Origin of the sequence: Citrobacter farmeri, from assembly GCF_019048065.1 — a bacterium.
GTDB lineage: Bacteria > Pseudomonadota > Gammaproteobacteria > Enterobacterales > Enterobacteriaceae > Citrobacter_A > Citrobacter_A farmeri.
In genome coordinates, this window is sequence record NZ_CP077291.1 from 691,395 (window position 1) to 806,737 (window position 115,343).

Here is a 115,343-nt window from a genome sequence, read left to right on the forward strand (position 1 = left end):
TAGTAAGGAGGCAAAAACAGAACGTCGCCAAATTGTGAATTTACTCTCATTTAATTCCATTTTTATAAAAGGTACCGATTATGTGGACACGACTCGAACCCTACAAATCGTCAATTATTTTATTACTTGCTCTGGTTGCAGGTGGTTTATTAGGGATTTATGCACCCGCGTTTGCCAGTAAACTTCAACCGATAGGTCAGATTTTCCTGAACCTGTTATTTATGATTATCGTCCCGCTGGTGGGAATCAGCGTAATGTCGTCCATCGCCAGTATGACCGACCTGAGACGCTTAGGGCGAATTATGGCGATTATCTTTATCGTTTCCATCGCAATGGCGTTTATTCCCGCTGCCGGTATCGTGGCGTTAGCCCTGTGGTACAACCCGGCACAGGGGGTCACCATCGATCTTTCGCAGTCCGTGCAGGCGGGCAGCGGCAAGATGGATTTTGTCAGCATGATCACCACCAACGACTTTATTGGCCTGTTTTCTAAATCGAATATCCTCGCACTGATCGTGATGGCGATCATCGCCGGGATCGCGATTGGTCAGTCAGAACAGGCGGGCAAACGCATTGCCTCGCTGCTGGAGGATGCCAACACCGTCATTATGAAGATCGTATCGATCATCATGAAGGTCGCGCCGCTGGGACTCGGCTGCTACTTTGCGGCCACAATGGCCAGTCAGGATTCCGGACTGTTGCTCACCTTTGCCCGGGCAATTGGCCTGTTCATGGTTGCCACGCTGGCTTACTACATTTTCGGTTCTATTCTTTACTCTTACATTGGCGGCGGCGTACCGGCAGTGAAGGCCTTCTGGCGTCACGCTATCGAGCCTTCCGTGACGGCACTGGGCACTTGCTCTTCGCTGGGAACGCTGCCGGTGACTCTGCGCGCGGGCAAAGCGATGGGGATTAACCCGGAAATCGTGGATGTCTCGATCCCGCTGCTGGTCAACCTGAATAAGGGCGGCGTGGCGATGATCGCGGCGCTGAAGATCGTCTTTATCTACTCGGTGCTGGGGATTCCATTCACGACGGAAACTTTCTTCCTGACCATGCTGATCGCCGTGCTTTCTGCGATTATCGTCGGCGGCGTGCCGGGCGGGGCGTTCCTCGGGGAGATCTTTATCGTTACGACGCTGGGGTTGCCGATGGAAACCATTCCTATGTTAGTGGTGCTGGGCACCATTACCGATGCGCCAGCGACGCTGATTAACGTGATTCATGATTTGAATGCGGCACAAATTGTAGAACGCTTCTCCGGGAAAAAATCGGTGAATGCAGAGATAGATGCGACGGCTACGGTAGCCGAGGTTTAACGCAGAATTAAGGATAAGAAAGGTTATGAAAGATTCAGTGAAACTCGAAACTCAGTTGATCATCGCCGGACGCGATAAACGCTATACCCAGGGCGCGGTAAACCCGGTTATCCAGCGTGCCTCTTCGCTGGTGTTTGATACCGTGAAGGACAAAAAATTCGCCACTGCCAATCGTGCAAACGGCGAGCTGTTTTACGGTCGTCGTGGCACTTATACCCACTTTGCGTTCCAGAAGGCAATGAGCGAACTGGAAGGCGGCGTTGGCTGCGCACTCTATCCGTGCGGTGCGGCGGCGGTGACAAACGCGATCCTCGCGTTTGTACAGAGCGGCGATCATCTGCTGATGACTGGCGCGGCGTATGAACCGACGCAGGATTTCTGCAATAAGATCCTGAGTAAATTCAACGTCGAAACGACCTACTACGATCCGATGATCGGTGCCGGAATTGTCGATCTGATCCGCCCTGAAACCAAAGTGGTATTCCTCGAATCACCGAGTTCGATCACGATGGAAGTGCAGGATGTGCCGGGAATGGTGAAGGCGATCCGCGCGGTGAATCCGGACATCGTCATTATGATCGACAACACCTGGGCGGCGGGCGTGCTGTTTAAGGCACTGGACTATGGAGTGGATATCTCGATTCAGGCGGGTACCAAGTACACGATTGGCCACTCCGATGGCATGCTGGGAACGGCGGTATCCAATGCGCGCTGCTGGGAACAATTGCGCGAGAACTCGTATCTGATGGGGCAAACGCTGGATGCTGATACCGCGTATAACGGCAGTCGCGGATTGCGCACGCTGTCGGTGCGCCTGAAGCAGCATCAGGAGAGCAGCATTGAGATTGCGCGCTGGCTTTCGGCACGCGCGGAAGTGGCGCGGGTGAACCATCCGGCGCTGCCGGAGTGTCCTGGGCACGAATACTTCACGCGTGATTTCAGCGGCAGTTCCGGTCTGTTCTCGTTTGTGCTGAAAAAACGACTGACGGATGAGCAGTTAGCAAACTTCCTTGATAACTTCTCGCTGTTCCATATGGCTTATTCGTGGGGCGGGTTTGAGTCGTTGATTCTGGCGAACCAGCCGGAAGAGCTGAACAGTATTCGCCCGGCCGGGGATGTCGATTTCAGCGGGACGCTGGTGAGGGTGCATATCGGTCTGGAAGATGTCGGCGATTTGATTGCCGACCTTGAAGCCGGTTTTGCCCGCATCACGTAAAAAAACGGCCCCGCATGACGGGGCCTGATTTTACTTCTCTGTTGCCAGTTCCGTTGCGTGATACTGACGCACTCGCGTTAACAACCCTTTCAATGTGAATACCACCGCCACTCCCGCAATCACCCCCAGCAGGTGAAACGGGATCCGACCGCCGTTAAACCACAGTCCGCGACCGATTTCGACGGAAACGGCCATCACCGCCAGGATGACCATGTTCAGCGAGGCCGACACGGTTCCTTTCGGCAGGTTGTTGGTAAACAGCGTGAAGCGAAACAGCGTCGGGAAGATAAGCCCGATACCAAATGCATACAGGCTGGTGCCCAGCACCGACCACAGCCACACGTGAGGCCAGATCAGGTTACCGGCAATCAGGACAAACAGGCCGCTGAGCTGAATGGGTATCGCACGCCAGATAAAGCGCGGGTCGGTCGGATCTTTCACAAAACGAGCAATGACCATGTTGGCGACGATCACCGCCCCGAACACCGGGACCTGTACCCAGGCGAACTGTGAGGACGTCATGCCGCCCGCGTCGATCAGGATCACCGGGGAAACGGCGACCCAACTCATCATCGGGATGTAACTCAGCGAGATCGTGGCGACCCCAAAGAGGAACACCCGGTTGCGAAAAACATCGCGAAAATCGCGTATAACGCTAATCGCGCTAAACGGCACCGCGCCGCGCTGGACCGTTTCCGGCATCGCCAGCAACAGGCCCATAAAGGCGATAAAGCCCATCACCGCAATAATGGCAAACAGCACCTTCCAGTGGACGAAGTGCATCAGCGCCGCGCCGGAAAGCGGGCCGATGATTGGCGCTACCAGGACAATAGAGGTGATGATCGCCATCAGTTTGATGGCTTTCGTCTGTCCGAACGCCTCCTGTACCGTGACATAGCCGACCGTCGCGATAAAGCAGATGCTGGTGCCCTGTACCACGCGCGCCACCAGGAACTGTGTCATTGAGGTGGTGAACAGCGTGGCGGTACAGGCGAGGGCAAAAATGAGCGCCCCGGTGACCAGTACCGGACGCCGCCCGATCCGGTCGGAAAGCGGCCCCAGCAGCCATTGCAGCACCATCCCACCCGCGAGATAGAGACTGACCGCAGCCGGTGCCAGGCTGACATCGGCATCAAACTCTCGCACGACGTTGATGATGCCCGGCTGAATCAGGTCTGTTGACAGATAGGCGGCAAAATCATACAGAATCAGCGCCATCGGAAAGAACAGCGTCGTGGCGTGCCGCTTGAAAAACTCAATAATCCATTGCATACAAAACGAACTCCATGTGGAGAACCCCTGAACGGGAACAACGAAATTCAATACTGTCACAGGGACATCAGGCAGAAAAGAGAGAACAGCAGACCGCGGATGTACTGAATTTCATGTAATCAAAAGCACTGCCCATGGGGAATCACAGACAGAGGGAACACATTCTGACCTGTGTCAGAATGTGTATCGATTACAGATGGTTATCAGCACATCACACCTCGGGAAAAGTAAGTTGAACGGAAAATATACACCTTAAGTGTCATTATAATTTGATGTTAGTCAATAGATTGAGCTGAAAACATTCCGTGCATCAATGGCTACGGGAAGAGAAAACGCCAGACGATCCCGCAGCCAAAAGCGATCAACACGGCGCCGGCAATGCGTTCGATCCACACGATCCCATGACTGAGCCGTCGCTGGACGAACGGCAGGCCAATCCCCATCACAATCAACAGATCCCAGCACAACACGACGCTGGTCATCCAGACGCCGCTGACGGCCTGTTGTACCAGCGTCACTGACGGGCCAAGCAGGGCGGTCATCAGCGCCAGATAGAAAAGGGCGTTTTTCGGATTGAGCAGCGACGACCCCAGTCCCAGCAGCACCTGCTTGCCCAGGCCCGGACACGTGGACTGGGCATCTGCGCCCGTCAGCGCTTGCGGACGACTGCGTAGCAGCAGGCTGCCGATCCACAGTAAATAGAGTGCCCCCAGTAGCGCGATCAGCGTGAAGAGCAGGGGGAGTTGTCGGAGGATCCCCCAGCCGGCAATCGCCAGCAGGATATAGATCCCATTACCGGCGGCGATCCCCAGACACAGCCCGGCGCTGCCGCGAAGTCGGTAGCGAACAGCGTAGCCCACCAGTAAAAAGAAATCCGGACCGGGGCTGAGCAGCGCGACAAAGTGCGCCAGCGCCAGTGCGGGAAATGCAGGGGGAAAGAGTACAGACAACGGTTCCATAGTGACCTCAGTGTGCAAACCTGAGGTCACGTTACGCCTGGTAAAACGCTAATTATTGTCTGATATTGATCGTCCCCGCGCATACTGGCGCGGCGTGGCGGCGGTATAGCTGACAAAGGTACGGTGGAAATGGCTCTGGTCGGCAAAACCGCTCTGATAGCCGACGTCGGCGATGTCGTCTCCCGCGCGCAGTCGCGTCCTGGCAAAATCGATCCGCGCGATGTTCAGGTAGCTGCCCGGCGTCAGGCCAGTGTCCTGCTTAAAGGTGCGGATCAGCGTCTCTTTACGCATGCCGAACTCTTGCGCGATGTCATCAAGCGACGGTGGAGAAAGCAAATTACATTGCAGTCGCGCTTTCAGAGACTGGCTGGTCGCGCGTGGACGCTGTGGATTTCCTGACTGCAAGGGGAGCGCGCGCAACAGGAGGCGGGCGGCATCGACAAGCGGTTCGGTTTGCCGCTTCTCCATTAACGCAACGAGATCCAGAAAGCGTTGAAAGTGTTGTCGGTTGCGGATCACCGGATTCGGCGCGAAAAGCGGTGTAGGGGGAAGCTGTTCGGGCAACTGAGCAAGACACCAGTCCGCCTCCAGGTAGAGCATATGATAGCTGCGGAACTGTCCATTCACCGGATTACAACTGTGCGGTACCAGCGGTGGGATCACAATCAGATCGCCCACCTGTAGGTGATATTCTTTGCCGTTGCTGACGCAGCAGGTTCCGCCTTCCAGAATGGCCCCAATGGAGAGCTGTGGATGATGGTGGCGTTTATACGCCTGATGGCTGCGCCAGGTGCTGCGCAGCTCCAGCCACGTAAGTTGTTCATCGCGCCAGAACGATTGCGGAATATCTCGGGTGTGGGTCACGGTCAGCGCCTCCGGCAAAGTGATGATTTGTTATATCACAGGCCTGGCCGTGAAAACGCATTGTCGTGACGTTATGTGGAGGATGACGGGCGGCATGTCAGAACATTCCGCCCGTTGTATTAAGCCAACACGCCAATCGGCCAGGGAACAAACTCGTTTTCGCCTAATCCCAGCGCTTCGCTTTTACTCTGTTCTCCGGAAGCGACTGCGATAATTTTCTCGAAAATCGCTTCTCCCATCTGACGCAGAGTGGCGTCTCCGTCAATGACGACACCGCAGTTGAGATCCATATCCTCTTCCATGCGCTGATACATGGGCGTGTTGCTGGCAAGTTTGACGGTCGGCGCAGGCATTGAGCCAAAACAGGAACCGCGTCCGGTGGTAAACGCAATCATATTGGCGCCGCCAGCGACCTGTCCCGTAGCCGAGACTGGGTCATAGCCCGGAGTATCCATAAAGACCAGGCCTTTTTGCGTAACGGGGTAAGCGTAACGGTAGACTTCCATCAGCGGAGAGTTCCCGCCTTTTTTCGCCCCACCCAGCGATTTTTCCAGCACGTTTGCCAGCCCGCCCGCATTGTTACCAGGACTCACCCGGCCATTAATCTGGCAATCACGTCCTTTGTTGTACTCCAGCCACCAGTTGATGCAATCGACGAGTTTTTGCCCCACCTCCGGTGTGACTGCACGCGCCGTGAGGGTGTGCTCCACACCAAATATTTCGGTCGTTTCAGAGAGGATCGCGGTTCCGCCTTGTTCCACCAGCAGGTCCATCGCGACGCCCAGTGCCGGGTTCGCTGAGAGGCCGGAGAATCCGTCGGAACCCCCGCACTGAAGCCCGACGGTCAGATGCTCCACGGAGACAGGTTGACGTTTTACCGTATTCGCATGGGGTAACATGGACTCGACAATGGCGATACCTTCGTCAATGGTTTTTCGCGTGCCGCCGGTATCCTGAATCACCAGTTTGCGCAGCATTGGGTTTTCTTCGAGTCCCATCTGCTCAAAAAATCCGTGAATATTATTGCGCTCGCAGCCTAAAGCGACGACCAGCGCACCCGCGGTATTCGGGTTGTTGATGTATCCGGCCAGCGTACGGCGCAGCAGATCCATCGGTTCGCCGGTCATTTCCATACCGCAGCCGAGTTCGTGGACGTAGGGGATAACGTTGTCCACGTTCGGCCATGACTGCAGACGCTCTGGTGTAAAGTGCGCAGCAATTTTTCGCGCCACCGTTGCGCCACAGTTTCCGACGACAAACACGCCGAGAATATTACGGGTTCCTACCCGACCATCTTCACGGACATAGCCGTTAAAAGTGCGCCGTTGCGCTGGCGGCACCGTTTGCACAGGGTGATAATCACGGCTGAAGGCGTAATCACGCTGAAAATCTTCAAATACAATATTGTGGCTATGCAACCAGGTGCCAGCTGGCAGATCTTCCGGAGCAAAACCAATGACCGTGTTGTATTTGAGGATAGGTTCATCCTTTTTAATGAGTCTTGTCGCGACCTTATGACCTAATGGAACATCCTGCAGAGTAACGATATTTTCACCGACGATAGGTGTGCCAGCAGCGATGGCGACCCGGGCGACAACAACGTTATCTTTTTCATCAAGGCGAATAACCGGAGATTTTGTCATTATATTGCTTCCTTATCTTATTCAGCGTCTGCCCGTGCATCGACGAGCAGAACTCAGGGTTCAGACTTCACGTTTTTGCAGGGTTGTCGTGCCTTCACGCGGGGCAATCTTCAGACGCTCAATTTTGCCTACGATGAACCAATAGCTGCAGACGGCGATGATGCCGTGGGTGCCGACAAAAACCAGCGCATTGGCGAACGAGTTGGTTTCCTGCAGGATGTAGCCAATGACAACCGGGGTAATGATGCCCGCAACGTTTCCGAGGGAATTGAACAGACCGCCAGTGGTGCCGATAATCTCTTTCGGCGCGGTATCCGCAACAACCGCCCAGCCCAGTGAACCGAAGCCTTTGCCAAAGAAAGCGGCGCTCATCAGGAACATCACCAGCGCTTCTGACCCCACGTAGTTACAGAGGATCATGCTGGCGCTCATGGTCAGACCGATGGTGATGGGAACTTTACGCGCCAGGCTCAGGTTATTGGTTTTACGCAACAGCCAGTCGGAGAAAAAGCCGCTCAGTATGCCGCCCACCAGACCGCAAATCGCGGGCACCGAGGCCATAAATCCGGCCTGTAAGATCGACATGCCGCGCTCTTTCACCAGATAAATCGGAAACCAGGTCATAAAGAACCAGGTGATCGCGGAAATACAGTACTGACCAATGAAAATGCCGATCAGCATCCTGCTTTTAAACAGCTGCGCGATCTCCTGCAATCCTGCACGTTTACGTTCATCTTTCACGCTGGTAACAGTGTCCAGTTCTACCAGCGCACCACCTTCTTTCAGATATTCCATCTCTTCGCTGTTGATCCCTGGATGCTTCATCGGGACGTGGAAGAACTTTGACCAGCAGAAGGCAATCACGATGCCAATGGCCCCCATCACGATAAACACGTGATCCCAACCGAAGGCATGACAAAGCCACGCCATCAGCGGTGTGAAGATGGCGAGGGATGCGTATTGCGCGCTGTTAAAGATGGCGCCAGCGACACCACGTTCCTGAGAGGGAAACCAGGCGGCGATGATTCGTCCGGCAGAGGGACCAACCGGCGACTCGCACACGCCCAGCAGGAAACGCAGGATTAGCAGGGCAGGGACAACAAACGTGATATAGCTGACAAGCCCCATCAGAACAGTCATTACTGACCACAGTAAGATGCCCAGAAACATGGCGCGTTTAGAGCCAATCTTATCCGCGACCCAACCCGCGGGCGTCATACTGATGACGTACGCCCAACTGAACGCGGAAAAGAGGTAGCCTATTTCTACGGCGGTAATACCCAGCTCTTTTTGCATTTCTGGACCCGCAACTGATAACGTGGCGCGATCGCCTGTGGCCAGCGTTAACACCAGGGTAATCATAAACAGAATGTAATAGCGGGCATGTGTTTTATTATTTTTAGTGCTCATACTGCACTCTCCAGTTCTGACTTTCTGAGCCAGATGATGTTGTAGGGTAGTGAAGGCAAATTAGTTATTTTTTATTTGTAAGTAGTGTTTCGCGCCGTTCACCATATGCGGGGTGATAGCCGTCACCAGGTAGTTTGCGCCCCAGCTTATCGCTTCTGCCGCGCGTTCCGGTGTACCGACATAAGTCCCGGCGATGTTGCCACTGTCGGCGATTTTGCGGATACAGCGTTCAATGGTGTCCAGTACATCACGATGGTTCAAATCGTGCCCGTAACCCATGGATACGGCTAAATCTCCAGGGCCGACGAAATAAACGTCAGCCAGTCCCGCAGCCAGAATGTCATCCAGGTTATCTACCGCCTCCACGGTCTCAATATGTACTGACAGCACCCGCGACGTGTTGGCATCTGCCAGATAACGCGCTTTATCAGCGCACATCCCGTAATTCGCCGCGCGTGGCAGGAAGGCGACTCCGCGTTCGCCCTGTGGCGGAAACAGCGTTGGCCGACTGGCAAGGCGGGCATCTTCTACGGTATTGATCAGCGGCACCTGTACCCCGTCAGCACCGAAATCCAGCGCTTTTCGTGTGTATTCAGCACGGTTGTATGGAACCCGTACCAGACAAGGCACCTGCTGGCTGTGTGAAGCGCGTACCATATCTTCTACCGTCTCTGGATTCATATTGCCGTGCTCGTTATCGATAAGCACAAAATCAAAGCCCATCGCGGCGGTAAATTCAGTGAGCGCCGCAGAGGGGAAGGTGACAAAACAACCGTGTAATGGCCCCTCGCGGAGTCGTTGTTTAAAATACGGAAAACGCATCATTAGCTCCTTGCCTGTACTTCGATGCCGGAAAGCTGCTCAAAGACTTTGATAATGTTTGAATGGTCTTCGTTTCCTGCGCCCTGCGCCATACACGTCTTGTACAGTTCACGCACCAGGCTTGCAATCGGCATCGGGGAGTCAATTCCCTGGCTGAGTTCCATCGCCAGATTGAGATCTTTGTACTGTAAGCGGGTCATGAACCCGGGGTCGAAGTTGCGCTCCAGAATCAGGTTCCCACGGATATCCAGCGCGCCGCAGCGTGCGTAGCCCGCAGAGAGCACTTCCACAATTTTTGCCGGATTCACTCCCGCTTTGGCACCCATGACGAGCGCTTCACCTAGTGCTGCCATGGTGGCAGCGGCCAGCACCTGATTGCAGGATTTCACTACCTGACCTGCACCATTACTACCAACATGCGTTACCCGCCCACCTAACACCTCAAGGATGGGTTTGCAGCGGGCAAAAACGTCCGCTTCGCCGCCGACCATAATCGACAGTGTCCCACCCTTCGCCCCTTTGTCGCCGCCGCTCACCGGGGCATCCAGCATATTTGCGCCCAGCGCTTTGATCTTTTCCGCAAAGTTGCGGGTGGCGAGGGACGAGATGGTGCTCATATCGATAACCACTTTGCCTTCCCGCAGCGCAGAGGCGAGACCGTTTTCCCCAAACAGCACGTCTTCAACCTGTGGCGTATTGGGTACCATGGTGATGGTAATATCTGCCGCTTCCGCCACGGCACGCGCCGAGGTCTGACCGACGGCGCCATCGCGGACAATCTCTTCCACATCCTGTGCCACAATGCTGAAGGCATGGACGCTGTAGCCCGCTTTCAACAGGTTGCGCACCATCGGTTTGCCCATAATGCCCAGACCAATAAAGCCTAAAACTGGTTTCATGCGTATCACCCTTAATAAGTTTGGTATTCAATAATGCTGCGTAATTCCGCAACATCTATTTCATCGAAAGCGCAACAATCTCGATGGCTCAGATAGGCTGCAGTACCTGCGGCATATCCGGTTAAAAAGCACTGCGCGGTCACTCTTGCCGAAGCCAGAGCTTCATGTTCTGCACACAGCGTCCTGCCCGCAGTGATGAGGTTAGGAACGTCCTCTGGCAGTAATGTGTCATAGGGAATGTCATACCAGTCGTTGTCCAGATAGAACATGAAGATGCCGTCCTGCCCGTGCGCTTCAATACACCAGGCGCTGCTGGCAACGGCTCTCTGACTTTTTTTGGCCTGAAAGACATCATCATTAGTCAGGCAACGTTGACCTTCGATCGTCCGACTCTGACGGATGCCAATTTGCGCCGCGACATCGTTGAGCTGGGCGTTTTCGAACCCCGGTACCCATGCACGCAGAAACCGTTCATATTCACGTACCTGCTTACGTCCTTGCTGCTCGGCAAAGGTCAGATCTTCCGCACAGGTCGCGTCAATGGGTCTACCGTCGTCGCGTAATATGCTGGTGACGTTGCACATCACCTCACCGGGACGTGGGGAGGGCAGCAGATAAATATGCTTGCGTGGCAGGTGAAACCCCTTGGCCTGCGCGGCTTCCACCCACGTTTCCAGTTGGGTAACCGGATGGCCAATACCGCGCGCGATATCGACATTGCCCATGCGGAACACCATCGTGGGGTACTGCACCATCCCGTTACGTCCGCAGGTATAAGGCACCCCGGCTTTTACACACAGATCGCCGTCACCGGTGGCATCAATAAAACGACGCGCGGTAATCAACTGCCGGCCGTTTTTATTTTCAATAATCACACCGCGCAGCTGATTGCCTTCCATCACCACGTCGGTGGCGAGGGTGTGAAACAACACCTTAGCGCCGCTGTCAGCCAGCAGATCGTCGGCGATCTCTTTCCATGTGTGTGGTTCATGAACCACCAGACAGGTCTCACCGAACGGGAAGGGATCGCTGACGGCGCCGCGGTGCTTCAAATGCTGGTAAAACTCACCGGCAAAGCCGTGCACTAACTGCTCATGAGGACCTTTACCCGAGGTAAATAGCCCGCAAATTGCCCCGGACATGCCTGCGGTCGCCATACCACCGCAAAAACCATAGCGCTCGATCAGTAGTGTCTTTTCCCCAGCGCGCGCAGCAGCGGTTGCGGCTGCTACACCGGTTGGACCACCACCCACAATCAGAACATCAACGTCGTAGGTGACGGGGAGTTCATTGGCGGTTTCGTGCCAGATTTGCATGAGTGCCTCCTCGTGCTGAGGGTGAAGGCTCACCCCCATCCTGTGATGATTAATCGATGTTTTTCGCGTGGATGCGACGTTTACCCAGCACCGCGCCCTGTGCAATCGGCTGCACCAGTTGCGCATATTGCGACAGGTAAGTGCCGCTGCCGCCGCCGAGAGGCAGAGGTTTGGGTTGCCACTGCGCGAGCCGGGTGTCGATCACCTCCTGCGGCACATCCATATTGATACTGAGATCGACGAAGTTGATGTGTACGATCTCTCCCTGTTCGATCACCGCCAGTGGCCCGCCAGCAGCGGCTTCTGGCATCAGTTGGCCGACGATAATGCCGCGGTTCAGACCGGAGAGTTCGCCATCGGTGATTACCGCGACATGTTCCGCGATCCCTGCGCCGTTCAGTGCCGCCACGAAACTACAGGCGAATACCGTGCCAGGGCCGCCTGCCGGGCCCATGTTGCGCAGGACAATCACATCGCCTCTCTGGATCTTGCCTTCGCCCAACGCCTCAATGGCTTCGTCTTCGCCTTCGTAGATATTGGCTGGGCCGGTAAACTGCTCCAGTTCCCCCGGCACAGCAGAAAGTTTGACGATGGCGCCATCCGGGGCGAGATTGCCGCGCAGGATCGCCACGCCAGGGCGCTGGCTGACCGGGTTATCCAGGCTGCGGATCACGTCATGGTTTTTCACCCCTGCGTCTTTAATGTTCTCACCAACGGTTTTTTGCGTGACGGTGAGCGCATCCAGATTGAGGAAATCGCGCAGTTGGTTCATCACCGCGGTGGTACCCCCCGCTGCTTCAAGATCTTCTGTACGGAACGGACCGTTAGGGCGAACAGAGGTCAGTAACTTGATGTTTTTACCGTATTTTTCATACAGTTTGACGACATCGATCGGCAGTTCGGCTTCGGTGGCGATTGCAGAGAGATGACGAACGGTGTTCACCGAACCACCGACGGCTAACACGGTCATGACCGCGTTCTGGATGGCCTTTTCTGTGAGGATCTCGCGCGGCAGAACCTGCTGTTGGGTCAGCTCAACAATGCGTTTCCCGGCGGCCTGCGCGTACTCTTTCACTTTGCGGCCGTTGGCCCAGATCGGCGAGTTGCCAGGTAGCGTCATGCCTAATGCTTCAGCCACGATGTGCATAGAGTTGGCTGTACCCAGACCAGCGCAAACGCCCGGCGACTGGATCGCGACATCGGTCATGTCGGTCAGATCTTTTTCGCTGATTGCTCCGGTTGCCAGGGCCCCCACCTGCTCGTAAACGTCATCGATATCGAAGAACTGGTCGTCAAATTTCTCGTTCGAGCACTTGCCACCCACCTGGTAGCCGCAGGTCAGCAGCAAGGACGGCACATTCAATCGTGCTGCTGACATCAGGTGTGCCGGTGTCGTTTTGTCGCAGGAGGAGAGACAGATCATGCCGTCCAGTACTGCGCCTTCCATCATGCACTCCACTTCGTTAACCATCAGGTCACGGGTTGGCATCAGATAGCGTGCTTTTTTTCCCGCACTGGTCACGAAGTCGCTGGGTGCGACAGTGCGCACTTCAAATGGTAATCCCCCTGCGTCACGAATCGCTTGCTCAACGATTCGGCAAAGTTCATCCAGATGGACATAACAGCAGGAGAGCTTGTTGGAGGTATTGATGATCGCGATCTTCGGTTTATGCATGTCTTCTTCGCGGATCCCCATACTGCGCCATTGCGCACGACGTACTGCCCAGCGGGTCGAACCCGGCTTAAAATTGCTTCTGTACATCATGAATTCCTTTATCGGGTTGTGGTTATATGATCCGGAATATCCTCTCATTGGGTTGGTTGTCCAACCAATTTTTGAGTAAAATGCAACAAAGGTCACAAAACGGAGGTTTTTTAGCCTTTTTGATCCTTGCGAAGGGAAAGGTAGGGCGCTTAACGGCCAATAATGATATAGTGGTCCATCCAATTTTTTCGCCACAGTGATTGAGTACGACGTAGTGCAGAGAAAGCAACTGCCCACAAGTGCGATATGTCGTTGGGAAGAGGTAACGGTATGCCGGACAAGAATAAATTCACGATGATCCCCATTAAGCGCACGGACGTTTTTCAGACGATCATCCAACACATCACTAATTTCCTCGACAGCAAACAGATCAAACCGGGTGAGCGGCTGCCATCCGAGCGTGAGCTTGCCAGTATGCTTAATGTCAGCCGTACCTCGGTGCGTCAGGCGCTGAAGGTACTCGAATCGTCCGGACGTATTGAGACGCGCGTGGGCAGCGGAACCTTCCTGGCGGAACCACCGACGGTGTCGCTTAGCGATACCCATAGTCTTGAAAGGTTGATCGAAGGTGGGGTAACAAAAGAGTTCTTGCGTAATCTGATAGTGGCACGGACGTCTATCGAGCGAGCCATCTTTGAAGACTACGCCTGGCGCGCCAATAAGTCGGGAATTAACCAGCTACGGGAACTGATCGAGCTTAACCGGGAAAAATTCTCGAGCCAGAATTGCGATGATGATGACAGCGCGCTGGATCTGAGTTTTGAGAAAAAAGTGGCCCAGTTGGGCGGCAATCCGATCCTGATCAACATGCAGGAGCAATTACACCATTTATGGGTGCTGGCATGGCGACAGTATGGTTTCACGCCGGAGCAGACCGAGGTACTGCATGAAGAGCACTTAGCGATTATGGACGCGCTGGCGGCGAAGAACTCAGCGCGCGTTGCCGATCTGATTGTCCAGCATGTGGATAAAGAGATCGACTGATTGCACACAAAGCCCGGTGATACCGGGCTGCTCGAGTTAAACCGGTAAGGATTGACGGAAAAAAAGGAGGCCTTCCTCAACGGAGGATTGCGTGATTTTATGCCCTGCCTGTGGATCGATGATGCAGGTTAGTGAATCACTGTTGATAGCCTCCCGGAGACGTTCAGTGTACTGCACGTCGACAATCGTATCTTGCTTACCGTGCCAGAGAAAAAGGGGGCGTTGAGCCAAAATAGCTTCTTTTCCTGCGACGTCGTAAGGGGCCAATCCGCACAGGCAATCTGCAGTCATGTTGCCTGAAGGAGGATGAATCGCAGGGATGGCATCGGTAAAATAACCGCTTGCCATGTAGGCGGCTCCGGCCTGAATAACCGGATAACGTGCCATCGCCCCCAGCACCGCAAAACCACCCATTGAGGTACCCAGCAAGCCGAGTCGAGAAATATCGCCCAGGTTATCCTGCTGACACGCTGCGATTAATACGGGAAGCTCATCCAGGGTATGTTGCAGGATCTGCCAGAAAGAGGCGGCGCGAAGCGTTACATCATCCTTCACCCCATGCAGCGCCGCCTGTGGACAAACCACGCTGTAACCTGCCTTCGCGAGCATATAACCCAGATTGGCATCTAACTCGCGTGAGGCCATGAAGCGATGAAACAGTACGATGAGTGGTCTGAGACTGGCACTACCGTCTGCTGGACGAAACCAGAGCACAGGCGTGTTGGCAATCAGGCGGTCAGAAATAATAATGTCCACGATTATTCCTTCGCAATCAGATGGCGTTCCAGTACGTCGATATCAGGGGTAAAGCCCAGACCCGGCGCTTGTGGCAGATCCATCACAGGTTGGAAACGCATAAACGGATGCAGGGTTTGTTCAAACATCAACCATGGCACTTCCAGTGGAACGGGTTTTGGCAACACGCTGAGCAGATGGGCGCTGGCAAGGAGTCCGGGACCATAATAAAAACAGTGTGGCAGTAGGCTAACGTTCTCATGCGCGCGTGCGTGTTTAATAATGTCCAGTACGGCGGAGACACCGCCAATTTTAGCGACACTGGGCTGCAGTACATCTACTGCATTAAGCGCCATACTTAACGCAAACTCTTCGCTGTTGTTAAAGTTTTCTCCTGCGGCAACGCGTGCGCCGGTCATCTGACGCAGGTAACGGAGTTGGCTTATGTTTTCTGGTGGGAATGTCGGTTCTTCAACAAAGTCGACACCTGCAGCATGGAGTTGGGGGAGAAACTCTTCTGCTTGCTGCGCGTTCCATGCGCAGTTGGTGTCTACCATCAGAGTGACCTCATCCGGCAGCGCCTGGGCAACCTCAACAATAGCCTGCGGATCGCGTTCGTGTAGTTTAATATGCCGATAACCCTTTTTAATTAAGGGATTAATACACTCCATGAGTTTAGTGGCATTTCCGTCGAAACTGGCGAGGCTGGGATACAACTCAACCTGGGAGCGCGTGCCGCCGAGCAATTTCCATAGCGGCAGATTCTCTGCTTTGCCACGCAGATCCCACAGGGCGATATCCAGTGCGGAAAGTGCATACATCATGGCACCGCCACGACCATAGCTGTGAAAGGCATAGTGTGCTTTCTGCATCAACGCCTCGATGTCGTCGCACTTTTCACCTGTAAAGAATGGGGCGAGTAATCCACTTAACAGCGCCATACTGGCGGGGTTACAGGCGTGACCAAATGCTTCTCCCCAACCGGTAAGTCCGCTATCGGTTTCGACCCTCACCAGCAACGCATCCAGGGTGGGGTTTAGCGATCGCGCGGCATTAAAGAGACCTTGTTTATCGGTGGTGCGCGTCATTGTTGGCGTATAAGGCAGACGGACCAGAAAGCAATCTATGTTCGTAATACGCATAAAGTGTCCTTAATGATGAGAGAGCGCAAACTGCACACCCAGAGAAGCAGGATGCTGAGGCGTGCTGACAAGAGGACGATCGATCGCCGCCGTTTCCAGACAGATAAAGTGTTGCCAGCCGTCATCCGGTATGTCGTTTATCTGTGCAGCCCGTTGCTGCCAGGGATTCCACACCACTACGTTGCTGTTATTGACATGGGTGAGCGTCAGGGTTCTGTCCGGCGTGATGAGTACCGTCTGCGGTTGCGCATGTGAACAGATCGCGCCAAATTCGCCATTCAGGGAGAGCGGCGATGGCAGATTCTGTCGCGGTTTCCCTGCAACGGTGTCGTAGCCTTTCGTTCCCACTCCGTGAATACGCGTAGCACGAATATCTGACGTCGCGAGATAGCTATGCAGGGCTGCGGTGGAGCTGTAATTACCGTGAGCGGTTAGCAGCAATTCGCAGATCTCTGCCGTGAAATTCAGCGTCAACTCCAGTTGAAAAGCGTGGTTCCACCACTGGCGAGTTTGCGGTGTCTCACAAAGGCGCAACGTCAGAGAAAGGGAAGTTCTGGCGCTGTTGAGCGCCATTAACTGCCACGGCAGAATGCGGGCAAAACCGTGAAACGGCTCACCACCGAGATCGGTGAACCACGGCCAGCAAACCGGCACACCGCCACGAAGGGGGACACCGGCTTTAAACGGCGTGTTATCACTTAACCACAGTACAGAATTTGTTTGCCGCAACGGTCTCCAGGCGAGCAGATGCGCCCCCTGTAAGGCTACGGCGGCGTCGCAGTAAGGTGTCTGAATCACCAGAATATCCAGTTCATCCATTTTCCGCCGGGTAATACCGGGGCTGAGCGTCTCCAGCACCGGTAGAGCGAATAGCTGTTGAATTACGTTCATTGTCAGACATCCGTCCGTGTAGTGACATTTTGCTGGCGTAACAGATCGTCGTTCATCGCATAGCGCGCCAGCGCGGGACGATCGAACGTGATGCCATGTCCTGGTCTTTCGCCCGGACGAATAGTGCCGTTTACGACCTGACAGGATTGAGAAATTATTCCCATCTCGCTCAGACTCGCCCCCTTTAACCCCTCGAAGAGCTGGATGTTGGGCAAGCCACAGCCCAGATGCGCCATCAGTTCCATACCGAAATGCGGGATCACGGGTATGTTGTGGCTTTCAGCTAATTTCGCGATTTTCACAAACTCGGTAATTCCCCCCACCCGATAAACATCCGGCTGAATGTAGTCACATGCCTCCTGGCTGATCCAGTGAGCGAACTGGTATTTGGTGTACAGGCTTTCACCAACGGCAACTGGAACAGGGCATTTCTGGCGTAGCAGGCGGTGACCGTGGATGTCGTCGCTGAGCAGCGGCTCTTCCAGCCAGTACAGTCCGACCTGCTTCAGTATTGCCATCCGACGAGCGGCATCACCCGAGGACCACTTCTTGTTGGCATCTACAGCGATGTTAATCGAAGGTCCCACAAAGTTACGTACCGCCAACAGGCGAACCAGATCGTCCTCAACATCCTCGCTGCCGATTTTCATTTTGACCGTGCGATAGCCCGCGCTGAGGAAACCTTCCATTTGTGCAAGCAAGGCATCGAGTGAGAGATGCAGGTTCACGCCGCTGCCGTAACCCGGTAAGGTATCCCGATAGCCACCGAGCAGCCGGTATAGCGGCTGATTCAACTGCTGACCAATGAGATCCCACAGCGCGATATCCACGGCTGCGATTGCGTGGGTCGTCACGCCCGCCGAGCCGATATCGTGGCTTTCAAGCCACATGCGGCTCCACAGGCGCTCGACATTCAGCGGATCTTCTCCCATCACTTTAGCGGCAAGATAATGGTCAATCAGGTTTTTAAACGCGCTGCCGCCGTTGCCAGTACTGAACGTCCAGCCGGTACCGGTATGCCCGGTATCCGTTTTTAACCACACCACCACAAATTCCAGACTGGAGAACGCGTAGTTTGACGACCCCCAGTTCTCAGTGAGCGGGACGCGGTAAAGCCCGGATTCAAAATCGATAATTTTCACTCGATCCTCCTTTTGTGCTATGCGAGGGATTTATGTACGTCATGCCGGGCTGCTTTTTTCACAAACAGCGCCACCACAGTCGCTCCCAGTACGCCGAGGCAACCGGCGAGGATAAAAGCAGCGGCGTAAGAGCCTGAGCCGACAATAAAGCCGGTCACGGTGGGCGCGACGATGCCAGAGATATTGGCCAGACCGTGCATCAGTCCGCCCGCGCTCCCGACGTACTCTTTCGGCGCGGCGTCCTGAATCAACGTCCAGTAGGCGGGGGCGGCAATTTGCATGAAGCCAAAGGCGATAGTCATCAACGCAACAGCTCCCATCGCAGTTTGCGTCTGACTGATCAGCCCCACACAGACGGAGCAGATGCCGAAACAGGTCACCAGTACCACTTTGCGGGAGAAAAGCTGTTTGCCGGTTTTACGGTAGATGAAGTCGATAATGAAGCCGCCGGAAACGTAGCCGAGTGTCCCGGCAACCCACGGCAGCACACCGACCAGACTCATGTCTTTCAGGCTGATCCCAGTGGTATCGACGAGGAATGTCGGGAACCAGTTCATGAAGAAAAACAGCACGTAGTTGAAGCAGAACAGCGACAGCGCGGTGGCGAGAATAGACGGCTGGAGGATCGCACTCCACATTGAAGGGGCTGGGGCACCGGGCTCCGGGTCTGGAATGAGCACGTCCTCATCGCCTTCAATCAATTGGGCTTCATCAGCAGATACCCGTTTGTTATCCCGGGGCCTGTCGGTGGCAATCAGGGCCCAGATAATGGCCCAGGTAATGCCGATAAAGGCAATGATGACGAAGGAAATACGCCAGTTGAACGTGATGCACAGAAAACCGACGATCGGACCGGATATCGCCCCGCCCAGCGGCCCGCCAGCCTGGTTAATGCCTACCGCACGGGCGCGCTCATTCAGCGGAAACCAGTTATTCACGACTTTGTTGGCCGTGGTAGAAATGGGACCTTCCCCGGCACCGAAAAAGGCGCGGGCAATAAACATGGTCCAGAAGTTAAAACAGCCTGCCGTCAGGCCGCAAATAATCGACCAGATGGACATTGACCAGGTAAACACCCGCTTGGGTCCAAATTTATCAGCCAGCACGCCGCCAATAAAATTAAATAAGGCATAACCAATCGAGAAACTGCCGAAAATAATCCCTTTTTCTTCAGGTGTCAGATGAAAGTCTTGAGTAATAAAAGGCATAGCGTAGGCTAATGCCGAACGGTCGAGATAATTAATGATCATCGCCAGCGTCAGCATGACCAGAATGACACGACGGAATTGCGTATTCATAGGGGTACCCTTCACTAATATGAGGTTAGCGGTAAAAATAATGCATTATATTTTCGTAAAGATTATTTTTTTCGTTATTTTATCCAGTCATCCCCTGACAGGATCCAGATAGCGTATTTTTCGGGTGACATAAAAACCGCCATCGAGCGTTAACATAGCCCCGTTAAAACTGTGAATATCCGGATCGGTTAACAGTATACTGGTTTTGGCAATCTCTTCAGCATTAACATATTCCAATAGTGGAATGCCATCGTCTTTATGCAGTTGCTTTAATTGCTCGATAAACGCTTTTTGTTGCGGATCTTCTTCACTAAAACCACGGAATATCGTATTGATTTTAATGCCATAAGGTACCAGTTCCTGAATACCAGAACGGCAGATATTCATTAGGGCCAACTGGCTGGCAGCACCATAAGAGTAGTACTCAGTGGGCACTAGCGCCGCAATATGTGCGAGCGTGACGACACGTCCTTGCACACCTTGTTGTACCATTTTTTTACAGGCATTTTGTACCCACCATAATCCTCTTTCCAGATCGTCATTCATCGTTTCGGCAATGATATGTTCGTCATCGTCCAACATTGAACCCTGGCGTGGTGGTGGGGAAATGTAGATAAAGGCATTCAGTTTTTTCTCACCGATAGTAATCTCGTCAATAGCCATGGCCATTTTGTGATATTCAGTTTCTTGACTAAAATAAACGCTCCATCCCTGTAGGGAATAATATTTCTCCAGCGTGGATAACAGGTTGGGTTCAGTCTGACCGCCGGTAATCAGAATGGTATTTTTGTTTTCCATTTCTATTCTCCTGATTAAATGCAGCGGATATGTTGGCCGCCATCAATTTTAATAAAATCACCCGTTACGACGGCTCCGTGGTTTCCTGCCAGATAGACTGCGGCGGCGCCTAGCTCTTCAATGGTTGCGGGCTGGCCAATAGGAATGGTTGCCAGCAACTTCTTCCGTCCTTCATCGGTTGCCAGTTCGGGCTTCGGATCGTTGATATTAGTATCGACAAACCCGGGCCAGAGTTGGTTTACGGTAATACCATAACGTGCCAGTTCGAAGGCCATTGACTGACTCATCTGATCAATTGCAGCTTTGGTCGCAGCATAAACGCCCATCAACGCCATTGGGCGGCGAGCATGTCCAGAAGCAACATTGATGATGCGACCACGAATACCTTTTTTCACCATCATGCGTGCAGCATGGCGTGCACAATCATAGGTACCTTTGATGTTGATGTTTACCGCATGGTCAAAGGCGGGTTTAGTGATATCAAGGAAGGGTTCCCAGACGCAAACACCGGCATTGTTCACCAAAATATCCAGACGCCCGAAGTGAGCGTCGACGTCCTTAAACATCTGGCGGACCTGCTCTGGATGAGAAATATCGGCTTCAACCAGCAGCGCGCGCCTGCCAAGTCCGCGAATGATGTTGGCAACCTGTTCGGCTTCCTGTGGGTTGATAACGTAGTTGATGACAATATCTGCACCCGCCTCAGCAAGGGCGCAGGCAATGCCTTTACCAATTCCTTTCATGTTTCCCGCACCGGTCACCAGTGCGACCTGGTTTTGTAGACTCACAACCTTCTCCTTTTCAGTGTGCAACACGCGACGGCAATGTGTAGAGCCGCAGTAGCATCCTGTGTTGACGATATCTCAATCACTTAATCAACAACTGATATATTAGTTGATTATTAGATTTGCACTTTGCAGAAAAAACATCCATCATCTGTTGGGTTAATTACGATGGAGATCACAAATTTTGTCGTAACTGTCTAATTAACAGAGAATTTCTAATTTTCATTTTTGTTGCGTTAGAGGGATAATGCCCACAACTCAGCAGGGAGAACGTCATGAATCCGCCCGTCAATAAAATGAACCAGGCCTATGAAGCCATTGAAAGCATGATTATTTTTCAGGATCTTGCGCCAGGTTCGATGGTGTCCGAAGCGCAGCTTATGGAGCTGACGGGCTTTGGGCGTAGCCCGGTGAGGGAAGCGTTACAGCGTCTGGCAAATGACCGGCTGGTGGAGATTTATCCGTATAAAGGCGTTTTTATCCCTGCCATTTCTGTTGAGGTACAGCTCAAAGTGTTGGAACTGCGCCGCTGCGTGGGAGAGTTCGCCGTGCGTCTGGCAACCCGGCGCGGTACGCATCAGCAGAAGAAGGAAATGCTGCAACTGGCGGAATCATTTGAGGCGATTCACGATATTTCACATATGCGTCAGTTTGGCGCATTACTCAAGCAAGCCTATGCGTTGATTGGCCTCGCGGCAGAGAATGAATACCTGCAGCCGTGTCTTTCGCCACTACAGGGGCTTTCCAGCCGCTTCTGGTTTGCCCAACTTAGCGCCAGCAATCAGCATGAGCTGGTGAAAGCCTCGCAACTGAACGCTGTGATGCTGCGCAATATCTGTCATGGCGATGAAGAACTGGCCGCCAGCGCCTCGAAAAATATCAACGATTACTTTACCGAGTTTACCTACAAGGTGCTGGCGCGCTAACATGACGGTATGGCTGGATTGGGCTGTCAGGAGTCGCTCACCACGCCTGGCGGTGCGACTTCTTCCATCGCCACCTTTAACGCTTCGCCCAGTTTCTGCATCACATCCCGATGCTTTTCGTTGGGCGGGAGCGCACAGTTTATGCGCAGGCAGTTGCGGTATTTCCCGGAGGCGGAAAACAGTGAGCCCGGCGCGACCTGAATTTTCAGGCGACAGAGCTGTTTGGCGACACAAACCATATCGACCTGCTCCGGGAGTTCGACCCACAACATAAAACCGCCTTTTGGCCGTGTCACGCAGATGCCGCAGGGGAAATATTCCCGCGCCCAGCAGGTATATATCTCCCTGTTACGCTGGTAAATCTGGCGCATACGCCGGACGTGGCGATGGTAGTGCCCCTCCCGGACAAACGCTGTCGCGGCCAGCTGTGTGGCGGGAACGTTAGTGCCAATAACTGCATATTTCATGTGCAGCAGTTTGTCATGATAACGACCCGGTGCGACCCAGCCAACGCGCAGGCCCGGGGCGACCGATTTAGTGAAAGAACTGCACAGAATGACCCGACCGTCGATATCCCAGGAATGAATGGTTCGGGGACGCGGATACTCGGTCGCCAGCTCGCCATACACATCATCCTCAAAAATCACAATGTCGTGGCGTTGGGCAAGCGCCAGTACAGCCCGCTTACGGGCATCCGGCATGATAAACCCCAGCGGATTGTTGCAATTCGGCACCAGAATTGCCCCTTTGATCGGCCATTGTTCCAGCGCCAGCTCCAGTGCTTCAATACTGATGCCGGTATCCGGATCCGTCGGGATCTCAATCACTTTGATCCCTAGACCGCGCAGCAATTGCATGGTGCCGTAATAAGCCGGGGATTCTACGGCCACAATGTCTCCAGGTTGGCAGACGGCCAGCAGTGCCAGCGACATGCCGCTTTGACTGCCGCTCGTTATCACCAGATCATCGGCGTTAACAACCGAGCCGCCATCAAGCATCAGCCTCGCGATTTGTTGACGTAGTGCGAGGCTGCCAGCCAGCTCATCGTAACCCAGAATCGCATTTAGATTGTGTTGTACTACGCGGCTGAGTTCGCGCCAGAGCGGCTTAAGACTGGGTTGGCTGACATCCGGAATACCGCTGCTAAGCGGGATAACCGATTGGTCGTGATGGCCTTCCAGCATATTCAGCACCTGATCCCATTGGGTGATTTCAACCGGACGCTGTACCGGACGCGACATCGGGGGGACCGGCGGTTGCGCTTTCTGCGGCGCGACGAAGTAGCCTGAGCGGGGCTGCGGCGTGATGAGTTGTAGTGATTCCAGTACCTGATACGCCTGCTGCACAGTGCTAATACTGACCCCGTGCTCCTGACTCAGACTGCGTACTGACGGTAGTTTTTCTCCGTGGCGATACAGCCCTTGTTCAATACGCTCGGCCAGCAGGTTGGCCAGATGTTGGTAACGCGTCATGCTGTATCCCTCGAAGATGCCATACAGATGTAAAAACCAGTACAGACAGGCGGAAAATGTGCGGTGCAGAGACTGTTTTAGCGGATCTGTATGTTAAATAAAAGCTGTTTTTGAATCTGTATTGTTCAGCCCGGAAACCGCCAGAATAAAGGCTCTGGTAGGCGAGGGGGTGGAGTATGGAATTTCATGAAAACAGAGCGAAGCAGCCGTTTATTGGTTTTGTCCTGATCTGGCGAGCGTTTAAAAAATGGCGCTTGCAGGTACAAACCCGACGGCTCCTGCAACAGATGAGTGATGAAAGGCTCAAAGACCTGGGATTACGCCGGGATCAGATTGACTAGCGCGATTTCAGACGTCAAAGGCTGGATGTTGAGCCTGTCCGGCCTTTTTTTACATTCAGAAGAATTATCAATTTATGCTTCCTGACAGCATGTTTCTTGATACTTACCCTGATAAGTATTATTTTCCCTTTCGCTAAGAGGGGAAGACACATGACTGAAGATGAGCTGTTTGCCCGCCGTCCGATGGGGATGCGCATGGCGATGGTCGTACGTCAATGGCGTGCCATTATTGATGCGGCTATTACCGATACCGGGCTGACTCAGTCCAGTTGGACGGTGTTGATGCAGCTGCATCAATTGGGCGATAACGTCTCGGTCAGCGAGCTGGCGGAGGTGCAGGGCATTGAACTGCCACCGCTGATGCGCACGCTCGCGCAACTGGAAAATCAGGGCTATCTGGTGCGTTCCACATCGCCATATGACAAACGCATCCGCCTGCTTATGCTGACTGCGGAAGGTCGTGCCCGGCTGGAAGCGTTGAACCGGGTGATTGAGGCTTATCAACATCGCGTCACGCGTACCATTCCTGAAGCGGATCTCGCTTCCTTCAGCGCCACCTTAAATTTAATCGCCTGCAATTTGCGGACCATCCGCGAAGAAGATAATCAACACTAAAAAACTATGATGACCCCAGAACAAAAATTTGCCCGTTGGGTAAGGGTGAGTATTGCCGCTTTCCTTGCCATATTCGCCTGGTTTATCGTTGCCGATATCTGGATCCCACTAACGCCAGACTCTACGGTGATGCGCTCGGTCACGCCGGTTTCGTCGCGTGTTTCCGGGTATGTTTCGCACGTCTACGTGCAAAACAACAGCCCGGTAAAAAAAGGCGATCTGCTGTATGAGCTGGATCCCACGCCATTTATCAACAAAGTCGAGGCCGCGCAAATCGCCTTTGCGCAGGCGAGACTGAGCAATCAGCAGCTGGATGCGCAGATTGCCTCTGCCCGCGCCAGCCTGCGTACTGCCGAATATACGGCGCGTAATGACAAGCTGACGTTTGACCGCTATCAGCGGCTAAGCACAATGCAGAACGTTTCGCAGGCGGATCTCGACAAGGTGCGGACGACCTGGCAAACCAGCGAGCAGTCGGTAACCGCCCTGCAGGCCAACATTCAGAATCTATTGATACAGCGTGGTGAACGTGAAGATAGCCATAACGTGACGCTGCAAAAATATCGCAATGCGCTGGATGAGGCGAAGTTGAATCTGGCGTGGACAAAAGTGCACGCGGAGACGGACGGGACGGTGAGTAATCTCCAGCTTAACGCCGGGCTTTACGCCACCGCCGCCACGCCACTGCTGGCGCTGGTCAGTAATCAAACAGATATCGTGGCCGATTTTCGCGAGAAAAGTCTGCGTCATACCCGCGTGAACACCGATGCCGCCGTGGTATTTGATGCCATGCCGGGCAAAGTATTCCGTGCGCGCGTCACCAGCAGCGATGCCGGGATCCTCGCCGGGCAGGAAGCGGTCAACGGTCAGTTGTCACAGCCGGAGCAATCCACGCGCTGGGTGCGTGATGCACAGCGGATGCGTATTCACGTGACGTTGAGTGAACCGCTGGACAAACCGTTGCCGACCGGTGCCCGAGCCACGGTGCAGTTGTACAACAGCGAAGGCCCGTTTGCCCGTACTTTTGCCGGCGCGCAAATTCGCCTGGTCAGTTGGCTGCATTATGTCTATTAACACCCTGGCGCGCGTATTCACGCCACATGACAATATCGTCTATACGGCCAACGACTTTCGCCAGACGTTGCGCATAGCCGTTGCGGGGACGATCGCGCTGAGCATTTCGACCTTTTACAACGTCCAGTACGGCGTGTTTTTTGTGGTGTATCCGCTGATGCTAATGTCGCTGGTGCCGGTGTTCAATCGCCATGTGGCGCGGCAGTTTGTGTTCAGTGCGGCGGTGAACTGCGTCGAAATGGTGCTGATTGTCGGTTATCTCTCGCAGTGGCCTGTGATCATGACGCTGGTGGTGTTTGGTCTGTACGTCATGCGCTTTCGCTTTATGAGCAAGGGACCGCTGTTTCTGTTGGGGTCAATGGGCGTGGTTTGCCAGAGCACGATGCTCAACTTTATGAGCTATCCCACCACTGACTGGCACACGCTGATGTTTTCTAACATGGAAGCCTGCGTGATGGCAGTGGCGCTGAGCGCGCTGCTGCATTATCTGATCCCCGACGTGGAACCACGCAAACCGCCGCCGCGCATTGAGAAAAATGACGCCCGTATTCGCCACGAATCGCTGCTTTCCGGAAGCGTGGCGACGATGATTTTTATCATCTTTCAGGTCTGCGATCTGAGTGATTCGCTGTCGGCGCTGATGGCGGGGATTTTGATTCTGTTTCCCATGCATTATCGCGGCGCGGTCCTGAGTTCAATCTGGCGCGTCGTCGGCGTGGTGCTGGCCTGTCTCTACATCCTGGTGGTGCAGTTACTTATTTATGATTTCAGTAACCATATGCTGCTGATGATGCCGCTGATTGGCCTCGGACTGGCCTTCAGCGCCCGTCTGCACGTGATGGAAAAAGTGGGGGCAGGCGTTGGCTTCGCCAGCATCACCACCATCGGCATTATGTTCGGCCAGAACCTGCACCCGGACAGCGATTTAGTGTTCAGCGATCTGTATCGCATCGCCTCAGTCACTGTGGCGCTGGTGGCAACGTTGACGATGGTCTTTCTGGTCCACCGCGTGCTCAACTGCTTTGCGGCAACGCGGTTTGTGGTGGAGTGAATTGGGTATTCAGGAATACTCGAAAAAAGAGTACCCATCACATTGTGATGGGTATAAATTAATCTTAATCAAACCTCATATTCTTAATAATATTCTCAATATATTCCTCTGGCTCTGTCTTGGTTTTTTCTTTTATTTCTATGTATTTTGATTTGTCAATTTTTAAAGTTATTTCTTCTTTTTTATTATTGATAAATGGCGTGATGAAGAATGCTATTAAAAATATAATGGCAAATTCTTTATATCCTGGCTTTTTTCTGAGTAAAAATGGTATTTTTATAAAAAAGTTTGATATGATAATCATGGATAAAAAAACCATGGCAAGAAATGTAAATTTTACCGCATATTTTCTATAATACTCACCACTTTCAAAAAGGTATCCTATAAACCCTGTGATGATACATAACATTATGGTGCCTGTCATGATAAAAAAAGCAGGTGAACATAATTGCTCAATTATGGTATGTAAGTCATTTAAGACATTATGAAAGTATTTTTCAAATCGTGAATTTAAAAGAAATGCACAAGTTATGGCTAAAGTGTACTCGATGAATAATATAAAGCTGACAGGCTTAAGTGCAAAGAAACTGATTTCGGTGGAATAAAATACATCCAACTGTAGATAGTATGGCAGTAATAAGTTAATTTCCATGAGTGCAGAACAGAAAAAACCTAGGGAAATATAAGATATATACCCATCAGTCTTTATTGGAATGTATTTTCTTATTGTCTGTATCATATTTCATTTTCCTGTACTTTTTTGATGCCTGAGTATACAGCATAAATTAATTAGTATTGGGGTTCGAATAAACGGATTAACCATTATTTATGACAGGCGACGCCATTTTCTCTATCACCATGTCAAACATCAGGCGGGCGAAACCTTGTGCCCGTGTTGGATCCGACAAATATTGCATCATAAATTCCTGTTGCGCATCGTTACTGTCCATCACCGCATTGTCCACAGCCTGATAAAAATCGCCCAGAATGGCCTGTTCGGGAGCATTATTTTTTATTTGCATCATTACGGTCTTATTTTCCGCAATTTTATTTTGGATAGTCATCACGCTGTTGATCAGGTCATTTTCGGTCAGATGGTCGGTAATAAACAGTTCATTCATGCGTGACAGCACCTGAGAGAGATATTCTTCTTGTTTGTCTTTGGGTTTCGCCGTACCGACAGCACTGTTGGGATCGAGCGTATAATCCGGCGCATTTTCCTGTAATTTCAGATGCTGTTCGTGGATCTTCGATAAACGGTAATGGCTCATCTCGACATTGGTGAGGTCAATCTCGTCTTCTTCCAACGGTTGTTCACGCAGCAAAGGGCGCAAATGGCGCGCGAACAGACTGAGTTTTTCCAGTGAGGGATCGTCATACTCCACGATCTGCGAGATAAACTCATAAAAGCGCACGAAGCTGCCCAGATCTTTTCTAAAAATCTCCAGCCGATCTTTCTCCTGTTTACAGCTTTTAAAACTGTTTTCCGCATTGGTGATCAGTACCGTATCGCCGGTTTTCTTCGTACGTTCAAACATCTCTTTCGCCATCAGATACGCATCGATCGCGAGGGCATAACGCTTTTGCCAGCGTTCGACGGCAGGACGGCAAAGATTACTGATTGCCGCGTTGGAGCGGTTTTTGGCAAAGAACGCTTCGCAAAGTTGTTCCACTTCATTCCACTGGAAGATCTGACTCGCGCGTAATTTTTCGAAGAGATCAAATACCAACGCAGGATCGCTGACATCGGTCAGTTCGGCGGTCTGATAATAGGGCTGAAATGCGTCGAGGATATCCTGTGGTTCATTGTAAAAATCAAGCACGAACGTGCCGGATTCGGCCTTTCCGGGATAGGTGCGATTCAGTCGTGAAAGGGTTTGTACGCATTCAACGCCGCCGAGGGCTTTATCAACATACATTGCGCATAATTTAGGTTGATCAAAACCGGTCTGGAACTTATTGGCGACCAGCATCACCTGATAATCATCGCTATCGAACGCTTTACGCATCTCACGGCCATTCAGCCCCGGATTCATGTTTATTTCCGTGAACTTCTGGTTTAGTAATGCTTCGCTGTGATGGTCGTTCTCCTGGAACTCGACTTCACCGGAAAACGCCACCATGGCGCTGATTTTGGTATAGCGGTTTTCGGCGATGTACCGATCAAAGGCCAGCTTGTAACGAACCGCTGCCTTACGTGAACTGGTGACAACCATCGCTTTTGCCTGTCCGCCAAGCAGGTTCATCACGTGCTTACGGAAGTGTTCAACAATGACCTTCACCTTTTGCGACACGTTATGATCGTGGAGTATCACCCACTGATTCAGCTTCACCTTCGCACGTTTGCTGTCGACTTCCCTGTCACCATTTTCCAGTTTTTGCAGAAGCTGATATGCCACTTTGTAATTGGTGTAGTTTTTAAGAACGTCGAGAATAAAACCCTCTTCAATCGCCTGTCGCATGGTATAGACGTGAAATGCCGCAGGTTTATTTGTTCGGGAAGGCGGCTCATCAGGATGCGGAATGCGGCCAAACAGTTCCAGAGTTTTCGATTTTGGTGTGGCGGTAAACGCGTAGTAATTCAGATTACGGCTACTGCGCCGCGACGCTATCGTGGCATTCAGGCTGTCTTCCGCAGAGAGCACCGTATCGTCGTCCTTATCTTCAAGCATCAATACTTCTTTTAGCTGGCGCGCAGTGCTGCCACTTTGTGATGAGTGCGCTTCATCAGCAATCACGGCATATCTGCGCTGCCTGAGGCTGACGCTGTTTTCGATGGCTTTAAGCACAAATGGAAAGGTCTGGATAGTCACGATAATAATGGGTTGTGAGTGTTCTAACGCACTGGCCAGTTTCTCTGATTTGGAACCATCACCTTCTTTGTTGTTGATTCGTCCAACCACGCCATCCGCGTGTTCAAACTGATAAATTGTGTCCTGGAGCTGATCGTCGAGCACGGTACGGTCAGTGACGACAATGACCGAGTGGAACAACTTCTCGCCGCGAGTATCGTACAAACGGGAAAGCTGATGCGCCGTCCACGCGATGGAGTTGGATTTACCGGAACCCGCGCTGTGCTGAATCAGGTATTTGTTGCCGGTTCCCTCGACCGCTGCGGCCTGTAGCAGTTGGTTGACCACATCCCATTGGTGATAGCGCGGGAAGATCAGGCTCTCTTTTTTGTACTTCTGCCCATTCCAGTCCTCTTTTTCTTCGATTTGCAGATGCACGAAACTAGAGAGGATTTTCAGGAGGTTATCCGGCAGCAGCACTTCATTCCACAGATAGTCGGTCGCATAGCGGCCAGCCTCTTCCGGGATCTCATTGCCTGCGCCGCCTGCTTTGGTACCTTTGTTGAACGGCAGAAAGAAGGTGTCGTCACCCGTGAGTTTGGTCGTCATGTAAACGTCAAACTGGCTGACGGCGAAGTGTACCAGCGCCCCGCGCTTAAAGGTCAGCAGCGGCTCGGGCTTATTGGTCGCGGGATCTTTCGGCAGCCGGGTCTTCTTATACTGCGTGATGGCGTTCTGTACCGCCTGCTTAAATTCGGATTTCAGCTCCAGCGTGGCAATCGGCAGGCCGTTGATAAACAGTACTAAATCGATGCGCCAGCGTTTCGCTTTCAGGTCATTTTCCTGGGGAGTGTTGGCGTACGGGCTGTATACCAGCTCCGGTACGATACGACAGATATTCTGCCGATAGCGCATCAGGGTATCCGGATTCAGGTTGTGCTCGGGTTTAAACTGGCAGAGAAAAAAGCGGGCGTTGCGGATCTTCAGACCGTGACGCAGTACGCCGAGCGTACCCCAGCAACGCGACTGCCTGTCGGTGGCGTTGATATCGGCTTTTTTGAGTTGCGAAACCAGCGCGTCGAGAAAATGGCGTTCGGTGTCATTCGGATACACCTTCGCAAACTTTTCCCACTCCTGCGGCTGGGTGGATTGCACGAATTGCAGCGTGTCCTGCACGTAGAGCGCGCGTTCTCGATCATAACCGTCGCTTTTGCCGACAATCCAGCCGTTCGCGGCCATCTGGCGGATGATATCGTTTTGCAGGTTAATTTCGCGAGTGATGTCGGAGGTCATACCGTGGCCTCCATTTCGGCTGTGGTTTGCGATTGCTCGCTGGGGGCGTGCCAGTTACGGACGTCGATTTTGCCAGTGACGACAGCAGAGATAAGGGCGGTGCGGCGTTCTTTGAGGAGATCGATTTGCAGGAGTTGTTTTTCGATTAGGATATCGATTTTTGTAATCCTCTGATCAAGATATTTTGCAATATGGTTTTGTTCGTCAGACGATGGGAGCCAGCATGAAATATTTCGAAGAATAGCTTGGGTTATACTATATACTTTAACACCTTTAACAGAATATCGTATTTGTGCTCTTAACTCTTGAGAGTTTAAAAGGTAAGCATAATAACGATAGTTTTCTCGATTGTATAACCGTGCAATTATTGTATGGTAACCAGCAAATACAATATCACTGCTTACTAATTGAGAAAAATTTCCGGCCCCTTCGATGTCTTCAGATGTGTCTGCAAAAATAATATCTCCCTTATATAGTAAGGAGTTTTTGTTATTTTTTAGATATGATTCATTAACACATTTCAGTTTGTGAATTTTAGTGTTTACTTCAAAGTGGTATTTAGAATGTATTTCTCCATAGTTTATGCAAGGAATACCTTCATCCTGAAGGTTCTCTTTTGTAATTGTTAACCCTTTATCAAAATTGAACATATAGCGAAATTTGTTTAAAGTCCAATGTAAGGGTTTTTTCTGCTGGTATTCCATTCCAGAATCTTTCATCTGCACATCAGGATTTAGCCCTTTGGTTACTGCGTGGCTAATCACTGCCTGACGTTTTTCTTTTAGCAGTTCAATAAGTTGTTGTTGTTTTTCGATAAGGATATCGATTTTTGCGGTTTCGTGATCGAGAAAGTCAGCTATTTGTTGTTGCTCATTTTTTTAGGAAGTAATAATGGTGATGATGCTAATTTTTCAACAGTATAGTGAGCGATAGTCGCTTTGTTACAAATGATATTTATAAAATCTGTTGATTTTAGAAACGTGATCCAGTATTGGAAAAATGTGGCTGAATTATTTTTTTGGGGTCTAACTCGATTAATTGCATTTTGTATGTAACATTGATTCATTTGACCAAGCCATAAAGCAGATCGACCAACATCACCACCCTCGCTAACCAGAATGTCATTATATTCCAATAACAGTTTCTTTTTCTCTTCTCGTGAGAACCACATTGAATCAACAGTATGTAAATCCAATCCTGAAACCTGGATGTTTTGTGCTTTAAGATACGGCTCAAAACTATCAAAATATGAGTTTTTCTCTTTTTGAAGCATCTTTCCTAAAGTAATAGAATAACCATATTTGACCTGCGAAAATTTCCAATGCTCGGGTATCTCCCCCAACCACTCCACCCCAGAATCCTTATACTCTGGATACGCCTTATATTTAGCCATCAGGAGTGTACCTCCCGCAGCAGTTGCATAATCTCGACGCTTACCGCATCGAGATCGACATCAATCTCCTCCAGCGATCGTGGTGGCGTATAGACGTAAAAGTGACGGTTAAAGGGGATCTCATAACCGACAATGCCGATCTCACCGTCGAGGGCGTCGCGCTTGTCGGCGTTGATCCATGCGTCGGGCACGTGGGGCAGCACTTCCGCTTTGACGTAATTCTCGATCAGGTCGCTGGTAGAAATGGCCGGTTTAAGCGGCACGTTTTCGTTATCGCGTAGTTCCCCGTCCTGCTCAAATTCGACGACCTGTCCACGATAATTAAACGCGCCGTATAACGGCTGTGGGTCTTCTTTTATGACCTTTTTCACCACCGGCTCCGCATCGGGGTTGCGGGTGGTGATGGCATCGATAAACTGCTTTTGCTCTCTGGTATCCAGCTTTACGCCGGCGGGTTTAAGCGCGTTTTTTAAGTCAGTCTGGAACTGATTAAAGTTATTGCTGGCAGCGTGGCATCCCCCCTCCGTCGTGCCAAACGCGGCCTGTAAAACACGCGCTTTCGTCATCAGTTCGCGCTGCGTCAACCACAGCTTGCTGTCGAGCAGATCTTTGATTTGCTTCTCTTTCAGCTCGGCAAACTCGGTTTTGATAAGCGCGCGGGCTTCGGCTTCCAGCGCAGAAAAATCGCCGTAATTATCCGCATGCCAGTGGGCGGCAAAGGCGTCAAACAGGCATTCCATCGGCGCGTTGAAGGGTTTCGGTGCAAAGCGCAGCCTGGCGATGGCGTCATCGGTAATCTGTGCTGACAGGCGCAGCGGGCGTTCAATGGTCAGTCGGCGATAACCGAAATCGGTGCAGTGAAAGAGCTTACTGGCGAAGGTTTTTGGCGCGTCTTTTTTGTCGGTCGCCTGGCGGCCACGGCTGGATTTTTGCTCCGGCGCTTTCTCCAGACCGAGAGCCTCCAGCGTGACAGTATCGATGGCCTCAACATCGCCAAAGGTACGAGCGAGCAGACGGATATGCTCGTCTTCCATCCGGTTACGCTTTGAGCCCAGAGACTTGCGCATTTTGCCGCACAGGTTGCTGCCATCTATAAGCTGAACCTTGCCTTTGCGCTCAGGCGCTTTGTTGTTGCTAAGGATCCAGATGTAGGTGGCGATGCCAGTGTTATAAAACATCTCTGTTGGCAAGGCGATAATGCCTTCCAGCAGATCGGCTTCCAGAATATAGCGACGGATCTCGCTTTCACCGCTACCTGCGCCGCCGGTGAACAGCGGCGAACCGTTGAGGATGATGCCGATGCGCCCGCCGCCGCTTTTCGCGTCGCGCAGCTTGCTGATCAGATGCAGCAGAAAAAGCAGTGAACCGTCTGAAACGCGCGGGAGTCCGGGGCCGAAACGCCCATCAAACCCTTTTTGCTGGTGCTCGTTGTTGATGTCCCCTTCAATCTTTTTCCAGTCCACGCCAAACGGCGGGTTTGAGAGCATGTAGTCAAACTTCTCACCGGACAACTGATCGTTCGAGAGGGTATTGCCGAGCTTGATGCGGCTGACGTCCTGACCTTTGATCAGCATGTCCGCCTTACAGATGGCCCAGGACTCCGGATTGAGTTCCTGCCCATAGGCGCGCATCACCGCGTTGGGGTTCAGTTCATGCAGGTATTCCATTCCGGACGAGAGGAAGCCGCCGGTGCCCGCGGTGGGATCGTAAAGTGTGCGAATGATGCCGTCTTTCGTCAGCACATCGTCGTCGCCGATAAAAACAAGAGACGTGGTCAGACGCACGATATCGCGTGGAGTGAAATGTTCTCCGGCGGTCTCGTTGGAACCTTCCGCGAACCGGCGAATAAGTTCTTCAAAGATCAGACCCATTTCATGATTGGAAATGGCCTGCGGGCTTAAGTCGGTGGTCGCGAATTTTTGGACCACCTTGTAGAGCAGATTGGCTTCTTCCAGTTGGCCGACAAACTCGCTGAATTTGAAGTGTTCGAAAATCTCACGGGCATCGGTGGAGAACGACTGCACGTATTTCTCCAGGTTAGCCTTGATACCGTTTTGCCCCATCTTGCTCAGAACCATGGGGGATGCATTGAAGAAGGTGAGACCGTCCGCTGCGCGCAGGATCATTTTCTCCTGCGCCTCTTCCGGCAGCTTCATCGCGTAGACCTTTTGCGCCTGTTCAAGTACCGCTGGCTTGCTGCTTTCCAGCACGCATTCCAGTCGACGCAGAAGTGTAAAGGGGAGGATGATGCGACCGTATTGCGACTGTTTGAAGTCACCGCGCAGTAAATCGGCGACAGACCACAGGAAAGCGGCTGTCTGGGAGAAGTTGCCAGGTGTCATAGATGCGTTCCTTGCCTGATGGATAGTCTTTATTTTCTTATGGGTATTGGCGGCCTATTTTAAGCACAATTTTTATCGTAAGTTGATCATTTTATTGATAAAAATAAATAATTTTACTCAATGTGTGCTGGTGAAATATTGAGTTAATTCATAAATGAATTGTTACTACAAATTACTGTATTAGTGGTTCATTTTTCTGGTGCGTAAGGACGTATTGATGGAGGTGAAGTTGATGATCCACAAACAAGCGCAGGCAGAGAATTGCGCAAAATGTGATGTTTTTTCCAACAGTATCGTTATACTCGTAGGATAATTGTATATACTTTTTTGTATATGCAATTAGGAAGCGTGATATGCCAACGGAGTTTGAATGGGATGCAAATAAGGCAAAAAGCAACGTCGGTAAACATGGTGTCCGTTTTGAAGATGCGATTCTGGTATTTGACGATCCGCGACATCTGTCTCGTCAGGATCGCATAGAGAACGGGGAATATCGCTGGCAAACCCTTGGTCTCGTTCATAGCATCGTGGTCATCCTGGTTGCTCACAGCATTCGGTTTGAAAGTGGTATTGAGGTCATTCGCATCATTAGCGCCCGAAAGGCGGATCGTAAAGAGAGGAATCGTTATGAGCATGGTTAAACATAAACGCGGCACGCAATCCGCGCTCAGTGCTCAGCATGAGGTTGAACTCAAGGCGCTGGCGAAGCAATCAGATGATGAAATTGATTACAGCGATATTCCCTTTTCGCCAGATGAGCAGTGGTCTGAAGCAGTACGCGGTAAGTTTTTTCGCCCCTTAAAGACCCAGGCGTCCGTACGTATTGACGCTGATGTGATGGAATGGCTGAAGCGCCCGGGGAAAGGGTATCAGACACGGCTTAACGCGATTTTGCGGGAGGCAATGCTGCGGGAACAAAACAAGAAATAGCCAGAACGTAGGTTTTATGCCCGGGGGAGAACCGTAGGCCCGATAAGCTTGCGCCATCGGGCACGGGAATCACAACTTCTTCAACCCCGCGAACGCGGCTCTGATGTCGTCTTCCGGCAACTGAATGCCGATAAACACTAGGGTACTGTGCGGTTGCTCGTCGCCCCACGGGCGATCCCAGTCGGCGCTGTACAGGCGTTGCACGCCCTGGAACAGCAGACGGTTCGGTTCGCCTTCAATCCACAGCATTCCTTTGTAACGCAGCAGTTTTTCAGCGGACTCCAGCAGCAGGTTTTCCATCACGCGGGAAACGTCGCCGATATCCACCGGGTAATCCAGTTCCACCACAATGGAAGAGATATCGTTCTGTTTGTCGGCGATAAAGTGAAAACGTGGTTTGGCGCTGACGACGTTCTCTTCCAGCATAAAGCCATTGGTGTTGAACAGCAGGGAGAGATCGATATCACCGTGTGTCACGGTATACACTGGCGCACGGGCGTTGATGCGCGCTAAGCGTTCACGTAGTTTCTCGCTTTCGCCTGCGACGTCGGTTTTGGTCAGCAGGATGCGATCGGCATAGCCGACCTGCGACTGGGCGATGGTGAACTGGTTCATTTGATCGTCGGCATGGACTGCATCAACCAGTGCAATCACGCCGTCCAGCAGATAGCGCTGGCAAATCACGTCGTGGGAGAAAAAAGTCTGAATAATCGGGCCGGGGTCGGCCATGCCTGTGCATTCAATCACCAGACGATCGAAGCTGATATTGCCCTTATCGAGGTTGTCGAGCAGGTCTAACAGCGCATCCTCCAGTTCGTTCGAACGCGTACAGCAGATGCAGCCGTTGGTCAGCGTTTTGATCTGCGTGGCGCGATCGCCAATCAACTGATCGTCAACGGACACTTCGCCGAATTCGTTTTCGATAACGGCAATCTTGTAGCCGTGTTCTTCGTTGAGAATGTGGCGCAGCAGGGTGGTTTTACCCGCGCCAAGAAAACCGGTGAGTAGGGTGACTGCAATCGGGGTCATTCACTTCTCCTTCTAACAGCAGCGCATGCCGCCTTTACCGTCGCCGCCGTAGCGCGCCTGCTGGCGCTCGCGGAAGAATTCTTCATAGCTCATGTACGGCTTGTCCGGATGGTTGGTTTGCATATGCTCGACGTAGTTGTCGTAGTCTGGAATACCAATCAACATCTTTGCCGCCTGGCCGAGATATTTTTTTGCCTGCCCTAAGTTACCAAACATTGTGCCATCCAGATAATGTTTAAAGCCCCGCCGAAGCGGGGCTAAAGACGATTAGTGATGTGAAGAGGTCTTCACGCCGCCTTCAGGAATCGGAACGTACGGAGTTTCTTTATCGGTACGTTTGTCCACGTTGCGCACATTCATCCAGGTTTTGAAGCCGTAGAAGATGATGCTGTACACCACCACCAGGAACAGAATACTCAGACCTGCGTTAGTGTAGTTGTTCACAACGATGTGATTCATGTTGGCAATCTGCTGCGCGGTCAGTTCGCCGCCGTTGGCAATCTTCTCTTTGTACTGATTAGCCATGTAGAAGAAGCCTTCCATCTGCGGGTTGGAGCTGAACAGTTTCAGACCCAGCGCCCAGGTGGTGCAGATCAGCAGCCATACTGCCGGGATAACGGTAACCCAGATGTATTTGGTGCGCTGCATTTTAATCAGTACCACGGTGCCCAGAACCAGCGCCACGGCTGCCAGCATCTGGTTAGAGATACCGAACAGCGGCCACAGGCTCTTAACGCCGCCCAGCGGATCGACCACGCCCTGATACAGCAGGTAGCCCCACAGACCCACACAACCTGCCGTACCGATGATACCGGCAACCAGAGAATCGGTTTTCTTCAGGAACGGTACGAAGTTACCCAGCAGGTCCTGCAGCATGAATCGACCGGAACGGGTACCGGCATCCAGCGCGGTCAGGATGAACAGTGCTTCGAACAGAATACCGAAGTGGTACCAGAAGCCCATGTCAGCCATCGGCAGCACTTTGTGGAACACGTGCGCGATACCGACCGCCAGCGTTGGCGCACCACCCGCACGGTTCAGAACGGACGGTTCACCGATGTCTTTCGCCGTTTGCAGGATCTGCTCAGGTGAAATCACGAAGCCCCAGGAACTGACGGTTGCCGCCGCATGCGCGGTGACGTCTTTCAGTTGCGCCATAATCAGTGGCGCGTTCTCACCGCCCATCTCATGCAGGTTCGGCATGGTAATGCCCAGGCCTGCCGGCGGGGTGTTCATTGCAAAGTAGAGACCCGGTTCGATAATGGATGCCGCAACCAGCGCCATAATCGCTACGAAGGATTCCATCAGCATCGCGCCGTAACCGATGAAGCGGGCGTCTGTTTCACAGGCCAGCAGTTTCGGCGTGGTACCGGAAGAGATCAGCGCATGGAAGCCAGAGACCGCACCACAGGCGATGGTAATGAACAGGAACGGGAACAGTGCACCTTTCCACAGCGGACCAGTACCGTCGATGTACTGGGTCATGGCCGGCATTTTCAGCTCTGGGTTGAGGATCACGATACCCAGCGCCAGGCCGACGATAACGCCGATTTTCAGGAAAGTAGCCAGATAATCGCGCGGAGCGAGGATCAGCCATACCGGCAGCAGCGCAGACACAAACGCATAGCCGATCAGGGCAAAGGTAATAGTAGTGTCTTTAAAGGTCAGCGCCGGGCCCCAGTACGGGTCGTGAGCAATTACGCCGCCGAAGTAAATAGACGCAACCAGCAGCACAATACCAATCACCGATACTTCACCCACACGTCCCGGACGCAGGAAGCGCATGTAGATCCCCATGAACAGCGCGATAGGCACGGTGGAACAAACGGTGAAGACCCCCCACGGACTTTCGGCCAGCGCTTTTACAACGATCAGCGCCAGTACCGCGAGGATGATGATCATAATTAAGAAGCAGCCAAACAGGGCAATTGTCCCCGGCACGGAACCCATCTCTTCTTTAATCATCTCACCAAGCGATGCACCGTTACGGCGAGAAGAGATAAACAGCACCATGAAGTCCTGGACCGCACCCGCCAGTACCACACCCGCCAGCAGCCACAGGGTACCAGGCAGATAACCCATCTGCGCGGCCAGAACCGGACCGACCAGCGGACCCGCACCCGCGATGGCGGCAAAGTGGTGTCCGAACAGGACATAGCGGTTGGTTGGAACGTAGTTCAGGCCATCGTTATTGATGACCGCAGGTGTTGAACGTGTAGGGTCGAGCTTCATCACCTTCTGGGCGATGTACAGGCTGTAGTAGCGGTAAGCCACCAGATATACCGACACGGAAGCGACCACGATCCACAGGGCGCTGACGTGTTCACCCCGGCGTAAGGCGACAACCGAGAGGCAGAATGCCCCGATGATCCCGAGGATCACCCAGGGTATGTGCTTGAATATCTTTTTCGTATCCATAGTAAAACCTGGTTTTATAAGATTAATAATTGGCCGAAGCCGTTTGGTTTGGGTTGCGTTTGAGGAGGTAATTTGACTGCTATGCTGGTGACGATCTTGCCAGAGAGTCGCGCGCGTAAAGTACGGTAAATAAGTGAGCGGTCAAATGGTGAGTTAAGCGGTCAGAAGTGTCAGTAAGCGGTAAAGAGGATCGTTGAACGGCGGATATTATGTGACTGAGATCACAAAGAAAAATCCACCAACGACTGGCGAATACCGACTACGCTTATTGCCGACAACATTATAAGGAGAACAACATGGAAACAGTAAACCTCACTTTATCTGAGGCTTACACGCTGGCGCGTGAGGTGCTGAGCAACAATGGCTTTAGCGCAGAACATGCGGATGCCATCGCGCGTAACGTGACGGCGGGCGAGCGTGACGGCTGCGCATCTCACGGGTTATGGCGATTGCTGGGGATCGTCGAGACCCTGCGTAAAGGAAAAGTCTCCGCTGATGCGCGTCCGCAGATTTCCGATCAGGCGCCCGCCATTGTCAAAGCGGACGCTGGCGGCGCGTTCTCGCTGGTGGCCTATGAACAGGCGCTGCCGTTGCTTATCAGTAAAGCCAGCGTGTGCGGCATTGCGGCGCTGGCAATCAACCGCTGCGTTCACTTTTCCGCGTTGTTTGCGGATATTGAACCCCTGACGGATGCCGGGCTGGTGGGCTACGCCTGTACGCCGAGCCACGCCTGGGTCGCCCCGGCAGGCGGTACGCGTCCGCTGTTTGGTACGAACCCAATCGCTTTTGGCTGGCCGCGTAAAGGCAAGCCGCCTTACATTTTTGACATGGCAACCAGCGCAGCGGCGCGCGGGGAGATCCAGTTGCATCTACGGGCCGGAAAAGCAATCCCGGAAGGATGGGGCATCGACAGTGAGGGGCAACCGTCAACCGATCCGCAGGCGGTGTTAAACGGCGCCATGCTGACGTTTGGCGGTCATAAGGGGTCGGCGTTTGCGGCAATGGTTGAACTGCTGGCCGGGCCGCTTATCGGCGATATGACCAGCGCGGAATCGCTGGCCTGGGATGAGGGGGCGGGTGGTTTGCCGTACGGCGGTGAGTTGATTCTGGCACTTGACCCGTCCCGATTCCTCGGGGATGAGGCGCACCGCCATCTGGAGCGGGCAGAAACCCTCTTTGCCGCAATGCAGGCGCAGGGGGCAAGACTGCCGGGCGAAAGACGCTTCATTTCGCGGGAGAAATCGTTGCAGGCAGGCGTGACGATAACCCGCTCTCTGTTTGAGGACATTTCCGCGCTGCGATAGGGCAGAATCGGCGAGGCATCCTCGCCTGATTCCCTTTCGGGTAGAGGGTAATCGCATTTTTTGCCAGTTAATTGAACAAATTTCCTGTGATACCTCTCGCGACTTCATAAAGTTTTCTCATTCCGGGCCGACAACCAGAGTATCTGTCTAGCGGAAAGAGAAAACATGTTAAAACGTATCAAGATTGTGACCAGCCTCTTGTTGGTTCTGGTTTTATTTGGCCTTTTACAACTCACATCAGGCGGATTGTTCTTTAATGCATTGAAAAATGACAAAGAGAACTTCACCGTTCTACAAACCATTCGTCAGCAGCAGTCCACGCTGAATGGCAGTTGGGTGGCGCTGTTGCAAACGCGTAACACCCTTAACCGTGCGGGTATCCGCTACATGATGGATCAGAGCAATATTGGTAGCGGCGCGACCGTTGCGGATCTGATGCAGATTGCCAGCGCCTCTTTGAAACAGGCGGAAAAAAACTGGGCGGATTACGAAGCGCTGCCGCGCGACCCGCGTCAAAGCGAAGCCGCGTCGGCGGAAATTAAGCGCAATTACGATATCTATCACAACGCGCTGGCCGAACTGATCCAGTTGCTGGGGGCCGGGAAGATCAACGAATTTTTTGATCAGCCCACTCAGGGGTATCAGGACGGTTTTGAGAAGCAGTATGTGAATTATCTGCAACAGAACGACCGTCTGTATGACCTGGCGGTCGCAGACAACAACAGTTCTTACAGCCAGGCGATGTGGGTTCTGGGCTGCGTGTTGTTGGCGGTGCTGGTGGTCATTATTGCCGTCTGGTTTGGCATCAAACTGTCGCTGATCGCGCCAATGAACCGCCTGATCGCGAGCATTCGTCATATTGCCAGCGGCGATCTGGTGAAGCGGATTGATGTGGAAGGCACTAATGAAATGGGCCAACTGGCGGAAAGCCTGCGCCACATGCAGGGTGAACTGGTGCGTACCGTGGGCGACGTGCGTAACGGCGCGAACGCGATTTACAGCGGTGCCAGCGAAATCGCGATGGGTAACAACGATCTCTCTTCCCGTACCGAGCAGCAGGCGGCCTCTCTGGAAGAGACGGCGGCAAGCATGGAAGAACTGACGGCCACCGTTAAGCAGAACGCCGAAAACGCCCGTCAGGCCAGCCATCTGGCGCTGAGCGCGTCCGAAACGGCGCAGAAAGGCGGAAAAGTGGTAGATAACGTGGTGCAAACCATGCGCGATATCGCCTCCAGTTCGCAGAAAATCGCAGATATTATCAGTGTGATCGACGGCATTGCCTTCCAGACTAACATCCTGGCGCTGAACGCGGCGGTAGAAGCGGCACGTGCGGGTGAGCAGGGACGCGGTTTTGCAGTGGTTGCCGGAGAAGTGCGTAACCTGGCGCAGCGCAGTGCGCAGGCCGCGCGCGAAATCAAAAGCCTGATTGAAGACTCTGTGAGTCGTGTGGATGTCGGTTCTACGCTGGTAGAAAGCGCCGGTGAAACCATGGATGAGATCGTGAATGCGGTCACCCGCGTGACGGACATCATGGGCGAAATCGCGTCGGCTTCCGATGAACAAAGTCGTGGTATCGATCAGGTCGGTCTGGCCGTAGCGGAGATGGATCGTGTAACCCAGCAGAACGCCTCGCTGGTGGAAGAATCTGCCGCTGCCGCCGCCGCGCTGGAAGAGCAGGCCAGTCGTCTGACTCAGGCCGTTGCCGTGTTCCACATTCAGCAGGAACAGCAGCGTGCACGCAGCGTTTCCAGCGTGAAGTCCGTTTCCACAACGGTTCAACCGCGTAAAGCCGCTGTGGCGGAGACCGGGGACAACTGGGAAACGTTTTAATTAAGCATCAGGCGCATGGCACACCGTGATTCAAATGCGATACCATGCGCCGTTTCTTCCTCACGCTTCTGGCGCAATGCTGCCGGCAGCGCGTCATCTTCCAGTATTTCAAATCCCAGATGTTGATACAGCGGCGCGTTCCAGCCGACATGGCGAAAAGTGGTGAGCGTCAGGGCGGTAAAACCCTGCTCACGCGCCCACTGTGCGACCGTGTCTATTAACTGGCGACCAATGCCTTTACCCTGCCACGCCAGATGTAGCGAAAATTCAGCAATATACAGCGATGACCCCATCGCTTCGCCGAGCAGAAATCCCACGGGGCGATCGTCAGCCAGGGCCAGCCAACTCATTCTCTTCGCGGCATATTCCCGATGCTGTTCCGCACTGACGATGTGATCGTCTGCGATCCATGCCAGATCTGGCACCTCTAAAAAACGCTGTCCCGCCGAGCGTTCAATGGCGGGCAGGGCGGCAGCATCTGCCAGTGTGGCTGGACGAAAGGTGATGTGCATAACGATACCGGGTTAAGGTGACAGTGTGGGCAGTATAACGCGGAGCCCGGTCACAGGGAAAAGTCCCCGGCAGCGGGGACGTTACGGTGTTAACCGGTCAGACGAGTAATAACGAAATAGCCGGTATATAGGTCACCAACATCAGCATAAGTAACAAGGTACCCAGCAAGGGTAGAGATTGACGGAAAAACTGCCCGACGGAAACCTGAGTAATATTGCAGACCAATAACATGACGGTGCCAACCGGCGGCGTGAAGGCGCCGATAGAAAGGTTGAAAATCATAATGATACCGAAATGTACTGGATCGATACCAAAATGCGCCACGACAGGTTTAAGCAACGGAACCAGGATTAACAGAATGGCATTCCCTTCAAGAAACATTCCCAGCGTCAGCAAAAGAATATTGATAATTAACAGGAACATGTATTTGTTTTCGGTCAGCGTCGTCACGAAGTTCGCCACCGCGATGCCGGCATGTTCCATTGAGAAGATCCAACCGAGCGCGGCACTTGCCATGATGACCAGCATGACCGATGCCGTTGCCCGTGCCGTTTCCCCCAGCGCTTTCACGACATGGCCGAGAGTCATTTGACGATAAATGAAGAATCCGATGATCAATACAATGAGTACCGCAGCCGCACCGGCTTCCGTTGGGGTGAAAATGTTGGCGCGAATCCCCCCTACGACGGCAAAAATCAAAAACAGCGCGGGCCATGCCTGTCCAATAGAGAAGAGGGCTTCCTTACCCGTAGGCCAGGTATCACGTGACGGCTTAGCGTTTGTTTTGCGGGCAACCAGATAGACGGTGAACATTAACAGCACCGCACAGAGCAGACCCGGAATCAGACCGGCCATGAACATCTTTCCGATGGAGACGTCTGCCACCAGGCCATAAATAATCAGGGCAATCCCCGGCGGGATAATTGGGGTGACGAGGGACCCCCCGGCGGTGATGGCAGCAGCAAAGGCACGGTTATAGCCTTTACGCTCCATCTCGGGAACCATCATACGCGACAGCATCGCCGCATCGGCCAGGTTTGAAGCGCTGACGCCCCCCATCATCGTACTGACCAGAATATTGGCGACACCGAGTCCGCCCCGCATTTTACCCACCAGAATATTCGCCACTTGCAGGATACGTTCTGCAATACCGGTGTAGCTCATCAGCGTACCCAACAGGATAAAGAAGGGGATCGCCAGCAAGGATGGGCTCTGAGTGGGTGCAATCAACCGCTGAACAGCAATTTCAATCGGAACCGTGGAAAAAAAGAGGAAATAGGCAATAATGCCGATAAACATTGCCAGATAAACACGAATATTCAGAAATAAGCACACGATCATTAGTGGAATAATCAATAACCAGCTCATTGTTTTTCCTCGCCGACATCTACCTGCTTAACGTCGTTAATTAACCAGTAGAGCGTATAAATTGCTGTTGCCAGAGTCCCGACGGGAACCGCGATATCAATCCAGAACCAGGACACTTTCAATATTTGCGTGACCTTATACTGCGCCATTTCCGCCAGTCGATAACCCAACCAGGCCATATAAACCAGCAACCCAATGGAAAGCAGGGCAACCAGCGAGGCAATAATACGTTTGACTTTGTGTGGGAACATATCGACGACAAAAGGAATAGTCAGGTGCGCTCGATCGCGTTCAGCCACCACACCGCCCAACATCACCACCCAAATCATCAGCAGTCCGGACATTTCCTCAGTCCATTGAATGGGCTGTCCTACAAAATAGCGCATGAATACAGCGGCAATGGTCATTATCACCAGGATAAACAATGCCAGTGCGGCACTGAGTTCTACAAGCTTGCCAAAGAAACGCATTAATCCTCCTTCAGAGAGTCGCCCTGGCCTTGAGTGGAAAAGGTTTCGGGCGATCTGTGCCTGTATTTATTGCAGTTGCTGTTGAATGGTGTCATACAAGCCCGGCGTCCACTCCGGGAATTGCGAGTAAACTTCGCGTGCTTTCTGGCGGAATGCTTCGGTATCCGGGTAAATAACTTCGACGCCTTCCGCTTCCATGCTTTTGAGCATTTCGGCGTCGCGTTCAATCGTTAATTTCTGGCTATAGAGACCGGCTTCATAACCCGTTGAATGAATCAATTCCAGTTGCTCAGGAGAGAGCGTACTGAAAAAGGCTTCGCCGCCAATCCATACCGAGGTGTTGGTCAGGTAATTGACCATTGACAGATATTTCGCCTGCTCAAACAGTTTTTGCCCTTGCAGAACGGAAATTGGGTTTTCGACGCCATCAATCACACCCTGAGTCAGCGCAGGATAAACCTCCCCCAGGGGCATAGGCGTTGGGGTTGCGCCCATCGCCTGAATGGCTTTAATTTGCATCACGTTATTTGGTACGCGGATTTTCATTCCCGCAAGATCTTCCACTTTGCGAATCGGTTTTTTAGAAATAATCTGGCGGGTGCCATACAGATAATTGTTCATTACCACATGAATTCCTTTTTTCTTCAGGTCTTCATTTTTTTGACGAAACCAGTCGCTCTCATAGATTTTGAATAGTTTCTGCGGGTCATCGGTCAGATAAGGTCCAAACAAAATACCTAAATCAGGTTCGTAATCGGCGAGGAAAGCCACATCGGTGAGTGTGATAACGTTCATTCCCATCATGGCTTGTTCAGTCACATCTTGTTTTGACCCTAGCTGAGAGCTGGGATAGAGAACCAGCGTTATTTCTCCATTACTCTTTTTATTCAGAATCTCAGCCCAGTAGCGCATCACCACGTCTAATGGTTCGCCTGGATTATTTTCGTATGCGACTTTAATAGAAAGCGGTTTAGCCTGAATGGTGAATGGCAGAAAAAAAGTACAAACAGTAATCAGCACGGCTATTATCTTGTTCATTTTCTACTTGCTCCCAGGGATCAACGAATAAAACCAACATTTATTCTGGCGGAAAAATTCATAGTGAATCCTGCCTAATCAGAAAGTAAGCAGAAAGTCATCATGGTGCTGTATGCGTTGTATGAAATCGTGCTCTTGCTAAAGGTTTGTTGTTTTTAATGTGTTTTTAATTCATTCATTTTCTTGTCGGATGGAGCGGATCATCGATTGCTTCGCCGTATTCAGGTGATTTCGCAGCGCGAGAAGCGCGTCGAGATCGCTGCGGCAAATCAGCGCACTGAGGATGGTCATATGCTCATCAATAGCGATGATATTGCGTTGCTTAAGATCGCGTTCATCCCACTGGTAATGGAAATGGAATATCACCGAGATGATCTCAAGCGATTGATTAAAAAATATATTGTCGGCGGCGGAGAGCAGCAGCGCGTGAAAATCATGGTCTAACAGAGAGAACATACGGAAGTTGCTACCAACGCTGTCGCGCAGCATACGGTGGCGTTCCAGCAGCATTTTTGCCTGCAGCCAGCGCGGATCGTCATCCGGTAGGTTGAGAAAGTGTTGTAGCGCATGGGTTTCCAGCATCTCACGCAGCTCAAAAAGCTGTTCGGCATAAGACTGATCGAACTTTTTCATGCTCCACTGGCCGCGCTTCTCGCTCTGGATGAGATCGTAACGTCCAAATTTTAAAAGATATTCCCGAACCACCACCGGGCTGACGCCCGCTAACCGGGCCAGCTGAAGTTCAGAAAACGTTTCGCCAGCGCGAAGCTGGCGCTGGTTAATCATCGTATAAAACGCCTGCTCAAAGATACGGTTCTGTTCCGCCATGGAGGCGGTGGTGCAGGCAAAACCGTCATCATGCTCAGGGACACGGGTAATGACGTGGTCGTTGCCGACCAGGGTCAATACGCCGCATTCGCTGAGGTGGTTCAGCATGTGGCGCACGGTGGTGCGACTGATGTTGTACATCTCGGCTAAGGCGCTTTGCGACGGCAGCGGGGAAGGAAGATGACCGCGCGCCATATCATCGATCACCTGGTTAATGACATTGTGACGTAAATTTTGCGAACGGCTCATCGGGATCTCCTTTTGGCTGCATTAAAACCCGATTTAAAACATTTTAATGCGCAGGGTTTCACAAATTAGCTTTCTCGTTACGCGGCTATTTCTATTTTCATCAATATCTGAAGCAACAAAGAAACAGGAGCGCCTAACGATGTCCACAATGAATATGTTGATTTGCCAGGAACCCAAAAAATTAATTCATGAGAAACGCGACATTCCGATTCCGGAAAAACATGAAGCATTAATTAAAATTAAGTCTGTCGGGATATGTGGAACCGATATTCATGCCTGGGGAGGTAATCAACCTTTTTTCAGTTATCCACGCGTGTTAGGCCATGAAATATGTGGGGATATAGTGACGCTCGGCGAGAAGGTAACGCAGTTTAAAGTGGGTCAGCAGGTGGCGGTGATCCCCTACGTTGCGTGCCAGCGGTGTCCGGCGTGTCTGGGGGGACGAACGAACTGTTGCGAGAAGATCTCCGTGATCGGCGTGCATCAGGACGGAGGTTTTAGCGAATATCTCTGCGTTCCGGAAACCAACCTGTTGCTGGCAGAAGGAATTGATCCTCAGGCGGCAGCGTTGATCGAGCCTTACGCGATTAGCGCACATGCGGTGCGACGGGCCGCGATCGTGCCGGGCGAGCAGGTACTGGTCGTCGGAGCCGGACCGATTGGGATCGGGGCGGCGGCGATTGCGAAAGCAGAGGGTGCACAGGTGGTGGTTGCAGATACCAGTAGCGCTCGTCGCGAACACGTGGCTTCCCGTCTCGGTCTGCCGGTGGTGGATCCCTCTGCCCAGGATTTTGAAGCCCTGCTTCGCGCGCAATTTGGCGGTTCACTGGCGCAGAAAGTGCTTGATGCGACGGGGAATCAGCATGCCATGAACAATACCGTTAACCTGATCCGCCACGGCGGCAGCATTGTCTTTATCGGGCTGTTCAAAGGGGATTTACAGTTCTCTGACCCGGAGTTTCACAAGAAAGAAACCACCATGATGGGGAGTCGTAACGCTACGCCGGAGGATTTTGCGAAGGTGGGACGGTTGATGGCGGAAGGCAAACTAAGAGCTGAAATGATGCTTACACATCGCTATCCGTTTAGCCAACTTGCGGAGATCTTCGAACACGATGTGATTAACAACCGGGCGTTAATCAAAGGTGTGATTACGTTCTGACGATTGCCATGCAGCGCCCGGAGTGGTGTTGGGCGCTGTTTTTTTTTATTTCCTGTGGTCAGCCCTGGGCGCTGACCACTTTGATTTCAACCATCCCGATCCCCAGCTTACGCGGCGAGTGGCCGAGGATGTTACCCTCGTTGGTCGAGGCCGGATCGGGCGGGACAATCACCAGCGTATCCGCATCCGTCGGGTTGTCGAAGTGCAGCGTGGTGGTGGTGACATCGTGACTTAACACCAGCGTCTGTTCTTCTTTTCCTACACGCACCGGAATCGGGCGATTGGCGTTGTTGCCAAAGGCTTTCGCGGTGATCACCAGGTCGAATTTTTTCGGTAGCGGCTGTTTGTACTCGATCTTCACTTCTTCCGCCAACTGCGCGTTGGACCAGCGTCCCCAGGATTCCGGACGAGAAATCCCGCTGAACTGCTTCACCTCTTCCGGCGCACCCGCCACGTTGAAGACAAAACTGTCGGCTTTATAGCGGATGTCGTTGTCGACAATTTTCAGGGTATCGACGTTGCCTTTGTAGCGTTCCATGTCGATCACCGTGTCTTTAAAGGCCGTTTTGCCTTTCCACTGCGCTTTATCAACATGCTGAACGATTTGCTCTCCGCCAAGCTGACCCTGCGAGACGCACCAGTCGGTCGAGAGCGCCAGTTCCGGTGACCACAGCTGGCCCATCTTGTAGCAACGATCGACCCAGACGAAGTTATCGCGCGGGGCAAAATCGGCAAGCTGGAAGCGCAGTGGGGCTGAGTATTCGCTTTCCGGCAGCGGCTCGACGCGCTTCTCTGATACCCGCAACAGTAACGGCAGGCGGAAATGGCTGCCGGAGAAGGCAATCATATTTTTATCCCGGTCGACGGTGAAATCTTTCATCTCTTTCGGGAAGTTCCACAGACGAATAATGTCCGGCTTCATGGCGAGGATCTTTTCTTTACTGTTAAGGAACACTTCCGACATCGACTGACCCGACAGGCTGCTGCGCCCCAGGCCGATAAAGTTATCGCCGCCAAGAATATCTAACACCGTCGCGCCGTTATCCATCGTGTTACGTTTGATCGCCAGCGTCTCTTGCTGAGGCTTGTCGCCGCGGATCACGAAGAACAGGTTGCTGCGATCCTGTTTGTTCAGGTATTTCCATGCGCTGTTGTTCATTGCCAGATGATCCGAAGAGACCACAATAACGGTATCTTTAAACCACGGTGAGGCTTTGATTTTATTGATAAAGGCCGCGATATTTTCCTGGCTACAACTGACGGCGCTAAAGGACTGGTTGGGTTTACCGTCGAAATCATAGCGTTTGCGCTGACAGGCACGCGAGATAAAACCATCCGGATGATGGGTATCGACGGTCAGGGTAAACAATGAGAAACGCTGGCCGGAGCGAGAGAGTTCTTCGAACTTTTTCCACGCTTCATCCAGGACCGTATCATCATAGAAGCCCCAATCGTTGCGATAATTTGGATCGGTGACAACGCTTTTTAGCTCTTCTGCGCCATACAGATGATCGAAACCGTGGGATTTCAGGAACACGTCTTTTCCGGCAAAACGCAGGTTTGCACCCTGCACAAAGTAATTCTGGTAGCCGGAGTTTTTCAGGATATCTCCAAGACAGATATTCTGCGGGAAGAAACTGGAGACCGATGCTGACGCATTACCTTCAAACGGCGCAAACAGGGGAATGCCGCACTGGGAGGCGACCATCCCGGCGATGGTGTAGTCTGTACCGGGTAACTGCTGGGTATGGCTGAAATCCATACCTTCGTTTTTCAACGCGCCGAGTTCCGGAGTGAGTTCCGGGAAGGCCTCATTATCGAAATAGGTACGTTCCAGGCTTTCACCGTAGATGTACACCAGATTCAGCTTCGGGTTGGGTATTTTTTTTGCCGGTTCTTTATAGTAGGCCGCGAAATCGGGATCGCCTTCGCGGGTCTGGGATTTGACCAGCTCGCTGATCTGACGAAATGCCGGACTGGCATCGACAGAGCCCAGCGCCAACAGCAGCGCCAGCAGACTGTAACCAAAATGGTGAGGATGATGACGGCGACGACGCAGCACCCAGCCCAGCGAGCCAAAGACAGCCACGAGGGCCAGCGCAATGCCGATACCCGGCAGAATGTATTTGCTGACACCGGCCCCTGTCAGGCTGTTCGTCAACGTGTAGAGTACCGCATCGTTAATGCCATCACCTGTGAAATAGTCGCTAGCGAATAGCGTGATATTCAGCACCACAAAAAGTCCCAGCACCGTCAGGGTGGCGATAAACCACCAGGTGTTGCGACCCGCTTTCCAGGCATAAATAAGTACAGAGGCAAGAAACAGCGCGATGGAGAGTAACTCAGACAACGGACGATCCTCACAAATAGCCTTACGATAAGGCTCCAAACCAGGCGTTCGACTGACAGTTCAGCGTTTACAGAAAGTACAATGTAATGGGGTTGTCACTTAGCTGCAATTCTAGTGACATTTAATTACGTTGTTATTCAGAATTGGTTTAGATCGGGACTTTTTTGATCGCCGTCACTTCCCGCCATACCTGGGATGCGTCATGGAGAAGGGTGAAAAGGGGCGAGAGACGCCGCGTCTGGCGAAAAACGGTCAAAACGCGGCATCGGGGATCAGGAAATAAAGTTCATCCCCTGTTTGAGCACCAGGTCGCAGGCTTTGGTTTTCACTTTTTCTGCGAGCGGCGTACTGCCGATATTGTTCAGGTTAAGCTGCTGACCATCTTTGGTATTGAGCAGACCCTGAATACCGTCCAGATAGTTGGTATCCTGTTTTTGTTCGGTCGCGCCGAGACCCAGTTTATCCAGTACCTGGTTTTTCACATTTTCCGCATCGGTGACGGAAGCCAGTTTCTGCTTCGCACAGTACTGTAAAATCCCGGCGGCGTTATTCATATTGTTCGCACTCAGTGCCTGGTTGCCGCCATTTAGCAGACTGGTCAGGGAAGAGAGCGACGTGCCGCTTTGCGACGAGGTGGTACTCTGCTTGCTCAGTTCGCTGGCTGCGCTGGAGAGTGAGTCTTGCCAGGAGGCGGCGAAAGTATTGGCTGCGAAGCAGGCGCTGGCCGCGATCGCGCAGCACAGCAAACGTTTTGTCGTTTTCATTGTGATTACTCGTGTATAGATCTTCGTTGAAGTATAGCGCCGCTCATTCTAAGAATGGTCTTAATACTCTTTACCGGTTACCCGACTGCGGAAACTGTCCCAGTTGAAGATCACCCACAGGCTGTTGCCCAGTCGCATGCGATCCATTACGCGTTCACCCAACAGTTTGGTCATTTCTTCCATATTGCTGTTGGTGAGCATGCCGGTTGGGCGTTTTGAGGAGGAACGACGATCGACGATCTGGTTGATGATCACCTTTTCATAGCGCGATTCGGTTTGTACGCCGATTTCATCAATGACCAGTAGATCAACATTGCTCAGATCGTTCAGCAACTGTTCTTCGCTGGTTTGGCGATTACTGAAGGTTTCTTTCATCGCCGACATGATGTCCGCCACGGTGATAATCAACACCGACTTCCCGCGCAGTAGCAGCTCGTTACAGATTGCCGCGGCCAGGTGGTTTTTCCCCGTTCCCGGTTTACCGGAGAAGATAAAACTGGCGATGTTGCCATCGAACTCTTCCACATACTGGCGCGCTTTGCTCAGCGCATTCATCTGACCTTCGCATTCAACATGATAGTTATCGAACGAGCAGTTCTGATGCAACGGACGAATGCCGGAACGGTTAAAGGTGCGCTGCATTTTCATCGCCCGATTTTCGCGAGCCAGCGCGGCGGCGCGAATTTCACCTTGCTCCTTCTGCCACGCCAGTAGCTCTTCACCCGTTTTGAACGCCGGTTCGATATGGGCTGGCATCATTTTTTGCAGACGTTTCATCAGATCGCCAACGTTTTTCATGGTTAACCTCTAAAACCCGGTGGAATTTGATTATCTGGTTCGCTGACCGTGTTCACATCGCGCTTTGGCAGGCCACCGTTGCTCGCGCGACCGATCTGGACGCTGCGCGCCAGTTTTTGCTGCCACTGCACGTGATGAAAAACTTTGCCTTCTGCCTGCCAGTAGGCCACGAACGAGGCCAGTTCTTCGGCGGTGACGGGCTCTCTCAACGCTACGCCCCACAGCGCGGCCTGCCGCTGAAAGTCGGCATCTGGCTGCCAGTCCGGATACATGGCGAATTTACCCAGCGGTACGGCGACTGGCACAGGCTGCGGTTCTTCATAAAACTGCGCATCCAGCGTCACATCGCTCCCCGGTCGGGCGAGCTTTTCTTCGAGCGCCAGCAGTTGTGCCAGACGAGCGGGGGTTAGCGCATAAAAGGCCGGGGCGTTATTGGCAAACACCGCCACCGCGCCGCCTTCTGACTTCGCCAGCACCGTCTGATGATCGTGTAATAAGGCGTCAATACCAATGACGTCCGGGGTCAAAATTCTGGATGACATAATGTTTCTCAAGACCGACTGCAACCGAGAAGGGACACTGTTTCTATAGTAACACACCGATGAGAAGGAGCGGCAGGGATGCACATGCCGCTGCGATTAAACGCGCGGGCGTTTCCGGTAAAGCCACAGGCCGGGCACAGAGAGTCCGATCGAAAGCGCGCCTACAATTGACGAGGCTTTCAGGAAATTGGTCAGCAGCGTAATCATTAACGGTTCGCTGTAGCCAAAGTGGCTGATTTTCACCGCCGAGATCATCGCCGTATAGGCTGAAATTCCGGGGAACATCGGGATTACTGCCGCCACGGTAAACACTTTGGGATGCGCCAGATACCAGCGCGACCATTGAATGCCAATGCTACCGACGAGCAACGAGGCGACAAACGTGGACCATTCAATATTAAACCCGGCGGTCATCATCACCATCCGCGAACCGTGACCGAGCGCGCCAAGCAGCGCACACCAGGGCAGCGCGCGGTGCGGAACGTTAAAGACCATTGCGAACCCCACGGCGGGGATCGCGGAAAGCACCATGTCCTGCATCAGTGCGAGAATGAAATCGATTATACCCATCCGCGAAGCCCCCAAAGTGTCAGCGCCATCACCACACCCACGCAGGTCGCGAGCGTCAGCAGGCTGGCGATAGCCCAGCGCGCCAGACCGGTGTTAATGTGTCCCTTAAACATATCCGCCACCGCATTGATCAGCGGAAAGCCGGGAACCAGCAGCAAGACGCTGGCGGCCATTGCCACCGTAGGCGTCTGGCTAAAGGTGGGAAGATGCAGCATCAGACCGGAAATCGTGGTCGCGACAAATGCGGTAACGCAAAAGTTGATCTGCGGGTGCAAATGGCGATGCGCCAGGATCTGACGAATATACATTGCCACCATACTGGCAAAAAAGGTAATCACCGCACCGTCCCAACCCCCATTATTTAGCTTACAGAAGCAGGCGCAGGAGAGGCCGACCATTAGCGCGACAAGCCAGCGCGGATAGCGCAGGGGCCTGACCTGACTGAAGCGCTTCTCGACGCCTTTGTAATCAAGCAGTTTGTGTTCGGCAAGAATGACAATGTGCTGAACCTCGGTGACCACGTGCATATTAATGCCGCGATCCTGATTTTTTCGCGTCGAGGTCAGGCATTGCCCGTCTTTAATGGTGGTCAGAACGATAGCATTGGAGGAGATAGCGCTTTCGACACTGTCCATCCCCAATGCCAGTCCAAGTCGGGTAGAAAGTTCATCAACCAACGCGCTCTCCGCGCCGTGTTGCAGTAAAAAAAGCCCACACTGAATGCATAACCGTGTAACCGATCGCTGTAATGACTGCTCTTCTTGCATGACTCGCCCTGGCTGAAAAGACGCGTTGCGTACTGTCGAATGACGAAAGACTCTTTTGTATCACGAAGCGCGCATTTTTTGGCTCCGATTGAGATCAATCTTTCTGTTGAAAAAAGAGCCAGCTATGCGGTTACCAGAATTTGAACCGCTCCACAGTTTTGCTAAATCGGTGAAAAGTGCAATTTTTGCCCACCTTTGCACCTTCTTTTTCTGTGCCTGCTTATCAAAAATGCAATTTGAAACTTTTATTCAACATTGATTAAACAAATAATCAACCATGCAGGCGAGGAATGTCATGAAAACTCAGGTCGCAATTATTGGGGCAGGACCGTCCGGGCTGCTGCTGGGGCAGTTGCTGCATAAGGTGGGGATCCGCACACTCATCATTGAACGTCAGACGCCGGAGTATGTGCTGGGGCGCATCCGGGCGGGGATCCTCGAGAGTGGGACGGTTTCGCTGTTGCGGGAAGCCGGTGTGGCGCAGCGTATGGACAGAGAAGGTCTGGTGCACCACGGCGTTGAGTTTATTTTTGATGGTAAACGCATTCCCGTCGCGCTGAGCGAATTAACCGGCGGTAAAAGCGTAATGGTCTACGGGCAGACGGAAGTCACACGGGATTTGATGCTGGCGCGCAGCGATTGTGGTGCGCCCACGATTTACGGCGTTCAGCAGGTTGAGATTCATGATGCCAAAAGTGACCACCCCTCAGTCACGTTTGAGAAAGAAGGGGAGAAGTGCCGCATTGAGTGTGATTTCATTGCCGGGTGTGATGGATTCCACGGCATTTCACGACAAAGTATTCCGCGAGATGTCATCCGCGAGTACGAAAGTATCTGGCCGTTTGGCTGGCTGGGGTTGCTTGCCGATACGCCGCCAGTCAATCCGGAGTTGATTTACACGCATCATGAGCGCGGGTTTGCACTTTGTAGTCAGCGCTCACTAACAAGAAGTCGCTACTATTTGCAGGTTCCACTCAGCGAGCAGGTGGAATCCTGGAGCGATGACCGCTTCTGGGAGGAGCTGAAACGGCGTCTGCCTGATGAGCTCGCCGAAAAGTTAGTGACTGGTCACTCACTTGAAAAGAGTATTGCACCATTACGCAGCTATGTGGTGGAACCGATGCAGTACGGCAAGCTCTTTCTGGTCGGTGATGCGGCGCATATCGTTCCGCCGACTGGTGCAAAGGGATTGAATCTTGCCGCGTCCGACGTGAATTATTTGTGGCGTATATTGACGCAGTACTATCAGCACGGGCGCAGCGACCTGCTGGCAACCTATTCCCGCCTGGCCCTTAACCGGGTGTGGAAAGGGGAGCGATTCAGTTGGTTTATGACCCACCTGCTGCATGATTTTCAGGACAAAAGCGACTTTGAGCGCAAGATGCAGGAGGCGGATCGCCAGTACCATTTGGGCTCAAAGGCCGGACTGATGACGATTGCGGAAAACTACGTTGGCCTGCCTTACGAAACGGTAGGTGGATAATGAGGAAAAATGATGCAACTGGCTGACGTCATTCCTGTTTTTAAACTGTATGGTGAACAACAGGGATGGCCTACCCCCGATCTGCTGCACTGCGAGTCGATTCATCAACGCAGCAGTTTGCATGAATGGCATATTCGGGTGCATCAGCATGCTGAGATCGTTCAGTTGCTCTACTTGCATCGGGGTGAAGCAACGATTGAAATTGAGGGGATGACGACGGTGAGACGCGATGCCTGTATTCAGGTCGTCCCTGCGCTTTGTGTCCACGGGTTTCGCTTTTCTCCCGGAACCCAGGGCTACGTTCTCTCTCTGGCGTTGCCGCTGATTAGCCGCCTGGAGTCTCAGTTTCCACAACCGCTGCCTTTGCTGAACAGTCCGCAGTGCGTGCCGGTGGCTCAGTCCCGCAGTCACATCAGTACGCTTTTTTCTGCTTTGCAGAAGGAGTATCAGACAGATAACGAGGCGCGGGAAATGATGTTGTTTTCGTTACTGAGTGCGCTGCTGGTCTGGCTTCGTCGGCAGAGTCAGCCCATTGTGCAATCGAATGACACCCTGGCGCGGCGGCGGAGCGCTCTACGTCTTTTTGCCCGGCAGGTTGAGAGCCACTATCGTGAGCATCTTCCCCTAACAGAATACGCGCATCGAATCGGCCTTTCTGTAAATTATCTGAATCAGTTATGCCGTGAATTTCATCATTGCAGCGCATTAAACGTTTTGCATCAGCGGTTGATGCTCGAAGCCAAACGCAGCTTGCAATATACCAGTATGACCGTAAGCCAGATCTCCGACTACCTGGGATTCAGTGATGTAACCTATTTTTCTCGATTTTTTAAAAAACATTTAATGTTGTCTCCGAAAGCATATCGGGAGTTAATTAAGAATAAATAGTTTGTCCAAATTTGGATGAATAAAAAAATCGTATATAAAATAAGAATGTTTAATGTCCTTTTCAGGAATACAGCATACATATTGAGGGCATAGGCTTGAATTATACCCTGTGATAGTTGTATAACCACCTCCTACGGAATTAAAGAACAACCCCAAGGATAAACAATTCATATTGTCTATTGTTCTGTTTTTTGCATTGTATTGTTGTATGTATTAATGCAAACGCAATTCGAACCATTAATAACAGATAAATTCATATGAATGTGGAGGATATATGTTGCCAGGATGCTGCAAAAACGCAATTGTCATCAGTAAAGTCCCAGTAATACAAGCGGGATTCCACGGCGTTATGCAACTGCATTTCCCGGAGTATGAGCTTACCGCTTGCGGTGTTGCCGAAGAACTTACGGCACTACAATTACGACGGGCAGAGTTGGCGATCGTGGATTTAACCGGTGAATGTCAACACCCACGCACTGTCTGCGAACGATTCTACGCACTCCTTTCTCAATATCGTGATATTCATTGGGTTTTCCTGGTGTCTCGCGCGTATTACGCGCAGGCGGTCGAATTACTGATGCGTCCCTCAAGCACGCTGCTGTCTGACATCGAACCGATTGAGAGTCTGGTAAACACCATCCGTTCTGGGCATAACAGTCCTGACCGAATCAGCAAAATGTTGTTGACGCGCCCCCAGCCAGAACATCAGGAATTTGGTTCCCACGCCATCCTTTTGACGCTATCAGAGCGAAAAGTACTGCGCCTGCTGGGGAAAGGTTGGGGGATCAATCAGATTGCGGCGTTACTTAAGAAAAGTAATAAAACCATCAGCGCCCAGAAAAACAGCGCCATGCGTCGATTATCAATTCACAGCAATGCGGAAATGTACGCATGGATTAACAGTTCTCAGGGAGTCAGAGAGCTGAATTTACCTTCAGTATATGGAGAGTCAACGGAATGGAAAATAGAAACCGTTCGCGAAATGTCGCACTCATAGAAAAATGTGTGATGAGTGGTATTGGTATTCAGAATCTATTTAACGAAAACTCAGATAACCAATATAAACTACATCTTTATTTGACGCTGGATGAGTTTCAACAGGCGATGAGCACGACGGTTTTTTCTGCCGTTATTTTCTCTCTCTCCTCGATCCGAAAAGCCAGGCGGGTGGGCCTCATGAATCTGTCCGAACTGGCTGAAAACTATCCGGGCATGCGTCGTCTGGTTATTGCGGATGATGATGTTGAAGCGCGTTTAATCAGCGCTCTGTCGCCCTCCCCGTTAGATGGCGTACTGAGTAAAGAAAACTCGCTCCCTGCGCTACAGGATGCGTTATTTACAGCATTAAGCGGTACGCGACGTATCAGCGAAAGTAACAGCAATCTCTGGTATCTCAATCAGAGTCGCATGCTGAGCCCGACTGAGCGTGAGATTTTGCGATTTATGTCCTGCGGTTACTCAATGCCGCAAATCGCGGTTGAACTGGCGCGGAATATTAAGACCATCCGGGCGCACAAGTTTAACGTGATGTCGAAACTGGGCGTCAATTCTGACGCCGGTTTACTGCATGCGGCGGACATTTTGCTTTGACCACTGCGAAAGCTAAGAATGGACAATTACTGGCACACATCAACCCAGGTGGCTGAAGTCAGTTCTGCCATACGTTCAGGGGCAATACGTACTGCGCTATATGTAGCGCCTGCTGCAGGAAGGACTTCGGTAAACGATCGTAAAGAGATATCACAATAAACGGGCAACGGGGTTTCCAGACCGAAAGGGCAAACCCCGCCAACAGGATGCCCCGTTGCGTTGACGACCTCATCGCTGCTCAGCATGCGCGCTTTGGCGCCGAAGGTGCTTTTGAGTTTTTTATTGTCCAGTCTTGCATCGCCTTTGGCGACGACCAGGATGATGGTATCTTTAACCTTCAGCGAAAGGGTTTTCGCTATTTGTCCGGGCTGTACATTATGTGCCTGGGCCGCTAGTTCGACCGTCGCGGTACTTTGTTCTAATTCAATGATTTCAATATCCGGGGCATGTTCGGCCAGAAATTGCCGTACCGATTGCAGACTCATTCAATTCTCCTGACACCATTTTGGCCGTCTCCAACGCTACAGAAAACTGCTGGCGTAATTTGGCATAACTCGTCCCGTACTGTAAATATTTTAATGTAACAAACCAGCAACATGAACGATTTTTCGATCCCCTTCACAATCACGGAAACCGGTTACCGTAACCGGTTGCAGTCTATGAAAGAGCGATTAATACTGGAGTTGTCACTTCCTCTGTATCACATAAAAAGAGCCACTTATGAAATCTACCAACCATGCAGTCTTTAATGTGATTTTCCGGTTTGTTGAAAACTATGTCAGCCCGATTGCAGGGCGCATTTCTTCACAGCGTCATGTTATGGCTATCCGTGACGGCTTTATTTCCGCGATGCCATTTATGATTGTCGGATCGTTTCTGTTGGTATTTGCTTACCCTCCGTTTTCGCCGGATACGACCTGGGGATTTGCCCGGGCCTGGCTGGATATGGCTAAACAGTTTGAAGGGCAGATCCTGACCCCTTTTGATATGACCATGGGGATCATGTCGATCTACATTTGTGCCGCCATTGCCTATAACCTGGGTAAACATTATGTGAAGTCACATCAGTTGGATCCGTTTATGTGCGCCATGCTTTCCATCATGGCATTCTTATTGGTCGCTGCACCTAAAACAAAAGGCACTCTTCCTGTGGACAGCCTCGGCGGAACGGGGATCTTTACGGCGATTCTGGTGGCGATTTATTGCGTAGAAATGATGCGTTTTCTCAAGGCACATAACATCGGCATTCGTTTACCTGATCAAGTGCCGCCGATGATCAAAAACTCATTCGATCTGCTCATCCCCGTGTTGGTGGTGGTACTCACATTGTACCCGCTTAGCCTGCTGATTCAGGCGCAGTTCGACATGCTTATTCCGCAGGCCATTATGTCTCTTTTTAAACCGCTGGTATCGGCTGCCGATTCTCTACCAGCGATTTTGCTGGCGGTACTGATTGGCCATTTGTTGTGGTTTGCCGGTATTCACGGTGCAGCGATTGTCTCCGGGATGCTGCAAATGTTCTGGCTGACTAACCTCGGTATGAACCAGACTGCGCTGGCGCAGGGCGCACCGTTGCCACATATTTTTATGGAGGCATTCTGGACATTCTTTATCGTGATAGGTGGGTCGGGCGCAACGATGGGGCTGGTGATTTGCTACTTACGCAGTCGTTCCGTGCATCTACGCTCGATAGGTCGATTGAGCGTGGTACCGAGTATCTTCAACATTAACGAGCCGGTGATTTTTGGTACGCCCATCGTTATGAATCCAGTGTTCTTTATTCCTTTCCTGCTGGCACCGATGGTGAATGCCGTGCTGGCCTGGGCTGCGATGAAACTGGATCTGATTGGTCGCGTGATTTCGGTGGTGCCATGGACCGCACCAGCACCCGTCGGGGCGGCGTGGGCTCTGGGCTGGGATTATCGCGCGGCGATTCTGGTGGTGCTTCTGGCTTTGGTTTCTGCTGTCATCTACTTCCCGTTCTTTAAAGTGTACGAGAAGCAACTGCTGGAACAAGAGGCCGAAGAGGCACAGCGTTTAGACGCAGAAAACGAACAGATTGCGTTGTAATCACTAGGGGGCGAACGCTCCCTGATTACTTCAGCGTACAGTCACCGCATTGCTGAACGTCCGGCAGACGATAACGCTGACAGCATGTTCTGCGTACCAGAATCCCTTCGCGAGGGACGACCGTGCGCCAGAGCGGGTTGTCAGCACCACAGGACAACTGTTTTTCAAAGAAGCAGCCCTGGCGCAGCGTGTTCAACAACTCTTCACCCAGCAGCGGTTTCATCTCCGTGAGATACCAGTTAATCAGATAGCCAGTATTGCTCCAGATAAGTTTACCGTTGATCTCTCCGGTTGCCTCAAGCGCCTGGATGACCGGAGTTAACGCCTGCTTAACCAACGTTTCCATGCGCGCCTGTGGTGATTGTGTTGTCGCCAGCAGATCCGGATGTACATCAATCCAGAAGCACGCGGCACGCCCCGTTTCGTGAAACTCAACGTGGACATATTCGGGAGAGACATCAATTGCCGTCTCCTGCGTGAGCAGGGCAAGCATCAGTGGGGGCACCATCAGACCAATGTACCACTGTGCCCATAGCGAGATTAGCGGTTTATTTTCGCGCGGTTGCGTGGGTTGGTTGCGATAAATATGATCGGAGTAAATCGCTAACAGCGACTGGAGTTCGCTGGGGCGACGCCATTGCGCCAGTGTCATCGCGCTCTGAGGGGCGGGTTCATCCAGACGAATGAAATCCAGCAGATGTTCACGCGTCTGAGCTATAGTTGCGCGCACGGCCTCAGCCAGCGAGGGCATCTGCGACTGGAGATGTCCTCGCCAGATGACATCGTCAATGATCGGTGCGGAACGATAAGTCATAGACTGGATAGTAATCTAAATGATAATGATTGCTAATCCTAGCGACAGGCATAACCGATAGCAAGATCTTTGTCAGTCTGGCGTTCAACGACGCAGGATTACGTCACGCGTGTCAGGCAAGACCCGGATCGTCACTGACTAAAATGTGATTGCGGCCCAGATCTTTCGCTTTATAGAGCGCCTTATCAGCATGACGAATTGCCTCTTCGACATCTCCCCCAACCAGAGGCGCAATACCGATACTGATGGTGACCTGAGTTGCGACGTTCTCATTGAACATATGGAGAATTTTGAGATCGTAAACATTCTGCCGGATGCGTTCGGCTGCATCGCGGGCTTTCAGGGGGTCACTCGCCGTCAGTAACACCATAAACTCTTCGCCACCAAAACGGGCGACAATATCGCGTGAACGCACGGCGTTGCGGATAGCGGCGGAAACGCGGATCAGCGCCTGATCGCCCATCATATGTCCATAGTGGTCGTTGTAGGCTTTGAAATGGTCGATGTCGATCAGTAAAACGTAATGTTCATGCGTATCCAGTTCCTGCATGACTTTCAGTTTATGTTGGAGTCCCCGACGATTGTACAATCCCGTTAATGGGTCGAGCATACTGAGGTCGGTCAGTGTCTCTTTTTCGGCGAGCAGTTTGAACATCAGTTGCTGGGCGAAATCGTCGTAGCGCTTTTGAATCACATGCTGAATCGCGATACCCGCCATGGGAAGGGCCGTAAAATAGAGCAGCCGCAGGCCATTTTCGCTACCGTTTAGATATAAACAGGCCAACAGGGACGGCAGCGAATGAAGCGTGAATGCGATGATATTATTGGCAAAAGCAATGGAGCCAATAAATAACACGGTCAGCAGTGCAATCAGCAGAAAGGAGTAGTCAGGGGTCTGCAGCGCCTGGTATTTCAGCGTAATATGCACTGCCCATAACCCGCCAAAGAGTATTGAGATGGCATGGAGATTAATGCGCTTCTTCGCATACCTTACATGCCATGTCAGCAACGCAGTGCTCAGCACAAGGATAAGGAATCCTGGCGTAGAGACGGTTTTGCTGGAATAGATTGGAAAGGCAATGGCAAACGACGCAGAAATAGCGTTGAGAAACAAAAAGAGTCGCAGAGAAAGTTGGTATTTTTTAGTGCGTAGGGTTTGCCAGGATTGTGCAGTCATATCTCAACGTCATTATTTATCCAACAATTACACTGTTCACGTCACACAAATAATGGATGAGAAGATGCTTACCTGAAATCAGATTATTGTGTCTGTACGTTTACCGCTGTGCAATTTATCACCTTAAATAATTCGTGTCATCATTGCTTAAGTAAAGCTCATGTAAGTGGTGTATGGATTGCTGACAAATGAGAAAAATTGCCATATGATATTGGTTATCATTATCGATATTGGAGGTGAAACCATGTTGCAACGAGCGCTGGGTAGTGGTTGGGGAGTGTTGCTGCCTGGAATCGTCATTACCGGGCTGGCATTTGCTGATCTTTCTCTCGGAGCATGGAAGGCCATCATTGTACTAGGGTTATTACTGACCCCGGTGATGCTGTATCACAAACAATTGCGGCACTTTGTGCTGCTGCCATCATGTGTCGTGCTGATCGGCGGAATGATGCTGGTAATGATGAACTGGAATCAGGGATGAAAAACCGGGAAAACTACAGAAGAGGATGCAAGATAATTGGTGCGAGGGGGGGGACTTGAACCCCCACGTCCGTAAGGACACTAACACCTGAAGCTAGCGCGTCTACCAATTCCGCCACCTTCGCACAGTCATCTTACTTTTTGATATCGCCTCGTTGGTGCGAGGGGGGGGACTTGAACCCCCACGTCCGTAAGAACACTAACACCTGAAGCTAGCGCGTCTACCAATTCCGCCACCTTCGCCCAGTGCGAGCAATATCAACGTGGTTTATGGTGCGAGGGGGGGGACTTGAACCCCCACGTCCGTAAGGACACTAACACCTGAAGCTAGCGCGTCTACCAATTCCGCCACCTTCGCATACCATCGATTCTTAAAAAGAATCGCTACCACGGAGGCGCATTCTAGTGGTTTTACGCTATTCGTCAATAGTTAATTACGTGGGGTAGCGGTGATTGCTGCAAAAACGGCCATTCGCATGGCCGTTATCGTGACATCACGCTTTTTTCGCCTGGCGGGTCATGACCGTGCGATACACCTTGAAGCGTCCGGTCTGAGCGATGACCTCGTGGAAGCCAAAGGTCTCATCCAGTACCTGCGGATACGGCAGGAAGGCGTTAGCGACAATGCGCAGTTCACCACCGCTGTTCAGGTGACGTACGGCATCGCGAATCAGGGTTTGCGCGGCATCAAGGCTGGTTTGCATACCGTCATGGAACGGCGGGTTGGAGATGATCATATCAAACCGGCCCGTCACTTCGGAGAAGACGTTGCTGGCGAAGACCTCGCCCTCAATGCCGTTTGCAGCCAGCGTGGCGCGACTGGCTTCAACCGCCGGTGCCGCAACGTCGCAGAGGGTTAAACGCACTTTCGGGGAGTGGCTGGCAAGTGCTGCGGAAAGTACGCCTGCGCCGCAGCCGACGTCCAGCACTTTGCCTTTGGTATGCGGCGTCAGGGTGGACAGCAGCAACTGGCTACCAACATCCAGACCATCGCGGCTGAATACGCCCGGCAGCGTTTTTATCGTCAGCCCCTCAACAAGGTATTCACCCCAGTATTTTTCTGCGTCAAAAGTTGGCTGTTTGTCCAGACGGCCATGATACAGCCCGCAGCGACGAGCACTGTCGATTTTGTTCAGCGGGGCATACCCGGCCAGCATTTGCTCAGCGCTGCGCACGCCGCTGCGGTTTTCGCCGACGACAAAAATGTCAGTGCCAACGGGCAGGAGTGACAGAATATTCATCAGCTGGAACTGGGCTTCCGGTTTGTTTTTCGGCCAGTAGTAGATAAATGTGTCGCAGTCGGCAACGTCTTCCGCTTGTGCAACAAGGCTAAAGCGCGCGTTGTCACCCATCTGGCGGTTTAACACCTGCCAGTGGTGGAACTGCTGCGTATGCACGCGGCTGGCGGCGCTTTCAAAACGCGCGGGCAGGTCATCCTGCAAATCTCCGGCAAACAGAATACGGCTTTGTTCGAAATCATCACTGTGGCGCAGCAAGACTTCACTTGCCGGGGTAAAAGCAGACATGGAAAACTCCTTAATTCATACAGCGGGCGATTATAGACGTTTGATGGCGTCTATTCGACTAATTTGCTATATTTGCGCCCCTGGATACAGGAGCGATTCGCTATGACAACCCGACGAGACTGGCAGTTACAGCAACTGGGCATTACCCAGTGGTCGCTGCGTCGCCCCGGCGCGTTGCAGGGAGAGATCGCGATTTCCATTCCTGCGCACGTCCGTCTGGTGATGGTAGGTGAAATATTGCCGCCGCTGACTGAACCTCTGATTAGCGATATTCTGCGCGCATTAACCCTGAGCCCCAATCAGGTTTTGCAGGTGACGCCGGAACGCGTTGCGATGCTGCCACAGGGGAGTCGCTGCAACAGCTGGCGGCTGGGCACAGAAGCGCCGCTGTCACTGGAAGGTGCGCAGGTTGCAACGCCGGCATTTGATGAATTGCGGGCAAACCCAACGGCACGCGCCGAACTATGGCAACAAATCTGCACACATGAACACGATTTCTTCCCTCAGTCAGAGTGATTTACCCGCCGCATTTCAGATTGAAAAGCGCGCCCATGCGTTTCCCTGGAGCGAACATACTTTTGCCAGTAATCAGGGAGAACGCTATCTCAACTATCAATTGACGGTTGAAGGGAGAATGGCGGCGTTTGCGATTACGCAGGTTGTGCTGGATGAAGCTACGCTGTTCAACATTGCCGTCGATCCCGATTTTCAGCGCCGGGGATTAGGGAAAGCGCTGCTGGAACATCTCATTGATGAGTTAGAAAAACGCGGCGTTCTGACGCTGTGGCTGGAGGTACGCGCCTCCAACGTTGCCGCCATCGCACTGTATGAAAGCTTAGGCTTTAACGAGGCAACGATTCGCCGCAATTATTACCCGACCGCTGACGGTCGTGAGGACGCCATCATAATGGCACTGCCAATCAGTATGTAAAAGAAGGTGTAATGATGAAGTGGGACTGGATTTTCTTTGATGCCGATGAAACGCTGTTCACGTTTGACTCGTTTACTGGCTTACAGCGGATGTTTCTTGACTACAGTATTACCTTTACCGCTGAAGATTTTCAGGACTACCAGGCCGTGAATAAACCGCTGTGGGTGGATTATCAGAACGGCGCGATCACCTCATTACAGCTTCAGCATGCCCGCTTCCAGAGTTGGGCGGAACGGTTAAAGGTTGAGCCGGGCTCGCTTAACGACGCCTTTATGAATGCGATGGCCGAAATTTGTGCGCCGCTGCCGGGAGCCGTTTCGCTGCTCAATGCGATTCGCGGCAAAGCCAAAATTGGCATTATTACTAACGGCTTCACCTCCTTGCAGCAGATCCGTCTGGAACGTACGGGACTTCGCGACTACTTTGATTTGCTGGTCATTTCAGAAGAAGTGGGTGTGGCAAAACCGGATCCGAAGATTTTTGATTACGCCCTGGCGCAGGCGGGCAACCCCGATCGCGCCCGGGTGCTGATGGTGGGGGATACCGCCGCGTCCGATATTCTCGGCGGCATCAACGCCGGGCTTGCGACCTGCTGGCTGAATGCGCATCATCGCGAGCAGCCGGAAGGCATCGAGCCGACCTGGACCGTATCGTCATTACACGAACTGGAGCAGCTCCTGTGTAAACACTGATTGCCTCCCCCCCGTTGATGGGTAAAATAGCCGCAATTTTTCGTATTCAACATGCGCGGTGCGACGCCGCGTTTACTCAAGAAGAATGAACTATGACGTTGTCTCCTTTTTTGCAGGAGGTGGCCAAGCGCCGCACTTTTGCCATTATTTCTCACCCGGATGCCGGTAAAACAACCATTACTGAGAAGGTGTTGCTGTTCGGACAGGCAATCCAGACTGCCGGTACGGTAAAAGGCCGTGGTTCCAGTCAGCATGCAAAATCAGACTGGATGGAAATGGAAAAGCAGCGTGGGATCTCCATTACCACCTCCGTCATGCAGTTTCCATATCATAACTGTCTGGTCAACCTGCTTGACACCCCGGGGCACGAAGACTTCTCCGAAGATACCTATCGTACCCTGACGGCGGTGGACTGCTGTCTGATGGTGATCGACGCCGCGAAAGGCGTCGAGGATCGTACCCGCAAGCTGATGGAAGTGACCCGTCTGCGTGATACGCCGATCCTGACCTTTATGAACAAACTCGACCGCGACATCCGTGACCCGATGGAGTTGCTGGACGAAGTGGAGAACGAACTGAAAATCGGTTGTGCGCCGATCACCTGGCCAATTGGCTGCGGTAAATTGTTCAAAGGGGTTTATCACCTTTATAAAGATGAAACCTACCTGTATCAGACGGGTAAAGGCCATACCATCCAGGAAGTGCGCATTGTTAAAGGTCTGGACAACCCGGATCTCGACGCGGCCGTTGGCGACGATCTGGCGCAGCAGCTGCGCGACGAACTGGAACTGGTGAAGGGTGCCTCGAACGAGTTTGATAAAGAGCTGTTCCTGGCCGGCGAAATTACCCCGGTCTTCTTTGGGACCGCGCTGGGTAACTTCGGCGTTGATCACATGCTGGATGGTCTGGTGGAGTGGGCGCCTGCGCCAATGCCGCGCAAGACCGATACTCGCGTGGTGGAAGCGGAAGAAGAGAAGTTCACCGGCTTCGTCTTTAAAATTCAGGCCAACATGGATCCGAAACACCGTGACCGCGTAGCGTTTATGCGCGTCGTCTCCGGCAAGTACGAAAAAGGCATGAAGATGCGTCAGGTCCGTATCGGCAAAGACGTGGTGATCTCTGACGCGCTGACTTTTATGGCTGGCGACCGTTCGCATGTGGAAGAGGCTTACCCGGGCGATATCCTCGGTCTGCACAACCACGGTACTATCCAGATTGGCGATACCTTCACCCAGGGCGAAATGATGAAGTTCACCGGCATTCCGAACTTCGCGCCGGAACTGTTCCGTCGTATTCGCCTGAAAGATCCGCTGAAGCAGAAACAGTTGCTGAAAGGTCTGGTCCAGCTCTCCGAAGAGGGCGCTGTGCAGGTATTCCGACCAATCGCCAACAACGATCTGATCGTGGGCGCGGTTGGTGTGCTGCAGTTCGACGTGGTGGTTGCTCGTCTGAAGAGCGAGTACAACGTTGAGGCCATTTATGAGTCTGTCAACGTGGCGACCGCTCGCTGGGTGGAATGTGCTGACGCGAAGAAATTCGAAGAGTTTAAACGTAAGAACGAAGTTCAACTGGCGCTCGATGGTGGCGATAATCTGACCTACATCGCTCCAACGATGGTGAACCTTAATCTGACGCAAGAGCGTTATCCTGACGTTCAGTTCCGCAAGACGCGCGAACATTAATCTCCCTTCAGGGCGCGGCTGCCGCTGCGCCCTGCGACTTTTCCTGCCTTATTAGCCCCTTGCGGAATGTTCTTAAATCCCTCTGTTTTGCTTATGACCGCCTGTTTTTTGCGCAATTCGCCGCGCTTTTTCAAAATTGTGATCTATATTTAACAAAGTGATGACATAAATATTGGCTTTAAATACCGTTCAATGCGTGAATCTAAGTGCTTAAAGCTAATGTCTATTGTAGTCACGATATTAATAACTGACTCAGAGAGGCACCTGTCAGCGCATCATCATCACTTTTTGTGTTTTGTGATTGTGACCGCCGCCATTGACTTCTGAGCTGGGTGAATTTTTCACCACATTCAGCAATGCAACCCTATGTTGCCTGGGCTCAAATTATGAGCAAACCATACAGGAATAAATCGATGACTATGACAAGACTGAAGATTTCTAAAACTCTGCTGGCCGTGATGTTGACCTCCGCTGTGGCAACGGGTTCTGCGTATGCAGAAAACACCACCATGGATAAAGCGCAATCCGGTGTAGAAAGTGCAGGGCAGAAAGTCGATAGCTCTATGAATAAAGTCGGTAATTTCATGGATGACAGCGCCATTACCGCGAAAGTAAAAGCGGCACTGGTGGATCATGAAAGCATTAAAAGCACCGATATTTCCGTCAAAACCGACCAGAAAGTCGTGACGCTGAGCGGCTTCGTCGAAAGCCAGGCGCAGGCGGAAGCGGCCGTGACCGTGGCGAAAGGCGTTGAAGGCGTCACTTCCGTCAGCGACAAACTCCACGTTCGCGACAGCAAATCAGACTCCGTGAAAGGCTATGCAGGCGATACGGCAACGACCAGCGAGATCAAGGCGAAACTGCTGGCGGATGACATCGTTCCTTCCCGCAAAGTGAAAGTTGAAACGACCGATGGCGTGGTGCAACTTTCCGGTACCGTCGATTCTCAGGCGCAAATAGAGCGTGCTGAGAGCATTGCGAAAGCCGTTGATGGCGTAAAAAGCGTCAAAAACGATCTGAAAGCGCAATAAGTCTTCGTTTTCTCCTCCGGCCCGGGTCGGAGGACGTCATGAGCACTACACAAACAATAGCGTGAATGAGCAGCCTGAGCGCTCATATCAAGCGGTCGACATTAACTATGGTAAAGGAGAAGCGTATGTTTCGTTGGGGCATTATATTTCTGGTTATCGCGTTAATTGCCGCCGCTCTGGGATTTGGTGGACTGGCCGGTACTGCAGCGGGCGCGGCGAAAATTGTCTTCGTCGTCGGGATTATTCTCTTCCTGGTCAGCCTGTTTACAGGGCGTAAGCGGCCCTAGCGTGTAAACCGCACAACGATTTTGTTGGCAAGCCAGTCCGGTGGACTGGCTTTTTTGGTTTTAGCCGCCGTCTGTTTGCGTTATTTTGGCACATTACGTAATAAGAAACAGGAAGGCAGAGGTGGGGCAGCGTATACCCGTCACGCTCGGCAATATTGCGCCGTTGTCATTAAAAACGTTCAAACCGGGTCGCCTGGCGTTGGTCTGTGAGGGCGGCGGGCAGCGTGGCATCTTTACAGCTGGGGTACTGGATGAGTTCATGCGCGCGCAGTTTAATCCGTTCGATCTCTATTACGGCACTTCTGCGGGGGCGCAAAATTTGTCGGCCTATCTGTGCAACCAGCCCGGCTATGGGCGCAAAGTCATCATGCGCTATACCACCAAACGGGAATTCTTCGACCCGGTGCGCTTTGTGCGCGGCGGGAATCTGATCGACCTCGACTGGCTGGTGGAGTCCACGGCGAGCCAGATGCCGTTGCAGATGTATACGGCCTCGCGCTTGTTCGAAACGGGGAAATCGTTCTACATGTGCGCCTGTCGGGGGGATGACTACACGGCCAACTATTTCTCTCCCAATACGCAAAACTGGCTCGATCTGATCCGGGCGTCCAGTGCGATCCCTGGGTTCTATCGCAGCGGCGTATCACTGGAGGGGATCAATTATCTCGATGGTGGGATCAGTGATGCGATCCCGGTTCGCGAAGCCGTGAAGCAGGGGGCGAAAACGCTGGTGGTGATCCGCACGGTGCCTTCGCAAATGTATTACACCCCACAGTGGTTCAAGCGGATGGAACGCTGGCTGGGCGAAAGCAGTCTGCAACCGCTGGTCAATCTGGTCCAGCATCATGAAGCCAGTTATACGGAAATTCAGCGATTCATTGAGAAACCGCCGGGCAAACTGAAAATATTTGAAATCTATCCGCCGAAGCCGCTGAAGAGCATGGCGCTGGGAAGTCGTATTCCGGCCCTGCGGGAAGACTATAAAATTGGCCGACTGTGCGGGCGCTATTTCCTGGCGACCGTGGGAAAAATGCTGGCAGCTGAACCGCCGTTATCGCGCCACCTGCCGCAGGTCGTCACGCCGGTGCCGGTGGTAATCCCGCCAGCGCCGGTAGCCAACGATGTCCATGTAGCGGCGGTGAGCAATGCGCCTCAGGCTAACGATACGACATTCAGTAATGAGGATCTGGCGTGAGTTTTCGCTTTATCGACACCCACTGTCACTTTGACTTCCCACCTTTTACGGGGGATGAAGCCCACAGTCTGCAACTCGCGGGCGAAGCGGGTATTGAGAAGATCATTATTCCGGCTACCGCAGCGGAAAACTTTGCTCGCGTTCTGGCGCTGGCGGAACGATTTTCTTCGTTGTATGCCGCGCTGGGACTGCATCCCATTGTGATTGAGCAACATACCGACGAGGATCTTGCGCGTCTACAACAGACGCTGGAGACGCGGCCGACAAAAGTGGTCGCCATTGGCGAGATCGGCCTGGATCGGTATCGCGACGATCCGCAATTTGCCAGGCAAGAGCGGTTTCTGGAGGCACAGCTACAGCTGGCCAGGCGCTACGATTTACCGGTGATCCTGCATTCCCGGCGTACGCATGACACGCTGGCAATGCATCTTAAGCGTCAGGATCTGCCGCGAACCGGCGTGGTGCACGGTTTCGCTGGCAGCCTGCAGCAGGCAGAGCGTTTTGTGCAACTGGGCTATAAGATTGGGGTAGGAGGAACGATCACCTATCCGCGCGCCAGTAAAACCCGCGATGTGATGGCGCGACTGCCGCTGGAGGCGCTGCTGCTGGAGACCGACGCGCCGGATATGCCGCTGAATGGTTTTCAGGGGCAGCCAAATCGTCCGGAGCAGGCGGCGAGAGTGTTCGACGTGTTATGCGAACTGCGCCCGGAGTCTGCAGAGACGATCGCTGAGGCGCTGTATCGCAATACGACCACATTGTTTGATGTATAAGCGATCATACGATTGATTGGCCCACCATCCAGTAGTTGCATGCCTGATGGCGCTTCGCTTATCAGGCCTACGGTCTGCATATGTAGCTTTTGTAGGCCGGATAAGGCGTCAGCCGCCATCCGGCAGGTCATAAATACAACGCCGGAAAGATCAGATTATCCACGCCGCGTTGCTGTAATGTCGTTGCCAGTTGCTGCACGTCGTTCGGTGTAGCGCTCGCCCATTCACTCGCTTCTCCAAAGACCCCATGCGCATGAAACGCATTTAACCGCACTGGCACATTGCCCAATTGCGAAATAAAGACCGCGAGTGAATCGATGTGCTGTAGATAATCCACCTGCCCGGGAATCACCAGCAGACGCAGTTCCGCCAGTTTTCCCCGCTGGGCCAGCAGCGTAATGCTACGCTTGATCTGCGCGTTATCCCGGCCGGTGAGTGCAATGTGGCGCGCGCTATCCCAGGCTTTGAGATCGAGCATCGCGCCATCGCAAACTGGCAGCAATTTCTCCCAGCCGGTTTCGCTCAACAACCCATTGCTGTCGATGAGACAGGTCAGCGACTGGAGTTGGGGATCGGCCTTGATAGCCGTAAATAACTCCACAACGAAAGGCAACTGGGTTGTGGCTTCGCCGCCGCTGACGGTGATCCCCTCAATGAACAGTGAAGATTTGCGGATCTGGCGCAGCACCTCGTCAACACTCATCGTCTGTGTCATCGGTGTCGCCTGCTGCGGGCACATCTGCAAACAGGTATCGCACTGTTCGCAGACATCGGCCTGCCAGACAACTTTACCGGCACTAAGACTCAGCGCCTGATGCGGGCACTGCGGGACGCACTCGCCGCAGTCATTGCAGCGTCCCATCGTCCACGGGTTGTGGCAATTCCTACAGCGCAGATTGCACCCTTGCAGAAACAGGGCCAGACGACTGCCTGGCCCGTCCACACAGGAGAAAGGAATAACCTTACTAACGGAAGCGCATCTGTTGTTCATGACTCACGACACGAGGTTGGCGTTCCAGAATATGCGTATTGCGCGCGGCCTCTTCACCCAACCAGGTGGTATTGGTTCGCGAGCCTTCGGCGCGGTATTTTTCCAGATCGGACAGACGCACCATGTATCCCGTGACGCGGACCAGATCGTTGCCGCTAACGTTGGCCGTAAACTCGCGCATTCCGGCTTTGAACGCGCCCAGGCAGAGTTGTACCAGCGCCTGCGGGTTGCGCTTGATGGTCTCATCGAGCGTCAGAATGTCGCTAATACCGGACTGATAATGGGCATGATGCGGGGCGACGGTCTGTAAGTGAGTGATCGGATCCGGTTCATCACCATAGGGCAAACGTGCGCCTGGGGTAGTGCCGATATCTGAACTGATCCCCGACTGGGCGTGCAGCATGGCACGCTGCTGCCAGCCATATTTCACCGGTGTGTTTTCAACAAAATCAGCAAGCTGGGCGCTGATGCGATAGCCCAGATCGTTCGCCGTCTCATCTTTGCCGTAGCGCGCGTTCATGCCCGCTCTTTCACACAGCAGATTAACCGCTTCCGCCAGACCATACATGCCGAACATCGGCACAAAACGGTGTGGATCGATCAGTCCTTCCTGCACCAGGAAGCTATTCTCAAAGAAATGTGACTTTTCATAGAGGAACTCACATCGCGCATCGATGATGGCGATTTGCTGCTGACAATAGTATGGCAGCGTGCGGTTAAAGAAGTCATCGACAGAGGTACTGCGCTCGGCAATGGCTTTCAGGTTGAGTCGAACCAGCGTGCTGCCGCCACCGGCAAGCGGCAGAGAGTTGTAACAACTGACGATGCCATAGCGACCTTTTGTGAAAATTTTATCATTTATCGGGCCGTTGGAAATATGCGGCTTGCTGCATTCGCAGATATTTTTCGCCACTTCCAGCAGGAGATCATCGGGTGTGATCTCTGGGTCGTAGATGAACGTCAGGTTAGGCGCAACCTGCTTTAACTCTGCGTCGGCGCGTAAAATGGCCCGCGTGATGGGCGTATCAGCGGGGCCAATATTCGCATGCATAAATGCATCAGGCAGCGTTCTGTCGAGATAACGCCAGAAACGTTTTATTCGAATATCGATCGCTTCTTGTGTTAGAATTTTCACATACGGTTGCAGCAGCGTATCCAGTTGCCCCAGGTAAACCGGCATCGATGTAACGGAAGGCACGTGGTGATACAGAATGGTCAGCAGGGACAGCGCATCGTCCAGATCTTTCGCCCCTTCCAGTTCCAGCCAGGCTGAACCGTTGGCCAGAAAGCGAGCGTAATCGGGAAGTACATAGCGTGGTTTATACGGCGCGTGACCTTCGAACATATCGCAGATAACGCCATCGTCCAACGCCTGGCGCGCCCCGGCAGGCAGTGCTGGATAAGGCAGATTGTTCTCGGCTTCCAGGGCGAGAAAATGGCGTTTCTGTTCCGGACTGAGGAGTGAGCTGGTGACGATTTGTTGGCAGCGTTGTTGCAGCGCGGTTTCATGGGTCGTGGGCATCGTGATTCCTTTATCGGCCGAAGATCATCATGTCATTGTAGAAAGATGTGCTGTCAGCTCTTTGATCCTGATGCGCCTGAGTGGAGAAGATATCGACAGAAAAGAGAGATTGTTTGAAGTAGATCTCATTACAGTAATGCAAATTTGTACGTAGTTTTCATTAACTGTGATGTATATCGAAGTGTAATGGCGAGTGGATGTTAGAATACTAACAGACTCGCAAGGTGAGTATTTTATACGGCGATGCCGTTGGAGAATGTTATGAGCGATTTAACTGCAAGCAGCCTGCGCGCACTGAAACTGATGGACCTGACCACCCTGAATGACGACGACACTAATGAAAAAGTGATCGCGCTGTGTCATCAGGCGAAAACCCCGGTCGGCAACACTGCGGCGGTCTGTATCTATCCGCGTTTTATTCCGATTGCACGTAAAACGCTGAAAGAGCAGGGCACACCGGATATCCGTATTGCGACGGTTACCAACTTCCCGCACGGCAACGACGACATTGAGATCGCGCTGGCGGAAACCCGTGCGGCGATTGCCTACGGGGCCGACGAAGTGGATGTGGTATTCCCGTACCGTGCGCTGATCGCCGGTAACGAACAGGTCGGTTTCGATCTGGTTAAAGCCTGTAAAGACGCCTGTGCGGCGGCAAACGTGCTGCTTAAAGTGATCATCGAAACGGGTGAGCTGAAAGAAGAGGCATTGATTCGTAAAGCGTCTGAAATTGCGATTAAAGCCGGTGCTGATTTCATCAAAACCTCTACCGGTAAAGTGCCAGTGAACGCCACGCCGGAAAGCGCACGCATCATGATGGAAGTGATCCGCGATATGGGCGTCTCCAAAACGGTTGGTTTCAAACCGGCAGGCGGCGTGCGTAGCGCAGAGGATGCACAGCAGTTCCTCGCTATCGCTGACGAACTGTTTGGCGCTGACTGGGCGGATTCCCGTCACTACCGCTTTGGGGCATCCAGTCTGCTGGCCAGCCTGTTGAAAGCGCTGGGTCACGGGGACGGTAAGAGCGCAAGCAGTTACTAAGTTTGAATTGCCCATCGTAGGCCGGATAAGGCGTTAGCCGCCATCCGGCATCAATACGACTCGCCGGGAAGCACATTGCTTACCCGGCTCTAATCGGGAGGTTAACGTGTTTCTCGCACAAGAAATTATCCGTAAAAAACGTGATGGTCATGCGCTGAGTGATGAAGAAATTCGTTTCTTTATCAACGGTATTCGTGACAACACTGTCTCTGAAGGGCAGATCGCCGCCCTGGCGATGACCATTTTCTTCCACGATATGACTATGCCGGAACGCGTTTCGCTGACGATGGCAATGCGGGATTCAGGAACCGTCCTGGACTGGAAGAGTCTGAATCTGAACGGTCCGATCGTGGATAAACACTCCACCGGCGGCGTGGGCGATGTGACGTCGTTGATGCTTGGTCCAATGGTAGCGGCCTGCGGCGGCTACATTCCGATGATCTCGGGACGCGGACTGGGTCATACCGGCGGAACGCTCGACAAACTGGAAGCGATCCCGGGCTTTGATATCTTCCCGGACGACAACCGTTTCCGCGAAATCATTAAGGACGTGGGTGTGGCGATCATTGGGCAAACCAGCTCGCTCGCACCGGCGGACAAACGTTTTTATGCCACCCGCGATATCACCGCGACGGTGGATTCCATCCCGCTGATCACCGGTTCCATTCTGGCGAAAAAACTGGCGGAAGGGCTGGATGCGCTGGTGATGGACGTGAAAGTCGGCAGCGGTGCGTTCATGCCGACCTATGAACTCTCTGAAGCGCTGGCGGAAGCGATCGTTGGCGTGGCGAACGGCGCGGGCGTGCGCACAACTGCACTGCTGACCGATATGAACCAGGTGCTGGCCTCCAGCGCGGGTAACGCAGTGGAAGTGCGCGAAGCGGTGCAGTTCCTGACCGGTGAGTACCGCAACCCTCGCCTGTTCGAGGTGACGATGGCGCTGTGTGTTGAAATGCTGATTTCCGGCAATCTGGCGAAAGATGATGCCGAAGCGCGTGCGAAACTACAGGCAGTGCTGGATAACGGTAAAGCGGCTGATGTCTTTGGGCGCATGGTCGCCGCCCAGAAAGGCCCAACCGACTTCGTTGAGCACTACGCGAAATACCTGCCGACGGCAATGCTCAGTAAAGCGGTTTATGCTGATAGCGAAGGGTTTGTCAGTGCAATGGACACTCGCGCGTTGGGCATGGCGGTAGTGTCGATGGGCGGCGGTCGTCGCCAGGCTTCGGATACCATTGATTACAGCGTCGGCTTTACCGATATGGCCCGTCTGGGCGACAGCGTTGACGGGAAGCGTCCGCTGGCGGTGATCCACGCGAAAGATGAAACCAGCTGGCAGGAAGCGGCGAAAGCCGTCAAAGCGGCAATTATCCTTGACGATAAAGCGCCGGAAAGCACACCAACGGTCTATCGTCGTATTACCGAATAGCGATATACTGATCTGATCGCTTTTTTGCAGCGCAGATGAATGGAGAACAAGATGAAACGTGCATTTATTATGGTGCTGGACTCCTTTGGTATTGGTGCGACGGAAGACGCGGATCGCTTTGGCGACGTCGGTTCCGACACCATGGGGCACATCGCTGAAGCCTGTGCCAAAGGCGAGGCTGACAACGGTCGTAAAGGCCCTCTGAATCTGCCAAACCTGACCCGTCTGGGTCTGGTGAAAGCACATGAAGGGTCTACCGGTAAAATCGCAGCCGGTATGGACGCTAACGCGGAAGTGATTGGCGCATACGCCTGGGCGCATGAGCTTTCTTCCGGTAAAGATACGCCGTCTGGTCACTGGGAAATCGCCGGTGTGCCGGTTCTGTTCGACTGGGGCTATTTCAGCGATCACGAAAACAGCTTCCCGCAGGAACTGCTGGATAAGCTGGTCAAACGTGCGAACCTACCGGGCTATCTTGGTAACTGCCACTCTTCCGGTACGGTGATACTGGACCAGTTGGGCGAAGAGCACATGAAAACCGGCAAACCGATTTTCTATACCTCCGCTGACTCCGTGTTCCAGATTGCTTGTCACGAAGAGACATTTGGCCTGGATAAACTTTACGAGCTGTGTGAAATCGCCCGTGAAGAGCTGACCGAAGGCGGCTACAACATCGGTCGCGTTATCGCTCGTCCGTTTATCGGCGACAAAGCGGGTAACTTCCAGCGTACCGGCAACCGCCACGATCTGGCCGTTGAACCGCCTGCGCCGACCGTGTTGCAGAAACTGGTGGATGAGAAAGACGGTCACGTGGTTTCCGTCGGTAAAATCGCGGATATCTATGCCAACTGCGGCATCACTAAAAAAGTGAAGGCCACGGGGCTGGATGCACTGTTTGACGCCACCGTCAAAGAGATGAAAGAAGCCGGTGATAAGACGATTGTCTTCACTAACTTCGTGGACTTCGACTCCTCCTGGGGCCACCGTCGCGATATCGCCGGTTATGCCGCCGGTCTGGAGTTGTTTGACCGCCGTCTGCCGGAGCTGATGGAACTGGTAGGTGAAGATGACATTCTGATCCTGACTGCTGACCACGGCTGCGATCCGAGCTGGACCGGTACCGATCACACCCGTGAACACATTCCGGTGCTGGTGTACGGCCCGAAAGTGAAACCGGGCTCGTTAGGTCACCGTGAAACCTTTGCGGATATCGGTCAGACGCTGGCGAAATACTTTGGTACGTCCGACATGGAATATGGCAAAGCCATGTTCTAAGGTCATTGCCGGGTGGCGGCTGCGCCTTACCCGGCCTGCAAAACCGTAGGCCCGGTAAGCGAAGCGCCACCGGGCAAAAAAACTCAAATTAAAAGGGAACTGAAGATGGCTACCCCACATATTAATGCAGAAATGGGCGATTTCGCTGATGTTGTTTTGATGCCAGGCGACCCGCTGCGCGCCAAGCACATTGCGGAAACTTTCCTTGAAGATGTGCGCGAAGTGAATAACGTTCGCGGCATGTTAGGTTTCACCGGGACTTACAAAGGCCGTAAGATCTCCGTGATGGGGCACGGTATGGGTATCCCGTCCTGCTCTATCTACACCAAAGAACTGATCACCGATTTCGGGGTGAAGAAAATCATTCGTGTAGGCTCCTGTGGTGCTGTACGCGCCGACGTGAAACTGCGTGACGTGGTGATTGGTATGGGTGCCTGCACCGATTCCAAAGTGAACCGCATCCGTTTCAAAGACCATGATTTTGCTGCAATTGCTGATTTCGGCATGGTGCGTGACGCGGTGGAAGCGGCGAAAACGCTGGGTGTGGACGCGCGCGTCGGCAACCTGTTCTCTGCGGATCTGTTCTACTCTCCGGACGGCGAAATGTTCGACGTGATGGAAAAGTACGGCATCCTGGGCGTGGAAATGGAAGCGGCGGGTATCTACGGCGTGGCGGCAGAATTCGGCGCGAAAGCACTGACTATCTGCACCGTGTCTGACCACATCCGTACGCACGAGCAGACCACGGCTGCTGAGCGTCAAACTACGTTTAACGACATGATCAAAATTGCCCTGGAATCCGTTCTGCTGGGCGACAAAGCGTAATTGTCGTTCAGGACAGTGTAGGCCCGGTAAGCGTAGCGCCACCGGGCAAAAAAGCCGGGTGGCGGCTTCGCCTTACCCGGCTTACAAACCGCATTGATATTATCGAACCGCTTTCATAATCCACGCCGACAGTTCCCGTAGCTCTTTTTCCTGTTCCGGGAAATCGGCCAGCAGCACCTCGCACTCCTGCTGCAGACTATCCGCACGATACAAACAGCCCTGTAAACGTCCCGCCAGCGCTTCTAACGGTGCCGGATTGAGACTGTCGGTAAAGACCTGAGCACGGGTGATATGTCCTTTCTCAACGTCAAAGTGCAGTTCAACGCCCCCCCAGGTAAAACGCTCATCCAGCAGATGCGAAAAGGCCGGCGCCTGACCGAAGTTCCACTCCCAACTGCTCTGGCGGGTGAAGGTTTCGGCGAAGTTCGGCAGATCGGGCGTGTTGTCCGGAGAAATAATCTCAGGTGTCACGCGCTCATCGTAATGCGTGAAAAAGGCTTCAGTCACCGCCGCGCAAACCTGTTCATGCGTGATCCCCGGTAGCAGTTCGGTGAGATTTGCTACTCGCGAACGGACGGAGGTAATCCCTTTGGCCGCCAGTTTCTTTTCATCCGGATTCAGATAATTTGCCAGTCGGCTGAGATCGGCACTCAGCAACAGCGTGCCGTGGTGAAAACCACGATCTTTGGTTTCACGATAGGCAGAACCAGAAACCTTACGGTCGCCCTCTGCTGTTTTCACCACCAGATCGTTACGCCCGGAGGCTTCTGCTGTAACGCCCAGTGCGTTAAGTGCATTCAGGACAATGGATGTCGAAATGGTCTTGTCGTATTCCGGTTTCCCGGCCATAAAGGTGAAACAGGTATTGCCGAGATCGTGGAACACCGCGCCACCGCCGCTACTGCGACGCGCCAGGCGCACGTTATCCTCTTCCATCCGCCGGGTATTGCACTCTTTCCACGGGTTTTGCGCACGACCAATGACGACCGTATCGGCATTGCGCCACAGAAACAGAACGCGCTGCGTGGCGGGCATTTGACGGAAAATACACTCTTCAACCGCCAGGTTAAACCAGGGGTCATAAGAGTCAGAAATAAGCAGGCGAAGTGTCGACATGTCAGTTTTCCTTTCCTGTAATGAATTACTCTTTTTTCTCGCTCTCTTCCTCTTCTGGCACCGACTTGTTGGCGGTTAGCAGGAAAGGCGATTGCTGCCAGCGGGTACGTTTACCCTGTAGCAGAGTACGGGTCAGCACCACGCCGATGGCCAGTGAAAGCAGCAGCATCAGGCGTAAAATATTGGTGGTGTTATCCACCTGTTTCGCTTCGGTGGCTAAGGTATGTGTATCCAGCGTCAGGCGCAGATAGCCCAGTGGACCATTTTTGCCCTGAATGGGTTCGACAATCTGCTGGTTGAAGTAGCCACCCGCTTTTTTACCGTCCAGCGCCAGACGGTCGCGTACATTCACGCTTTCGCCTGCCCGGGCGATCATATCGCCCTGGTCATCATAAACCCCGGCATCGAGAATGCGGCTTTCTTTCGTCAACTGTTGCAAAATGGTCTTGATGCGTTTTTCGTCGGGCGTTTCGGTACGCATCAGCGGCGCGATGTTCAGGGTTACCTGATGTGCCAGCGTACGGGCCAACTCTTCAAGCTGCGGATTTCGCTGTCGCTGGTGATTTTGACTGAACCAGGACGCGCCCTGCATGAGTGCAACAAGCAGGGCGAGACAGAACAATACAATCACTGCACGATGAAGTCGGAATTTCAGTTTTGCGCGAGCCATATTCCACCTGCTGAAAATTTGAGGCTTAATGTTGCCAGAAGCGATGGTTACAAGGTAGCCTCATGCGTTATTTTCCCCAGGATCCTTTCCGGCCCGAACGATTTTACAGGAGCTTTAATGCCTAACATTACCTGGTGCGATTTGCCTGAAGATGTCTCTTTATGGCCAGGTTTGCCCCTTTCTTTGAGTGGTGACGAGGTGATGCCACTGGATTACCACGCTGGACGTAGCGGCTGGCTGCTGTACGGACGCGGACTGGATAAACAACGCCTGACCCAGTACCAGAGTAAACTGGGGGCGGCGATGGTGATTGTCGCGGCGTGGTGTGTCGAGGACTATCAGGTCATTCGACTGGCCGGGTCGCTCACGCCCCGCGCTACGAAACTGGCGCATGATGCGCAACTGGACGTCGCGCCGCTGGGGAAAATCCCACATTTGCGCACCCCTGGCCTGCTGGTGATGGACATGGATTCCACCGCGATTCAGATCGAGTGTATTGATGAGATCGCCAAACTGGCCGGTACCGGTGAGATGGTGGCGGAAGTGACCGAACGCGCGATGCGCGGCGAGCTCGACTTCACTGCCAGCCTGCGTAGCCGTGTGGCGACGCTGAAAGGCGCAGATGCCAACATTCTGCATCAGGTGCGTGAAAGCTTGCCGCTGATGCCGGGCCTGACGCAACTGGTATTGAAACTGGAAACGCTGGGCTGGAAGGTGGCGATCGCCTCCGGCGGCTTTACCTTCTTTGCCGAGTATCTGCGTGAGAAACTGCGTCTGACAGCGGCTGTGGCGAACGAACTGGAGATCATGGACGGTAAATTCACCGGTAACGTGATTGGCGATATCGTCGACGCGCAATATAAAGCCAAAACGCTGACCCGACTGGCGCAGGAGTATGAAATCCCGATCGCACAGACGGTGGCGATTGGCGACGGGGCTAACGATCTGCCGATGATTAAAACGGCGGGGTTGGGGATCGCGTACCATGCCAAGCCGAAAGTCAATGAAAAGACGGAGATTACTATCCGTCACGCTGATCTGATGGGGGTGTTCTGCATTCTCTCCGGCAGCATGAACCAGAAATAATGAGGTAAACCGTGGCAAAAGCTCCAAAACGCGCCTTTGTATGTAATGAATGCGGGGCGGATTATCCGCGCTGGCAGGGGCAATGTAGCGCCTGTCATGCCTGGAACACCATCACGGAGGTGCGCCTGGCCGCGTCGCCCACGGTGGCGCGTAATGAGCGACTGAGTGGTTATGCCGGGAGCGCGGGCGTCGCAAAAGTCCAGAAGCTATCCGATATCAGTCTGGAAGAGTTGCCGCGTTTTTCCACCGGTTTTAAAGAGTTCGATCGTGTGCTGGGCGGCGGCGTCGTTCCTGGCAGCGCGATTCTGATCGGCGGTAACCCCGGTGCGGGCAAATCCACGCTGTTATTGCAGACGCTGTGCAAGCTTGCACAGCAGATGAAAACCCTGTACGTCACCGGGGAAGAGTCACTACAGCAGGTGGCGATGCGTGCGCACCGTCTTGGCCTGCCGACCAACAATCTCAACATGCTTTCGGAAACCAGCATTGAGCAGATCTGCCTGATTGCGGAAGAAGAGCAGCCAAAGCTGATGGTAATCGACTCCATTCAGGTGATGCACATGGCGGATATCCAGTCATCACCCGGTAGCGTGGCGCAGGTGCGTGAAACGGCAGCCTACCTGACTCGCTTTGCCAAAACGCGCGGCGTGGCGATTGTCATGGTGGGGCACGTCACCAAGGACGGCTCGCTGGCCGGGCCAAAAGTCCTTGAGCACTGTATCGACTGCTCGGTATTGCTGGATGGCGATGCCGACTCCCGTTTTCGCACTCTGCGCAGCCACAAAAACCGTTTTGGCGCGGTGAATGAGTTAGGTGTCTTCGCCATGACCGAGCAGGGACTGCGCGAAGTGAGTAACCCTTCGGCGATCTTCCTGAGTCGTGGCGATGAGGTCACCTCCGGCAGTTCGGTGATGGTGGTCTGGGAAGGGACGCGGCCATTGCTGGTGGAGATCCAGGCGCTGGTCGATCATTCCATGATGGCGAACCCGCGACGGGTGGCGGTGGGGCTGGAGCAGAACCGTCTGGCGATTCTGCTGGCGGTGCTGCATCGTCACGGTGGTCTGCAAATGGCGGATCAGGATGTGTTCGTCAACGTGGTTGGCGGCGTCAAAGTCACAGAAACCAGTGCGGATTTGGCGCTACTGCTGGCGATGGTCTCCAGTCTGCGCGACAGACCGCTGCCGCAGGATCTGGTGGTGTTTGGCGAAGTGGGGCTGGCAGGAGAGATTCGCCCGGTGCCTAGCGGCCAGGAACGGATTTCGGAAGCGGCAAAGCACGGCTTTCGTCGCGCAATTGTTCCGGCGGCCAACGTACCGAAAAAACCGCCAGAAGGGATGCAGGTTTTTGGCGTCAAGAAGCTGGCGGATGCGCTAAACGTATTTGACGACTTATAATGAGTGAAACGGAGGTTACCCATGTCGTCATTTGATTATCTGAAAACCGCGATTAAGCAAAAGGGCTGTACTCTGCAACAAGTGGCGGATGCCAGTGGAATGACTAAGGGCTATCTCAGCCAACTCCTCAATGCCAAGATCAAAAGCCCCAGCGCGCAAAAGCTGGAGGCGTTACATCGTTTCCTTGGGCTCGAGTTTCCCCGTCAGCAGAAAAATATCGGCGTGGTGTTTGGTAAATTTTATCCGCTGCACACCGGTCATATCTATCTGATTCAGCGCGCCTGTAGCCAGGTGGACGAACTGCATATCATCATGGGTTATGACGATACCCGTGACCGCGCACTTTTTGAAGACAGCGCGATGTCTCAACAGCCCACCGTTTCGGATCGCCTGCGCTGGTTGTTACAAACGTTCAAGTATCAGAAAAATATCCGCATTCATGCCTTCAATGAAGAGGGGATGGAGCCGTATCCGCATGGCTGGGATGTCTGGAGCAAGGGCATTAAGACGTTCATGGCGGAGAAAGGGATTGAGCCAAACTGGATCTATACCTCAGAGGAAGCCGATGCGCCACAGTACCTGGAACATCTGGGCATTGAAACGGTGCTCATCGATCCCAAACGTACCTTTATGAGCATCAGCGGTGCGCAAATCCGTGAAAACCCGTTCCGCTACTGGGAATATATTCCTACCGAAGTGAAGTCATTCTTCGTGCGTACCGTGGCAGTGCTGGGCGGCGAGTCGAGCGGGAAGTCGACGCTGGTCAACAAGCTCGCGAATATCTTCAATACCACCAGTGCGTGGGAATATGGCCGCGACTATGTCTTCTCGCATCTCGGCGGTGATGAGATGGCGCTGCAATATTCTGACTACGATAAAATCGCGCTGGGTCATGCGCAATATATTGATTTTGCAGTTAAATATGCCAATAAGGTGGCGTTTATTGACACCGACTTCGTGACCACCCAGGCTTTCTGCAAAAAGTACGAAGGGCGTGAGCATCCGTTTGTGCAGGCGTTGATTGATGAATATCGCTTTGACCTGGTGATCCTGCTGGAAAATAACACGCCGTGGGTGGCGGACGGTTTGCGCAGCCTCGGCAGCTCTGTGGATCGTAAAGAATTTCAGACGCTGCTGGTGGAGATGCTACGCGAAAACAATATCGACTTCGTGCATGTTGAAGAGGCGGACTACGATGGCCGTTTCCTGCGCTGTGTTGAACTGGTCAAAGAGATGATGGGCGAGCAGGGGTGACCCACGCCGCAAGGTGAACGCGATGTTTAAGCATTTGCAGGATATGGCGCTGTTTGCCCTGGTTGCCGAACACGGTAGTTTTACCGTTGCCGCGCAGAAGGCAGGGCTGCCGAAGTCGAGCGTCAGCCAGCGCATCAGCCAGCTTGAGCAGCATGTCGGCATTCGCCTGATCAACCGCACCACTCGAAAACTGAACCTGACCTACGCCGGTGAACACTATCTGGTGCACTGCCGGGAAATACTCGCTGCCAGCGAACGCGCAGAATACGCGGTTCAACGACTGCGCGATAACCCCAGCGGGCGATTGCGCATCACCTCGCCGGCAGGCATTGGCGCGACGCTGTTAGCGCGCCTGAACACGCAGTTCCAGCAGCGCTACCCCGATGTCTATCTGGATGTCAGTATCTCCGATGAGATGCTGGATTTAGTGGACAGCGGTTTTGACGTCGCGTTGCGTACCGGTAAGCCGCAGGATTCCTCACTGATTGGACGCATGATTGGCCATTGTCCGCGCTATCTGCTGGCCTCGCCCGATTACCTGTCACGTTTTGGGCCACTGAACCATCCCCGGCAGTTGGTCGAACACCATTGCATTGCGCACAAAGCCTGGTCTGAGTGGCTATTCCATCGGGACGATGAAGATTACCAGCACCTGCCGGACCGTGTGCATCTGACGGATAATCTGGTGTATGCCCGCGAAAGTGCCACCGCAGGGGCAGGGATCACGCTGCTGCCGGCATTTATGCTGGAAGATAAAATCGAAAAGGGCGACCTGATCCCCGTCCTTGCCGAATGGACGGTGGCGGGAAACGATCTTTGGCTGGTTTATCCCAGCCGTAAGCTGAATTCTCCTGCGCTAATGAGCTACATCGAATTTGCCATGCAGTTCGATGAGCTCAGACACTTCTACAGCGCGGAATGAGAGCGGTTCAGTCCTGGCGCAGCACCTTGTGACCGTAGGCCAGTAGCGCGTCGGTGACGTTGCGCATCATGCGGCTTTCTGGCGCAAATCGATGCCAGTAGAGCATCCGGCGCTGGAACAGGCCCGGCGTGAGATCGATCAGCTCGCCGCTTTGCAGCTCTTTTTCAATCTGCAGGTGCGGGATCATACAACAGGTGGTGCCCTGACGCGCCAGTTGCACAAAGGCTTCCGAAGAGTTAACGATGTGACACGGGACGCTGCCCGGCGGCAGATCGAAGTTCTGTTGCAGGAAGGCCTGATGCATGTCGTCCAGATGGTCAAACGCTACCGCTGGCGCTTTCAGCAGCGCGGAGCGGGTGACGCCGTTCGGGAAATAGCGTTCGGCAAACGCTTTGGATCCTACAAACAGATAGTCGAGCGCGCCGAGTTTATCCACCAGACAACTGGGCAGCGCCTGATGCTGAATACTCACTGCCCCTACCACTTCACCGCGACGCAGACGTTCCTGGGTGCGGGTTTCATCTTCCACCTGCAAATTGAGGCGAATAGGGGAGTCGGCCAGTACCGGTGCCAGGGCCGGCAGCAGCCAGGTCGCCAGACTGTCGGCGTTGACCGCCAGTGACAGCAGCAGCGGCGTGGAGCCGGTTTGCTCATCGCCCAGCCACTCCTCTTCCAGCAACTCCACCTGACGAAGCAGGGCCAGCAGCTTTTGTCCTTGCTCCGTCGGACGCGGCGGAACGGTACGGACCAGCAGCGGTTGTCCGAACATATTCTCAAGCTGCTTGATGCGTTGCGAAACGGCAGATTGAGTGATGCACAGCTTTTGCGCCGCGCGCTCAAACCCGCGTTCTCGTATGACGGCATCCAGTGCTTGTAGTGTTCTGTAGTCCGGACGTTTCATTGCTTTGACACACTCCTGAAATTTTTGCTTGTCCTGCACTATGACATAAATTTGCATTGGGTAAAGACGAAATCCGTAGCCTGGGAGCGGGTCGGGAAGATTTTTCCGCGCAATGGTCTATAATGCGCGTGAATTTTTCTCCACAAAGGCGAGACGATCATGACGCAGGATGAACTGAAAAAAGCAGTAGGATGGGCGGCACTTCAGTATGTACAGCCCGGCACCATTGTTGGGGTAGGTACCGGTTCAACAGCCGCGCACTTTATTGACGCGCTGGGCACCATGAAAGGTCAGATTGAAGGTGCTGTTTCCAGTTCGGATGCCTCAACCGAAAAACTCAAAAGCCTTGGCATCCCTGTATTTGATCTCAACGAAGTGGACAGCCTCGGCGTCTACGTCGACGGGGCTGATGAGATTAACGGTCACATGCAGATGATTAAAGGTGGTGGCGCGGCGCTGACTCGTGAAAAGATCATTGCCTCCGTGGCGAAGAAATTTATCTGTATTGCCGATGCTTCCAAGGAAGTGGATATCCTGGGTAACTTCCCGTTGCCGGTTGAGGTTATCCCAATGGCGCGTAGTGCGGTGGCTCGCCAGTTGGTTAAACTGGGTGGTCGTCCGGAATATCGTCAGGGGGTGGTCACTGACAACGGCAACGTGATCCTCGATGTGCACGGAATGGAGATCCTCGATCCAGTGGCGATGGAAAATGCCATTAATGCCATTCCTGGCGTGGTTACCGTCGGCCTGTTTGCCAACCGTGGCGCGGATGTCGCGTTAATCGGGACTGCTGACGGTGTCAAAACCATCGTGAAATGATCTTACCGGGGGAGCGCTTCCCCGGTTAAAATATTTTTGCAGGGCAAATTCGGTGACATGTATCACGTTTTGAATCTTGCCCTGCTGATTTATCCAAAGAAAAACTTATCCCCAGCATTTTCCTCTACCATTTGCCTCTGAATGAACACTCCTCAACAGGGCGACGCAAACGTTCATATTGCCGCAATAATTATTTTTGATATGTTGAAAGGCGGATGCAAATCCACACACACAACATCAGATTGCATAAAAAGACAGGGTCGGGAAATGGCAAAGGTATCGCTGGAGAAAGATAAGATTAAGTTTCTGCTGGTTGAAGGCGTGCATCAAAAGGCGCTGGATAGCCTTCGGGCGGCAGGTTATACCAACATCGAATTTCACAAAGGGGCGCTGGATGCTGAACAGCTGAAAGAGTCCATCCGTGATGCCCACTTCATTGGCCTGCGATCCCGTACCCATCTGACAGAAGAGGTGATCAACGCGGCGGAAAAACTGGTCGCTGTGGGCTGTTTCTGCATCGGCACCAACCAGGTTGATCTGGCGGCGGCGGCAAAACGCGGTATTCCGGTGTTTAACGCACCGTTCTCTAACACCCGTTCTGTGGCAGAACTGGTGATTGGCGAACTGCTGCTGTTGCTGCGCGGTGTACCGGAAGCAAACGCCAAAGCACACCGTGGCGTGTGGAATAAACTGGCCGCCGGTTCCTTTGAAGCGCGCGGTAAAAGACTCGGTATTATTGGCTACGGCCATATTGGGACGCAGTTAGGTATTCTGGCGGAATCGCTGGGGATGCACGTTTACTTCTACGATATTGAGAACAAACTGCCGCTGGGTAACGCGACTCAGGTTCAGCATCTTTCCGAACTGCTCAACATGAGCGACGTGGTCAGTCTGCATGTGCCAGAAAACGCCTCAACGAAGAATATGATGGGGGCAAAAGAGATCGCCCTGATGAAGCCGGGCTCGCTGCTGATCAATGCCGCACGTGGCACGGTGGTGGATATTCCCGCCCTGTGTGATGCTCTGGCGACCAAACATCTGGCTGGGGCGGCAATCGACGTATTCCCGACAGAGCCGGCAACGAACAGCGATCCGTTTACCTCGCCGCTATGCGACTTTGATAACGTGATTCTGACGCCGCATATTGGGGGATCCACTCAGGAAGCGCAGGAAAACATCGGTCTGGAAGTCGCAGGTAAGCTGGCGAAGTATTCCGATAACGGCTCTACGCTTTCCGCGGTTAACTTCCCGGAAGTGTCGTTGCCGCTGCACGGCGGGCGTCGTCTGATGCACATCCACGAAAACCGTCCCGGCGTGCTGACGTCCCTGAACCAGATTTTTGCCGAGCAGGGTGTCAACATTGCCGCACAGTATCTGCAAACGTCAGCGCAAATGGGCTATGTCGTTATTGATATTGAAGCGGATGAAGATGTCGCCGAGAAAGCGTTGTTGGCGATGAAGGCTATTCCGGGCACCATTCGCGCGCGTTTGTTGTACTAATTCTCACCTGTGCGGGCAGGCGCGGAGTCTGCCCGTCATTTCTCCCTTCGTTTTCCCTTTCCTTTCATCCCGTTCTGTAACGCATACATCCTCTTTTCGAGTATTGCCGCAATTGATGATTAAAGGCTTCACTGCACGTTGTACATCAACAAAAGGAAATTACGATAGAGGCGCAGCACAACGCTGAAACGGGAAAGCCCCTGGGAAAATAGGGGCTCTTAGAAGGAAAGGGACGATGATGAGTCATGTCATTATGCTGCTTATCCTGTTAATCATCGCCTGGCACTCCCACACTTTTGATGGCGTTACAATGGCCGGTAAGGGAACATCCCACTCTTCTACCGGCAGTTTTTCCACGCGCTGACAGTCGTGGGCGTACCCCACTGGTAACAGCCCATACTGTTGCCAGTTTTGTAAGGTGCGATCGTAGAATCCGCCGCCCATACCCAAACGTTGACCCTGCTCATCAAACGCGACTAAAGGCGTGACCAGTACGTCCAGTTGCGAAAGCGGCAGGACATCGCGAACGTCCAGTTTAGGCTCCTGAATCTTCAACCGATTGGTGATCAGCTCACTGTGCGGGTGATAGTGCAGAAACAGCAAATTCCCGGGGCTGAACGGATGCAGAACCGGGAGATAGACGCGTTTTCCCGCGCGCCAGAGTTGTTCGATCAGCGGCTGGGTATCGAGCTCGCCATCAAACGACAAAAACACGGCGACCGTATGTGCCATCACGACGGGCGGGTACGCAAGCATGCGTGTCGCGGCCTGCTGACCGAAGGTAATTTGCTGCGAAAGTGTGAGCGCACGACGACGTTGCCTAATCATCTGGCGAAGGGTTTGTCGTGATAAAGGGAGTTCAGAAAGTAATGTCATGGCTGTCGCCAGGTAGAAGGAGAATCTCCGAGATGCCGCCGCAGGCTGTAACCCTTGAACCCTTGGTTCAAGGTGAATGCGTCGTCACAGTTTTAAGGCTTCTCGGACGGACCGAGCATGCTCACCAACCATGGATCGCCACATTCTTGTGGTATGAAATATCGGCTCAGGGGACTGGCCCGCTTGCAAACATCTCAGAGAAATTTTGTCTTCACGGTCACTCTACCATAGTAAACCGAAAAGTGTTATTCAAAGTTTTGGCTCGTTTTTTCGGTTATGCGACCCTGATCAAGCAGTGCCTGTTCAATGGTCTGTTGGAGCATCCGAATACGTTGTTCCATGCTCGCCGCGTACTCGCGGGTCTTCGCTTTTTCCTGAGTCAGTTCGTAGCTAATATTCAGTGCGGCAATGAATACCAGCTGCTCAGTATTTGTGACTCTAGTGCGAACTTTCAGATCTTGCAACCGCTGATTCAGATCGTCCGCAGCCTGATTCAACGCATCCCTTTGTTCAGGCGGGCAATTCACTCGCAGTGAACGGCCAAAAATTTGGATATCGACGGGTTGTGCAGACATGCCACCTTCCTGCTGATTGACTGCGCTGCCTTCGTCTCCAGACCCTGGGTCCGCGAAGGGGCGACACTATAGCTACCCTGGTGTGAAGATACAAGCCCTATTCTGGTTCACCAGGGTCCAAAGTGGTAGCATACCATGAATATCCTCCCTTTGATGACGAATGCATATGTCTATACAGAACGAAATGCCTGGTTACACCGAAATGAACCAGTATTTGAACCAACAAGGCGCCGGACTGACCCCGGCGGAAATGCACGGTTTGATCAGCGGGATGATTTGCGGTGGCAATAACGACAGCTCCTGGCAGCCGCTGCTTCACGACCTGACGAACGAAGGGCTGGCCTTCGGTCATGAACTGGCTCAGGCGTTGCGTAAAATGCACTCCGCGACCAGCGACGCGCTGGAAGATGACGGTTTCCTTTTTCAGCTTTATCTGCCTGAAGGCGATGACGTGAGCGTCTTCGATCGCGCCGATGCACTGGCGGGATGGGTTAACCACTTCCTGCTCGGCCTTGGCGTCACGCAGCCGAAGCTCGATAAAGTGACTGGCGAAACGGGCGAAGCCATCGACGATTTACGTAATATCGCGCAGCTCGGCTATGACGAAGATGAAGATCAGGAAGAGCTGGAGATGTCGCTCGAAGAGATCATCGAATATGTGCGCGTCGCGGCGCTGCTGTGTCACGACACCTTTACCCGTCAGCCGCCGACCGCACCGGAAGTGCGTAAACCGACCCTACACTAAAAAGTAAAACGATAATGGAGGCCACGTCATGACACCGCAGGAATACCAACGTCGTCGCCAGGCTCTGCTTGCGCAAATGCAGCCAGGCAGCGCCGCGCTGATTTTTGCCGCGCCAGAAGTTACGCGCAGCGCAGACAGTGAATACCCGTATCGCCAGAGCAGCGATTTCTGGTATTTCACCGGTTTTAACGAACCGGAAGCCGTTCTGGTACTGATAAAAAGCGACGATACCCATAACCACAGCGTGTTGTTCAACCGCGTTCGCGATCTGACTGCGGAAATCTGGTTTGGTCGTCGTCTGGGACAAGATGCCGCGCCGGAAAAACTGGCAGTGGATCGTGCGCTGGCCTTTAGCGAAATCAATCAACAGCTTTTTCAACTGCTTAACGGTCTGGATGTGGTGTACCACGCGCAGGGCGAATATGCATATGCGGATGAGGTAGTTTTCACCGCGCTGGAAAAACTGCGCAAAGGTTCGCGTCAGAATCTGAAATCGCCGTCAACCCTGATCGACTGGCGGCCGATGGTGCATGAAATGCGCCTGTTTAAGTCGCCAGAAGAGATTGCGGTGATGCGTCGCGCCGGAGAGATTACGGCACTGGCGCATACCCGGGCGATGGAAAAATGCCGTCCGGGGATGTTTGAGTATCAACTGGAAGGCGAAATTCATCACGAGTTTACTCGCCATGGCGCGCGCTACCCGTCCTACAACACCATTGTGGGCAGCGGTGAAAACGGCTGCATTCTGCATTACACCGAAAACGAAAGTGAACTGCGCGACGGCTCTCTGGTGCTGATTGATGCAGGTTGTGAATATAAAGGTTATGCGGGCGATATCACGCGGACCTTCCCGGTGAATGGAAAATTTACCCCGGCGCAGCGCGAGATCTACGACATCGTGCTGGAATCGCTGGAAACCAGCCTGCGTCTGTACCGCCCTGGTACTTCGATTCAGGAGGTCACCGGTGAAGTTGTGCGCATTATGATTACCGGGCTGGTGAAGCTGGGTATCCTGAAGGGCGAAGTGGATCAACTGATCGCCGATAACGCGCATCGACCGTTTTTCATGCATGGCCTGAGCCATTGGTTGGGGCTGGATGTCCATGATGTCGGCGAGTATGAGCAGGATCGCTCCCGTATTCTGAAGCCGGGAATGGTGATTACCGTTGAACCGGGGCTGTACATAGCACCCGATGCCGATGTACCAGAGGCCTATCGTGGGATCGGGATCCGCATTGAAGATGACATTCTGATCACGGAAGACGGTAACGAAAACCTGACTGCTGGTGTCGTCAAAAAGGCGGATGAGATTGAAGCGTTAATGGCAGCGGCGAGAACGTAATGAGCGTGATCATTGTTGGCGGTGGTATGGTGGGCGCGACGCTGGCGCTGGCCATTTCCCGGTTAAGTCAGGGGACACTGCCGGTTCATCTGATCGAAGCGACCGCCCCTGAAGCGGACAGTCATCCCGGGTTTGATGCCCGGGCGATTGCGCTTGCAGCGGGAACCTGCCAACAACTGGCACGAATCGGTGTCTGGCAGGCGATTGCCGATTGTGCCACCGCGATCCATACGGTTCACGTCAGCGATCGGGGACATGCCGGGTTTGTGACGCTCGACGCGGATGATTATCGCATTCCGGCGCTGGGGCAGGTGGTTGAACTGCACGACGTAGGGCTGCGGCTGTTTGCCCTACTGCGTAAAGCGCCAGGCGTCACGTTGCACTGCCCGGACCGGGTTGCCAGCGTGTCACGCACCCAGGAACAGGTGAATGTCACGCTGGAAACGGGCGAAACGATCGCCGGACGCGTGCTGGTGGCGGCGGATGGGACGCGTTCTGCGCTGGCAACCGCCTGCGGCATTGACTGGCAGCAGGAGCCCTATGAGCAACTGGCGGTGATCGCTAACGTCTCAACTGCGGTTGCCCATAACGGTCGTGCGTTTGAGCGGTTTACGGCGCACGGCCCCTTGGCGATGTTGCCGATGTCTGAAGGGCGCTGTTCGCTGGTGTGGTGCCATCCGCTGGAACAGCGTGAGGAGATTCTGAGCTGGTCGGATGAACGCTTCTGTCGTGAACTACAGGCGGCTTTCGGCTGGCGGTTGGGACGAATTACACAGGCGGGCAAACGCAGCGCGTATCCGCTTTCCCTCACCACGGCGGCGAAGGCATTCACGCATCGCACCGTACTGGTGGGAAATGCCGCGCAGACATTGCATCCGATTGCGGGGCAGGGATTTAACCTTGGCCTGCGTGATGTCATGAGCCTCGCCGAAACGCTCACCGAAGCGCAGGCGACGGGCAGGGACGTTGGCGACTACGCCGTGCTCGCGCGCTATCAACAGCGTCGTCAGGGGGATCGCCTGGCCACGGTCGGCGTGACGGACAGTCTGGTCCATTTGTTTGCCAACCGTTGGGCGCCGCTGGTTGTCGGGCGCAACGTGGGGTTGATGACCATGGAATTATGCCCTCCCGCCCGTGATGCGTTTGCGCAACGGACGTTAGGTTGGGTGGCGCGATAAACATACCCTCCAGACCGGACAGGCGAAGCGCCATCCGGCATTTATACGAACATGACGCCCGATGGCGATTTCCGATTTTCAGGAGTAAACAGTGCAAAGTGTTGATGTAGCAATCGTGGGCGGAGGCATGGTTGGTCTGGCTGTTGCGTGCGGATTGCAGGGCAGCGGTTTACGTGTCGCTGTGCTCGAACAGCGCGAACCGCAACCGCTGGCGGCGGATGCCGCTCCCGCGCTTCGCGTATCGGCGATCAATGCCGCCAGTGAAAAACTGCTTACCCGCCTGGGCGTCTGGTCAGACATTGTGGCTCGTCGCGCCAGTTGTTATCACGGGATGGAAGTGTGGGATAAAGACAGCTTTGGCCGTATTGAATTTGATGACCAAAGTATGGGTTACAGCCATCTGGGCCATATCGTGGAGAATGCGGTTATCCATTATGCGCTGTGGCAAAAAGCGCAGCAATCCTCCGATATCGCGCTGATGGCACCTGCCGAATTGCAGCAGGTGGCATGGGGCGAAAACGAAGTCTTCCTGACGCTGAAAGATGGCGCCATGCTCACGGCGCGTCTGGTGATAGGTGCCGATGGGGCAAACTCGTGGCTGCGCAATAAAGCGGACATTCCACTGACCTTCTGGGATTACCGGCATCATGCGCTGGTCGCGACCATTCGTACCGAAGAAGCACACGGTGCCGTTGCCCGTCAGGTGTTTCATGGTGAAGGTATCCTGGCGTTTCTGCCGCTCAGTGATCCGCATTTATGCTCCATCGTCTGGTCACTTTCCCCCGCAGAAGCTGAGCGCATGCAGCAGGCCAGTGCAGAGACCTTCAATCAGGCGCTGAATATCGCCTTTGATAATCGCCTGGGGTTGTGCAGCGTAGAGAGTGAACGCCAGGTATATCCGCTGACGGGACGCTATGCGCGTCAGTTCGCCTCGCATCGTCTGGCGCTGGTCGGCGACGCTGCGCATACTATTCACCCACTGGCTGGGCAGGGCGTGAACCTCGGCTTTATGGATGCAGCAGAACTGGTGGATGAACTCAAACGTCTGCATCGCCAGGGTAAAGACATCGGCCAGTACCTCTATTTGCGTCGCTATGAGCGAAGCCGTAAGCACAGCGCTGCGATGATGCTGGCGGGCATGCAGGGGTTCCGCGAGCTGTTTGCGGGAAGTCATCCGGCGAAAAAACTGCTGCGTGATATGGGGCTGAAACTGGCTGATTCCCTTCCGGGTGTAAAACCGCAACTTCTCCGTCAGGCAATGGGATTAAACGATCTGCCTGAGTGGCTTCGCTAAGAATTCACCTCGTTTAAAGAATTTGAGACCCGTCACATTTCCTTCTCCCGGCGACGTCGCCGGGGGGCTTTCCTCATTTGAAATAAACTAATTTCACCCTTCTTTTCGCATTATATTTTCTAATGTCGTGATTTTTTCATAACGCCAGTTTTGACATTTTTTTAGCGTTTAATGCCGTTATGTTCGTCATTTTAGTGGTGTTGATTGTCATTTGTCTGTGTTATTTGCGTATTACTTGGTTTTTTATGCTGATGATGTTTTGGCGGTTTTTAGTCATAAGCTAATGTGATGGTTAATTTTGTTTTATGGTTTAGTGTGGATTTCGGTGGTAAGTTCAGGGGCAAAGAGAACGTTTGCGTCGGGGCCCATGAGTGGCATCGATGCCGGGTTTCGTGGCGACAATTTTCGCCGTGAAAGGGTGGTCAGCCCCGCTTATTCAATGAGGACAAGATGGCTCAACAGACTCCTTTGTACGAACAACACACGCTATGCGGTGCCCGCATGGTCGATTTTCACGGTTGGATGATGCCGCTACATTATGGTTCTCAGCTCGACGAGCACCATGCGGTCCGTACCGATGCCGGGATGTTTGATGTGTCGCACATGACCATCGTCGATCTACACGGCAGTCGCACCCGGGAGTTCTTGCGTTATCTGCTGGCGAACGACGTGGCAAAGCTAACGAAAACCGGCAAAGCCCTTTACTCCGGTATGCTCAACGCCTCGGGCGGCGTGATAGATGATCTGATTGTTTATTACTTTACCGAAGACTTCTTCCGCCTCGTTGTAAACTCCGCCACCCGCGAAAAAGACCTCTCCTGGATTACCCAACACGCAGAACCTTATGCCATCGACATTACCGTGCGTGATGACCTGTCGCTGATTGCAGTGCAAGGGCCAAACGCGCAGGCGAAGGCGGCATCCCTGTTTACTGACGAGCAGCGCAAAGCCGTTGAAGGTATGAAACCGTTCTTCGGTGTGCAAACGGGTGACCTGTTTATCGCCACGACCGGTTACACCGGTGAAGCAGGCTATGAAATTGCGATGCCGAATGAAAAGGCGGCGGATTTCTGGCGTGCACTGGTAGAAGCGGGCGTACAGCCGTGTGGTCTGGGCGCGCGCGATACGCTGCGTCTGGAAGCGGGTATGAACCTGTATGGTCAGGAGATGGACGAGGGGATCACTCCGCTGGCGGCCAATATGGGCTGGACCATCGCCTGGGAACCGACTGACCGCGACTTTATCGGTCGCGAAGCGCTGGAAGTGCAGCGGGAAAAAGGCCACGAACAGCTGGTAGGTCTGGTGATGACCGAGAAAGGCGTTCTGCGTAACGAACTGCCGGTACGTTTCACTGATGCCCAGGGTAATCAACTGGAAGGCGTTATCACCAGCGGTACTTTCTCACCGACGCTGGGCTATAGCATTGCGCTGGCACGCGTGCCGGCGGGCATTGGCGAAACGGTCATTGTGCAGATTCGCAACCGCGAAATGCCGGTAAAAGTGACTAAACCTGTTTTTGTGCGTAACGGCAAAGCCGTTGCGTGATTCATCCTTTTCTGGAGATTGATTGATGAGCAACGTACCAGCAGAACTGAAATACAGCAAAGAACACGAATGGCTGCGCAAAGAAGCTGACGGCTCTTACACCGTTGGCATCACCGAACACGCTCAGGAACTGTTGGGCGATATGGTTTTTGTTGACCTGCCGGACGTCGGCGCGACCGTGAGCGCCGGCGACGACTGCGCGGTTGCTGAGTCCGTCAAAGCCGCTTCTGATATTTATGCGCCGATCGGCGGTGAAATCGTGGCTGTTAACGACGCGCTGAGCGACTCCCCGGAACTGGTGAACAGCGAGCCGTACGCCGGTGGCTGGATCTTCAAAATTAAAGCCAGCGATGAGAGTGAACTGGACTCTCTGCTGGACGCGACAGCGTACGAAGCTCTGCTCGAAGACGAATAAATACGCTTATGCCGGATGGCGCTTACGCTTATCCGGCCTACAGATCGCGCCCAGGCCCGGTAAGCGTAAGCGCTACCGGGCAAACCAGTCAGACAATCACGATTCACTGCACGTTTCAGGAACCATCGCCCATGACACAGACGTTAAGCCAGCTTGAAAACAGCGGCGCTTTCATTGAACGCCATATCGGACCGGACGCCGCGCAGCAGCAAGAGATGCTGAATGCGGTTGGCGCTGAGTCGTTAAATGCGTTGATCGGCCAGATTGTGCCGAAAGACATTCAGCTCGCGACCCCGCCGCAGGTTGGCGAAGCGGCGACCGAATACGCTGCGCTGGCAGAATTAAAGGCCATCGCCGGGCGTAACAAGCGCTTCACGTCATACATTGGCATGGGTTATACCGCCGTGCAGCTGCCGCCCGTTATCCTGCGCAACATGCTGGAAAACCCTGGCTGGTACACCGCTTATACGCCTTATCAGCCGGAGGTGTCGCAGGGGCGTCTGGAAGCGCTGTTGAACTTCCAGCAGGTAACGCTGGATCTGACCGGTCTGGATATGGCCTCCGCTTCGCTGCTCGATGAAGCTACCGCGGCTGCAGAAGCGATGGCGATGGCGAAACGCATCAGCAAACTGAAAAACGCGAACCGTTTCTTCGTGGCCGCGGATGTGCATCCACAAACGCTGGATGTTGTGCGCACGCGCGCAGAAACCTTTGGTTTTGAAGTGATTGTGGATGATGCGGCGAAAGTGCTGGATCACCAGGATGTGTTCGGCGTGCTGTTACAGCAGGTGGGAACCACCGGTGAAGTCCACGACTACAGCGCGCTGATGAGTGAACTGAAGTCACGCAAAGTGATTGTCAGCGTTGCTGCCGATTTTATGGCTCTGGTTCTGCTGACCGCACCGGGCAAACAGGGTGCGGACATTGTTTTCGGCTCTGCGCAACGTTTTGGTGTACCGATGGGCTACGGCGGCCCGCACGCGGCATTCTTCGCCGCGAAAGATGAATTCAAACGCTCCATGCCTGGCCGTATTATCGGTGTATCGAAAGATGCGGCGGGCAATACCGCGCTGCGCATGGCGATGCAGACTCGTGAGCAGCATATTCGCCGCGAGAAAGCGAACTCCAACATTTGTACCTCTCAGGTGCTGCTGGCGAATATTGCCAGTCTGTATGCCGTTTATCATGGCCCCGTTGGTCTGAAACGCATTGCGAATCGTATTCACCGTCTGACCGACATTCTGGCGGCAGGCCTGCAACAGAAAGGGTTGAAACTGCGCCACGCCCACTATTTCGACACGTTGTGCGTGGAAGTGGCGGACAAAGCGGCGGTGCTGGCGCGTGCGCAAGCGGCAGAAATCAACCTGCGCAGTGATATTCATAACGCGGTAGGGATGACGCTCGACGAAACCACCACCCGTGAAAATATCATGCAGTTGTTCAATGTTCTGCTGGGCGACAGCCACGGTCTGAACATCGACACGCTGGATAAAGAGGTGGCGCACGACAGCCGTTCCATTCAGGAAAGTATGTTGCGCGATGACGCTATCCTGAGCCACCCGGTATTCAATCGCTATCACAGCGAAACTGAGATGATGCGCTACATGCATTCGCTGGAGCGTAAAGATTTGGCGCTGAATCAGGCGATGATCCCGCTGGGTTCTTGCACCATGAAGCTGAACGCGGCGGCGGAGATGATCCCAATCACCTGGCCGGAATTTGCTGAACTGCATCCGTTCTGTCCGCCAGAACAGGCGGAAGGCTACCACCAGATGATCGGCCAGCTTTCTGACTGGCTGGTCAAACTGACCGGTTACGATGCGGTCTGCATGCAGCCGAACTCCGGCGCACAGGGGGAATACGCCGGGTTGCTGGCGATCCGTCATTACCACGAAAGCCGCAACGAAGGGCATCGTGATATTTGTCTGATCCCGGCCTCTGCGCATGGGACTAACCCGGCGTCTGCACAGATGGCGGGTATGCAGGTAGTAGTGGTGGCCTGTGATAAAAACGGCAATATTGATCTCAGCGATCTGCGTAACAAAGCCGGTCAGGCGGGCGAAAACCTTTCCTGCATCATGGTGACCTATCCGTCCACTCACGGTGTTTACGAAGAGACTATCCGTGAAGTGTGCGAGATCGTGCATCAGTTCGGTGGTCAGGTTTATCTCGATGGCGCAAACATGAACGCTCAGGTGGGCATCACCTCTCCGGGCTTTATCGGTGCTGACGTTTCACACCTTAACCTGCATAAAACCTTCTGTATTCCGCACGGTGGTGGCGGTCCGGGTATGGGACCCATTGGTGTGAAATCGCACCTGGCACCGTTTGTACCGGGACACAGCGTGGTGCAAATTGAAGGAATGCTGACCCGTCAGGGCGCGGTCTCTGCTGCACCGTTCGGCAGTGCATCGATTCTACCGATCAGCTGGATGTACATCCGCATGATGGGCGCGGAAGGGCTGAAGCAGGCAAGCCAGGTAGCGATTCTGAATGCCAACTACATCGCCAGCCGCCTGAAAGACGCGTTCCCGGTTCTGTATACCGGTCGCGATGGTCGCGTGGCGCACGAGTGTATTCTCGATATTCGTCCACTGAAAGAAGAGACAGGCATCAGTGAACTGGATATTGCCAAACGCTTGATCGACTACGGCTTCCACGCGCCAACCATGTCGTTCCCGGTTGCGGGTACGCTGATGGTTGAACCAACGGAATCTGAAAGCAAAGTGGAACTGGATCGCTTTATCAACGCCATGCTGGCGATTCGCGCAGAAATTGACAGCGTGAAAGCGGGTGTCTGGTCGCTGGAAGATAACCCCCTGGTTAATGCGCCGCATACCCAGAATGAGCTGGTGGCAGAGTGGAATCACGGTTACAGCCGTGAAGTCGCCGTATTCCCGGCGGGGGTTGCGAACAAGTACTGGCCTACCGTGAAGCGTCTTGATGACGTTTACGGCGACCGTAATCTGTTCTGCTCCTGCGTGCCGATGAGCGAATACCAGTAATCTGCTGATTCGACTATCTTTTAAAGGCGCTTCGGCGCCTTTATTCTTTTTGGGGGAAAATGGCATGGCAATAGCATTAGTTACCGGCGGTAGCCGCGGTATCGGTCGCGCGACGGCCCTGCTGCTGGCACAGGAAGGTTATACGGTTGCCGTCAACTTTCATCACAATATTCGGGCCGCCACTGAGGTGGTGAACAACATTGTCGCCGATGGGGGAAACGCGTTTACCCTGCGCGCGGATATCAGTGACGAAGCGCAGGTTGTGGCGATGTTCGAATCGATCGATCGTGAAAATGAGCCACTTGTGGCGCTGGTCAATAATGCCGGAATTTTGTTTGAACAAAGTACGATCGAAAACCTTTCTGCCGAGCGGATTAACCGCGTGCTGGCGACCAACGTGACGGGGGATTTCCTCTGCTGTCGCGAAGCGGTCAAACGCATGTCTCACAAGCACGGCGGCCACGGCGGGGCGATCGTGAACGTGTCGTCAGCCGCATCGCGTCTGGGGGCTCCGGGGGAATATGTTGACTACGCGGCGTCGAAAGGGGCCGTCGATTCTCTGACGACGGGTCTGGCGCTGGAGGTCGCGGCGCAGGGGATCCGCGTTAACGGCGTGCGTCCGGGCCTGATCTACACCGAAATCCACGCCTCCGGCGGCGAGCCTGGGCGGGTGGATCGCGTAAAGTCGATGTTACCCATGCAGCGCGGTGGACAGCCGGAAGAGGTGGCGCAAGCCATTAGCTGGCTGCTGAGCGAAAAAGCGTCGTATGTCACGGGCAGTTTTCTGGAGCTGGCGGGCGGGAAGTAGGGCAGGGTGTGCCGGATAGCGGCGTAAACGCCTTATCCGGCCTGTGGAAACAGAATCTGTAGGCCGGATAAGCGTAGCGCCATCCGGCAACCCCTTAGAGATCCTCGCCGTTGCTGGCGATCACCGCTTTGTACCAGTCGAAGCTCTTCTTGCGTGAACGCGACATATCGCCCGTACCGTCGTCGTGCTTGTTCACATAGATAAAGCCGTAGCGTTTGCTGTACTGGCCGGTAGTGAAAGAGACACAGTCGATGCAGCCCCATGGCGTGTAGCCCATCAGGTCCACACCGTCATACGTTATCGCCTTCATCATCTCTTCGATATGGGCGCGCAGATAGTCGATGCGATAGTCGTCGTTAATGCTGCCATCATCTTCCACTTTATCGTAAGCGCCAAAGCCGTTTTCAACGATGAACAACGGTTTCTGATAACGCTCATACAGTTCGCACAGAGAGTAGCGAAGGCCCACCGGGTCAATCTGCCAGCCCCAATCGGAGGCTTTGACGTGCGGGTTCGGTACGCTGCCTTCGAAACCCGAAATAGCATCGCCGCTTCCGCCTTCGGCCTTCACCGCGTTGGTCATGTAGTAGCTGAAGCCGAGATAATCGCAGGTGCCTTCACGCAGAATCGCGGTATCGCCATCTTCCATTTTGATGTTAAAACCACGACGCTCCCACTCGTTGAGGACATAGGAAGGATAGTAGCCACGCAGTTGAACGTCGGTGAAAACATAGCGCTCGCGCATGGATTCCTGGGCGAACATGACGTCCTCTGGCTTGCAGGAGAAAGGATACAGCGCGACCATCGCCAGCATGCAGCCCACTTTCATCTCCGGATTGATGCGACGCGCCGCCTTCACCGCTAACGCACTGGCGACAAACTGGTGGTGCAGTACCTGGTACATGGTCTCTTCCGGGTTTTCGTGCTCGGTATAGACCACGCCGGAACAGCAATAACCGAACAGCGGCGCGCGCCAGTTACGCTGGTTATTGATCTCGTTGAAGGTCATCCAGTATTTGACTTTATGCTTGTAGCGTTCAAACACCACTTCGGCAAAACGAACAAAGAAATCAACAACCTTACGGTTAGTCCAGCCACCGTATTGCTGAACCAGGTGTAACGGCATTTCAAAATGAGAAAGGGTAATGACCGGCTCGATATTGTACCTGAGCAACTCGTCAAACATGTCGTCGTAAAATTTCAGCCCTTCTTCATTTGGCTGCGTTTCGTCACCTTGCGGGAAGATTCGGGTCCACGCGATGGACGTGCGGAAACATTTGAAGCCCATTTCGGCAAACAGCTTGATGTCTTCTTTGTAGTGACCATAAAAATCGACCGCTTCGTGGTTCGGGTAGTATTTACCCGGCACCACTTGCTGGGTGATTTCACGGGGTACGCCATGCGCGCCGCCGGTCAGGACATCACAAATGCTGGGACCTTTCCCGCCTTTGTTCCAGCCGCCTTCAACCTGATGTGCAGCAACCGCGCCGCCCCAGAGAAAATCTTTCGGTAAGGTGAGTTTTTTCATCGTTGCGTCATCTCAAATTAATACAAACTGAGTTGAGTCTAACAAAGGGATGGTAAATGTCACGATATAACAAAATAGCGAAACGGTAATTTGTTACCGCCAAAAAACAGTCTGTTTTTTTACGCTAATTTTTTCGCCAGCTTTCGCCCGAGAGATTCGAGAATATAAATAACAGGAATTTGCGTGGTAATATCGTACACGCCGGCAATACGGGTTTGTGGTACATGCCAGGAAAGATTAAAGTCCGCCAGTTTGGCGAGTCGCGAGTGTTCATGGCTGGTAATCGAAAGCACTTTGCACTTATGCAGACTGAACTGGCTGGCAAACCGCAGGATCTCTTCCGTTTCGCCAGAGACTGATAACACAATCGCCAGCGCATTACGTGCCATGTCATTAGTGACCGGGAAATAGGGATCGTCAATATGGTTGCTGAATTTTCCAACGTTTGAGAAAAAGCGCGCGCCATATTTCGCTAAGGATCCTGATGTGCCGGCACCGACAAATATAATACGCTCGGACGATAAAATAATGTCTACCGCCTGATCGAGCAATTGATCAAATTCATCGTTATTTACCCCTTTAAAGAAACTGATAATCTCGCTGGCGCCAAAATTAGCCTGTTGTGGTTCGTTCTGCTCTAAATATAATTTAAAGCGCACGCGAAATTCGGAGTAACCTTCACAGTTAAGCTTGCGACAAAAACGCAGCACGGTAGTGGTTGATACACCCGCTGCTTCAGCCAGTTCCCGAATGGTCATATACATAACTTTGTCACGGTTTTTGATGACGTAGTTGTAGACCAACATCTCAATGTTGTTGAGACTGGCGATGGCAGCGTGGGAGAACATACTCACAATGGCAATACTCACTCATCAGATTTTACCTACAGGGAATAATAACATGCAGCCAAATGACATCACTTTTTTTCAGCGTTTCCAGGACGACATTCTGGCAGGGCGTAAAACGATCACCATTCGCGATGAGTCTGAATCTCACTTCAGGGCCGGTGACATTTTGCGGGTAGGGCGTTTTGAGGACGATGGTTACTTTTGCACGATTGAGGTGCAGGGAACGTCAACCGTCACGCTCGATACACTGACGGAAAAACATGCTCAACAAGAGAACATGACGCTGGAGGAACTGAAGCGGGTGATTCGCGAGATTTACCCGAACCAGACACAGTTTTATGTTATTGATTTTAAATGCCTTTGAATTAAACGAACAACTGTTAGTTGAAAGTTGTATTTTAATATTTTGATTTATAAGGATTATTTATAATTTGATATTTATTTTGGCTTACAGGTGTTCACTGGAACCATTCTCAGTTACGCTAGAAGCGCAATCACGAACGTGTTCGTTTCACCGGAGTAAGTTATGGTCCAGAAGCCATTAATCGCACAGGGATATTCACTGGCAGAGGAAATCGCCAACAGCATCAGTCACGGCATTGGGCTGGTGTTTGGTATCGTCGGTCTGGTGTTGTTGCTGGTGCAGGCGGTGGATATGAATGCCAGCGCGACGGCGATTACCAGCTACAGCCTGTACGGCGGCAGCATGATTCTGTTGTTTCTGGCGTCGACTTTGTATCACGCTATTCCACATCAGCGGGCGAAGGTCTGGCTGAAAAAATTCGATCACTGCGCTATCTACCTGCTTATTGCCGGGACCTATACGCCGTTTCTGCTGGTGGGGTTGGATTCAGCTCTGGCGCGTGGGCTGATGATTGTGATCTGGAGCCTGGCGCTGCTCGGTATTTTATTCAAACTGACGATAGCCCATCGGTTTAAGGTGCTGTCGCTGGTGACCTATCTGACGATGGGCTGGCTGTCGCTGATTGTGGTATATCAACTGGCAATCAAACTGGCGGCGGGAGGCGTAACGCTACTGGCCGTCGGCGGCGTGGTCTATTCGCTGGGCGTGATTTTCTACGTCAGCAAACGTATTCCTTACAACCATGCCATCTGGCACGGGTTTGTGCTGGGTGGCAGCGTGTGCCACTTTCTGGCGATCTATTTGTATGTAGGGCAGGCTTAATATTCTGCTGCCTTATCAGACCTACGTGAGCGTGCCTGTAGGTCTGATAAGCGAAACGCCATCAGGCAGGAGATGCCGGATAGCGGCGTAAACGCCTTATCCGGCCTGGAGAGTTACGCTTCCAGCGAATAGGGCAGCGGTTTGATGTGCAACGTGTTGGCATCGTCGCGTACGCGGAATACGCTGTCGGCTTCCATATCGTTGTTCATCACTACCTGTACCAGTAGCTGACCATCATCCAGTTGCACTGCCGCGAGAACAGTGCCAGTACGACGCCAGTTCTCGCCCATTTGCATCTCAAGATCGTCCCCCGCTTCTGGTACACGACTGGCTTTACCCGCCAGAGACCACAATGCACGTTTGTTCGCCCCGCGGAATTTTGCTCGCGCCACCATCTCCTGCCCGGTATAACAGCCTTTCTTAAAACTGATCCCCCCCAGCGCCTGAAGGTTGGTCGCCTGCGGAATGAACTGCGCGCTGTTGGCGGAATCAATCACCGGAAGTCCGGCCTCAATATCCAGCGCCAGCCACTGCTGACTGTTATTCAGTTCGGCTTCGCCGCGCAGTTTTTCGGTCACCGTTTCCGCGGTTGTCACATCCGTAATCAACAGGAAGCGTTCCACCGGATGTTCAAACCACAGCAGGGTGGTCGCCCCTTCACGCGTGACGGGCTTTTCGCTGTCAGGCAGTTCACTAAACAAATTCGCCAGTGCGGCACGCGCCTGGAAACCCGCAACGCCCAGCAGCACGCGCTCATCGTCTGGGGCGATCGTCACTTTCGAGAACACGGCGTATTTTTTCAGTTCAGTTACCTGCGCGTCGCGCAGACTGCGGCGTTCAATCCAGGCAAAACCGTCACCGTCGCGGAACAGTCGCAGGTTGCTCCACATTTTGCCTTTGGCGTCGCAATGGGCGGCCAGGACGTGCTGGTGCTCAGTCAGCAGGCTCACGTCCGCCGTTACCTGACCCTGGATATACTTCTCGCTGTCAGCCCCGGTAATTGTAGCCAGCGCCCAGTCATCTAATGTCATCAACGTCACGGGCAAACGTGCAGACGCTGACGGTTGGCGAGGTGGAAATGGAGTAAATGCCATAAAAATGTCCTGATTTGCTTAACGCAGTGATAATGACTAATGGTAAAAGAGCTATTGCCCAATGCAAGCGCTTTGATAGTCCCATTTGTGCCTTATCGTCTAGATTGCGAGGCGGCATCCAGAAAACATGAACCCATTGACTTATTGGGGATTTAATTAGCGATCGCGCTTGTGGTTACGGATATTCCCGCAAAACAGGATGAAAAACACGTTACAATAGCCGGGTAGTTCATTTGAGTGAGACAGGAAGAAAAACATGGATATTAACAATAAAGCACGTATTCACTGGGCATGCCGACGCGGTATGCGTGAACTCGATATTTCCATCATGCCGTTTTTCGAACATGAATACGACACGTTGAGCGATGATGAAAAACGTATTTTTATTCGTCTTCTGGAGTGCGATGACCCGGATTTATTCAACTGGTTGATGAATCACGGTAAGCCGGCAGATGCTGAACTGGAGCAGATGGTACGACTCATTCAGACACGGAATCGGGATCGTGGTCCTGTGGCAATCTGATCTTCGCGTCTCGTGGCGCGCACAGTGGCTATCGCTACTCCTGCATGGGCTGGTGGCTGCGGCTATTCTGTTAATGCCATGGCCGCTGAGTTACACGCCGCTGTGGTTGATACTGCTTTCGCTGGTGGTATTTGACTGTGTTCGCAGCCAGCGGCGAATTAACGCCCGTCAGGGAGAGGTAAAACTTCTGATGGATGGACGGCTCCGCTGGCAGGGGCAGGACTGGCTTATCGTCAGTGCTCCGTGGATGATCAAAACTGGCATGATGCTGCGTTTGCGTTCGGAAACCGGTAAACGCCAGCATTTGTGGCTCGCGGCAGACAGTATGGATGAGGCAGAATGGCGGGATTTACGCCGCCTGATGATGCAAAAGTCGACGCTGGGATAGGCGTGATGAGCGAAATACACTGGCAAGGCTGACGGCAAATACCGTCAGCCCGGCGGGGTCAGGTATCAGGGAGTCTGATCAGGAATAGTGCTCGGCCATTTCACCGAGAATTTGTTCGCACCATGCCTGAATACGCTCATCGCTGAGATCGTATTGATTGGTTTCATCCAGGGCGAGGCCGACGAACAACTGCCCCTCGGCAATGACCGGTTTAGGGCTGGTGAACTCGTAGCCTTCAGTAGGCCAGTAACCGACGAATTTGACGCCTTTGATCGACAGTTTGTCATGCAGCATGCCCAGCGCATCAAGGAACCACTCGCCGTAGCCTAACTGGTCGCCCATACCGTAAAGTGCGACAATTTTGCCTTCGAGGTGGAGCTCATCCAGTTGATCCCAGACGGCCTCCCAGTCCTCCTGAATTTCACCGAAATCCCAGGTGGGAATGCCTAAGATCAGCACATCGTACTGCTCCATCAGGGCCGGGGCATCATCTTTCAGATTATGCAGCGTCACCAGTTCCGGGCCGATGATGTCGCGAATTTTCTCCGCCGCCATCTCGGTGTAGCAGGTGCTGGAACCGTAAAAAAGACCAATATTCATCGCGTAAACGTCTCAATACTTGCTATGACTTTGCGCGTAGTGTACCAGAAACCCGTATCATTGAGTCATAATGGCGGATTGCAGAATCAAAGAGGCTGATGTGGAACAGGATCTTGCGCGCATCGAACAATTCCTTGATGCGCTCTGGCTGGAGAAAAATCTGGCGGAAAATACGCTGAGCGCCTATCGCCGCGATTTGACCATGCTGGTGGAGTGGCTCGCGCACCGTCAGGTGTCGCTGGATACTGCGCAAAGCGACGATCTGCAGGCATTGCTGGCCGAACGGATGGATGGCGGGTATAAAGCAACCAGTACCGCACGACTGCTGAGCGCGGTGCGGCGGCTTTTTCAGCATCTTTACCGCGAGAAAATCCGCCCAGACGATCCGAGCGCAACGCTGGCATCGCCAAAACTCCCGCAGCGCCTGCCGAAAGATCTCAGTGAAGCGCAAGTTGAGAGATTATTACAAGCGCCAGTGGTTGACCAACCGCTGGAGTTACGTGATAAAGCGATGCTTGAGATTTTATATGCCACCGGACTGCGCGTGTCTGAACTGGTCGGGCTGACGATGAGCGATGTCAGTTTGCGTCAGGGTGTGGTTCGGGTGATTGGTAAAGGCAATAAAGAGCGTCTCGTTCCACTGGGTGAAGAGGCGGTGTACTGGCTGGAGACGTACCTGGAGCATGGGCGTCCGTGGCTGCTGAACGGCGTGTCGATTGACGTGCTGTTTCCCAGCCAGCGCGCCCAGCAGATGACACGACAGACGTTCTGGCACCGCATTAAGCACTATGCCGTCTTAGCGGGAATCGACAGTGAAAAGCTGTCACCGCACGTTTTACGCCACGCATTTGCCACGCATTTGCTCAATCATGGCGCTGATTTACGCGTGGTGCAGATGTTGCTGGGTCACAGCGATCTCTCCACCACCCAGATTTATACTCATGTTGCAACAGCGCGTTTGCGTCAACTTCATCAACAGCATCACCCAAGAGCGTGAATGCTGAGCGAACAGGAAAGGTTATGAAAAAAGGTTTAATGCTGTTTACCCTGCTGACCACCGCGTTTTCCGGCCTGGCACACGCCGACGACGCCGCGATCCGCCAGTCTCTGACGAAACTGGGCGTGCAGAGTACGGATATTCAGCCCGCCCCGATTGCCGGGATGAAAACGGTGCTGACCAACAGTGGTGTGCTGTACGTGACGGAAGACGGTAAACATATCATTCAGGGGCCGATGTACGATGTCAGCGGCGCGACGCCGGTCAACGTGACGAATCAACTGCTGATGAAGCACCTGAATGCGCTGGAAAATGAAATGATCGTCTATAAAGCGCCGCAGGAAAAACACGTTATTACCGTCTTCACCGACATCACCTGTGGCTACTGTCACAAGCTGCATGAAGAAATGAAGGACTACAATGCGCTGGGTATTACCGTTCGCTATCTCGCCTTCCCACGTCAGGGACTGGAAAGCCAGGCCGAACAGGATATGAAGTCCATCTGGTGTGCGAAAGACAAAACAAAAGCGTTTGATGATGCAATGGCAGGCAAAGGCGTGAAAGCCGCAACCTGCGACGTGAATATCGCGGATCACTACGCGCTGGGTGTGCAGTTTGGTGTAAGCGGCACACCAGCCATTGTGCTGAGCAACGGCTATGTCGTGCCAGGTTATCAGGGACCGAAAGAGATGAAAGCGTTTCTTGACGAGCACCAAAAACAGACCAGTGGTAAGTAATTCGCGTGAAACAACAGATACAACTTCGTCGGCGGGAAGTCGATGAGTCGGCAGAGCTGCCTGCCGACCTTTCGCCGCTGTTGCGCCGCTTATATGCCAGTCGTGGTGTTCGCAGCGCCCAGGATCTCGAGCGCAGCGTAAAAGGCATGCTGCCCTGGCAGCAACTGAGCGGCGTCGAAAAAGCGGTCGAAATCCTCTATAACGCCTTTCGCGAGGGGACGCGCATCATCGTCGTCGGCGACTTCGATGCGGATGGGGCAACCAGCACCGCCCTGAGCGTACTGGGGATGCGCTCGCTGGGCTGCGATAACATCAGCTACCTGGTGCCAAACCGTTTTGAGGATGGTTACGGCTTAAGCCCGGAAGTAGTCGATCAGGCCCATGCGCGCGGTGCACAACTGATTGTCACCGTCGATAACGGTATTTCTTCCCATGCCGGTGTGGATCATGCCAGGGCACTGGGGATCCCGGTGGTGGTTACCGATCACCACCTGCCTGGCGAAACGCTGCCGGCTGCCGAAGCCATTATCAACCCGAATCTGACCGATTGTGATTTCCCGTCGAAATCGCTGGCCGGCGTGGGCGTGGCGTTTTACCTGATGCTCGCCCTACGCACTTTTCTGCGCGATAAGGGCTGGTTTGACGAACGTGGCATTGCGCCGCCGAACCTGGCGGATCTGCTCGATCTGGTTGCGCTGGGCACCGTGGCGGACGTGGTGCCGCTGGATGCCAACAACCGGATCCTCACCTGGCAGGGCTTAAGCCGCATCCGTGCCGGAAAATGCCGTCCAGGGATCAAAGCGTTGCTGGAAGTCTCCAATCGTGATGCGCAAAAGCTCGCTGCCAGTGATTTAGGCTTCGCGCTCGGTCCGCGTCTGAACGCTGCGGGCCGGTTAGATGATATGTCCGTCGGTGTGGCACTATTGCTGTGCGATAACATCGGCGAAGCGCGGGTACTGGCCAATGAGTTGGATGCGCTGAATCAGACGCGTAAAGAGATTGAGCAAGGGATGCAGGCGGAAGCGCTGACCTTGTGCGAGAAGCTGGAGCGCAGTCGCGAGACGCTGCCAGGCGGTCTGGCGATGTATCATCCTGAGTGGCACCAGGGAGTGGTCGGGATCCTCGCCTCGCGGATTAAAGAGCGTTTTCACCGCCCGGTGATCGCTTTTGCACCGGCAGGTGACGGCACGCTGAAAGGCTCCGGACGCTCCATTCAGGGACTGCACATGCGAGATGCGCTGGAGCGACTGGATACGCTGCATCCAGGACTGATGATTAAATTCGGTGGTCATGCAATGGCGGCGGGACTGTCGCTGGAAGAGGCGAAATTCGACCTGTTCCAGCAGCGTTTTGGCGAGCTGGTCACCGAATGGCTGGATCCGTCGTTGTTACAAGGGGAAGTCGTCTCTGACGGTCCGCTGAGCGCGGCGGAGATGACGATGGAGGTCGCGCAACTGCTGCGTGACGCCGGTCCATGGGGACAGATGTTCCCTGAACCGTTGTTTGACGGGCGTTTCCGTCTGCTTCAGCAGCGTCTGGTCGGCGAGCGGCATTTGAAAGTGATGGTCGAACCCGTTGGCGGAGGACCGCTGCTGGACGGTATTGCCTTTAACGTCGATACCGCCTGCTGGCCGGATAACGGCGTGCGCGAAGTTGAACTGGCCTACAAACTGGATATTAACGAATTTCGCGGTAACCGCAGTTTGCAGATCATCATCGATAATATCTGGCCTGTGTAATCTGACCAATTTACCGTCACTATTCTCTATAAATAAGCGCGTGGATTGGGTACAATCCCGCTCTTATCACCGCATTTTGACAAGTCCAATAAAAGAAATCAGACCATGTTTGAAATTAATCCGGTAAAAAACCGCATTCAGGACCTCACGGAGCGCTCTGACGTTCTTAGGGGGTATCTTTGACTATGATGCCAAGAAAGAGCGTCTGGAAGAAGTAAACGCCGAGCTGGAACAGCCGGACGTCTGGAACGAACCCGAACGCGCACAGGCGCTGGGCAAAGAACGTTCCTCGCTTGAAGCGATTGTCGACACCCTCGACCAAATGTCTCAGGGTCTGGAAGATGTTTCCGGCCTGCTGGATCTGGCTGTAGAAGCCGACGACGAAGAAACCTTTAACGAAGCCGTTGCGGAACTCGATACGCTTGACGAAAAACTGGCGCAGCTGGAGTTCCGTCGTATGTTCTCCGGTGAGTATGACAGCGCCGATTGCTACCTTGATATCCAGGCCGGTTCAGGCGGTACTGAAGCGCAGGACTGGGCAAGTATGCTGGAGCGTATGTATCTGCGCTGGGCAGAAGCACGCGGCTTCAAGACCGAAATTATTGAAGAGTCAGAAGGGGAAGTGGCCGGGATCAAATCCGTGACCATTAAGATTTCTGGCGAATATGCCTACGGCTGGCTGCGTACGGAAACCGGCGTTCACCGTCTGGTGCGTAAAAGCCCGTTCGACTCCGGCGGTCGTCGCCATACCTCGTTCAGTTCTGCGTTCGTGTACCCGGAAGTGGATGACGATATTGATATCGAAATCAACCCGGCAGACCTGCGTATCGACGTGTATCGCGCATCCGGCGCGGGCGGTCAGCACGTTAACCGTACCGAATCTGCGGTGCGTATTACGCACATCCCAACCGGGATTGTCACGCAGTGCCAGAACGACCGTTCCCAGCACAAGAACAAAGACCAGGCCATGAAGCAGATGAAAGCAAAGCTTTATGAACTGGAAATGCAGAAGAAGAACGCCGAGAAGCAGGCGATGGAAGATACCAAATCCGATATCGGCTGGGGAAGCCAGATTCGTTCTTACGTCCTTGATGACTCCCGCATTAAAGACTTGCGTACCGGGGTTGAAACCCGCAACACGCAGGCCGTGCTGGACGGCAGCCTGGATCAATTTATCGAAGCAAGTTTGAAAGCAGGGTTATGAGGAACCAACATGTCTGAACAACACGCACAGGGCGCTGACGCGGTAACCGATCTTAATAACGAACTGAAAACGCGCCGTGAGAAGCTGGCTGGCCTGCGCGAGCAGGGTATCGCTTTCCCGAACGATTTCCGTCGCGATCACACCTCAGACCAACTGCACGCTGACTTCGATGCGAAAGAGAACGAAGAGCTGGAAGCGCTGAACATCGAAGTGTCCGTTGCAGGCCGCATGATGACCCGTCGTATCATGGGTAAAGCGTCCTTTGTGACGTTGCAGGACGTGGGCGGTCGTATTCAGCTGTACGTTGCTCGCGACGACCTTCCGGAAGGCATTTACAACGAGCAGTTCAAAAAATGGGACCTCGGCGACATCCTCGGCGCGAAAGGGAAGCTGTTCAAGACCAAAACGGGCGAACTGTCTATCCACTGCACCGAATTACGTCTGCTGACCAAAGCGTTGCGTCCGCTGCCGGATAAATTCCACGGTCTGCAGGATCAGGAAGCGCGCTATCGTCAGCGCTACCTGGACCTCATCTCTAACGATGAGTCCCGCAACACCTTTAAAGTGCGCTCTCAGATCCTGGCGGGCATTCGTCAGTTCATGGTTGGTCGCGGTTTTATGGAAGTTGAGACCCCGATGATGCAGGTGATCCCAGGCGGCGCGTCTGCGCGTCCGTTTATCACCCATCACAATGCGCTGGATCTGGACATGTACCTGCGTATTGCGCCGGAACTGTACCTGAAGCGTCTGGTGGTTGGCGGCTTCGAGCGCGTGTTCGAAATCAACCGTAACTTCCGTAACGAAGGGATCTCCGTGCGTCATAACCCTGAGTTCACCATGATGGAACTCTACATGGCGTATGCGGACTATAAAGATCTGATCGAACTGACGGAGTCACTGTTCCGTACGCTGGCGCAGGACGTGCTGGGTAAAACGGAAGTCCCTTACGGCGATGAAGTGTTCGATTTCGGCAAGCCGTTCGAAAAACTGACCATGCGCGAAGCGATCAAGAAATACCGTCCGGAAACGGAAATGGCTGAACTGGATAACTTCGACTCTGCCAAAGCGATCGCTGAATCTATTGGTATTAAGGTCGAGAAGAGCTGGGGTCTGGGCCGTATTGTGACGGAAATCTTCGAAGAAGTGGCCGAAGCGCATCTGATTCAGCCGACCTTCATTACCGAGTACCCGGCAGAAGTGTCTCCGTTGGCACGTCGTAATGACGAGAACCCGGAAATCACCGATCGCTTTGAGTTCTTCATTGGCGGTCGTGAGATCGGTAACGGCTTTAGCGAGCTGAACGATGCGGAAGATCAGGCGCAGCGCTTTCAGGATCAGGTTGACGCGAAAGCGGCGGGCGACGACGAAGCGATGTTCTTCGACGAAGATTACGTCACCGCGCTGGAACACGGTCTGCCGCCGACTGCAGGTCTGGGTATTGGTATTGACCGTATGGTTATGCTGTTCACTAACAGCCATACCATCCGTGACGTCATCCTGTTCCCGGCGATGCGCCCGGTAAAATAAGCGGTGAAATGTCGGATAGCGTTACGCTTGCCGTAGGCCGGATAAGCGTAGCGCCATCCGGCGTCAATTAACGCCGGCAATATTCTCGCAGTCGCTCGCGCGCATCATCATCAGCAGCCTGCATCACCATCCACGGGCTGAAGGCCCAGGGCGTCATGCGAATTGCGCATAAAACATCCTCCAGATTGCTCCACTGATAATCCATCACTTCGTCGCAATTGACCCGCAGTTCACCGATCACCCGTGCAGAATAGACCGGGCAAACCTCATTCTCTACGATCCCACTGGGATCGGTCGCCCGGTAGCGGAAGGCAGGGTAGACGGGAGTCAGACTGGCAATCTCTACGCCCAGCTCATGACGGCAGCGGCGGATAATGGCCTCTTCGTCACTTTCACCTTGTTGAGGATGGCCGCAAACCGAGTTTGTCCAGACACCCGGCCACGCTTTTTTCGCAAGCGAGCGGCGGGTCACCAAAAGTTGCCCCTCTGCATTGAACAGCCAGGAAGAGAAGGCGAGATGCAATGGCGTATTAACGGTGTGGGCGCTGTATTTTTCCAGCGTGCCGGAAGGGGTGTCCTGTGCATCCAGCAAAATGACGTGTTCCTGTCGCATAATGTCTCACTGTAACTCTTAAGCACATACCAGTATATGAGATCTCAGGTCGCAATGATTAGCTCAGGGAGCGTTTAACGCCGGAATGTGACATCCGCATCCTGCGATACGGATGTCGGGAGCGGGCGCGATTTTAGAAAAACAGCAGCATAAACTGGAAGCGACTTTCGATACCCAGTGCAATGCCGTCTGAAATGGCGGGTATCGACATCAGCATGAGCAACAGTAGGGCGATCAGGCCGCGCAGAAAGAGATTCATGCTATTCATCCTGCTGATTTTTTTTCAGTTTGCGCATCAGCAACCACATTCGCACCGTTCTGACCTTCAGGTTTTTATCCGAGACGGATTCCTGTACCAGTCCGGTATGGTGGTGGTAGCCATTGAAAAACAGATTCAATACAACAGCGCTGAAGGTGGCCAGCATAATGCCGCTGTGCAGCAACGGCTGGAGAACGGCAGGCAGGCGAGAAAAAAAGTCATGCGATAACGTCGGCGTCATGCCGACACCCAGGCTAATGGCCACAATGTAGAGGTTGTAACGGTTTGTGGTGTAATTGCAGCGCGAGAGAATGCGGATACCGGTTGCCAGTACCATGCCAAACATCACCAGGCCTGCGCCGCCAAGGACGAACTGCGGAATGGAGGCGACCAGAACCGCCATTTTCGGCACCATACCAAACAAAATTAAGATGACGCCAGAGGCGATGCAGACCCATCGGCTGTGCACGCGCGTGACGCTGACCAGGCCAACGTTTTGGGAAAACGAGGTATGGGGAAAGCTGTTAAACAGTCCGCCAATCATTGTCCCAACGCCATCCACGCGCAGGCCACGAATGATATCCTGCGAAGAGAGTTTGCGACCGACGATCTCGCCGAGTGCCAGGAACATCCCCATCGATTCAATAAACACAATAATCAGCACGGCGGTCATGGTCAGAATCGACACCGGATCAAAGACGGGGGTACCGAAGGCCATCGGTGTGACAATCGCGAACCACGAGGCATCGTGCAGACCTGACAAATTTACTTCGTTCATCATCCATGAGAGCGCAAAACCAAAGATGATCCCCAGCAGGACAGCGACGTTGGACATAAAACCTTTGGCATATCGGGTGATTAATAAAATAAAAATTAAGACCGCAAACGAAATACCTAAATAGACCGGATTACCATATTCAGGATTGCCCTTCCCGCCCGCCGCCCAGTCAACGCCCACCTGAATGATGCTCAGACCAATTGAGGTGATCACCACCCCCGTCACCAGCGGTGGAAATAACGGCATCAGGCGACCGATAAGCGGCGCCAGGAGTGTGGTGATCGCTCCTGCGGCGATGGTTGAGCCAAAAATTCCCAACAAACCGATATCCGGGTTGATGCCAATCGCAATCATCGGCGTCACGGCAGCAAACGTCACCGACATAATTACGGGCAGGCGAATCCCCATAAAACGGCCAATGCCAACACATTGCAGCAGAGTAACGATCCCGCAGCAAAAGAGATCAGAACTGATTAGCAGCGCGATGGCTTCTTTACTGAGGCCGAGCCTGTCGCCAATCATCAGCGGTACAGCGACCGCACCTGCGTACATGACCAGCACGTGCTGTAAACCGAGAACGACCAGCTTGCCTGGCGATAACAGGCGGTCGACCTCATCGGTAGCGCGGCCTTGCCCCGAAGATGAGGGATGGTGGGAATCTATGGCGCTCATGCGTTTTCTCCTGAAGGGTGAGGCCGATAGAACAGCTCCGCGCGCGTTTGCGCGGAGCGTCGCTTAAATTGCCCATCCGCCGGCGTAGAACGCGACCAGCGCGACGGTAATGATGACGGTACCGATATTCAGCTTCTGCCATTCCCGGGCAAACACACGCCCGACAACCAGCGTCACGAAACCGAGCATAATGCCGGTGACGATATTACAGGTCAGGACGATAAAGACCGCGCAGACCAGACCGGCCATCGCATCGATGAAGTCATCGAAATCCAGTTTTGAAACGTTACTGAGCATCAGCAAGCCGACGTACATCAGCGCAGGGGCGGTCGCATAGCCTGGGATCAGGTAAGAGAGAGGTGATAAGAACAGGATGAGCAGGAATAAACAGCCGACGATGGTGGCGGTCAGCCCCGTTTTTCCTCCGGCGGCGGTTCCCGCAGCGGATTCAATATAGACGGCCGCCGGTGCTGCGCCCACCAGTCCGGAAAACACGGAACTGATAGAGTCGCTGGTCAGCGCTTTACCGCCGTTGATGATCTGGTTGTCCTTATCGAGCAGATTCGCCTGCCCGGCGACAGCGCGGATGGTGCCGGTGGCATCGAAAACCGCTGTCATCACCAGTGCCAGTACGCTGGGCAGCACCGCGGGTTGTAAGGCTCCCATGATATCAAGGCTAAAAATCAGAGACTTACCATCTTCACCGCTCAGACTGGGCATAGCAACCAGACCGTGAAATTTGACGGCGGGATCAAATATCAAACCGATAACGGAGATGGCGATAATCACCAGCAGGATCCCGCCGGGGATGCGGCATTTCTCCAGCCCGAAAATGACCGCCAGTCCCAGCAGACTCATCAGAACCGGAAATGAGGTAAATGCGCCTAGTGCCACCGGAAGTCCTTCCAGCGGGTTTTTAATCACCATGCCGACGCCGTTCGCCGCGATCAGCAACAGGAACAGCCCAATGCCAATCCCGGTGCCATGCGCGATACCCATGGGTAAGTTTCGCAGGATCCAGGTCCGGACCCCGGTAACCGAGATAGCGGTAAAAATCACCCCCATCAGAAAAACTGCTCCGAGGGCGACGGGAATCGAGATCTGCTGGCCCAGCACCAGGCTGAATGCGGTAAAGGCGGTTAGCGAAATTGCACAGCCGATCGCCATCGGCAGGTTGGCCCAGAGTCCCATCAACAACGAACCGAAGCCTGCAACAAGACAGGTAGCGACAAAGACGGCGGCGGGTGGGAATCCCGCTTTCCCCAGCATTCCGGGCACGACAATGACCGAATAGACCATTGCCAGAAAGGTGGTCAACCCGGCCAATATCTCCTGGCGCACGGTACTGCCACGCTCAGTAATCTTGAAATAATTATCCAGCGCGCCGCGAGGTTTCGACGTGCCGGGGGTTTGCAGTATATCTCCAGACATAATGATGTCCTCAGCAGGATGTTAGCGTTCTGTCAGGTCCGTTCGTACACCAGACGCCCATCGACGTAGGTGCGGTAAATTGAGCGATCGTCGCCCAGCGTCATCATCACGAACAATTTGTCGACCAGGGATTTTGAGTTGTCATAGCGCAGTTGCTGCAGCGGCGTCGCCGTTGGTTCCAGCACCACAAAGTCCGCCTCTTTGCCCGACGTAAAGTTGCCAATAAGATGGTCGAGGCCCAGTGCTTTCGCGCCACCGAGCGTCGCCAGGTAAAATGCTTCGTATGCCGAGAGTCGGTAGCCCTGCAATTGCACCACTTTGTAGGCTTCGTTCAGCGTTTGCAGCATGTTGAAAGTGGTGCCCGCACCGATATCGGTTCCCATGCCGACGTTGATTTTCTTACGCCAGGCTTTTTGCAGGTTGAACAAACCGCTGCCGAGATAGAGGTTTGAGGTTGGACAAAAGGCGATGCTGGAGTGGGTTTCACTCAGGCGATCCCACTCTTTCTCTTCCAAATGTATGCAGTGGGCGAAGACGCAGTTTTTGCCCGTCAGTCCGTACTGGTGATACACATCCAGATAGC

Annotated in this window: 110 protein-coding genes, 3 tRNA genes, 1 other RNA gene and 1 pseudogene (1 of these 115 only partly in view); 54 read left to right on the top strand and 61 right to left on the bottom strand. The window is 53.3% G+C overall.

Annotated elements, in window-relative coordinates; genetic code table 11:
* The first annotated feature begins 80 nt into the window (after positions 1-80).
* Both I6L53_RS03225 and metC read left to right on the top strand, forming a co-directional pair.
* Complete coding sequence (locus tag I6L53_RS03225) at positions 81-1,319, top strand: dicarboxylate/amino acid:cation symporter (RefSeq protein WP_042321892.1); 1,239 nt, start codon at positions 81-83, stop codon at positions 1,317-1,319.
* A gap of 25 nt (positions 1,320-1,344) precedes the next feature.
* Positions 1,345-2,535 carry a cystathionine beta-lyase gene (metC, locus tag I6L53_RS03230; RefSeq protein WP_042321893.1) on the top strand — a complete coding sequence of 397 codons (1,191 nt, stop codon included), beginning with the start codon at positions 1,345-1,347 and terminating at the stop codon, positions 2,533-2,535.
* A gap of 30 nt (positions 2,536-2,565) precedes the next feature.
* On the opposite strand, the gene mdtM is transcribed toward metC, so the two are convergent.
* The 9 genes from mdtM to ilvD form a co-directional block, all read right to left on the bottom strand.
* Positions 2,566-3,798: a multidrug efflux MFS transporter MdtM gene (mdtM, locus tag I6L53_RS03235; protein WP_125369855.1), complete on the bottom strand. Its 1,233-nt coding sequence runs from the start codon at positions 3,796-3,798 to the stop codon at positions 2,566-2,568.
* A gap of 326 nt (positions 3,799-4,124) precedes the next feature.
* Positions 4,125-4,766: a LysE family translocator gene (locus I6L53_RS03240; RefSeq protein WP_042321899.1), complete on the bottom strand. Its 642-nt coding sequence runs from the start codon at positions 4,764-4,766 to the stop codon at positions 4,125-4,127.
* A 48-nt stretch (positions 4,767-4,814) separates the two neighbouring features.
* Positions 4,815-5,630 carry an AraC family transcriptional regulator gene (locus tag I6L53_RS03245; RefSeq protein ID WP_042321901.1) on the bottom strand — a complete coding sequence of 272 codons (816 nt, stop codon included), beginning with the start codon at positions 5,628-5,630 and terminating at the stop codon, positions 4,815-4,817.
* 119 nt (positions 5,631-5,749) lie between these two features.
* Positions 5,750-7,273, bottom strand: coding sequence for a UxaA family hydrolase (locus I6L53_RS03250; RefSeq protein WP_042321903.1), 1,524 nt, complete (start codon positions 7,271-7,273; stop codon positions 5,750-5,752).
* Positions 7,274-7,333: 60 nt separating this feature from the next.
* A complete protein-coding gene (locus I6L53_RS03255) occupies positions 7,334-8,683 on the bottom strand; it encodes an MFS transporter (RefSeq protein WP_042321906.1) in 1,350 nt (449 codons plus the stop codon).
* A gap of 60 nt (positions 8,684-8,743) precedes the next feature.
* A complete protein-coding gene (locus tag I6L53_RS03260) occupies positions 8,744-9,508 on the bottom strand; it encodes an HpcH/HpaI aldolase family protein (protein WP_232231095.1) in 765 nt (254 codons plus the stop codon).
* The gene (locus I6L53_RS03265) at positions 9,508-10,404 is read right to left on the bottom strand and encodes an NAD(P)-dependent oxidoreductase (protein WP_042321910.1); all 897 of its coding nucleotides are present in this window, start codon (positions 10,402-10,404) and stop codon (positions 9,508-9,510) included. The genes I6L53_RS03260 and I6L53_RS03265 overlap by 1 nt, the downstream gene beginning before the upstream one ends.
* Before the next feature lie 11 nt (positions 10,405-10,415).
* Positions 10,416-11,720, bottom strand: coding sequence for an FAD-dependent oxidoreductase (locus tag I6L53_RS03270; protein ID WP_042321913.1), 1,305 nt, complete (start codon positions 11,718-11,720; stop codon positions 10,416-10,418).
* Between the two features lie 49 nt (positions 11,721-11,769).
* Positions 11,770-13,485: a dihydroxy-acid dehydratase gene (gene ilvD / locus I6L53_RS03275; protein ID WP_042321916.1), complete on the bottom strand. Its 1,716-nt coding sequence runs from the start codon at positions 13,483-13,485 to the stop codon at positions 11,770-11,772.
* 270 nt (positions 13,486-13,755) lie between these two features.
* On the opposite strand from ilvD, the gene I6L53_RS03280 reads away from it, so the two are divergent.
* Positions 13,756-14,469 carry a FadR/GntR family transcriptional regulator gene (locus I6L53_RS03280; RefSeq protein WP_042321918.1) on the top strand — a complete coding sequence of 238 codons (714 nt, stop codon included), beginning with the start codon at positions 13,756-13,758 and terminating at the stop codon, positions 14,467-14,469.
* 36 nt (positions 14,470-14,505) lie between these two features.
* Here the strand turns inward: I6L53_RS03280 and I6L53_RS03285 are convergent, their stop codons facing one another.
* The 7 genes from I6L53_RS03285 to I6L53_RS03315 all read right to left on the bottom strand — a co-directional run bounded on the left by I6L53_RS03285 (position 14,506) and on the right by I6L53_RS03315 (position 21,263).
* Positions 14,506-15,225, bottom strand: coding sequence for a serine aminopeptidase domain-containing protein (locus I6L53_RS03285; protein WP_052425399.1), 720 nt, complete (start codon positions 15,223-15,225; stop codon positions 14,506-14,508).
* A 2-nt stretch (positions 15,226-15,227) separates the two neighbouring features.
* The gene (locus tag I6L53_RS03290) at positions 15,228-16,346 is read right to left on the bottom strand and encodes a mandelate racemase/muconate lactonizing enzyme family protein (protein WP_042321921.1); all 1,119 of its coding nucleotides are present in this window, start codon (positions 16,344-16,346) and stop codon (positions 15,228-15,230) included.
* A gap of 9 nt (positions 16,347-16,355) precedes the next feature.
* Positions 16,356-17,237, bottom strand: coding sequence for a D-hexose-6-phosphate mutarotase (locus I6L53_RS03295; protein ID WP_042321923.1), 882 nt, complete (start codon positions 17,235-17,237; stop codon positions 16,356-16,358).
* 2 nt (positions 17,238-17,239) lie between these two features.
* Positions 17,240-18,379, bottom strand: coding sequence for a mandelate racemase/muconate lactonizing enzyme family protein (locus I6L53_RS03300; RefSeq protein ID WP_052425400.1), 1,140 nt, complete (start codon positions 18,377-18,379; stop codon positions 17,240-17,242).
* A 17-nt stretch (positions 18,380-18,396) separates the two neighbouring features.
* Positions 18,397-19,677 carry an MFS transporter gene (locus I6L53_RS03305; protein WP_042321929.1) on the bottom strand — a complete coding sequence of 427 codons (1,281 nt, stop codon included), beginning with the start codon at positions 19,675-19,677 and terminating at the stop codon, positions 18,397-18,399.
* An 87-nt stretch (positions 19,678-19,764) separates the two neighbouring features.
* On the bottom strand, positions 19,765-20,475 hold the full coding sequence (locus tag I6L53_RS03310; protein ID WP_042321932.1) for an SDR family oxidoreductase: 711 nt from the start codon (positions 20,473-20,475) through the stop codon (positions 19,765-19,767).
* 14 nt (positions 20,476-20,489) lie between these two features.
* A complete protein-coding gene (locus tag I6L53_RS03315) occupies positions 20,490-21,263 on the bottom strand; it encodes an SDR family NAD(P)-dependent oxidoreductase (RefSeq protein ID WP_052425401.1) in 774 nt (257 codons plus the stop codon).
* A 272-nt stretch (positions 21,264-21,535) separates the two neighbouring features.
* Here I6L53_RS03315 and I6L53_RS03320 point away from each other — a divergent pair, with 272 nt between their 5' ends.
* Entirely contained in the window at positions 21,536-22,186 is a 651-nt protein-coding gene (locus tag I6L53_RS03320; RefSeq protein ID WP_042321933.1) for a GntR family transcriptional regulator, read from the top strand.
* 26 nt (positions 22,187-22,212) lie between these two features.
* Here the strand turns inward: I6L53_RS03320 and I6L53_RS03325 are convergent, their stop codons facing one another.
* Positions 22,213-23,658, bottom strand: a complete 1,446-nt coding sequence (locus tag I6L53_RS03325; RefSeq protein ID WP_042321935.1) for an aminotransferase-like domain-containing protein — start codon at positions 23,656-23,658, stop codon at positions 22,213-22,215.
* A gap of 176 nt (positions 23,659-23,834) precedes the next feature.
* On the opposite strand from I6L53_RS03325, the gene I6L53_RS03330 reads away from it, so the two are divergent.
* The 4 genes from I6L53_RS03330 to I6L53_RS03345 all read left to right on the top strand — a co-directional run bounded on the left by I6L53_RS03330 (position 23,835) and on the right by I6L53_RS03345 (position 26,739).
* Positions 23,835-23,999: a DUF1127 domain-containing protein gene (locus tag I6L53_RS03330; protein ID WP_072015732.1), complete on the top strand. Its 165-nt coding sequence runs from the start codon at positions 23,835-23,837 to the stop codon at positions 23,997-23,999.
* 150 nt (positions 24,000-24,149) lie between these two features.
* Positions 24,150-24,614: a MarR family winged helix-turn-helix transcriptional regulator gene (locus tag I6L53_RS03335; RefSeq protein WP_042321937.1), complete on the top strand. Its 465-nt coding sequence runs from the start codon at positions 24,150-24,152 to the stop codon at positions 24,612-24,614.
* 6 nt (positions 24,615-24,620) lie between these two features.
* Positions 24,621-25,688 (top strand): HlyD family secretion protein, encoded by a 1,068-nt coding sequence (locus I6L53_RS03340; RefSeq protein ID WP_042321939.1) that lies wholly within the window; start codon positions 24,621-24,623, stop codon positions 25,686-25,688.
* Positions 25,678-26,739: a DUF2955 domain-containing protein gene (locus I6L53_RS03345; protein WP_042321941.1), complete on the top strand. Its 1,062-nt coding sequence runs from the start codon at positions 25,678-25,680 to the stop codon at positions 26,737-26,739. Before I6L53_RS03340 ends, I6L53_RS03345 begins: the two co-directional genes overlap by 11 nt.
* A gap of 64 nt (positions 26,740-26,803) precedes the next feature.
* On the opposite strand, the gene I6L53_RS03350 is transcribed toward I6L53_RS03345, so the two are convergent.
* The 5 genes and pseudogenes from I6L53_RS03350 to I6L53_RS03370 all read right to left on the bottom strand — a co-directional run bounded on the left by I6L53_RS03350 (position 26,804) and on the right by I6L53_RS03370 (position 34,559).
* On the bottom strand, positions 26,804-27,478 hold the full coding sequence (locus I6L53_RS03350) for a hypothetical protein (protein ID WP_042321944.1): 675 nt from the start codon (positions 27,476-27,478) through the stop codon (positions 26,804-26,806).
* Positions 27,479-27,554: 76 nt separating this feature from the next.
* Positions 27,555-30,824: a type I restriction endonuclease subunit R gene (locus I6L53_RS03355; protein WP_042321947.1), complete on the bottom strand. Its 3,270-nt coding sequence runs from the start codon at positions 30,822-30,824 to the stop codon at positions 27,555-27,557.
* Positions 30,821-31,699, bottom strand: a pseudogene (locus I6L53_RS03360) (restriction endonuclease subunit S); the annotation flags it as partial. The pseudogene I6L53_RS03360 and the gene I6L53_RS03355, both read right to left, overlap by 4 nt.
* On the bottom strand, positions 31,681-32,217 hold the full coding sequence (locus tag I6L53_RS03365; protein ID WP_052425403.1) for a restriction endonuclease subunit S: 537 nt from the start codon (positions 32,215-32,217) through the stop codon (positions 31,681-31,683). The gene I6L53_RS03365 and the pseudogene I6L53_RS03360, both read right to left, overlap by 19 nt.
* Positions 32,217-34,559 (bottom strand): type I restriction-modification system subunit M, encoded by a 2,343-nt coding sequence (locus I6L53_RS03370; RefSeq protein ID WP_042321949.1) that lies wholly within the window; start codon positions 34,557-34,559, stop codon positions 32,217-32,219. The genes I6L53_RS03365 and I6L53_RS03370 overlap by 1 nt, the downstream gene beginning before the upstream one ends.
* Positions 34,560-34,912: 353 nt before the next feature.
* On the opposite strand from I6L53_RS03370, the gene I6L53_RS03375 reads away from it, so the two are divergent.
* Both I6L53_RS03375 and I6L53_RS03380 read left to right on the top strand, forming a co-directional pair.
* Positions 34,913-35,200 (top strand): BrnT family toxin, encoded by a 288-nt coding sequence (locus tag I6L53_RS03375; protein ID WP_042321950.1) that lies wholly within the window; start codon positions 34,913-34,915, stop codon positions 35,198-35,200.
* The gene (locus tag I6L53_RS03380; protein WP_042321954.1) at positions 35,187-35,489 is read left to right on the top strand and encodes a BrnA antitoxin family protein; all 303 of its coding nucleotides are present in this window, start codon (positions 35,187-35,189) and stop codon (positions 35,487-35,489) included. The genes I6L53_RS03375 and I6L53_RS03380 overlap by 14 nt, the downstream gene beginning before the upstream one ends.
* 69 nt (positions 35,490-35,558) lie before the next feature.
* Here I6L53_RS03380 and yjiA read toward each other — a convergent pair whose 3' ends face one another.
* The 3 genes from yjiA to btsT are packed head-to-tail and all read right to left on the bottom strand — an operon-like array spanning position 35,559 to position 38,936.
* Entirely contained in the window at positions 35,559-36,518 is a 960-nt protein-coding gene (yjiA, locus tag I6L53_RS03385; protein ID WP_042321957.1) for a GTPase, read from the bottom strand.
* Between the two features lie 12 nt (positions 36,519-36,530).
* Positions 36,531-36,734: a YbdD/YjiX family protein gene (locus I6L53_RS03390; RefSeq protein WP_024130742.1), complete on the bottom strand. Its 204-nt coding sequence runs from the start codon at positions 36,732-36,734 to the stop codon at positions 36,531-36,533.
* 51 nt (positions 36,735-36,785) lie between these two features.
* A complete protein-coding gene (gene btsT / locus I6L53_RS03395) occupies positions 36,786-38,936 on the bottom strand; it encodes a pyruvate/proton symporter BtsT (protein ID WP_042321961.1) in 2,151 nt (716 codons plus the stop codon).
* A gap of 296 nt (positions 38,937-39,232) precedes the next feature.
* Between btsT and I6L53_RS03400 the strand changes: the two genes are divergently transcribed.
* Both I6L53_RS03400 and tsr read left to right on the top strand, forming a co-directional pair.
* Positions 39,233-40,240: an Ldh family oxidoreductase gene (locus I6L53_RS03400; protein WP_042321963.1), complete on the top strand. Its 1,008-nt coding sequence runs from the start codon at positions 39,233-39,235 to the stop codon at positions 40,238-40,240.
* Between the two features lie 165 nt (positions 40,241-40,405).
* Positions 40,406-42,070 (top strand): methyl-accepting chemotaxis protein, encoded by a 1,665-nt coding sequence (tsr, locus tag I6L53_RS03405; RefSeq protein ID WP_042321966.1) that lies wholly within the window; start codon positions 40,406-40,408, stop codon positions 42,068-42,070.
* Here the strand turns inward: tsr and I6L53_RS03410 are convergent.
* From I6L53_RS03410 to I6L53_RS03430, 5 genes are all read right to left on the bottom strand, one after another.
* Entirely contained in the window at positions 42,067-42,582 is a 516-nt protein-coding gene (locus I6L53_RS03410) for a GNAT family N-acetyltransferase (protein WP_042321969.1), read from the bottom strand. The genes tsr and I6L53_RS03410 overlap by 4 nt on opposite strands.
* A gap of 97 nt (positions 42,583-42,679) precedes the next feature.
* The gene (locus tag I6L53_RS03415) at positions 42,680-43,951 is read right to left on the bottom strand and encodes a TRAP transporter large permease (RefSeq protein ID WP_042321972.1); all 1,272 of its coding nucleotides are present in this window, start codon (positions 43,949-43,951) and stop codon (positions 42,680-42,682) included.
* A complete protein-coding gene (locus I6L53_RS03420; protein ID WP_042321974.1) occupies positions 43,948-44,421 on the bottom strand; it encodes a TRAP transporter small permease in 474 nt (157 codons plus the stop codon). The genes I6L53_RS03415 and I6L53_RS03420 overlap by 4 nt, the downstream gene beginning before the upstream one ends.
* A gap of 66 nt (positions 44,422-44,487) precedes the next feature.
* Positions 44,488-45,459, bottom strand: coding sequence for a C4-dicarboxylate TRAP transporter substrate-binding protein (locus I6L53_RS03425; RefSeq protein ID WP_042321976.1), 972 nt, complete (start codon positions 45,457-45,459; stop codon positions 44,488-44,490).
* A 171-nt stretch (positions 45,460-45,630) separates the two neighbouring features.
* Entirely contained in the window at positions 45,631-46,536 is a 906-nt protein-coding gene (locus tag I6L53_RS03430) for a GntR family transcriptional regulator (protein WP_042321979.1), read from the bottom strand.
* Between the two features lie 139 nt (positions 46,537-46,675).
* Between I6L53_RS03430 and I6L53_RS03435 the strand changes: the two genes are divergently transcribed.
* Entirely contained in the window at positions 46,676-47,698 is a 1,023-nt protein-coding gene (locus tag I6L53_RS03435) for a zinc-binding alcohol dehydrogenase family protein (protein WP_042321982.1), read from the top strand.
* Between the two features lie 58 nt (positions 47,699-47,756).
* Here the strand turns inward: I6L53_RS03435 and opgB are convergent, their stop codons facing one another.
* The 6 genes from opgB to I6L53_RS03465 all read right to left on the bottom strand — a co-directional run bounded on the left by opgB (position 47,757) and on the right by I6L53_RS03465 (position 53,489).
* Positions 47,757-50,048 (bottom strand): phosphatidylglycerol--membrane-oligosaccharide glycerophosphotransferase, encoded by a 2,292-nt coding sequence (gene opgB / locus I6L53_RS03440; protein ID WP_042321984.1) that lies wholly within the window; start codon positions 50,046-50,048, stop codon positions 47,757-47,759.
* 272 nt (positions 50,049-50,320) lie between these two features.
* Positions 50,321-50,812, bottom strand: a complete 492-nt coding sequence (locus I6L53_RS03445) for a YjjA family protein (RefSeq protein WP_042321986.1) — start codon at positions 50,810-50,812, stop codon at positions 50,321-50,323.
* Between the two features lie 60 nt (positions 50,813-50,872).
* Positions 50,873-51,610: a replicative helicase loader DnaC gene (dnaC, locus tag I6L53_RS03450; protein WP_042321989.1), complete on the bottom strand. Its 738-nt coding sequence runs from the start codon at positions 51,608-51,610 to the stop codon at positions 50,873-50,875.
* A gap of 2 nt (positions 51,611-51,612) precedes the next feature.
* On the bottom strand, positions 51,613-52,152 hold the full coding sequence (dnaT, locus tag I6L53_RS03455; protein ID WP_042321992.1) for a primosomal protein DnaT: 540 nt from the start codon (positions 52,150-52,152) through the stop codon (positions 51,613-51,615).
* Between the two features lie 96 nt (positions 52,153-52,248).
* A complete protein-coding gene (locus tag I6L53_RS03460) occupies positions 52,249-52,722 on the bottom strand; it encodes a threonine/serine exporter (protein WP_042321994.1) in 474 nt (157 codons plus the stop codon).
* The gene (locus I6L53_RS03465) at positions 52,713-53,489 is read right to left on the bottom strand and encodes a threonine/serine exporter family protein (RefSeq protein WP_042321997.1); all 777 of its coding nucleotides are present in this window, start codon (positions 53,487-53,489) and stop codon (positions 52,713-52,715) included. The genes I6L53_RS03460 and I6L53_RS03465 overlap by 10 nt, the downstream gene beginning before the upstream one ends.
* 295 nt (positions 53,490-53,784) lie before the next feature.
* Here I6L53_RS03465 and pobA point away from each other — a divergent pair, with 295 nt between their 5' ends.
* From pobA to bglJ, 4 genes are all read left to right on the top strand, one after another.
* Positions 53,785-54,972, top strand: a complete 1,188-nt coding sequence (pobA, locus tag I6L53_RS03470; RefSeq protein WP_042321999.1) for a 4-hydroxybenzoate 3-monooxygenase — start codon at positions 53,785-53,787, stop codon at positions 54,970-54,972.
* Positions 54,973-54,984: 12 nt separating this feature from the next.
* Positions 54,985-55,860, top strand: a complete 876-nt coding sequence (locus tag I6L53_RS03475) for a helix-turn-helix domain-containing protein (protein WP_042322002.1) — start codon at positions 54,985-54,987, stop codon at positions 55,858-55,860.
* Positions 55,861-56,134: 274 nt separating this feature from the next.
* A complete protein-coding gene (locus tag I6L53_RS03480; protein ID WP_042322005.1) occupies positions 56,135-56,857 on the top strand; it encodes a helix-turn-helix transcriptional regulator in 723 nt (240 codons plus the stop codon).
* Positions 56,818-57,450 carry a DNA-binding transcriptional activator BglJ gene (gene bglJ, locus I6L53_RS03485; RefSeq protein ID WP_042322008.1) on the top strand — a complete coding sequence of 211 codons (633 nt, stop codon included), beginning with the start codon at positions 56,818-56,820 and terminating at the stop codon, positions 57,448-57,450. The genes I6L53_RS03480 and bglJ overlap by 40 nt, the downstream gene beginning before the upstream one ends.
* A 26-nt stretch (positions 57,451-57,476) precedes the next feature.
* On the opposite strand, the gene I6L53_RS03490 is transcribed toward bglJ, so the two are convergent.
* Complete coding sequence (locus tag I6L53_RS03490) at positions 57,477-57,935, bottom strand: YbaK/EbsC family protein (RefSeq protein WP_042322010.1); 459 nt, start codon at positions 57,933-57,935, stop codon at positions 57,477-57,479.
* 235 nt (positions 57,936-58,170) lie between these two features.
* Here I6L53_RS03490 and I6L53_RS03495 point away from each other — a divergent pair, with 235 nt between their 5' ends.
* On the top strand, positions 58,171-59,520 hold the full coding sequence (locus tag I6L53_RS03495) for a PTS sugar transporter subunit IIC (protein WP_042322014.1): 1,350 nt from the start codon (positions 58,171-58,173) through the stop codon (positions 59,518-59,520).
* 25 nt (positions 59,521-59,545) lie between these two features.
* Here I6L53_RS03495 and fhuF read toward each other — a convergent pair whose 3' ends face one another.
* Positions 59,546-60,334 (bottom strand): siderophore-iron reductase FhuF, encoded by a 789-nt coding sequence (gene fhuF, locus I6L53_RS03500; RefSeq protein ID WP_042322017.1) that lies wholly within the window; start codon positions 60,332-60,334, stop codon positions 59,546-59,548.
* A gap of 112 nt (positions 60,335-60,446) precedes the next feature.
* Positions 60,447-61,511 (bottom strand): GGDEF domain-containing protein, encoded by a 1,065-nt coding sequence (locus tag I6L53_RS03505; RefSeq protein WP_042322020.1) that lies wholly within the window; start codon positions 61,509-61,511, stop codon positions 60,447-60,449.
* Positions 61,512-61,755: 244 nt separating this feature from the next.
* On the opposite strand from I6L53_RS03505, the gene I6L53_RS03510 reads away from it, so the two are divergent.
* Entirely contained in the window at positions 61,756-61,992 is a 237-nt protein-coding gene (locus tag I6L53_RS03510) for a DUF1435 domain-containing protein (RefSeq protein ID WP_084196628.1), read from the top strand.
* 37 nt (positions 61,993-62,029) lie between these two features.
* Here I6L53_RS03510 and I6L53_RS03515 read toward each other — a convergent pair.
* The 4 genes from I6L53_RS03515 to rsmC all read right to left on the bottom strand — a co-directional run bounded on the left by I6L53_RS03515 (position 62,030) and on the right by rsmC (position 63,517).
* Positions 62,030-62,116: transfer RNA gene (locus I6L53_RS03515), tRNA-Leu, on the bottom strand.
* A gap of 31 nt (positions 62,117-62,147) precedes the next feature.
* Positions 62,148-62,234: transfer RNA gene (locus I6L53_RS03520), tRNA-Leu, on the bottom strand.
* 28 nt (positions 62,235-62,262) lie between these two features.
* A tRNA-Leu gene (locus I6L53_RS03525) sits at positions 62,263-62,349 on the bottom strand.
* Positions 62,350-62,485: 136 nt separating this feature from the next.
* Complete coding sequence (rsmC, locus tag I6L53_RS03530; protein ID WP_042322027.1) at positions 62,486-63,517, bottom strand: 16S rRNA (guanine(1207)-N(2))-methyltransferase RsmC; 1,032 nt, start codon at positions 63,515-63,517, stop codon at positions 62,486-62,488.
* Positions 63,518-63,619: 102 nt separating this feature from the next.
* Here rsmC and I6L53_RS03535 point away from each other — a divergent pair, with 102 nt between their 5' ends.
* From I6L53_RS03535 to I6L53_RS03570, 8 genes are all read left to right on the top strand, one after another.
* A complete protein-coding gene (locus I6L53_RS03535) occupies positions 63,620-64,033 on the top strand; it encodes a DNA polymerase III subunit psi (protein ID WP_042322029.1) in 414 nt (137 codons plus the stop codon).
* A complete protein-coding gene (rimI, locus tag I6L53_RS03540; protein WP_042322031.1) occupies positions 64,002-64,448 on the top strand; it encodes a ribosomal protein S18-alanine N-acetyltransferase in 447 nt (148 codons plus the stop codon). Before I6L53_RS03535 ends, rimI begins: the two co-directional genes overlap by 32 nt.
* A gap of 14 nt (positions 64,449-64,462) precedes the next feature.
* Entirely contained in the window at positions 64,463-65,140 is a 678-nt protein-coding gene (gene yjjG, locus I6L53_RS03545; protein ID WP_042322722.1) for a pyrimidine 5'-nucleotidase, read from the top strand.
* A gap of 92 nt (positions 65,141-65,232) precedes the next feature.
* Positions 65,233-66,822 carry a peptide chain release factor 3 gene (gene prfC, locus I6L53_RS03550; protein ID WP_042322036.1) on the top strand — a complete coding sequence of 530 codons (1,590 nt, stop codon included), beginning with the start codon at positions 65,233-65,235 and terminating at the stop codon, positions 66,820-66,822.
* Between the two features lie 413 nt (positions 66,823-67,235).
* Positions 67,236-67,853: a molecular chaperone OsmY gene (gene osmY / locus I6L53_RS03555; RefSeq protein WP_042322039.1), complete on the top strand. Its 618-nt coding sequence runs from the start codon at positions 67,236-67,238 to the stop codon at positions 67,851-67,853.
* Between the two features lie 125 nt (positions 67,854-67,978).
* On the top strand, positions 67,979-68,140 hold the full coding sequence (locus tag I6L53_RS03560; RefSeq protein WP_003019081.1) for a DUF1328 domain-containing protein: 162 nt from the start codon (positions 67,979-67,981) through the stop codon (positions 68,138-68,140).
* A 121-nt stretch (positions 68,141-68,261) separates the two neighbouring features.
* Positions 68,262-69,335 carry a patatin-like phospholipase family protein gene (locus tag I6L53_RS03565; RefSeq protein WP_042322047.1) on the top strand — a complete coding sequence of 358 codons (1,074 nt, stop codon included), beginning with the start codon at positions 68,262-68,264 and terminating at the stop codon, positions 69,333-69,335.
* The gene (locus I6L53_RS03570) at positions 69,332-70,108 is read left to right on the top strand and encodes a metal-dependent hydrolase (RefSeq protein WP_042322050.1); all 777 of its coding nucleotides are present in this window, start codon (positions 69,332-69,334) and stop codon (positions 70,106-70,108) included. The genes I6L53_RS03565 and I6L53_RS03570 overlap by 4 nt, the downstream gene beginning before the upstream one ends.
* Positions 70,109-70,235: 127 nt before the next feature.
* Here the strand turns inward: I6L53_RS03570 and I6L53_RS03575 are convergent, their stop codons facing one another.
* Positions 70,236-71,099 carry a YjjW family glycine radical enzyme activase gene (locus I6L53_RS03575; protein WP_042322052.1) on the bottom strand — a complete coding sequence of 288 codons (864 nt, stop codon included), beginning with the start codon at positions 71,097-71,099 and terminating at the stop codon, positions 70,236-70,238.
* Complete coding sequence (locus tag I6L53_RS03580; RefSeq protein WP_042322055.1) at positions 71,074-72,621, bottom strand: YjjI family glycine radical enzyme; 1,548 nt, start codon at positions 72,619-72,621, stop codon at positions 71,074-71,076. The genes I6L53_RS03575 and I6L53_RS03580 overlap by 26 nt, the downstream gene beginning before the upstream one ends.
* A 261-nt stretch (positions 72,622-72,882) precedes the next feature.
* Between I6L53_RS03580 and deoC the strand changes: the two genes are divergently transcribed.
* The 4 genes from deoC (at position 72,883) to deoD (ending at position 77,191) form a co-directional block, all read left to right on the top strand.
* On the top strand, positions 72,883-73,662 hold the full coding sequence (gene deoC, locus I6L53_RS03585; RefSeq protein ID WP_042322726.1) for a deoxyribose-phosphate aldolase: 780 nt from the start codon (positions 72,883-72,885) through the stop codon (positions 73,660-73,662).
* A 106-nt stretch (positions 73,663-73,768) separates the two neighbouring features.
* Positions 73,769-75,091, top strand: coding sequence for a thymidine phosphorylase (gene deoA / locus I6L53_RS03590; protein WP_042322058.1), 1,323 nt, complete (start codon positions 73,769-73,771; stop codon positions 75,089-75,091).
* Between the two features lie 51 nt (positions 75,092-75,142).
* Positions 75,143-76,366 carry a phosphopentomutase gene (deoB, locus tag I6L53_RS03595; RefSeq protein WP_042322060.1) on the top strand — a complete coding sequence of 408 codons (1,224 nt, stop codon included), beginning with the start codon at positions 75,143-75,145 and terminating at the stop codon, positions 76,364-76,366.
* Positions 76,367-76,471: 105 nt separating this feature from the next.
* Positions 76,472-77,191, top strand: a complete 720-nt coding sequence (gene deoD, locus I6L53_RS03600) for a purine-nucleoside phosphorylase (protein ID WP_042322729.1) — start codon at positions 76,472-76,474, stop codon at positions 77,189-77,191.
* A gap of 99 nt (positions 77,192-77,290) precedes the next feature.
* Here the strand turns inward: deoD and lplA are convergent, their stop codons facing one another.
* Together lplA and I6L53_RS03610 are read right to left on the bottom strand one after the other, a co-directional pair.
* Positions 77,291-78,307, bottom strand: a complete 1,017-nt coding sequence (gene lplA / locus I6L53_RS03605) for a lipoate--protein ligase (RefSeq protein WP_042322063.1) — start codon at positions 78,305-78,307, stop codon at positions 77,291-77,293.
* 25 nt (positions 78,308-78,332) lie between these two features.
* Positions 78,333-78,977 carry a YtjB family periplasmic protein gene (locus I6L53_RS03610; RefSeq protein ID WP_042322066.1) on the bottom strand — a complete coding sequence of 215 codons (645 nt, stop codon included), beginning with the start codon at positions 78,975-78,977 and terminating at the stop codon, positions 78,333-78,335.
* 117 nt (positions 78,978-79,094) lie between these two features.
* Between I6L53_RS03610 and serB the strand changes: the two genes are divergently transcribed.
* The 4 genes from serB to I6L53_RS03630 are packed head-to-tail and all read left to right on the top strand — an operon-like array spanning position 79,095 to position 83,633.
* Entirely contained in the window at positions 79,095-80,063 is a 969-nt protein-coding gene (gene serB, locus I6L53_RS03615) for a phosphoserine phosphatase (protein ID WP_042322069.1), read from the top strand.
* Between the two features lie 11 nt (positions 80,064-80,074).
* Positions 80,075-81,457, top strand: a complete 1,383-nt coding sequence (gene radA, locus I6L53_RS03620) for a DNA repair protein RadA (RefSeq protein WP_042322072.1) — start codon at positions 80,075-80,077, stop codon at positions 81,455-81,457.
* 21 nt (positions 81,458-81,478) lie between these two features.
* A complete protein-coding gene (nadR, locus tag I6L53_RS03625; RefSeq protein WP_217124961.1) occupies positions 81,479-82,711 on the top strand; it encodes a multifunctional transcriptional regulator/nicotinamide-nucleotide adenylyltransferase/ribosylnicotinamide kinase NadR in 1,233 nt (410 codons plus the stop codon).
* Positions 82,712-82,733: 22 nt separating this feature from the next.
* On the top strand, positions 82,734-83,633 hold the full coding sequence (locus tag I6L53_RS03630; protein WP_042322078.1) for a LysR family transcriptional regulator: 900 nt from the start codon (positions 82,734-82,736) through the stop codon (positions 83,631-83,633).
* Positions 83,634-83,640: 7 nt separating this feature from the next.
* Here the strand turns inward: I6L53_RS03630 and argP are convergent, their stop codons facing one another.
* On the bottom strand, positions 83,641-84,534 hold the full coding sequence (argP, locus tag I6L53_RS03635) for a DNA-binding transcriptional regulator ArgP (RefSeq protein ID WP_042322080.1): 894 nt from the start codon (positions 84,532-84,534) through the stop codon (positions 83,641-83,643).
* 159 nt (positions 84,535-84,693) lie between these two features.
* Between argP and rpiA the strand changes: the two genes are divergently transcribed.
* On the top strand, positions 84,694-85,353 hold the full coding sequence (gene rpiA / locus I6L53_RS03640; RefSeq protein ID WP_042322083.1) for a ribose-5-phosphate isomerase RpiA: 660 nt from the start codon (positions 84,694-84,696) through the stop codon (positions 85,351-85,353).
* A gap of 267 nt (positions 85,354-85,620) precedes the next feature.
* The gene (serA, locus tag I6L53_RS03645; RefSeq protein ID WP_042322086.1) at positions 85,621-86,853 is read left to right on the top strand and encodes a phosphoglycerate dehydrogenase; all 1,233 of its coding nucleotides are present in this window, start codon (positions 85,621-85,623) and stop codon (positions 86,851-86,853) included.
* A gap of 243 nt (positions 86,854-87,096) precedes the next feature.
* Here the strand turns inward: serA and I6L53_RS03650 are convergent, their stop codons facing one another.
* From I6L53_RS03650 to zapA, 3 genes are all read right to left on the bottom strand, one after another.
* Complete coding sequence (locus I6L53_RS03650) at positions 87,097-87,729, bottom strand: 5-formyltetrahydrofolate cyclo-ligase (RefSeq protein ID WP_042322088.1); 633 nt, start codon at positions 87,727-87,729, stop codon at positions 87,097-87,099.
* A gap of 20 nt (positions 87,730-87,749) precedes the next feature.
* A non-coding RNA gene (ssrS, locus tag I6L53_RS03655) (6S RNA) lies at positions 87,750-87,933 on the bottom strand.
* 41 nt (positions 87,934-87,974) lie between these two features.
* Positions 87,975-88,304, bottom strand: coding sequence for a cell division protein ZapA (gene zapA / locus I6L53_RS03660; protein WP_042322090.1), 330 nt, complete (start codon positions 88,302-88,304; stop codon positions 87,975-87,977).
* 166 nt (positions 88,305-88,470) lie between these two features.
* Between zapA and ygfB the strand changes: the two genes are divergently transcribed.
* The 4 genes from ygfB to ubiI all read left to right on the top strand — a co-directional run bounded on the left by ygfB (position 88,471) and on the right by ubiI (position 92,863).
* Positions 88,471-89,049, top strand: a complete 579-nt coding sequence (ygfB, locus tag I6L53_RS03665; RefSeq protein WP_125369673.1) for a UPF0149 family protein YgfB — start codon at positions 88,471-88,473, stop codon at positions 89,047-89,049.
* A gap of 28 nt (positions 89,050-89,077) precedes the next feature.
* Positions 89,078-90,391 (top strand): Xaa-Pro aminopeptidase, encoded by a 1,314-nt coding sequence (gene pepP / locus I6L53_RS03670; protein WP_042322095.1) that lies wholly within the window; start codon positions 89,078-89,080, stop codon positions 90,389-90,391.
* Positions 90,391-91,569: a 2-octaprenyl-6-methoxyphenyl hydroxylase gene (gene ubiH, locus I6L53_RS03675; RefSeq protein ID WP_042322097.1), complete on the top strand. Its 1,179-nt coding sequence runs from the start codon at positions 90,391-90,393 to the stop codon at positions 91,567-91,569. The genes pepP and ubiH overlap by 1 nt, the downstream gene beginning before the upstream one ends.
* Before the next feature lie 91 nt (positions 91,570-91,660).
* Positions 91,661-92,863, top strand: coding sequence for an FAD-dependent 2-octaprenylphenol hydroxylase (ubiI, locus tag I6L53_RS03680; RefSeq protein ID WP_042322100.1), 1,203 nt, complete (start codon positions 91,661-91,663; stop codon positions 92,861-92,863).
* Positions 92,864-92,936: 73 nt separating this feature from the next.
* Here the strand turns inward: ubiI and I6L53_RS23755 are convergent, their stop codons facing one another.
* Positions 92,937-92,987: a hypothetical protein gene (locus I6L53_RS23755; RefSeq protein ID WP_420914401.1), complete on the bottom strand. Its 51-nt coding sequence runs from the start codon at positions 92,985-92,987 to the stop codon at positions 92,937-92,939.
* 326 nt (positions 92,988-93,313) lie between these two features.
* On the opposite strand from I6L53_RS23755, the gene gcvT reads away from it, so the two are divergent.
* From gcvT to I6L53_RS03700, 4 genes are all read left to right on the top strand, one after another.
* Positions 93,314-94,408, top strand: coding sequence for a glycine cleavage system aminomethyltransferase GcvT (gcvT, locus tag I6L53_RS03685; protein WP_042322102.1), 1,095 nt, complete (start codon positions 93,314-93,316; stop codon positions 94,406-94,408).
* A gap of 25 nt (positions 94,409-94,433) precedes the next feature.
* Positions 94,434-94,823: a glycine cleavage system protein GcvH gene (gene gcvH, locus I6L53_RS03690; RefSeq protein ID WP_042322104.1), complete on the top strand. Its 390-nt coding sequence runs from the start codon at positions 94,434-94,436 to the stop codon at positions 94,821-94,823.
* Positions 94,824-94,954: 131 nt separating this feature from the next.
* Positions 94,955-97,828: an aminomethyl-transferring glycine dehydrogenase gene (gene gcvP / locus I6L53_RS03695; protein ID WP_042322108.1), complete on the top strand. Its 2,874-nt coding sequence runs from the start codon at positions 94,955-94,957 to the stop codon at positions 97,826-97,828.
* Positions 97,829-97,892: 64 nt separating this feature from the next.
* On the top strand, positions 97,893-98,636 hold the full coding sequence (locus tag I6L53_RS03700; protein WP_042322111.1) for an SDR family oxidoreductase: 744 nt from the start codon (positions 97,893-97,895) through the stop codon (positions 98,634-98,636).
* A gap of 94 nt (positions 98,637-98,730) precedes the next feature.
* Here I6L53_RS03700 and bglA read toward each other — a convergent pair whose 3' ends face one another.
* Positions 98,731-100,164, bottom strand: a complete 1,434-nt coding sequence (gene bglA, locus I6L53_RS03705) for a 6-phospho-beta-glucosidase BglA (RefSeq protein ID WP_042322113.1) — start codon at positions 100,162-100,164, stop codon at positions 98,731-98,733.
* A gap of 119 nt (positions 100,165-100,283) precedes the next feature.
* Entirely contained in the window at positions 100,284-101,012 is a 729-nt protein-coding gene (locus I6L53_RS03710; protein ID WP_042322114.1) for a MurR/RpiR family transcriptional regulator, read from the bottom strand.
* 52 nt (positions 101,013-101,064) lie between these two features.
* Between I6L53_RS03710 and yqfB the strand changes: the two genes are divergently transcribed.
* Together yqfB and trhA are read left to right on the top strand one after the other, a co-directional pair.
* Positions 101,065-101,376 carry a N(4)-acetylcytidine aminohydrolase gene (yqfB, locus tag I6L53_RS03715; protein ID WP_042322117.1) on the top strand — a complete coding sequence of 104 codons (312 nt, stop codon included), beginning with the start codon at positions 101,065-101,067 and terminating at the stop codon, positions 101,374-101,376.
* Between the two features lie 162 nt (positions 101,377-101,538).
* Complete coding sequence (trhA, locus tag I6L53_RS03720; RefSeq protein ID WP_042322119.1) at positions 101,539-102,198, top strand: PAQR family membrane homeostasis protein TrhA; 660 nt, start codon at positions 101,539-101,541, stop codon at positions 102,196-102,198.
* 113 nt (positions 102,199-102,311) lie between these two features.
* Here trhA and ygfZ read toward each other — a convergent pair whose 3' ends face one another.
* On the bottom strand, positions 102,312-103,292 hold the full coding sequence (ygfZ, locus tag I6L53_RS03725; RefSeq protein WP_042322121.1) for a tRNA-modifying protein YgfZ: 981 nt from the start codon (positions 103,290-103,292) through the stop codon (positions 102,312-102,314).
* 256 nt (positions 103,293-103,548) lie between these two features.
* Between ygfZ and sdhE the strand changes: the two genes are divergently transcribed.
* The gene (gene sdhE, locus I6L53_RS03730; protein ID WP_042322123.1) at positions 103,549-103,815 is read left to right on the top strand and encodes an FAD assembly factor SdhE; all 267 of its coding nucleotides are present in this window, start codon (positions 103,549-103,551) and stop codon (positions 103,813-103,815) included.
* On the top strand, positions 103,796-104,203 hold the full coding sequence (locus I6L53_RS03735) for a protein YgfX (RefSeq protein ID WP_042322126.1): 408 nt from the start codon (positions 103,796-103,798) through the stop codon (positions 104,201-104,203). The genes sdhE and I6L53_RS03735 overlap by 20 nt, the downstream gene beginning before the upstream one ends.
* A 78-nt stretch (positions 104,204-104,281) precedes the next feature.
* Here the strand turns inward: I6L53_RS03735 and fldB are convergent, their stop codons facing one another.
* Entirely contained in the window at positions 104,282-104,803 is a 522-nt protein-coding gene (gene fldB / locus I6L53_RS03740) for a flavodoxin FldB (RefSeq protein WP_042322127.1), read from the bottom strand.
* Between the two features lie 100 nt (positions 104,804-104,903).
* On the opposite strand from fldB, the gene xerD reads away from it, so the two are divergent.
* From xerD to lysS, 5 genes are all read left to right on the top strand, one after another.
* Positions 104,904-105,800 (top strand): site-specific tyrosine recombinase XerD, encoded by an 897-nt coding sequence (gene xerD, locus I6L53_RS03745; protein ID WP_042322732.1) that lies wholly within the window; start codon positions 104,904-104,906, stop codon positions 105,798-105,800.
* Positions 105,801-105,823: 23 nt separating this feature from the next.
* Positions 105,824-106,537, top strand: coding sequence for a bifunctional protein-disulfide isomerase/oxidoreductase DsbC (gene dsbC / locus I6L53_RS03750; RefSeq protein ID WP_042322130.1), 714 nt, complete (start codon positions 105,824-105,826; stop codon positions 106,535-106,537).
* A 5-nt stretch (positions 106,538-106,542) separates the two neighbouring features.
* Positions 106,543-108,276, top strand: a complete 1,734-nt coding sequence (recJ, locus tag I6L53_RS03755; protein ID WP_042322132.1) for a single-stranded-DNA-specific exonuclease RecJ — start codon at positions 106,543-106,545, stop codon at positions 108,274-108,276.
* A 105-nt stretch (positions 108,277-108,381) separates the two neighbouring features.
* Positions 108,382-109,480, top strand: a protein-coding gene (gene prfB / locus I6L53_RS03760; RefSeq protein ID WP_099433741.1) for a peptide chain release factor 2 whose coding sequence is annotated in 2 segments (ribosomal slippage) — positions 108,382-108,456 and positions 108,458-109,480 — 1,098 coding nt in all. Because the reading frame shifts where the segments join, the coding sequence is not laid out codon by codon here.
* A 9-nt stretch (positions 109,481-109,489) separates the two neighbouring features.
* Positions 109,490-111,007 carry a lysine--tRNA ligase gene (gene lysS / locus I6L53_RS03765; RefSeq protein ID WP_042322137.1) on the top strand — a complete coding sequence of 506 codons (1,518 nt, stop codon included), beginning with the start codon at positions 109,490-109,492 and terminating at the stop codon, positions 111,005-111,007.
* A 67-nt stretch (positions 111,008-111,074) separates the two neighbouring features.
* Here the strand turns inward: lysS and idi are convergent, their stop codons facing one another.
* From idi to guaD, 5 genes are all read right to left on the bottom strand, one after another.
* Positions 111,075-111,620 carry an isopentenyl-diphosphate Delta-isomerase gene (idi, locus tag I6L53_RS03770; RefSeq protein ID WP_042322139.1) on the bottom strand — a complete coding sequence of 182 codons (546 nt, stop codon included), beginning with the start codon at positions 111,618-111,620 and terminating at the stop codon, positions 111,075-111,077.
* A gap of 133 nt (positions 111,621-111,753) precedes the next feature.
* Complete coding sequence (locus tag I6L53_RS23595) at positions 111,754-111,879, bottom strand: hypothetical protein (RefSeq protein WP_094465713.1); 126 nt, start codon at positions 111,877-111,879, stop codon at positions 111,754-111,756.
* Position 111,880: 1 nt separating this feature from the next.
* The gene (locus I6L53_RS03775; RefSeq protein WP_042322141.1) at positions 111,881-113,329 is read right to left on the bottom strand and encodes a nucleobase:cation symporter-2 family protein; all 1,449 of its coding nucleotides are present in this window, start codon (positions 113,327-113,329) and stop codon (positions 111,881-111,883) included.
* A 63-nt stretch (positions 113,330-113,392) separates the two neighbouring features.
* A complete protein-coding gene (gene ghxQ, locus I6L53_RS03780; RefSeq protein WP_042322143.1) occupies positions 113,393-114,760 on the bottom strand; it encodes a guanine/hypoxanthine transporter GhxQ in 1,368 nt (455 codons plus the stop codon).
* 32 nt (positions 114,761-114,792) lie between these two features.
* On the bottom strand, positions 114,793-115,343 hold the end of the coding sequence (gene guaD, locus I6L53_RS03785) for a guanine deaminase (protein WP_042322145.1). The gene runs 766 nt beyond the window's last position; the window shows 551 of its 1,317 coding nt (coding positions 767-1,317); the start codon falls outside the window, past its right edge; the stop codon is at positions 114,793-114,795.

Excerpts from the sequence above, each read along its gene's own strand:
- I6L53_RS03775 (WP_042322141.1), bottom strand. The coding sequence starts at position 113,329 with ATGAGCGCCATAGATTCCCACCATCCCTCATCTTCGGGGCAAGGCCGC.
- I6L53_RS03650 (WP_042322088.1), bottom strand. The coding sequence starts at position 87,729 with ATGACATTACTTTCTGAACTCCCTTTATCACGACAAACCCTTCGCCAG.
- I6L53_RS03310 (WP_042321932.1), bottom strand. The coding sequence starts at position 20,475 with ATGGAAAACAAAAATACCATTCTGATTACCGGCGGTCAGACTGAACCC.
- I6L53_RS03420 (WP_042321974.1), bottom strand. The coding sequence starts at position 44,421 with ATGCGTTTCTTTGGCAAGCTTGTAGAACTCAGTGCCGCACTGGCATTG.
- ygfZ (WP_042322121.1), bottom strand. The coding sequence starts at position 103,292 with ATGGCATTTACTCCATTTCCACCTCGCCAACCGTCAGCGTCTGCACGT.
- I6L53_RS03630 (WP_042322078.1), top strand. The coding sequence starts at position 82,734 with ATGTTTAAGCATTTGCAGGATATGGCGCTGTTTGCCCTGGTTGCCGAA.
- I6L53_RS03305 (WP_042321929.1), bottom strand. The coding sequence starts at position 19,677 with ATGAATACGCAATTCCGTCGTGTCATTCTGGTCATGCTGACGCTGGCG.
- I6L53_RS03350 (WP_042321944.1), bottom strand. The coding sequence starts at position 27,478 with ATGATACAGACAATAAGAAAATACATTCCAATAAAGACTGATGGGTAT.
- I6L53_RS03460 (WP_042321994.1), bottom strand. The coding sequence starts at position 52,722 with ATGGGTATAATCGATTTCATTCTCGCACTGATGCAGGACATGGTGCTT.
- I6L53_RS03435 (WP_042321982.1), top strand. The coding sequence starts at position 46,676 with ATGTCCACAATGAATATGTTGATTTGCCAGGAACCCAAAAAATTAATT.
- dnaT (WP_042321992.1), bottom strand. The coding sequence starts at position 52,152 with ATGTCATCCAGAATTTTGACCCCGGACGTCATTGGTATTGACGCCTTA.
- deoD (WP_042322729.1), top strand. The coding sequence starts at position 76,472 with ATGGCTACCCCACATATTAATGCAGAAATGGGCGATTTCGCTGATGTT.
- osmY (WP_042322039.1), top strand. The coding sequence starts at position 67,236 with ATGACTATGACAAGACTGAAGATTTCTAAAACTCTGCTGGCCGTGATG.
- I6L53_RS03425 (WP_042321976.1), bottom strand. The coding sequence starts at position 45,459 with ATGAACAAGATAATAGCCGTGCTGATTACTGTTTGTACTTTTTTTCTG.
- sdhE (WP_042322123.1), top strand. The coding sequence starts at position 103,549 with ATGGATATTAACAATAAAGCACGTATTCACTGGGCATGCCGACGCGGT.
- I6L53_RS03510 (WP_084196628.1), top strand. The coding sequence starts at position 61,756 with ATGTTGCAACGAGCGCTGGGTAGTGGTTGGGGAGTGTTGCTGCCTGGA.
- serA (WP_042322086.1), top strand. The coding sequence starts at position 85,621 with ATGGCAAAGGTATCGCTGGAGAAAGATAAGATTAAGTTTCTGCTGGTT.
- I6L53_RS03700 (WP_042322111.1), top strand. The coding sequence starts at position 97,893 with ATGGCAATAGCATTAGTTACCGGCGGTAGCCGCGGTATCGGTCGCGCG.
- gcvT (WP_042322102.1), top strand. The coding sequence starts at position 93,314 with ATGGCTCAACAGACTCCTTTGTACGAACAACACACGCTATGCGGTGCC.
- I6L53_RS03580 (WP_042322055.1), bottom strand. The coding sequence starts at position 72,621 with ATGCCCACGACCCATGAAACCGCGCTGCAACAACGCTGCCAACAAATC.
- I6L53_RS03365 (WP_052425403.1), bottom strand. The coding sequence starts at position 32,217 with ATGGCTAAATATAAGGCGTATCCAGAGTATAAGGATTCTGGGGTGGAG.
- gcvP (WP_042322108.1), top strand. The coding sequence starts at position 94,955 with ATGACACAGACGTTAAGCCAGCTTGAAAACAGCGGCGCTTTCATTGAA.
- I6L53_RS03260 (WP_232231095.1), bottom strand. The coding sequence starts at position 9,508 with ATGATGCGTTTTCCGTATTTTAAACAACGACTCCGCGAGGGGCCATTA.
- nadR (WP_217124961.1), top strand. The coding sequence starts at position 81,479 with ATGTCGTCATTTGATTATCTGAAAACCGCGATTAAGCAAAAGGGCTGT.
- rsmC (WP_042322027.1), bottom strand. The coding sequence starts at position 63,517 with ATGTCTGCTTTTACCCCGGCAAGTGAAGTCTTGCTGCGCCACAGTGAT.
- yjjG (WP_042322722.1), top strand. The coding sequence starts at position 64,463 with ATGAAGTGGGACTGGATTTTCTTTGATGCCGATGAAACGCTGTTCACG.
- I6L53_RS03575 (WP_042322052.1), bottom strand. The coding sequence starts at position 71,099 with ATGAACAACAGATGCGCTTCCGTTAGTAAGGTTATTCCTTTCTCCTGT.
- I6L53_RS03610 (WP_042322066.1), bottom strand. The coding sequence starts at position 78,977 with ATGGCTCGCGCAAAACTGAAATTCCGACTTCATCGTGCAGTGATTGTA.
- I6L53_RS03280 (WP_042321918.1), top strand. The coding sequence starts at position 13,756 with ATGCCGGACAAGAATAAATTCACGATGATCCCCATTAAGCGCACGGAC.
- btsT (WP_042321961.1), bottom strand. The coding sequence starts at position 38,936 with ATGGATACGAAAAAGATATTCAAGCACATACCCTGGGTGATCCTCGGG.
- dnaC (WP_042321989.1), bottom strand. The coding sequence starts at position 51,610 with ATGAAAAACGTTGGCGATCTGATGAAACGTCTGCAAAAAATGATGCCA.
- I6L53_RS03330 (WP_072015732.1), top strand. The coding sequence starts at position 23,835 with ATGGAATTTCATGAAAACAGAGCGAAGCAGCCGTTTATTGGTTTTGTC.
- idi (WP_042322139.1), bottom strand. The coding sequence starts at position 111,620 with ATGCGACAGGAACACGTCATTTTGCTGGATGCACAGGACACCCCTTCC.
- I6L53_RS03255 (WP_042321906.1), bottom strand. The coding sequence starts at position 8,683 with ATGAGCACTAAAAATAATAAAACACATGCCCGCTATTACATTCTGTTT.
- I6L53_RS03320 (WP_042321933.1), top strand. The coding sequence starts at position 21,536 with ATGAATCCGCCCGTCAATAAAATGAACCAGGCCTATGAAGCCATTGAA.
- I6L53_RS03710 (WP_042322114.1), bottom strand. The coding sequence starts at position 101,012 with ATGTTCTCCCACGCTGCCATCGCCAGTCTCAACAACATTGAGATGTTG.
- bglA (WP_042322113.1), bottom strand. The coding sequence starts at position 100,164 with ATGAAAAAACTCACCTTACCGAAAGATTTTCTCTGGGGCGGCGCGGTT.
- I6L53_RS03225 (WP_042321892.1), top strand. The coding sequence starts at position 81 with ATGTGGACACGACTCGAACCCTACAAATCGTCAATTATTTTATTACTT.
- I6L53_RS03325 (WP_042321935.1), bottom strand. The coding sequence starts at position 23,658 with ATGACGCGTTACCAACATCTGGCCAACCTGCTGGCCGAGCGTATTGAA.
- I6L53_RS03355 (WP_042321947.1), bottom strand. The coding sequence starts at position 30,824 with ATGACCTCCGACATCACTCGCGAAATTAACCTGCAAAACGATATCATC.
- I6L53_RS03410 (WP_042321969.1), bottom strand. The coding sequence starts at position 42,582 with ATGCACATCACCTTTCGTCCAGCCACACTGGCAGATGCTGCCGCCCTG.
- I6L53_RS03335 (WP_042321937.1), top strand. The coding sequence starts at position 24,150 with ATGACTGAAGATGAGCTGTTTGCCCGCCGTCCGATGGGGATGCGCATG.
- lysS (WP_042322137.1), top strand. The coding sequence starts at position 109,490 with ATGTCTGAACAACACGCACAGGGCGCTGACGCGGTAACCGATCTTAAT.
- I6L53_RS03340 (WP_042321939.1), top strand. The coding sequence starts at position 24,621 with ATGATGACCCCAGAACAAAAATTTGCCCGTTGGGTAAGGGTGAGTATT.
- trhA (WP_042322119.1), top strand. The coding sequence starts at position 101,539 with ATGGTCCAGAAGCCATTAATCGCACAGGGATATTCACTGGCAGAGGAA.
- I6L53_RS03390 (WP_024130742.1), bottom strand. The coding sequence starts at position 36,734 with ATGTTTGGTAACTTAGGGCAGGCAAAAAAATATCTCGGCCAGGCGGCA.
- ygfB (WP_125369673.1), top strand. The coding sequence starts at position 88,471 with ATGTCTATACAGAACGAAATGCCTGGTTACACCGAAATGAACCAGTAT.
- ilvD (WP_042321916.1), bottom strand. The coding sequence starts at position 13,485 with ATGATGTACAGAAGCAATTTTAAGCCGGGTTCGACCCGCTGGGCAGTA.
- I6L53_RS23595 (WP_094465713.1), bottom strand. The coding sequence starts at position 111,879 with ATGAATCTCTTTCTGCGCGGCCTGATCGCCCTACTGTTGCTCATGCTG.
- argP (WP_042322080.1), bottom strand. The coding sequence starts at position 84,534 with ATGAAACGTCCGGACTACAGAACACTACAAGCACTGGATGCCGTCATA.
- I6L53_RS03345 (WP_042321941.1), top strand. The coding sequence starts at position 25,678 with ATGTCTATTAACACCCTGGCGCGCGTATTCACGCCACATGACAATATC.
- I6L53_RS03535 (WP_042322029.1), top strand. The coding sequence starts at position 63,620 with ATGACAACCCGACGAGACTGGCAGTTACAGCAACTGGGCATTACCCAG.
- bglJ (WP_042322008.1), top strand. The coding sequence starts at position 56,818 with ATGGAAAATAGAAACCGTTCGCGAAATGTCGCACTCATAGAAAAATGT.
- I6L53_RS03370 (WP_042321949.1), bottom strand. The coding sequence starts at position 34,559 with ATGACACCTGGCAACTTCTCCCAGACAGCCGCTTTCCTGTGGTCTGTC.
- I6L53_RS03240 (WP_042321899.1), bottom strand. The coding sequence starts at position 4,766 with ATGGAACCGTTGTCTGTACTCTTTCCCCCTGCATTTCCCGCACTGGCG.
- fhuF (WP_042322017.1), bottom strand. The coding sequence starts at position 60,334 with ATGACTTATCGTTCCGCACCGATCATTGACGATGTCATCTGGCGAGGA.
- serB (WP_042322069.1), top strand. The coding sequence starts at position 79,095 with ATGCCTAACATTACCTGGTGCGATTTGCCTGAAGATGTCTCTTTATGG.
- I6L53_RS03375 (WP_042321950.1), top strand. The coding sequence starts at position 34,913 with ATGCCAACGGAGTTTGAATGGGATGCAAATAAGGCAAAAAGCAACGTC.
- dsbC (WP_042322130.1), top strand. The coding sequence starts at position 105,824 with ATGAAAAAAGGTTTAATGCTGTTTACCCTGCTGACCACCGCGTTTTCC.
- deoB (WP_042322060.1), top strand. The coding sequence starts at position 75,143 with ATGAAACGTGCATTTATTATGGTGCTGGACTCCTTTGGTATTGGTGCG.
- rpiA (WP_042322083.1), top strand. The coding sequence starts at position 84,694 with ATGACGCAGGATGAACTGAAAAAAGCAGTAGGATGGGCGGCACTTCAG.
- fldB (WP_042322127.1), bottom strand. The coding sequence starts at position 104,803 with ATGAATATTGGTCTTTTTTACGGTTCCAGCACCTGCTACACCGAGATG.
- I6L53_RS03445 (WP_042321986.1), bottom strand. The coding sequence starts at position 50,812 with ATGAAAACGACAAAACGTTTGCTGTGCTGCGCGATCGCGGCCAGCGCC.
- I6L53_RS03475 (WP_042322002.1), top strand. The coding sequence starts at position 54,985 with ATGCAACTGGCTGACGTCATTCCTGTTTTTAAACTGTATGGTGAACAA.
- I6L53_RS03400 (WP_042321963.1), top strand. The coding sequence starts at position 39,233 with ATGGAAACAGTAAACCTCACTTTATCTGAGGCTTACACGCTGGCGCGT.
- pepP (WP_042322095.1), top strand. The coding sequence starts at position 89,078 with ATGACACCGCAGGAATACCAACGTCGTCGCCAGGCTCTGCTTGCGCAA.
- pobA (WP_042321999.1), top strand. The coding sequence starts at position 53,785 with ATGAAAACTCAGGTCGCAATTATTGGGGCAGGACCGTCCGGGCTGCTG.
- prfC (WP_042322036.1), top strand. The coding sequence starts at position 65,233 with ATGACGTTGTCTCCTTTTTTGCAGGAGGTGGCCAAGCGCCGCACTTTT.
- I6L53_RS03480 (WP_042322005.1), top strand. The coding sequence starts at position 56,135 with ATGTTGCCAGGATGCTGCAAAAACGCAATTGTCATCAGTAAAGTCCCA.
- zapA (WP_042322090.1), bottom strand. The coding sequence starts at position 88,304 with ATGTCTGCACAACCCGTCGATATCCAAATTTTTGGCCGTTCACTGCGA.
- ghxQ (WP_042322143.1), bottom strand. The coding sequence starts at position 114,760 with ATGTCTGGAGATATACTGCAAACCCCCGGCACGTCGAAACCTCGCGGC.
- I6L53_RS03250 (WP_042321903.1), bottom strand. The coding sequence starts at position 7,273 with ATGACAAAATCTCCGGTTATTCGCCTTGATGAAAAAGATAACGTTGTT.
- I6L53_RS03415 (WP_042321972.1), bottom strand. The coding sequence starts at position 43,951 with ATGAGCTGGTTATTGATTATTCCACTAATGATCGTGTGCTTATTTCTG.
- I6L53_RS03495 (WP_042322014.1), top strand. The coding sequence starts at position 58,171 with ATGAAATCTACCAACCATGCAGTCTTTAATGTGATTTTCCGGTTTGTT.
- metC (WP_042321893.1), top strand. The coding sequence starts at position 1,345 with ATGAAAGATTCAGTGAAACTCGAAACTCAGTTGATCATCGCCGGACGC.
- I6L53_RS03465 (WP_042321997.1), bottom strand. The coding sequence starts at position 53,489 with ATGCAAGAAGAGCAGTCATTACAGCGATCGGTTACACGGTTATGCATT.
- deoC (WP_042322726.1), top strand. The coding sequence starts at position 72,883 with ATGAGCGATTTAACTGCAAGCAGCCTGCGCGCACTGAAACTGATGGAC.
- lplA (WP_042322063.1), bottom strand. The coding sequence starts at position 78,307 with ATGTCGACACTTCGCCTGCTTATTTCTGACTCTTATGACCCCTGGTTT.
- ubiH (WP_042322097.1), top strand. The coding sequence starts at position 90,391 with ATGAGCGTGATCATTGTTGGCGGTGGTATGGTGGGCGCGACGCTGGCG.
- I6L53_RS03270 (WP_042321913.1), bottom strand. The coding sequence starts at position 11,720 with ATGCAAATCTGGCACGAAACCGCCAATGAACTCCCCGTCACCTACGAC.
- I6L53_RS03490 (WP_042322010.1), bottom strand. The coding sequence starts at position 57,935 with ATGAGTCTGCAATCGGTACGGCAATTTCTGGCCGAACATGCCCCGGAT.
- gcvH (WP_042322104.1), top strand. The coding sequence starts at position 94,434 with ATGAGCAACGTACCAGCAGAACTGAAATACAGCAAAGAACACGAATGG.
- I6L53_RS03430 (WP_042321979.1), bottom strand. The coding sequence starts at position 46,536 with ATGAGCCGTTCGCAAAATTTACGTCACAATGTCATTAACCAGGTGATC.
- I6L53_RS03380 (WP_042321954.1), top strand. The coding sequence starts at position 35,187 with ATGAGCATGGTTAAACATAAACGCGGCACGCAATCCGCGCTCAGTGCT.
- yqfB (WP_042322117.1), top strand. The coding sequence starts at position 101,065 with ATGCAGCCAAATGACATCACTTTTTTTCAGCGTTTCCAGGACGACATT.
- I6L53_RS03265 (WP_042321910.1), bottom strand. The coding sequence starts at position 10,404 with ATGAAACCAGTTTTAGGCTTTATTGGTCTGGGCATTATGGGCAAACCG.
- tsr (WP_042321966.1), top strand. The coding sequence starts at position 40,406 with ATGTTAAAACGTATCAAGATTGTGACCAGCCTCTTGTTGGTTCTGGTT.
- I6L53_RS03505 (WP_042322020.1), bottom strand. The coding sequence starts at position 61,511 with ATGACTGCACAATCCTGGCAAACCCTACGCACTAAAAAATACCAACTT.
- yjiA (WP_042321957.1), bottom strand. The coding sequence starts at position 36,518 with ATGACCCCGATTGCAGTCACCCTACTCACCGGTTTTCTTGGCGCGGGT.
- rimI (WP_042322031.1), top strand. The coding sequence starts at position 64,002 with ATGAACACGATTTCTTCCCTCAGTCAGAGTGATTTACCCGCCGCATTT.
- I6L53_RS03295 (WP_042321923.1), bottom strand. The coding sequence starts at position 17,237 with ATGAACGTAATTCAACAGCTATTCGCTCTACCGGTGCTGGAGACGCTC.
- I6L53_RS03560 (WP_003019081.1), top strand. The coding sequence starts at position 67,979 with ATGTTTCGTTGGGGCATTATATTTCTGGTTATCGCGTTAATTGCCGCC.
- I6L53_RS03290 (WP_042321921.1), bottom strand. The coding sequence starts at position 16,346 with ATGCGTATTACGAACATAGATTGCTTTCTGGTCCGTCTGCCTTATACG.